At 68.9% G+C, this 115,343-nt stretch carries 100 protein-coding genes and 2 pseudogenes (2 of these 102 only partly in view); 55 read left to right on the plus strand and 47 right to left on the minus strand.

The genetic code is table 11. The annotated features are described in order from the left end of the window. The 5 genes from OG947_RS12050 to OG947_RS12070 all read right to left on the minus strand — a co-directional run. Nucleotides 1-457, minus strand: the 5' portion of a protein-coding gene (locus tag OG947_RS12050) for an adenylate/guanylate cyclase domain-containing protein (RefSeq protein WP_051613418.1). It extends 593 nt beyond the left edge of the window; 457 of the gene's 1,050 nt are visible here — the first part of the coding sequence; its start codon is at nucleotides 455-457; its stop codon lies off the left edge, out of view. After that, nucleotides 450-1,898 carry an HAD-IB family hydrolase gene (locus OG947_RS12055; protein WP_222649919.1) on the minus strand — a complete coding sequence of 483 codons (1,449 nt, stop codon included), beginning with the start codon at nucleotides 1,896-1,898 and terminating at the stop codon, nucleotides 450-452. Before OG947_RS12055 ends, OG947_RS12050 begins: the two co-directional genes overlap by 8 nt. Continuing rightward, nucleotides 1,895-4,168, minus strand: a complete 2,274-nt coding sequence (locus tag OG947_RS12060; protein ID WP_027506109.1) for a glycerol-3-phosphate 1-O-acyltransferase — start codon at nucleotides 4,166-4,168, stop codon at nucleotides 1,895-1,897. The genes OG947_RS12055 and OG947_RS12060 overlap by 4 nt, the downstream gene beginning before the upstream one ends. 138 nt (nucleotides 4,169-4,306) lie before the next feature. Beyond that, nucleotides 4,307-4,801, minus strand: a complete 495-nt coding sequence (locus tag OG947_RS12065; RefSeq protein WP_027506110.1) for a pyridoxamine 5'-phosphate oxidase family protein — start codon at nucleotides 4,799-4,801, stop codon at nucleotides 4,307-4,309. 45 nt (nucleotides 4,802-4,846) lie between these two features. Next, nucleotides 4,847-5,446: a CatB-related O-acetyltransferase gene (locus tag OG947_RS12070; RefSeq protein WP_328811932.1), complete on the minus strand. Its 600-nt coding sequence runs from the start codon at nucleotides 5,444-5,446 to the stop codon at nucleotides 4,847-4,849. Nucleotides 5,447-5,592: 146 nt separating this feature from the next. On the opposite strand from OG947_RS12070, the gene OG947_RS12075 reads away from it, so the two are divergent. Together OG947_RS12075 and OG947_RS12080 are read left to right on the plus strand one after the other, a co-directional pair. Continuing rightward, nucleotides 5,593-6,354 (plus strand): DUF6319 family protein, encoded by a 762-nt coding sequence (locus OG947_RS12075; protein ID WP_222637925.1) that lies wholly within the window; start codon nucleotides 5,593-5,595, stop codon nucleotides 6,352-6,354. A gap of 59 nt (nucleotides 6,355-6,413) precedes the next feature. Further along, on the plus strand, nucleotides 6,414-7,085 hold the full coding sequence (locus OG947_RS12080; protein ID WP_027506112.1) for a S1 family peptidase: 672 nt from the start codon (nucleotides 6,414-6,416) through the stop codon (nucleotides 7,083-7,085). Between the two features lie 86 nt (nucleotides 7,086-7,171). Here the strand turns inward: OG947_RS12080 and OG947_RS12085 are convergent, their stop codons facing one another. Beyond that, a complete protein-coding gene (locus OG947_RS12085) occupies nucleotides 7,172-7,639 on the minus strand; it encodes a DUF6764 family protein (RefSeq protein WP_037185983.1) in 468 nt (155 codons plus the stop codon). Between the two features lie 138 nt (nucleotides 7,640-7,777). Next, complete coding sequence (gene ilvD / locus OG947_RS12090; protein WP_222637927.1) at nucleotides 7,778-9,511, minus strand: dihydroxy-acid dehydratase; 1,734 nt, start codon at nucleotides 9,509-9,511, stop codon at nucleotides 7,778-7,780. Nucleotides 9,512-9,742: 231 nt separating this feature from the next. On the opposite strand from ilvD, the gene OG947_RS12095 reads away from it, so the two are divergent. Next, nucleotides 9,743-10,321, plus strand: a complete 579-nt coding sequence (locus OG947_RS12095) for a sigma-70 family RNA polymerase sigma factor (protein ID WP_285186675.1) — start codon at nucleotides 9,743-9,745, stop codon at nucleotides 10,319-10,321. A gap of 3 nt (nucleotides 10,322-10,324) precedes the next feature. On the opposite strand, the gene OG947_RS12100 is transcribed toward OG947_RS12095, so the two are convergent. Together OG947_RS12100 and lppU are read right to left on the minus strand one after the other, a co-directional pair. Next, on the minus strand, nucleotides 10,325-11,752 hold the full coding sequence (locus tag OG947_RS12100) for an MFS transporter (protein ID WP_442973060.1): 1,428 nt from the start codon (nucleotides 11,750-11,752) through the stop codon (nucleotides 10,325-10,327). After that, complete coding sequence (lppU, locus tag OG947_RS12105) at nucleotides 11,749-12,360, minus strand: LppU family putative lipoprotein (protein WP_222629718.1); 612 nt, start codon at nucleotides 12,358-12,360, stop codon at nucleotides 11,749-11,751. Before lppU ends, OG947_RS12100 begins: the two co-directional genes overlap by 4 nt. 53 nt (nucleotides 12,361-12,413) lie before the next feature. Here lppU and OG947_RS12110 point away from each other — a divergent pair, with 53 nt between their 5' ends. Together OG947_RS12110 and OG947_RS12115 are read left to right on the plus strand one after the other, a co-directional pair. Further along, nucleotides 12,414-13,466 (plus strand): ATP-dependent DNA ligase, encoded by a 1,053-nt coding sequence (locus tag OG947_RS12110; RefSeq protein WP_222632253.1) that lies wholly within the window; start codon nucleotides 12,414-12,416, stop codon nucleotides 13,464-13,466. Nucleotides 13,467-13,468: 2 nt separating this feature from the next. Beyond that, nucleotides 13,469-14,554, plus strand: a complete 1,086-nt coding sequence (locus tag OG947_RS12115) for a DNA polymerase domain-containing protein (protein ID WP_328811934.1) — start codon at nucleotides 13,469-13,471, stop codon at nucleotides 14,552-14,554. A 6-nt stretch (nucleotides 14,555-14,560) separates the two neighbouring features. On the opposite strand, the gene nhaA is transcribed toward OG947_RS12115, so the two are convergent. Both nhaA and OG947_RS12125 read right to left on the minus strand, forming a co-directional pair. Then, a complete protein-coding gene (gene nhaA / locus OG947_RS12120; RefSeq protein ID WP_442973128.1) occupies nucleotides 14,561-16,435 on the minus strand; it encodes a Na+/H+ antiporter NhaA in 1,875 nt (624 codons plus the stop codon). Between the two features lie 85 nt (nucleotides 16,436-16,520). After that, entirely contained in the window at nucleotides 16,521-17,081 is a 561-nt protein-coding gene (locus OG947_RS12125) for a Dps family protein (protein ID WP_056441116.1), read from the minus strand. 153 nt (nucleotides 17,082-17,234) lie between these two features. Between OG947_RS12125 and OG947_RS12130 the strand changes: the two genes are divergently transcribed. Beyond that, nucleotides 17,235-18,245: a zinc-binding metallopeptidase family protein gene (locus OG947_RS12130; protein WP_328811935.1), complete on the plus strand. Its 1,011-nt coding sequence runs from the start codon at nucleotides 17,235-17,237 to the stop codon at nucleotides 18,243-18,245. Nucleotides 18,246-18,256: 11 nt separating this feature from the next. Here the strand turns inward: OG947_RS12130 and OG947_RS12135 are convergent, their stop codons facing one another. Beyond that, on the minus strand, nucleotides 18,257-19,558 hold the full coding sequence (locus OG947_RS12135) for an EAL domain-containing protein (RefSeq protein ID WP_328811936.1): 1,302 nt from the start codon (nucleotides 19,556-19,558) through the stop codon (nucleotides 18,257-18,259). A 219-nt stretch (nucleotides 19,559-19,777) separates the two neighbouring features. Between OG947_RS12135 and OG947_RS12140 the strand changes: the two genes are divergently transcribed. The 5 genes from OG947_RS12140 (at nucleotide 19,778) to OG947_RS12160 (ending at nucleotide 25,085) form a co-directional block, all read left to right on the plus strand. Then, nucleotides 19,778-20,710: a L,D-transpeptidase gene (locus OG947_RS12140; protein WP_204869291.1), complete on the plus strand. Its 933-nt coding sequence runs from the start codon at nucleotides 19,778-19,780 to the stop codon at nucleotides 20,708-20,710. 76 nt (nucleotides 20,711-20,786) lie between these two features. Then, nucleotides 20,787-21,746 carry a carbohydrate ABC transporter permease gene (locus tag OG947_RS12145; RefSeq protein WP_442973061.1) on the plus strand — a complete coding sequence of 320 codons (960 nt, stop codon included), beginning with the start codon at nucleotides 20,787-20,789 and terminating at the stop codon, nucleotides 21,744-21,746. Further along, nucleotides 21,743-22,636: a carbohydrate ABC transporter permease gene (locus OG947_RS12150; protein ID WP_222632249.1), complete on the plus strand. Its 894-nt coding sequence runs from the start codon at nucleotides 21,743-21,745 to the stop codon at nucleotides 22,634-22,636. The genes OG947_RS12145 and OG947_RS12150 overlap by 4 nt, the downstream gene beginning before the upstream one ends. Nucleotides 22,637-22,661: 25 nt before the next feature. Further along, nucleotides 22,662-23,984, plus strand: a complete 1,323-nt coding sequence (locus OG947_RS12155; RefSeq protein WP_027506126.1) for an ABC transporter substrate-binding protein — start codon at nucleotides 22,662-22,664, stop codon at nucleotides 23,982-23,984. A gap of 18 nt (nucleotides 23,985-24,002) precedes the next feature. Continuing rightward, on the plus strand, nucleotides 24,003-25,085 hold the full coding sequence (locus tag OG947_RS12160) for an ABC transporter ATP-binding protein (RefSeq protein WP_056441124.1): 1,083 nt from the start codon (nucleotides 24,003-24,005) through the stop codon (nucleotides 25,083-25,085). A 1-nt stretch (nucleotide 25,086) separates the two neighbouring features. Here the strand turns inward: OG947_RS12160 and OG947_RS12165 are convergent, their stop codons facing one another. Next, nucleotides 25,087-27,060, minus strand: coding sequence for a M13 family metallopeptidase (locus tag OG947_RS12165; RefSeq protein WP_328811937.1), 1,974 nt, complete (start codon nucleotides 27,058-27,060; stop codon nucleotides 25,087-25,089). 106 nt (nucleotides 27,061-27,166) lie between these two features. Here OG947_RS12165 and OG947_RS12170 point away from each other — a divergent pair, with 106 nt between their 5' ends. Together OG947_RS12170 and OG947_RS12175 are read left to right on the plus strand one after the other, a co-directional pair. Then, complete coding sequence (locus tag OG947_RS12170) at nucleotides 27,167-28,555, plus strand: maltokinase N-terminal cap-like domain-containing protein (protein ID WP_222637932.1); 1,389 nt, start codon at nucleotides 27,167-27,169, stop codon at nucleotides 28,553-28,555. After that, nucleotides 28,552-29,319 (plus strand): putative protein N(5)-glutamine methyltransferase, encoded by a 768-nt coding sequence (locus tag OG947_RS12175; RefSeq protein WP_222632243.1) that lies wholly within the window; start codon nucleotides 28,552-28,554, stop codon nucleotides 29,317-29,319. Before OG947_RS12170 ends, OG947_RS12175 begins: the two co-directional genes overlap by 4 nt. Here OG947_RS12175 and OG947_RS12180 read toward each other — a convergent pair. Continuing rightward, a complete protein-coding gene (locus OG947_RS12180; RefSeq protein ID WP_056441134.1) occupies nucleotides 29,310-30,239 on the minus strand; it encodes a pirin family protein in 930 nt (309 codons plus the stop codon). The genes OG947_RS12175 and OG947_RS12180 overlap by 10 nt on opposite strands. A gap of 45 nt (nucleotides 30,240-30,284) precedes the next feature. Next, nucleotides 30,285-30,995, minus strand: a complete 711-nt coding sequence (locus OG947_RS12185; RefSeq protein ID WP_328811938.1) for a dienelactone hydrolase family protein — start codon at nucleotides 30,993-30,995, stop codon at nucleotides 30,285-30,287. Nucleotides 30,996-31,084: 89 nt separating this feature from the next. Here OG947_RS12185 and OG947_RS12190 point away from each other — a divergent pair, with 89 nt between their 5' ends. Further along, nucleotides 31,085-31,411 (plus strand): hypothetical protein, encoded by a 327-nt coding sequence (locus OG947_RS12190; protein ID WP_222632237.1) that lies wholly within the window; start codon nucleotides 31,085-31,087, stop codon nucleotides 31,409-31,411. Here OG947_RS12190 and OG947_RS12195 read toward each other — a convergent pair. Beyond that, nucleotides 31,394-32,215 carry a UbiA family prenyltransferase gene (locus OG947_RS12195; protein WP_328811051.1) on the minus strand — a complete coding sequence of 274 codons (822 nt, stop codon included), beginning with the start codon at nucleotides 32,213-32,215 and terminating at the stop codon, nucleotides 31,394-31,396. The genes OG947_RS12190 and OG947_RS12195 overlap by 18 nt on opposite strands. A gap of 15 nt (nucleotides 32,216-32,230) precedes the next feature. Further along, on the minus strand, nucleotides 32,231-33,628 hold the full coding sequence (locus OG947_RS12200; RefSeq protein ID WP_328811940.1) for an NAD(P)/FAD-dependent oxidoreductase: 1,398 nt from the start codon (nucleotides 33,626-33,628) through the stop codon (nucleotides 32,231-32,233). A gap of 141 nt (nucleotides 33,629-33,769) precedes the next feature. Here OG947_RS12200 and OG947_RS12205 point away from each other — a divergent pair, with 141 nt between their 5' ends. After that, nucleotides 33,770-34,549 carry a lysophospholipid acyltransferase family protein gene (locus OG947_RS12205; protein WP_027506136.1) on the plus strand — a complete coding sequence of 260 codons (780 nt, stop codon included), beginning with the start codon at nucleotides 33,770-33,772 and terminating at the stop codon, nucleotides 34,547-34,549. A gap of 120 nt (nucleotides 34,550-34,669) precedes the next feature. After that, complete coding sequence (locus OG947_RS12210; RefSeq protein WP_328811941.1) at nucleotides 34,670-36,388, plus strand: metallophosphoesterase; 1,719 nt, start codon at nucleotides 34,670-34,672, stop codon at nucleotides 36,386-36,388. A gap of 54 nt (nucleotides 36,389-36,442) precedes the next feature. Here the strand turns inward: OG947_RS12210 and OG947_RS12215 are convergent, their stop codons facing one another. Continuing rightward, the gene (locus OG947_RS12215; protein WP_328811942.1) at nucleotides 36,443-36,847 is read right to left on the minus strand and encodes a VOC family protein; all 405 of its coding nucleotides are present in this window, start codon (nucleotides 36,845-36,847) and stop codon (nucleotides 36,443-36,445) included. A 104-nt stretch (nucleotides 36,848-36,951) separates the two neighbouring features. On the opposite strand from OG947_RS12215, the gene OG947_RS12220 reads away from it, so the two are divergent. From OG947_RS12220 to OG947_RS12230, 3 genes are read left to right on the plus strand one after another with little or no spacing between them, the layout of a single operon-like run. Then, nucleotides 36,952-37,710 carry an SDR family oxidoreductase gene (locus OG947_RS12220; protein WP_027506139.1) on the plus strand — a complete coding sequence of 253 codons (759 nt, stop codon included), beginning with the start codon at nucleotides 36,952-36,954 and terminating at the stop codon, nucleotides 37,708-37,710. A gap of 1 nt (nucleotide 37,711) precedes the next feature. Further along, entirely contained in the window at nucleotides 37,712-38,203 is a 492-nt protein-coding gene (locus OG947_RS12225) for a metallophosphoesterase family protein (RefSeq protein ID WP_056441151.1), read from the plus strand. Beyond that, nucleotides 38,200-38,568: an RNA-binding S4 domain-containing protein gene (locus OG947_RS12230; RefSeq protein WP_027506141.1), complete on the plus strand. Its 369-nt coding sequence runs from the start codon at nucleotides 38,200-38,202 to the stop codon at nucleotides 38,566-38,568. The genes OG947_RS12225 and OG947_RS12230 overlap by 4 nt, the downstream gene beginning before the upstream one ends. A 24-nt stretch (nucleotides 38,569-38,592) precedes the next feature. Here OG947_RS12230 and OG947_RS12235 read toward each other — a convergent pair whose 3' ends face one another. Continuing rightward, on the minus strand, nucleotides 38,593-39,750 hold the full coding sequence (locus OG947_RS12235) for an acyl-CoA dehydrogenase (protein ID WP_328811943.1): 1,158 nt from the start codon (nucleotides 39,748-39,750) through the stop codon (nucleotides 38,593-38,595). A gap of 165 nt (nucleotides 39,751-39,915) precedes the next feature. On the opposite strand from OG947_RS12235, the gene OG947_RS12240 reads away from it, so the two are divergent. Next, nucleotides 39,916-41,973, plus strand: a complete 2,058-nt coding sequence (locus OG947_RS12240) for an acyltransferase family protein (protein ID WP_328811944.1) — start codon at nucleotides 39,916-39,918, stop codon at nucleotides 41,971-41,973. Here the strand turns inward: OG947_RS12240 and OG947_RS12245 are convergent. After that, the gene (locus OG947_RS12245) at nucleotides 41,957-42,649 is read right to left on the minus strand and encodes a TetR family transcriptional regulator (protein WP_328811945.1); all 693 of its coding nucleotides are present in this window, start codon (nucleotides 42,647-42,649) and stop codon (nucleotides 41,957-41,959) included. The two genes, OG947_RS12240 and OG947_RS12245, sit on opposite strands and share 17 nt — an antisense overlap. Nucleotides 42,650-42,721: 72 nt before the next feature. On the opposite strand from OG947_RS12245, the gene OG947_RS12250 reads away from it, so the two are divergent. Next, a complete protein-coding gene (locus tag OG947_RS12250; RefSeq protein WP_328811946.1) occupies nucleotides 42,722-44,116 on the plus strand; it encodes a xylulokinase in 1,395 nt (464 codons plus the stop codon). Nucleotide 44,117: 1 nt separating this feature from the next. Here OG947_RS12250 and OG947_RS12255 read toward each other — a convergent pair. Further along, a pseudogene (locus OG947_RS12255) lies at nucleotides 44,118-45,688 on the minus strand (ABC transporter substrate-binding protein). A 416-nt stretch (nucleotides 45,689-46,104) separates the two neighbouring features. On the opposite strand from OG947_RS12255, the gene OG947_RS12260 reads away from it, so the two are divergent. From OG947_RS12260 to OG947_RS12280, 5 genes are all read left to right on the plus strand, one after another. Continuing rightward, nucleotides 46,105-47,328, plus strand: a complete 1,224-nt coding sequence (locus OG947_RS12260) for an L-talarate/galactarate dehydratase (protein ID WP_328811947.1) — start codon at nucleotides 46,105-46,107, stop codon at nucleotides 47,326-47,328. 96 nt (nucleotides 47,329-47,424) lie between these two features. Then, nucleotides 47,425-48,543, plus strand: coding sequence for a sugar ABC transporter substrate-binding protein (locus OG947_RS12265; RefSeq protein ID WP_222632227.1), 1,119 nt, complete (start codon nucleotides 47,425-47,427; stop codon nucleotides 48,541-48,543). 5 nt (nucleotides 48,544-48,548) lie between these two features. Continuing rightward, nucleotides 48,549-49,337 carry an ATP-binding cassette domain-containing protein gene (locus OG947_RS12270; RefSeq protein ID WP_037186144.1) on the plus strand — a complete coding sequence of 263 codons (789 nt, stop codon included), beginning with the start codon at nucleotides 48,549-48,551 and terminating at the stop codon, nucleotides 49,335-49,337. Further along, the gene (locus tag OG947_RS12275; RefSeq protein WP_027506150.1) at nucleotides 49,334-50,746 is read left to right on the plus strand and encodes a sugar ABC transporter permease; all 1,413 of its coding nucleotides are present in this window, start codon (nucleotides 49,334-49,336) and stop codon (nucleotides 50,744-50,746) included. The genes OG947_RS12270 and OG947_RS12275 overlap by 4 nt, the downstream gene beginning before the upstream one ends. Further along, the gene (locus OG947_RS12280) at nucleotides 50,743-51,867 is read left to right on the plus strand and encodes an ROK family protein (protein ID WP_328811948.1); all 1,125 of its coding nucleotides are present in this window, start codon (nucleotides 50,743-50,745) and stop codon (nucleotides 51,865-51,867) included. The genes OG947_RS12275 and OG947_RS12280 overlap by 4 nt, the downstream gene beginning before the upstream one ends. 61 nt (nucleotides 51,868-51,928) lie before the next feature. Here OG947_RS12280 and OG947_RS12285 read toward each other — a convergent pair whose 3' ends face one another. Both OG947_RS12285 and OG947_RS12290 read right to left on the minus strand, forming a co-directional pair. Continuing rightward, nucleotides 51,929-53,404, minus strand: coding sequence for a mannitol dehydrogenase family protein (locus OG947_RS12285; RefSeq protein WP_328811949.1), 1,476 nt, complete (start codon nucleotides 53,402-53,404; stop codon nucleotides 51,929-51,931). Further along, on the minus strand, nucleotides 53,401-54,423 hold the full coding sequence (locus OG947_RS12290) for an NAD(P)-dependent alcohol dehydrogenase (protein WP_328811950.1): 1,023 nt from the start codon (nucleotides 54,421-54,423) through the stop codon (nucleotides 53,401-53,403). The genes OG947_RS12285 and OG947_RS12290 overlap by 4 nt, the downstream gene beginning before the upstream one ends. Nucleotides 54,424-54,492: 69 nt before the next feature. Between OG947_RS12290 and OG947_RS12295 the strand changes: the two genes are divergently transcribed. From OG947_RS12295 to OG947_RS12325, 7 genes are all read left to right on the plus strand, one after another. Beyond that, nucleotides 54,493-55,515, plus strand: a complete 1,023-nt coding sequence (locus OG947_RS12295) for a sugar-binding transcriptional regulator (RefSeq protein WP_328811951.1) — start codon at nucleotides 54,493-54,495, stop codon at nucleotides 55,513-55,515. A gap of 7 nt (nucleotides 55,516-55,522) precedes the next feature. Continuing rightward, the gene (locus tag OG947_RS12300; protein WP_027506155.1) at nucleotides 55,523-56,872 is read left to right on the plus strand and encodes an ABC transporter substrate-binding protein; all 1,350 of its coding nucleotides are present in this window, start codon (nucleotides 55,523-55,525) and stop codon (nucleotides 56,870-56,872) included. Then, a complete protein-coding gene (locus OG947_RS12305; protein WP_027506156.1) occupies nucleotides 56,872-57,819 on the plus strand; it encodes a carbohydrate ABC transporter permease in 948 nt (315 codons plus the stop codon). The genes OG947_RS12300 and OG947_RS12305 overlap by 1 nt, the downstream gene beginning before the upstream one ends. Further along, on the plus strand, nucleotides 57,819-58,700 hold the full coding sequence (locus OG947_RS12310) for a carbohydrate ABC transporter permease (protein ID WP_027506157.1): 882 nt from the start codon (nucleotides 57,819-57,821) through the stop codon (nucleotides 58,698-58,700). Before OG947_RS12305 ends, OG947_RS12310 begins: the two co-directional genes overlap by 1 nt. A gap of 11 nt (nucleotides 58,701-58,711) precedes the next feature. Next, a complete protein-coding gene (locus tag OG947_RS12315) occupies nucleotides 58,712-59,824 on the plus strand; it encodes an ABC transporter ATP-binding protein (RefSeq protein WP_027506158.1) in 1,113 nt (370 codons plus the stop codon). A gap of 201 nt (nucleotides 59,825-60,025) precedes the next feature. Next, on the plus strand, nucleotides 60,026-60,574 hold the full coding sequence (locus OG947_RS12320) for a hypothetical protein (RefSeq protein WP_222632212.1): 549 nt from the start codon (nucleotides 60,026-60,028) through the stop codon (nucleotides 60,572-60,574). Nucleotides 60,575-60,626: 52 nt separating this feature from the next. Next, entirely contained in the window at nucleotides 60,627-61,841 is a 1,215-nt protein-coding gene (locus OG947_RS12325; RefSeq protein ID WP_328811952.1) for a low temperature requirement protein A, read from the plus strand. Between the two features lie 8 nt (nucleotides 61,842-61,849). On the opposite strand, the gene OG947_RS12330 is transcribed toward OG947_RS12325, so the two are convergent. From OG947_RS12330 to secA2, 4 genes are all read right to left on the minus strand, one after another. Then, a complete protein-coding gene (locus tag OG947_RS12330; RefSeq protein ID WP_328811953.1) occupies nucleotides 61,850-62,707 on the minus strand; it encodes an alpha/beta fold hydrolase in 858 nt (285 codons plus the stop codon). Further along, nucleotides 62,704-63,309, minus strand: coding sequence for a TetR/AcrR family transcriptional regulator (locus OG947_RS12335; protein ID WP_328811954.1), 606 nt, complete (start codon nucleotides 63,307-63,309; stop codon nucleotides 62,704-62,706). The genes OG947_RS12330 and OG947_RS12335 overlap by 4 nt, the downstream gene beginning before the upstream one ends. Further along, entirely contained in the window at nucleotides 63,306-65,081 is a 1,776-nt protein-coding gene (locus OG947_RS12340) for an N-acyl-D-amino-acid deacylase family protein (RefSeq protein ID WP_027506161.1), read from the minus strand. Before OG947_RS12340 ends, OG947_RS12335 begins: the two co-directional genes overlap by 4 nt. Nucleotides 65,082-65,212: 131 nt before the next feature. Further along, nucleotides 65,213-67,435 carry an accessory Sec system translocase SecA2 gene (gene secA2, locus OG947_RS12345; RefSeq protein ID WP_328811956.1) on the minus strand — a complete coding sequence of 741 codons (2,223 nt, stop codon included), beginning with the start codon at nucleotides 67,433-67,435 and terminating at the stop codon, nucleotides 65,213-65,215. Nucleotides 67,436-68,041: 606 nt separating this feature from the next. Between secA2 and OG947_RS12350 the strand changes: the two genes are divergently transcribed. After that, nucleotides 68,042-68,353 (plus strand): hypothetical protein, encoded by a 312-nt coding sequence (locus OG947_RS12350; protein ID WP_328811957.1) that lies wholly within the window; start codon nucleotides 68,042-68,044, stop codon nucleotides 68,351-68,353. 89 nt (nucleotides 68,354-68,442) lie between these two features. On the opposite strand, the gene OG947_RS12355 is transcribed toward OG947_RS12350, so the two are convergent. From OG947_RS12355 to OG947_RS12365, 3 genes are all read right to left on the minus strand, one after another. Then, nucleotides 68,443-69,117: a bleomycin resistance protein gene (locus OG947_RS12355; protein ID WP_328811958.1), complete on the minus strand. Its 675-nt coding sequence runs from the start codon at nucleotides 69,115-69,117 to the stop codon at nucleotides 68,443-68,445. Next, nucleotides 69,114-69,914 carry an SDR family oxidoreductase gene (locus tag OG947_RS12360; protein WP_328811959.1) on the minus strand — a complete coding sequence of 267 codons (801 nt, stop codon included), beginning with the start codon at nucleotides 69,912-69,914 and terminating at the stop codon, nucleotides 69,114-69,116. The genes OG947_RS12355 and OG947_RS12360 overlap by 4 nt, the downstream gene beginning before the upstream one ends. A 130-nt stretch (nucleotides 69,915-70,044) precedes the next feature. After that, nucleotides 70,045-70,503, minus strand: coding sequence for an Lrp/AsnC family transcriptional regulator (locus OG947_RS12365; protein ID WP_328811960.1), 459 nt, complete (start codon nucleotides 70,501-70,503; stop codon nucleotides 70,045-70,047). A gap of 93 nt (nucleotides 70,504-70,596) precedes the next feature. On the opposite strand from OG947_RS12365, the gene OG947_RS12370 reads away from it, so the two are divergent. Then, nucleotides 70,597-71,016 carry a rhodanese-like domain-containing protein gene (locus OG947_RS12370; RefSeq protein ID WP_222646355.1) on the plus strand — a complete coding sequence of 140 codons (420 nt, stop codon included), beginning with the start codon at nucleotides 70,597-70,599 and terminating at the stop codon, nucleotides 71,014-71,016. Here OG947_RS12370 and OG947_RS12375 read toward each other — a convergent pair. The 3 genes from OG947_RS12375 to OG947_RS12385 all read right to left on the minus strand — a co-directional run bounded on the left by OG947_RS12375 (nucleotide 70,997) and on the right by OG947_RS12385 (nucleotide 74,289). Further along, the gene (locus tag OG947_RS12375; protein ID WP_328811961.1) at nucleotides 70,997-71,803 is read right to left on the minus strand and encodes an alpha/beta fold hydrolase; all 807 of its coding nucleotides are present in this window, start codon (nucleotides 71,801-71,803) and stop codon (nucleotides 70,997-70,999) included. The two genes, OG947_RS12370 and OG947_RS12375, sit on opposite strands and share 20 nt — an antisense overlap. 26 nt (nucleotides 71,804-71,829) lie before the next feature. After that, nucleotides 71,830-73,446 carry an ABC-F family ATP-binding cassette domain-containing protein gene (locus OG947_RS12380; RefSeq protein WP_328811962.1) on the minus strand — a complete coding sequence of 539 codons (1,617 nt, stop codon included), beginning with the start codon at nucleotides 73,444-73,446 and terminating at the stop codon, nucleotides 71,830-71,832. 165 nt (nucleotides 73,447-73,611) lie between these two features. Further along, the gene (locus tag OG947_RS12385; RefSeq protein ID WP_261775949.1) at nucleotides 73,612-74,289 is read right to left on the minus strand and encodes a hypothetical protein; all 678 of its coding nucleotides are present in this window, start codon (nucleotides 74,287-74,289) and stop codon (nucleotides 73,612-73,614) included. Nucleotides 74,290-74,421: 132 nt separating this feature from the next. Between OG947_RS12385 and OG947_RS12390 the strand changes: the two genes are divergently transcribed. The 3 genes from OG947_RS12390 (at nucleotide 74,422) to OG947_RS12400 (ending at nucleotide 78,856) form a co-directional block, all read left to right on the plus strand. Further along, nucleotides 74,422-76,323 (plus strand): penicillin-binding transpeptidase domain-containing protein, encoded by a 1,902-nt coding sequence (locus OG947_RS12390; protein WP_328811963.1) that lies wholly within the window; start codon nucleotides 74,422-74,424, stop codon nucleotides 76,321-76,323. Between the two features lie 129 nt (nucleotides 76,324-76,452). Continuing rightward, nucleotides 76,453-78,093: a penicillin-binding protein gene (locus tag OG947_RS12395; protein WP_027506167.1), complete on the plus strand. Its 1,641-nt coding sequence runs from the start codon at nucleotides 76,453-76,455 to the stop codon at nucleotides 78,091-78,093. Between the two features lie 25 nt (nucleotides 78,094-78,118). Further along, nucleotides 78,119-78,856, plus strand: coding sequence for a sulfite exporter TauE/SafE family protein (locus OG947_RS12400; RefSeq protein WP_328811964.1), 738 nt, complete (start codon nucleotides 78,119-78,121; stop codon nucleotides 78,854-78,856). Between the two features lie 13 nt (nucleotides 78,857-78,869). Here OG947_RS12400 and OG947_RS12405 read toward each other — a convergent pair whose 3' ends face one another. The 4 genes from OG947_RS12405 to OG947_RS12420 form a co-directional block, all read right to left on the minus strand. Next, nucleotides 78,870-79,268 (minus strand): DUF3054 domain-containing protein, encoded by a 399-nt coding sequence (locus OG947_RS12405; RefSeq protein WP_328811965.1) that lies wholly within the window; start codon nucleotides 79,266-79,268, stop codon nucleotides 78,870-78,872. Nucleotides 79,269-79,355: 87 nt separating this feature from the next. Beyond that, nucleotides 79,356-79,907, minus strand: coding sequence for a YceI family protein (locus OG947_RS12410; protein ID WP_027506170.1), 552 nt, complete (start codon nucleotides 79,905-79,907; stop codon nucleotides 79,356-79,358). Nucleotides 79,908-79,970: 63 nt separating this feature from the next. Beyond that, nucleotides 79,971-81,116, minus strand: coding sequence for a lysylphosphatidylglycerol synthase transmembrane domain-containing protein (locus OG947_RS12415; RefSeq protein ID WP_328811966.1), 1,146 nt, complete (start codon nucleotides 81,114-81,116; stop codon nucleotides 79,971-79,973). Nucleotides 81,117-81,146: 30 nt separating this feature from the next. Next, nucleotides 81,147-82,595, minus strand: a complete 1,449-nt coding sequence (locus OG947_RS12420; RefSeq protein WP_037186160.1) for an adenylate/guanylate cyclase domain-containing protein — start codon at nucleotides 82,593-82,595, stop codon at nucleotides 81,147-81,149. A 103-nt stretch (nucleotides 82,596-82,698) separates the two neighbouring features. Here OG947_RS12420 and OG947_RS12425 point away from each other — a divergent pair, with 103 nt between their 5' ends. The 5 genes from OG947_RS12425 to OG947_RS12445 all read left to right on the plus strand — a co-directional run bounded on the left by OG947_RS12425 (nucleotide 82,699) and on the right by OG947_RS12445 (nucleotide 88,241). After that, on the plus strand, nucleotides 82,699-83,877 hold the full coding sequence (locus OG947_RS12425; protein WP_285186774.1) for an AI-2E family transporter: 1,179 nt from the start codon (nucleotides 82,699-82,701) through the stop codon (nucleotides 83,875-83,877). Continuing rightward, nucleotides 83,849-85,006 carry a MacS family sensor histidine kinase gene (macS, locus tag OG947_RS12430; RefSeq protein WP_328811967.1) on the plus strand — a complete coding sequence of 386 codons (1,158 nt, stop codon included), beginning with the start codon at nucleotides 83,849-83,851 and terminating at the stop codon, nucleotides 85,004-85,006. Before OG947_RS12425 ends, macS begins: the two co-directional genes overlap by 29 nt. After that, entirely contained in the window at nucleotides 84,964-85,638 is a 675-nt protein-coding gene (locus tag OG947_RS12435; protein ID WP_222646350.1) for a response regulator, read from the plus strand. The genes macS and OG947_RS12435 overlap by 43 nt, the downstream gene beginning before the upstream one ends. A gap of 28 nt (nucleotides 85,639-85,666) precedes the next feature. After that, the gene (locus OG947_RS12440) at nucleotides 85,667-86,323 is read left to right on the plus strand and encodes a DUF1707 SHOCT-like domain-containing protein (protein WP_328811968.1); all 657 of its coding nucleotides are present in this window, start codon (nucleotides 85,667-85,669) and stop codon (nucleotides 86,321-86,323) included. An 88-nt stretch (nucleotides 86,324-86,411) separates the two neighbouring features. After that, the gene (locus OG947_RS12445; protein WP_328811969.1) at nucleotides 86,412-88,241 is read left to right on the plus strand and encodes a DUF2339 domain-containing protein; all 1,830 of its coding nucleotides are present in this window, start codon (nucleotides 86,412-86,414) and stop codon (nucleotides 88,239-88,241) included. Here the strand turns inward: OG947_RS12445 and OG947_RS12450 are convergent. From OG947_RS12450 to trmB, 3 genes are read right to left on the minus strand one after another with little or no spacing between them, the layout of a single operon-like run. Further along, the gene (locus OG947_RS12450; RefSeq protein WP_328811970.1) at nucleotides 88,201-91,272 is read right to left on the minus strand and encodes an MMPL family transporter; all 3,072 of its coding nucleotides are present in this window, start codon (nucleotides 91,270-91,272) and stop codon (nucleotides 88,201-88,203) included. The genes OG947_RS12445 and OG947_RS12450 overlap by 41 nt on opposite strands. After that, on the minus strand, nucleotides 91,273-91,965 hold the full coding sequence (locus tag OG947_RS12455) for an NYN domain-containing protein (protein ID WP_027506176.1): 693 nt from the start codon (nucleotides 91,963-91,965) through the stop codon (nucleotides 91,273-91,275). It abuts the gene before it with no gap. Further along, nucleotides 91,962-92,798 (minus strand): tRNA (guanosine(46)-N7)-methyltransferase TrmB, encoded by an 837-nt coding sequence (trmB, locus tag OG947_RS12460; protein WP_231476385.1) that lies wholly within the window; start codon nucleotides 92,796-92,798, stop codon nucleotides 91,962-91,964. Before trmB ends, OG947_RS12455 begins: the two co-directional genes overlap by 4 nt. Nucleotides 92,799-92,930: 132 nt before the next feature. Here trmB and OG947_RS12465 point away from each other — a divergent pair, with 132 nt between their 5' ends. The 4 genes from OG947_RS12465 to OG947_RS12480 all read left to right on the plus strand — a co-directional run bounded on the left by OG947_RS12465 (nucleotide 92,931) and on the right by OG947_RS12480 (nucleotide 97,320). Further along, on the plus strand, nucleotides 92,931-93,518 hold the full coding sequence (locus OG947_RS12465; RefSeq protein ID WP_027506177.1) for a hypothetical protein: 588 nt from the start codon (nucleotides 92,931-92,933) through the stop codon (nucleotides 93,516-93,518). After that, nucleotides 93,515-94,894: a hypothetical protein gene (locus tag OG947_RS12470; RefSeq protein ID WP_328811971.1), complete on the plus strand. Its 1,380-nt coding sequence runs from the start codon at nucleotides 93,515-93,517 to the stop codon at nucleotides 94,892-94,894. The genes OG947_RS12465 and OG947_RS12470 overlap by 4 nt, the downstream gene beginning before the upstream one ends. Before the next feature lies 1 nt (nucleotide 94,895). Next, nucleotides 94,896-95,213 (plus strand): DUF6802 family protein, encoded by a 318-nt coding sequence (locus OG947_RS12475; RefSeq protein ID WP_328811972.1) that lies wholly within the window; start codon nucleotides 94,896-94,898, stop codon nucleotides 95,211-95,213. Between the two features lie 277 nt (nucleotides 95,214-95,490). After that, on the plus strand, nucleotides 95,491-97,320 hold the full coding sequence (locus tag OG947_RS12480; RefSeq protein WP_027506179.1) for a phosphoenolpyruvate carboxykinase (GTP): 1,830 nt from the start codon (nucleotides 95,491-95,493) through the stop codon (nucleotides 97,318-97,320). Between the two features lie 42 nt (nucleotides 97,321-97,362). Here OG947_RS12480 and OG947_RS12485 read toward each other — a convergent pair whose 3' ends face one another. Beyond that, complete coding sequence (locus OG947_RS12485) at nucleotides 97,363-98,283, minus strand: ROK family protein (protein ID WP_328811973.1); 921 nt, start codon at nucleotides 98,281-98,283, stop codon at nucleotides 97,363-97,365. Between the two features lie 10 nt (nucleotides 98,284-98,293). Further along, nucleotides 98,294-99,103, minus strand: a complete 810-nt coding sequence (locus tag OG947_RS12490) for a class I SAM-dependent methyltransferase (protein ID WP_328811974.1) — start codon at nucleotides 99,101-99,103, stop codon at nucleotides 98,294-98,296. A gap of 100 nt (nucleotides 99,104-99,203) precedes the next feature. On the opposite strand from OG947_RS12490, the gene OG947_RS12495 reads away from it, so the two are divergent. After that, nucleotides 99,204-100,415: a glycosyltransferase family 4 protein gene (locus tag OG947_RS12495; protein WP_328811081.1), complete on the plus strand. Its 1,212-nt coding sequence runs from the start codon at nucleotides 99,204-99,206 to the stop codon at nucleotides 100,413-100,415. A 70-nt stretch (nucleotides 100,416-100,485) separates the two neighbouring features. On the opposite strand, the gene OG947_RS12500 is transcribed toward OG947_RS12495, so the two are convergent. Further along, the gene (locus OG947_RS12500) at nucleotides 100,486-102,207 is read right to left on the minus strand and encodes a hypothetical protein (RefSeq protein ID WP_328811975.1); all 1,722 of its coding nucleotides are present in this window, start codon (nucleotides 102,205-102,207) and stop codon (nucleotides 100,486-100,488) included. A gap of 6 nt (nucleotides 102,208-102,213) precedes the next feature. On the opposite strand from OG947_RS12500, the gene OG947_RS12505 reads away from it, so the two are divergent. The 3 genes from OG947_RS12505 to OG947_RS12515 are packed head-to-tail and all read left to right on the plus strand — an operon-like array spanning nucleotide 102,214 to nucleotide 105,430. Then, on the plus strand, nucleotides 102,214-103,443 hold the full coding sequence (locus OG947_RS12505; protein WP_222637969.1) for a polysaccharide biosynthesis protein: 1,230 nt from the start codon (nucleotides 102,214-102,216) through the stop codon (nucleotides 103,441-103,443). Then, the gene (locus OG947_RS12510) at nucleotides 103,440-104,402 is read left to right on the plus strand and encodes a fumarylacetoacetate hydrolase family protein (RefSeq protein ID WP_328811976.1); all 963 of its coding nucleotides are present in this window, start codon (nucleotides 103,440-103,442) and stop codon (nucleotides 104,400-104,402) included. The genes OG947_RS12505 and OG947_RS12510 overlap by 4 nt, the downstream gene beginning before the upstream one ends. 50 nt (nucleotides 104,403-104,452) lie before the next feature. After that, nucleotides 104,453-105,430 carry an alcohol dehydrogenase catalytic domain-containing protein gene (locus tag OG947_RS12515; protein ID WP_328811977.1) on the plus strand — a complete coding sequence of 326 codons (978 nt, stop codon included), beginning with the start codon at nucleotides 104,453-104,455 and terminating at the stop codon, nucleotides 105,428-105,430. 47 nt (nucleotides 105,431-105,477) lie between these two features. Here OG947_RS12515 and OG947_RS12520 read toward each other — a convergent pair whose 3' ends face one another. Further along, on the minus strand, nucleotides 105,478-106,605 hold the full coding sequence (locus OG947_RS12520; protein ID WP_056441268.1) for a DUF3068 domain-containing protein: 1,128 nt from the start codon (nucleotides 106,603-106,605) through the stop codon (nucleotides 105,478-105,480). A gap of 116 nt (nucleotides 106,606-106,721) precedes the next feature. On the opposite strand from OG947_RS12520, the pseudogene OG947_RS12525 reads away from it, so the two are divergent. Further along, nucleotides 106,722-107,840: pseudogene (locus tag OG947_RS12525) on the plus strand (acyltransferase family protein); the annotation flags it as partial. 17 nt (nucleotides 107,841-107,857) lie between these two features. Here OG947_RS12525 and OG947_RS12530 read toward each other — a convergent pair. The 3 genes from OG947_RS12530 to OG947_RS12540 form a co-directional block, all read right to left on the minus strand. Then, nucleotides 107,858-112,171, minus strand: coding sequence for an alpha-(1->3)-arabinofuranosyltransferase (locus tag OG947_RS12530; RefSeq protein ID WP_328814017.1), 4,314 nt, complete (start codon nucleotides 112,169-112,171; stop codon nucleotides 107,858-107,860). Further along, the gene (locus OG947_RS12535; RefSeq protein WP_231476388.1) at nucleotides 112,168-112,329 is read right to left on the minus strand and encodes a DUF2613 domain-containing protein; all 162 of its coding nucleotides are present in this window, start codon (nucleotides 112,327-112,329) and stop codon (nucleotides 112,168-112,170) included. Before OG947_RS12535 ends, OG947_RS12530 begins: the two co-directional genes overlap by 4 nt. A gap of 131 nt (nucleotides 112,330-112,460) precedes the next feature. Next, nucleotides 112,461-112,928, minus strand: a complete 468-nt coding sequence (locus tag OG947_RS12540; RefSeq protein WP_027506188.1) for a universal stress protein — start codon at nucleotides 112,926-112,928, stop codon at nucleotides 112,461-112,463. A gap of 85 nt (nucleotides 112,929-113,013) precedes the next feature. On the opposite strand from OG947_RS12540, the gene OG947_RS12545 reads away from it, so the two are divergent. The 3 genes from OG947_RS12545 to OG947_RS12555 all read left to right on the plus strand — a co-directional run. Continuing rightward, a complete protein-coding gene (locus OG947_RS12545) occupies nucleotides 113,014-114,195 on the plus strand; it encodes a glycoside hydrolase family 3 N-terminal domain-containing protein (RefSeq protein ID WP_222637973.1) in 1,182 nt (393 codons plus the stop codon). 64 nt (nucleotides 114,196-114,259) lie between these two features. Continuing rightward, nucleotides 114,260-114,844 (plus strand): TetR/AcrR family transcriptional regulator, encoded by a 585-nt coding sequence (locus OG947_RS12550; protein ID WP_027506190.1) that lies wholly within the window; start codon nucleotides 114,260-114,262, stop codon nucleotides 114,842-114,844. Between the two features lie 443 nt (nucleotides 114,845-115,287). Beyond that, nucleotides 115,288-115,343 carry the 5' portion of a WecB/TagA/CpsF family glycosyltransferase gene (locus tag OG947_RS12555; protein WP_328811088.1) on the plus strand. It continues 739 nt past the right edge of the window, so only the first 56 of its 795 coding nucleotides appear in the window; its start codon is at nucleotides 115,288-115,290; the stop codon falls past the right edge of the window.

The raw sequence follows: 115,343 nt of genomic DNA on the forward strand, positions 1-115,343 counted from the left end.
CGTAGTTCTGCAGTTTCTCCATGGTGGGCACCGTGTCCGCGGCGGTGACCCGGGACTCCGATCGAATGGCGTCCGGATCGGCGGCGTCGGCAGCGATGCGCGAGCGGATGTAGGAGTTGACGACGCCCACCTGCCACTCGGCCAGTCGTGACATCGACTGCCCCAGCGTCCGCGCGACCGCCACCTCCATCGACTTCTCGACGACGTTCTCGTCGACGAGTGTCGTGAGCAGGCGCAGCGCCTCGATGTCGGCATCGGTGAACATGACGGCGTCCGGATCCGGGCTCACCGGGAAGCCCATGGCGATCCACAGTTGCTGCGCGCGTTCGAGATCCACGTTCGCCAGCTCGGCGACCTGATCGCGGGTGTACGTGGGTTCCTCTCCCAGCAGAGTCTGTTCGACCTCGTTCTGCCGGAAGGTGGGCCGGCCGGCGTCCGGTGGGCCCTGGTCAGGCATGGTCGAGAGTCCGCTCGTAGACCGCCCGGACCTCCGCGATGTGCTCGTCCAGTGTCTCCGCCGTCCAGTCCGTCGTCGGGATCGGTTCTCCCACAGTGACGGTGACGGTGCCGGAGTGCGCAGTGAACGAGGACTTCCACATCACGTCGCCCGCTCCCTGGAGGATCAGGGGAACCACCGGGACCCCGGCCGCCATGGCCAGATGGAACCCGCCCTTCTTGAAGCGCCCCAACCGCTCCGTCGGCATGCGGGTGCCCTCCGGGGCCACGGCCACCGACACGCCGCTGTGGAGCTTGTCGATGGCCGGCTTCATCGCTTCGCGCGCCGCGGCGTTGTTCGATCGGTCGACGTAGGCCACGTCGAAGAGAGCCCCGAGGGGGGCGAACCGGGGGTCGCGGCTCAGTTCCTTCTTCGCGACGGCCGTGATGTCCCGACGCAGGACACGGGCGACGACGATCATGTCCATCGTGGACTGATGGTTGAACAGGAACACCGCCGGTCGGTGGCTCCAGGCGTTCTCCTCGTTCACCACGTTCACCGTGATGCCGGTGAGGGCCAGAGCGACCTCCGGTGCGACGGCGTTGGTGACGTTGGCGCCCACTCGGCGGCTGCCGCTGAGCACGCCCAGGGTCGCACCCAGTCCGGCACTCGCCAGGACCGAGCCGAGGGCGGCGACGCTGCGCACGGTGGACGTCAGATCGGCTCCGCGCGTGGGCCTGCGCAGCTGGACACGGGACCAGCCGCGGTCACGCGCCGTGCGGTCGAGTTCGGGGTCCGGGTTGAGCGCGACGGGACGACCGACGGCCTCGAGCATCGGGACGTCCTCGATGCCGTTGGAGTAGCCGAAACACACGGAGGTGTCGACGCCCTCGGCCGTCGCCCAGTCCTCGATCCCCTCGGCCTTGCGCGGACCCCACAGCGACCGGCCGTCGAGGAGGCCGGTGAGGACGCCGTCCGGCCCGATCTCGGGGTGGGTGCAGATCAGGTCGTCGAAGCGGAGGTCGTCGACCACGGGCTGAGCCTGGTACGGGGTCGCGGACGTCGACATCACGACGCGGTGACCGGCCCGGCGATGCGCGGCGACGAGGGTGCGGACCTGAGGAAAGATCTGCGAAGCGATCTCGGAGCGGAAGAGCCGCTGCGCCTGCTCCATCAACTCGTCGTGCGTCTTGCCGGCCAACGCGTGCACGGCCTTGTCCATCAGGTTGTCGACGGTGGTCCCGCGCACCCGCATCTCCACGACGGCGCTGCTGATCTCCCACAGCTCGAACAGGTCGACGTCGAAGCGGCGAAGACGTTCCTTGAACACGGCGGTCGCGGAGTAACCGTCGATCACGGTGCCGTCGAAATCGAAGAACGCCACCACGTCCGGACCCTTCGGAGCCTGTGCGACCTCGTCGAGCAGATCCTGGAACGTGTGTGCTGGGTGAGTGCTGGTCACCGGTGCCCTCCGGAAGCGTTGTCTGGTCGATCGGGTGCGTCCGCACCGTCGACGGAGTCGAGGGCCACGTGCACCATCGTGCGGATACGTCTGCTCACACGTCCCCACGCCGCGATGTCCGCAGCGAATTCCTGACGGCGGGAAGCGATGTCGTCGTCCTCGGTGGACAGGAGACCACGATTGTCGGCCAACTGCAGGGCGGTGTCGAAGAGCTCGTTCGAGATGGCCTCGCTGTGCTCGAGCTGCTGTCGGAGTCGCCGCGACTGCGCGACGCCCAGGCAGTCGTCGAGGAACGACACCTTGTCGAACTTCGCACCCGGTGTGAGGGTGAGCAGCTGGTCGGCCACCACCTGGTACGCCTCGAAGATCGGCTGCAGTACCCGGTGCGCCAGATGAAAAGGCTGCGACTGCAACGACTTCAGCGCGTATCCGGGTCGATCGAGACCGGTGCGCCAGTGCGGATCGATGAGATCGACCTCGGCTTCGAGGCGCTCCCCGAACTCACGCTTCTCGCCGAAGAAGAACTCGAACTTCAGCATGTCCCGCAGTTCCAGCGCGGACTTCCACAGATCGTCGGCGGCCACCTCGCCCGTGGGGCAGTCCTCGGTGCGTAACACCACCAACTCGCCGATCGCCCGCATCACGAAGAAGTGAATGGCGTTGTTGCGGAAGAACGACGCGACGAGATGCTTGTCCTGCGCGAGCAGGAACAACGGCTCCGGGCCGTCGTCGAAGCGCCGCACCACACCGGCCGCGACCTGCGCGCGAACAGCGGCCGTCATGACGTCGATGTCGGTCAGATCCACCCCACCCGCCGTCGGGAGACCACGCTGCTGGATGTACGACGCCAACGGCTCGATGATCGACCACATCTCACGCTTGTTCAGCGCGCGGTCCTCGATACCGAGCATCGCCATCGCCACCAGCGCCGCCGGCGTCACCGGAGTGGACTCGTTGATGGCGTGCGACACCGCCAGCGCCGCACGCTGCACCGCGACCCGCTTGTCGTCGTACTCGTCGAGGAACTGCCGTGCCGACATCGGAGTCCCGAACCGCAGGTAGACGGTTCCGCGTAACTGGCCCTGGGCGCGGACGTACCCGATGGCCATCCGGATTCCCTCGGCCTGCTTCGTCGCACCGTGCGACTCCTTCGCCATCTCGCCGACCTCGTGCAACCGGTCGTAGGTGATGGACGTCGGGACGAGGTACGCGTCGGCCGCCGTACTGTTCTCGAGCGCGTCGAAGAGGTAGGTGAGCAGGCCGAAGCGCGGAGGCCGGAGCTTGCCGGTGCGAGACCTGCCGCCCTCGATGTACCACTCGAGGTTGAACTTCTTGCTCAACAGGAAGCTCATGTACTGGCGCAGGGTCCACTTGTAGACCGCGTCGGAGAACTTGCGCTGGATCAACACCACACCGCTGCGCTTCGCGAGCGGGCCGATGGGCCAGAACCCGACGTTGATGCCGCCCATGACGTGATTGAGCGGGAAGCCCTGCTCGAGCAGGGCGGGGCGCAGAACAAGCGGGTCGAGGTAGGAGCGGTGGTTCGGCAGGAAGACCAGGGGGAACGACTTGTCGAGATCGCGCAACTCGGCGAGCTTCTCGGTGTCCACCTCCACGCGGTAGGCCCGCGAGAAGAAGGCACCGAGCTGGCCCCAGAGTTCGACGGCACCCTTGTTCTCGGTGGCCACCATCTCGTCGAGGATCTCGTGAACCCGAGCATTGACCGCCGACACCGGGGTGTCCACCGAGGCCGCCAACTCCGCCAGATCGGCGCGGAACTGCGAGCGCTCCGTCATCTCCTCGACGACGAACCGCGGCACCTTGTACTCGCTGCCGATGACCTCACGCTCGGCCTTGTCCAGCGTGAGGCTGGCCTGCCGCGCGATGTAGGACGACAGGGAGCGGCCGGCCGTCGCCTCGAACCGCTCACGCAGCGCCGACAACGAGGCGGGCTCACCCTCGATGATGCGCGGCTCACCGCGGCGTGCCCGGCCCACCCGGAGACCGAATCCCTTACGCGGAGCCTTGGTCCAGCTCACCCGCAACGGAGTGATGAGTGGATCGGCGCCACCGGCCCGCTCGGTGAGTTCGTCGAGGGCCTTGCCCGTCATGACGACCGACTCCGGTCGGCCGTCACCGTGGTGACGATCGATCCAGTCGTCGGCCGCGTGGACGTCGACGTCGGAGACCGCGTCGATGAGGAAGACCTGATCGTCGGAGGACGAGGATCTCCCCGTCAGCGGATGCTCGGTCGAATCCAGTTGAGACATGTCCGCTCGCCTTCCCCCTCCGATGCGCCACCGGTGGTGGGCCGTGCACGTGATGGTCCGCAACGCTACGCCCGGGACAGGTACCCCGGTGCCACTTTCACGAGCCGCCCCGGCCGCGGAACCGAAGAGGTGCATCCGTCACGACATGTCGACCTTCTCGTTGTCACCCACGTCCGGCTTGTCGCCCGTGATGCGCGACTTGGCGTACGCGATGAGCGTCGAGACCTTGGACCCCGGCGCCGACCAGAACTCGGCTCCCTCCGACTCCACCCGGATGAGGACGACCTCGTCGGACTCGGGACCGTTCTCGAACCACGCGGCGACGCCCTGGCTCCAGAGATCCTTCTTCTTCGCGTCGTCCAGCACCACGCTCGCGCGCCCCGACAGCGAGACCCACGACGTGCCCGACTGGAACGACACGTTGACCGATGGATCGGAACGGATGTCGGCGACCTTCCTCGAGTCGTTCGCGGCGAAGAACCACAGATCGCCGTCGAACTCCGTCTCCTGCAGGGCCATCGGCCTCGCCTTCAGGTGGCCGTCGGTGCCGTGGGTGGTGAACATGCAGAGCTTCGCGTCGGACAGCAGTTCTGCGACGCGGGCGGTGCCTTCGGTTCTCTCGTCAGTAGTCATGGGGCACGGCTACCCGCGGTGGTGGTGGCGCAACCGGAAGGCGGGTCAGGAGACGCCGTACTTGGCGACGAACCCGTCGAGATCCGCGCTCTGCAGGTCTGCGGCACGGGCGAGGACGTCGCTGTGCGGCCAGTCCCACCACGCGATCCCCTGCAGTGCGCGGGCCGTCTCCTCGCTCGCGCGTCGTCGGATCGGCTTCGCGGGGACACCGCCCACCACGGTGTAGGGCGGCACGTCCTTCACGACGACCGCCCGTGCGGCGATGACCGCCCCGTCCCCGATCGTCACTCCCGACATGATCATGGCGCCGAGGCCCACCCACACGTCGTGGCCGATGCTGACGTCCCCCTTGGTGCGCGGCTCCACGCGCCGGGTGCGGTCCGCCGGTGGGAAGACCTCGGTGAACGGGTAGGTGCTCACCGCATCGGCATCGTGCTCTCCGCCGAGCAGTATCACGGACCCGTGTGCGAAGGAGCAGTATTTGCCGATGGTCAACCGGCCGCCGTCCGCCCAGCCGACCATGGGCTTGCCGTAGGTCCAGTCGCCGATCTGGTGCCTGCGGTAGCGCCGCAGCCGGTTGGTGAGCGGGATGCGCCGATTGCGTCGTACTCGATCTCGCGCCGGTGACGGAAAGGGCAGTCTCATCCGATCGAGGCTAGGTGGCAGGACTCGGTGCGTCGAACGGTGTCGGTGGGTCGTGCAAAACTTCTGTCGCGTCCGTTCTGCCCCACGCCCGGACTCGCCGATCCCCAGCCACGACCCGCTCCACTCACGACGAGAGGCACCCGATCATGAGCGCTCCCGCCCGGCGCCGCGCCCCCCGACCCGGCGAGGCGCTGTCCGCCGAGGACCTCGCGACTCTCGAGGCGGGGCTCGCGGCCGGTCGCCGCGTCACCGTCTACCTGCGGGAGGCGACGCCGTCCCTCGGCCTCGAGGCGGGCGCCTCGGCGCGGGTGATCTCGGTCGACGGCACCACGGTGACGGTGAGCCCCAAGGGCATCGACGACCAGCTGCCGTACGAGGCGGACGAGTTGCGTCTGAGCAAGGACGCGCCGGCGCCGGCGCGCAAAGCCACGAAGGTCGCTCCGCGCACGACGGCGGCGCGCCCGACAACCCGCCCCGCCGTGGTCCCACCCCCCGTCGTCCCACATGCAGCGACGCCCCGGTCGGAGACTCCCGTGCCTGTAAAAGCAGCACCCGAGAAGTCGGTGGCCACGCCGGCTCTCGCGCCGGAGACGTCGGTGAAGCCCGCGGCTCGGCCGGCTCGGCGCACGAAGGCGCAGCCCGCGCCGGTGTCGGTGACCGTGACGTCGGGGCCCGACGATCAGTGGACCGTCACCGTGTCGCACGGTGCGAAGAAGCTGGCCAAGCCGTCCGACGTGACGGCGGATCGGGTCCTCCGCGCGATCCGCGAACTGGGCGACGACGTGGCTTCGGCTGCCGTCGAGGACAAGATCGAGGCGGCTCGGGCTGCCGCGCTCGAGCGGGTCGAGGCCCTGAGTCGAGAGCTCGACGAGGCACGCCGCGCGCTCGATCGACTGAAGAACGAGTAGAAGCGTCGCGTTCCGGGTCCCGCGTATTGCTACGGTGTGCGTGACCTCGGAGGGGATACATGCTCAAGAAACTCGTGCTCGTTGCCACCACAGCGCTGGCGCTCGCCGGCGGGATCGGCGCCGGAACCGCGTCGGCTGCACCCGTCGCCGTGCTCGGTGGCGGATCCGGAGTGCTCGTCGCAGACAGCACCGGCAAGGGCAAGTTCGACTGCACACTGACCACCATCGGCAACGACGCCGCCGGTCGACTCGTCGGCATCACCGCAGGTCACTGCGGCGTTCCCGGTGATCTGATCGGCGCCGAGTACCTGCCCGACGCGGGCGCCGTCGGCCGCATCGTGAGCTCGGTCCCCGGCCTCGACTACGCCGTCATCGAGTTCGATCGGGGCCGCGTCGCACCGACCAACCGCGTCGGCAACGTGACCATCACGGGCGTGGGGGCGCCCGCGACCTTCCCCGGCATCATGTGCAAGGAGGGCCGCACCACCGGTAACACGTGCGGCATCACCTACGGGGAGCTCTTCCAGAACGACCGCACCTACACGCAGATCTGCGTCCAGCAGGGTGACTCGGGCGGCCCGGTCGTCGCCGGCACCACGTTGGTGGGCATGGTCAACGCGTACCTGGGCATCCCGTGCATCGGTCCCGAGGTGGGCACCAACATCCAGACGGTGCTCGACGACATCAACCGCGGCGGCGGCGTCGGTACCGGGTTCACCGTCACGGGCTGATCGCCGGACCCCAGCCACACGACGAAGGCCGTGACTCCCGAGAGGGGGTCACGGCCTTCGTCGTGTCGGCTGGGTGGAGCTGTGGATCAGTTGACGCGCAGGCACGCCTTCAGCGTGGTGAGGTCGCCGGCGAATCCGGGGCCGTCGCAGGTGACGCCGCCGAGGGAGTCGACCGTGACGGTCGAACCCGGTGCCGCGATGGCGATGGACAGACCCGGGTTCAGGCCGAGTGCCTCGGCGACGGAACCCGGTCCGAACGCGATGGCGGCCGGTGCCGCGTAACCGACGGCCGAGCTGCTGGCGATGCCGCCGTTGAGGCCGAGCGCCAGGGCGAGGGCGTTGCGGCTGGCGTCGGCGGACGCGTCACCGTAGGCGGCAGCGGCGCTGGAGGCGTCACTGGTCGCCGAGCACAGGCCACCGGCGGGCACGGCGTCCGCACCGAACGGTGCCTGGCATGCCGTGACCGGTGCGGCCGAGGCGGTGGCGGGCAGGAATGCGGCGACACCGAGTGCGACGGTGAACGCTCCGGCGATGGTTCTCTTGACGACTGACATGACGTGGGTTGCCCTCTCCCGAAAACGATCGACGGCAACGATCGTTGCCGCGTCTTGTCCTCGAAGAATGCCCCCGCCGGGTACCAGCCAACTCTGCCGACGGTCACGGTCAGGTCACGGTCTTGTCACCGCGCGGTCTCAGCTGCAGACGGCGCCCTGCGACGCGGACCCCACGAGCTTGGAGTACTTGGCCAGCACGCCACGGGTGTAGCGAGGCGGAAGCGGTGCCCACTTCGCCTTGCGTGACTCGAGCTCGGCGTCCTCGACCAGCAGGTCGAGCGTTCCGTTGGCGACGTCCAGGCGGATGCGGTCGCCGTCGCGGACGAACGCGATCGGTCCGCCGTCGACGGCCTCGGGAGCGATGTGCCCGACACACAGGCCCGTCGTGCCACCCGAGAACCGACCGTCGGTCATCAGCAGGACGTCCTTGCCGAGGCCCGCGCCCTTGATGGCTCCGGTGATCGCCAGCATCTCGCGCATGCCCGGGCCGCCCTTGGGGCCCTCGTACCGGATGACGACGACGTCGCCGGACGTGATGGTGCCGTCCTCGAGAGCGTCCATCGCGGCGCGCTCACGCTCGAAGACGCGGGCGGTGCCCTCGAAGACGTCGGAGTCGAAGCCTGCCGACTTCACGACTGCGCCGCCGGGAGCCAGCGAGCCCTTCAGGATCGTGATGCCGCCGGTCGGGTGGATCGGCTCACTCATCGCGCGCAGCACCAGACCGTCGGGATCCGGCGGGGCGATGTCGGCGAGGTTCTCCGCCACCGTCTTGCCGGTGACCGTGAGGCAGTCGCCGTGCAGCAGGCCGGCGTCGAGCAAGGCCTTCATGACGACGGGAACGCCGCCGATGCGATCGACGTCGGTCATGACGTGGCGGCCGAACGGCTTCACGTCGGCGAGGTGCGGCACCTTGGCGCCGACGCGGACGAAATCGTCGAGGGTGAGTTCGACACCTGCCTCGTACGCGATCGCGAGGAGATGCAGCACGGCGTTCGTGGAACCGCCGAAGGCCATGACGACGGCGATGGCGTTCTCGAAAGCCTCCTTCGTCATGATGTCGCGCGTGGTGATGCCGCGACGCAGCAGTTCGACGACGGCCTCGCCGCTGGCACGAGCGAATCCGTCGCGACGCTTGTCGGGAGCGGGCGGAGCGGCGCTGCCGGGGAGCGACATGCCCATGGCCTCGGCCGCGCTGGCCATCGTGTTGGCGGTGTACATACCGCCACAGGCGCCCTCGCCGGGGCAGATCGCGCGTTCGATGGTGTCGACGTCCTCACGCGACATCAGGCCGCGCGAGCAGGCGCCGACGGCCTCGAACGCGTCGATGATGGTGACCTGGTGCTCGCTGCCGTCCGAGAGCGTCGCGAAACCGGGAAGAGTGGAGCCCGCGTAGAGGAAGACACTCGCGAGGTCGAGGCGCGCGGCCGCCATGAGCATTCCGGGCAGCGACTTGTCGCAGCCGGCCAGCAGCACCGAGCCGTCGAGGCGCTCGGCGCTGATCACGGTCTCGACCGAGTCGGCGATGACCTCACGGGAGACCAGCGAGAAGTGCATGCCCTCGTGGCCCATGGAGATGCCGTCGGACACGGAGATGGTGCCGAACTCGAGGGGATAGCCGCCGCCCGTGTGCACACCCTCCTTGACCGCCTTCGCCAGGCGATCGAGCGAGAGGTTGCACGGGGTGATCTCGTTCCACGACGACGCGACGCCGATCTGGGACTTGCCCCAGTCCGCGTCGCCCATGCCGACCGCGCGCAGCATGCCGCGCGCTGCGGTCTTCTCGAGACCGTCGGTGACGTCGCGGCTGCGGGGCTTGACGTCGGCCGTGTCGGCGCTGGTGGAGGTGGTGGCGTCTGCGGGGGTGCTGCTCATGGCAAAAACCCTAGACCGCACCGGAATCACCGATCATCGGGCACCGGACTCGACCTCAGCCACCGTGACCGTTCCGTTATCAACCAGTGACCCGATCGCGACACTCGCGATGCGCTACCGCGTGGTAGCGCTGGCATCGTCATGCCTATCGAGAGCACGTCCCGCGTTCGACGGATCGAGGTGAAGACCGTGAATACACTTGTTGCACAGCCGCTTACGGATGATTCGGCGGTGTCTCCCGCGCCTCGGCCCGCGGCTCGCTCGACGGCGGAACTGTCGGCTCTGCTCCAGGCTGTCGGCCGTGGTGACCGTGAGGCGTTCGCCCGGTTCTACGACGCGACGTCCTCCCGCGTCTACGGAGCCGTGCTCCGAGTGCTCCGCGATCGTGGATTCTCCGAGGAGTGCGTCCAGGACGTCTATCTCGAGGTGTGGCAGAAGGCCCCCACGTTCTCGCCCGAACAGGGGTCGCCGGCGGCGTGGTTGGTGACCATGGCGCACCGGCGAGCCATCGACCGCGTGCGGTCCGAGCAGTCGCGGACCGATCGCGAGTCGAAGTATGCGATGCTCGACGCCGCCGTGGGGATCCACGACACGTCGGACCGCTTCCTCGACCGCCGTCCGGTGCTCGACGCGATGCAGGAACTGAGTGGCCGGCAGCGGGAATGCCTGTTCATGGCGTTCTTCGAAGGTCTCACGTATGCGGAGGCCGCCGATCGTATGGGCGTGCCGGTGTCGACGATGAAGTCGCGGATCCGCAGCGCACTCGCAAAGATGCGCGTCGATCCCCGCGTGGCCTGCCTGGCGGAGTGACCGTCAGCGGCCGTCCGTCACGGGCGGCCCGGACACGTCGCAGTGCATCGGTGTGCGATCCGTCGGGCGAGGTGTGCGGATCGAGACGGCGGCGAGTGCCCCGGCGAGAGCCAGCATGGCCGCACAGATGAGCATCGCGGCGCGGAATCCCGACGAGAACTGCGCGGGATCCAGCTGCCCGGAGATGCCGACGATGCCGGGAATCGCGGCGACCGAGAGCAGTTGAGCCGTGCGCGCGACCGCGTTGTTCACCGCGGACGCGGTACCCGCGTGCGATGCCGGTGCCGCACCGATGACGGCCGCGGTGAGTGGCGCCACGAGCAGGGAGAGCCCCACGCCGAACACGACGACGGCCGGCAGCACGGCACCGAGGTAGGTCGATCCCGGCTCGATGCGGACCATGAGTACCAGCCCGACCGCGGCCACCAGTGGTCCCACCGTCATGGGCAGACGAGGTCCGATGCGGCCGGCCAGCGCGCCGGCGCGCGCCGACAGCAGGAGGAGCGCCGCGGTGATCGGCAGTGTCGCCGTGCCGGCGGCGAGGGCCGAGTAGCCGAGCGCGACCTGCAGTTGCAGCAGCAGCAGGAAGAACACGCCGCCGAGCGCGGCGTAGGCCGCGAAGGTCACGATGTTCGCCGCGACGAAGACCCTGGACGAGAAGAGCGACGGCGGCACCAGAGGGTGGGCCGTCCGGCGCTCGACGACCACGAACACGGCCGTGCCGACCAGGCCGATCGCGATGATCGGCCACCGTCCGTCGATCGCCCCGTAGGTCAGTGCCGCGAGAGCGAGGGCGACGACGGCAGCTCCGGGGACGTCGAGTCGGCCGGAGGTCTCGGGGTCTCGCGTCTCGGGCACGTGGCGCAACGCGACGACGACGACCGCGACGGCGAGCGGCACGTTGAGCAGGAAGATGGACCGCCACCCGGCGATCTCCACGAGCCAGCCGCCCAGCAGCGGGCCCACCGCGGACCCGATGCCACCGAAGCCCGACCACAGGCCGATGGCCGCACCCCGATCCTTCGGGTCGATCGAGGCCGACAGGATCGCCAGCGAACCCGGCGTCACCAACGCAGCGCCGATGCCCTGCACGACACGAGCGAGCACGAGGAACTCGACGTTCGGCGCCAGACCGCACGCGACCGACGCGACCGCGAACCAGATCGTGCCCAGGACGAAGATGCGCCGCCGTCCGACACGGTCGCCGAGCGAGCCGCCCAGCAGCACGAACGCGGCAAGCGTCAGGGTGTAGCCGGTGACCGTCCACTGCAGCCCGCTGACGTCGGCGCCCAGTTCGGTCCCGATGTCGGGGAGGGCGATGGTGACCACGGTTCCGTCGAGCAGCGACAGGGTCGATCCCAGCACCGTGGCCAGCACGATCCACCGGCCGCGCGCCGACGACAGGGGGACGGTCGGCGGGGGCGAGGTCACTGGTCGTCGAGACAGACGACGAAGGCGCGCTCGTCGTAGACGTAACTGCGTGACGACGGGCATTCCGACGCGTCGGTCGTGCCCTGCAGGACGTCGACGACCCGGACACCGCCGATCATCGGGGCGTCGCAGTCCGAGCGCTCCGGGTCGGGCGTGCCCAGATCCATGCATCCCCCGACCACGAAGTCGATGTCGAGGCACAGCGCGCCCTGCTCGATGCCGGCGAGCGTCTCGTAGTACGTCTGGTCGACGTCACCGGGACAGAAGTCGGTGGAGACCTCGGCAGACACCACGCGGTAGTTCGATTCGGGAGACCCGCACGCGGCCTCCTCGATGGTGGCCTCGTCGACCGTGCCGCCGAGACGCACGCAGTCACCCGCCTGCGCGTCGATGGAGACGTCGCCGCCGGTGCCGGACGGAGTGGTGGGGACCGGCGGGAGGATCGAATCGTTCGGCAACTCGGGCACCTCGGACGCGGGTACGGAGCCCTGCTGAGCGACGGGGGTACCGGTGATCGTCGACGAGCATCCTGCCAGCAGAGCGACCGCCGTCAGCACGAGGAGAACGGCCGGAGCGCGCCGCGTTCCCGGTCGCCGAGAAATCGTCATGGACGACACTGTATGCCCGTTGCACCGTTTGTCCGACGTGTAAGTATTGAGCGGTGGACCTCCCCGTTTCACCCCCGTTGCAGCCCATGCTCGCCAAGGCCTCCAAGACGGTCCCCGACCAGCCCGACTCGGGGGATCCGGCGTGGTCCTACGAGCCGAAGTGGGACGGCTTCCGCACGATCGTCTTCCGTGACGGGGACGAGGTCGTGCTCGGGTCACGCGGTGGTAAGGACCTGGCCCGGTACTTCCCGGAGATGGTCGACGCCGTGCGCGAGGAACTGCCCGAACGATGTGTCGTCGACGGCGAGCTGGTGGTCGCTCTCGAGACCGACGGATCGTGGCGGCTCGACTGGGACTCGCTGTCCGAGCGGATCCACCCCGCCGACAGTCGCGTGCGGATGCTGGCCGAGAAGACCCCCGCGCAGTTCATCGGTTTCGATCTCCTGGCTCTCGGTGACGAGGACCTGACCGGTCTTCCCTTCGCCGAGAGGCGCGCCCGCCTGGAGACGATCCTCGACACGGGTCGGACCGAGCCGCGGTGCCACGTGACGCGCGTGACCGCGGACGCCGCTCTGGCCACCGACTGGTTCGACCGGTTCGAGGGAGCCGGACTGGACGGGGTCGTGGCCAAGCGGCTCGACGGCGTGTACGTGCCGAACAAGCGCGAGATGATCAAGGTCAAGCACGCCCGCACGGCCGACTGCGTTCTCATCGGGTACCGCATTCACAAGAGCGGCAACGGTATCGGGTCGATGCTGCTGGGTCTCTACAACGGTGACCAGCTCCAGATGATCGGCGGCGCGTCCGCCTTCACGGACGCGAAGCGGTTGTCCTACCTCGAGGAACTGGAACCGTTGCGGCTCGGTGACGACATCGTCTCCGACGGCGAGCAGACCCGCTGGCGCTCCGGCATGGACCGTACGTGGATCCCGGTGCGGCCCGAGCGGGTTCTCGAGGTGGCCTACGACCAGATGGAGAAGTCCAGGCTGCGCCACGCCGCGCGCTTCGTCCGCTGGCGCCCGGACCGGGATCCGCTGAGCTGCACGTACGACCAGCTCGACGTGCCCGCGGACTACGACGTCTCCGACATCCTCGAGAGGTCCTGACCGTGGCCGCGAAGTCGACGCCCGTGATGCTGCAGGTCGGCGAGCGTGAGGTGAAGGTCTCGAGTCCGGACCGCATCATCTACGAGGCCACGGACCGCACACCGGACATCACCAAACTGCAGGTGTGCGAGTACTTCTCGACGGTGGGCGAGCCGTTGATGCGCGCCCTGGGGGACCGTCCTACCGCGATGGAGCGCTGGCCCGACGGGTATCGCGACGGGATGCGCCTGGCCACCGGCCCGCAGGACAAGGGTGGCGACGGCTTCTATCAGAAGCGATTGCCCAGAGGTGCACCCGATTTCGTCGAGACCGTCGAGATCACGTTCCCGAGCCGGAGGCGCGCAGAGGAACTGTGTCCCACCGAGCCGGCGTCGCTGGTGTGGGCCGCCCAGATGGGCACCCTGACCTTCCACCCGTGGCCGGTCCGTCGGCCCGAGGTCGACCGTCCCGACGAGTTGCGCATCGACATCGACCCCCAGCCGGGAACCTCGTTCACCGACGCCCGCCGCGTCGCTCTGGTGACGCGAGAACTGTTGGAGGAACTGGGTCTTCGTGGCTACCCGAAGACCAGTGGCAACCGCGGCATCCACGTGTACGTGCGGATCCGGCCGGAGTGGACGTTCGAGGACGTGCGTCACGCCGCGATCGGCCTGGGCCGTGAACTCGAACGCCGCGACGACGGCGTGACCACGGCCTGGTGGAAGGAGGAGCGCGGTGCGCGCCTCTTCATCGACTACAACCAGAACAACAGGGACCGCACCATCGCGAGTGCGTGGAGTCTGCGGGCGCGTCCCGGCGCCCCGGTGTCGACGCCGCTGACCTGGGAGCGCCTCGCCGAGACCAGCGACCCCCGTGAGTACTCCCTGGTCACCGTCCCCGACTACCTGCAGGACGGCGATCCCTGGGCGTCGATGGACGACGAGGCGTACTCGTTGGCTCCGCTGCTCGATCTGTGGGAGACGCTGCCCGGCGGCGAACTCAACTTCCCCCCGGACTACCCCAAGATGCCCGGCGAGCCGCCCCGCGTCCAGCCGTCGAAGAAGGTGGCCGCCCATTGGGACGAGGACGGCACCCGGGCGCAGGAGTAGGCGACGTCAGTCGGCGACAGGCCGGCGGGCGGCTGCGCGCATCGCCTCGAGCTCGCGGATGATGGTCGCGGCGTCGTGTGGGCCGCTGTGGCGCTGCGGAACCCGGCCCTCGACGCCGAGATAGAACGTCGGTGTCCCCGGTAGCTCGCTGGTGAGCGCGTCGAGTTCGTCGTCCTCGACGCGGGTGACGAAGTCGCCGGTCCGGAGGTCGTCCTCGAAGCGATCCATGTCGAGCCCGAGGTCCGCGGCGTAGCGGTCGATGTCGTCGCGCTCGAGGGCGTCGCTGTGCAGGAACAGCGTGTCGTGCATCTCCCAGAACTTGCCCTGTGCCGCAGCAGCTTCCGACGCCTCGGACGCGTACCGGGCATGCGGGTGGTAGTCGTCGAGCGGGTAGTGGCGGAAGATGTAGCGCACCTGGTCTCCGAAGTGTTCCCGCACCTCGCGCGTGCTTCCGGTCGCCTTGCTGCAGAACGGGCACTCGAAATCGCCGTACTCCACGATGGTGAGCGGCGCGTCCACCGGTCCGCGGATGTGGTCCCGCTTCGGGCTCACGCGGCGGAGGAGGTCCAGTGACGGTTCCGCGGGCGGCGGCGCGAATCGGTTGCCGAGCGAGAACACCAGCCAGCCGAGCAGCGCGGCGATCACGGAGGCACTGAGCACGCCGACGCGGGCTTGATATGCAAGAGCCGGGTCGTCCAGCGCGAGATCGACGATGAACAGCGAGATGGTGAATCCCACGCCGGAGAGTGCGGCGCCGCCGGCGATCTGCGGGAAGGTGAGCCCCGGCGTCATGGATCCCGGCCGGAGCTTCGCGAACACCGCGCTCGCCGTCGTGATGCCGATGAACTTGCCGAGCACCAGGCCGACGACGATGCCCCAGGTCAGCGACGACGTGGCGGCGGCACGCAGCGTCTCCGAGCTCAGGACCACACCCGCGTTCGCGAGGGCGAAGATCGGCACGATGATGAAGGCCGTGTACGGCTGGTAGAGCCGCATCAGCCGCTCGTTCACCGAGACGGCGCGCTCGAGTCCGAGCCGCGCGGCGCGGGCGTACTCCGGATTGGGGGACTGTCGGAACGCCCGGGTCAGCGCGGCGGCATGTTCCACCTCACGCCGCCGCGGCGGGTAGACGGGCAGGATCAGGGCGATCATGACGCCCGCGAGAGTGGGGTGGACGCCGGACTCGTACATGGCGACCCAGGTGACCACCGAGACGAGTCCGTAGCCCGCGCCGCGCCACACCCGCAGGCCGCGCAGCGACGCGATCAGAGCGAGGCCCGCCACGGACACGAGCAGGGGCCCGATCCGCAGTTCGTCGGTGTAGAACACCGCGATGATGGCGAGTGCGCCGACGTCGTCGGCGACGGCGAGGGTCAGCAGGAAGATGCGCAGACGCACGGCTCGGGCGGGTCCGACGACCGCGAGGAGCCCGACCACGAACGCGGTGTCGGTCGAGATCACCACACCCCACGCCGCGGCCTCGGGCCCGGTGGGATTGAGGAGAAGGAACAACGCCGCGGGCAGTGCGAGCCCGGCGATCGCCGCCACGATGGGAACGGCGGCGCGGGACCGGTCGCGGAGCTCGCCCATGGCGAACTCCCGCTTGACCTCGAGCCCGACGACGAAGAAGAACAGAGCCATCAGACCGTCGTTGACCCAATGCTGCAGGTCGAGCTCGATGCCCTGATCACCCAGCGTGATCGACAGCGGGGTGTGCCAGAACGACTGGTAGGTCTCACCCCACGGCGAGTTCGCCCAGATCAGCGCCACCACGGTGGCGACGAGGAGGAACGCGGCAGCGACGGTCTCGCTGCTGTCTCCCCGACGCGCGTCGGCGATCTTGTCGACCAGGCCTCTGAACCGCGTCCGATGCGCGGTGATCGACTCCGTCACCGCACGAAACTACAGCAGCGCCGCACCCCTCGCGGGGTGCGGCGCTGTGAGCTAGTGCGGTGGAGACGGAGTGTCAGCTCGCGTCGCGTGCCGCTTCCTTCTCGGAACCGGCGCCGGCCGTCGAGAGCTGGCCACCCGCGTTCTCGAGGTGCGCACGCACGAACCAGTGGAACAGCTCCAGCTGGCCGCTGTGTCCGATGAGCAGGTCCTCGGTGACGGGGTCGACCTTGCCGACCTCCTCGATCGCCGCGCGGTAGTCCGAGATCACGCCGGTGTAGACGAGGTCGAGCGCGCCGAGGTGCTCGATGGCCGGCGCGCGGCCGATGCTGTAGTCGTCCCACTTGCGCTGCGAGACGATGGTGCCGGGGGTGCCGAGTGCGGACGAGCCCAGCGTCGCGATGCGCTCCGCGACGTCGTCGGCGAAGCCGCGCACGGCCTCGACCTGGGGATCCAGCATCTCGTGGACGGAGATGAAGTTGGGTCCGACGACGTTCCAGTGCACGTGCTTGAGCGTCAGATGCAGGTCGTTCAGGGCGTTGAGGCGGTCCTGGAGGACCTCCGCCACATGGGCACCGTCGGCGACGTCCATGCCGGGAACGGTGTACGAGGCCGTCTTCTGCGTCGTGTCAGTCATGCACCGTGGATTCACCGTCGGCCCCTCGTTCAAACCCCCCCGGCGTCGCAGGTCACACCGGCTCGGGGGCATGGTCTCGGTGTGGTCCGGAGCGACCCCGCATCTGCGTAGGCTGAGCGTCGTAGCGTTGTCGAGAAGGGTGTTCCACGAGTCATGCGAGTCTTCTTCTGCCGCAAGTGCGGTCAACAGCTGTCGTTCGAGAACTCCATCTGCCTGAGCTGTGACAGCAGGCTGGGATTCCACCTGCCGAGTCGCAGCATGCAGGTGCTCGACGACGATCTGTCCGTGGTCGTGGACGGCACCACCTGGCGACGCTGCGCCAACATCAAGTTGGCGCAGTGCAACTGGTTGGTCGACGCGACGGACGGGGACACGCTGTGCCTGTCCTGCGCCCTCACCCGCACGCGGCCCGCCGACTCCGACCAGGAGGCCATCGCCGAGTTCGCCTCCGCGGAGACGGCGAAGCGCCGGGTGGTGCTCGAGCTCGACGAGTTGCACCTGCCGATCATCGGGCGGGACGAGAACCCCGAGGGTGGTCTCGCTTTCGACCTGCTCTCGAGCGCCAACCGCAACGTCATCACCGGTCATGCCAACGGTCTGATCACGCTGGACCTCGCCGAGAGCGACGACGTGCACCGCGAGCAGCTGCGGGTGTCGATGGACGAGCCCTATCGCACGCTCGTCGGCCACTTCCGGCACGAGATCGGCCACTTCTATCAGATGGTGCTGATCGGCAGCGGTGAGCATCGCGCGCGGTTCGAGGAACTCTTCGGCAACCCGGACGACGACTACCAGGCGGCATTGGATCGGCACTACAGCGAGGGTGCACCGGAGGGCTGGAAGAAGAACTACGTGTCGTCCTACGCGACGATGCATCCGGCCGAGGACTGGGCGGAGACGTTCGCCCACTACCTGCACATCCGGGACACCCTGGACACCGCTGCGGCCTACGCCTTCGCGCCCGCCGGATCCACCTTCGAGGCGCCACTGGCCGGAGACGTCGGTTTCAGCCGGATCATCGACTGGTGGCTACCGCTCACGTGGGCACTCAACCAGCTGAACAGGTCCATGGGACACCAGGACCTCTACCCCTTCGTCCTGCCGGCGAAGGTGCTGGAGAAGATGCGCTTCGTCCACTCCGTCATCGTCCCCGACGAGGTCTGAGCAGGCGCCTTCTACCAGGAACCGCTTCGTTCGGGAGGCAGCCGGGCGATGAGGGACCGCGCGCACTCGATGGTGAGCGTCGTGTCGTGGGACAGCACGTAGTCGTACCGACGTTCCATGTCGGGTCCGGTGTCGCCGAGGTCGCGGGCAGCGAGCACCGCGGAGAAGTGGGGCGTCAGCACGACGACGTCCCATTCCTCGCGCAACGCGTCCGACGCGGCGAGGTTGGCGCCGCGGATCTTCGGGGCAGGCTCGGTCCCGATGTTCTCCGCGAGCGCGCCGACGAGCGTCGCGTTCATGGCCATCAGCTCCCACCGTCGTCCGGTGATGGGCGTGAAGTGCTTGACGTGCTGGAACGCTCCGAGCATCAGCGCGGTCTGCTGGCTGTCGGTCGCCATCGCCTCGAGGTTCTTGCTGATCTCGATGAGCAGACGCTTGCTCGCGCGGCGTACGTCGCGACCGCCGGCAGCCAGGTTGTACGGCGTCGACATCGGGGTGAAGCCGCGATCGCGCGCGATCTCGAACTCGAGGGGTGATCCCACGGGACTGTCGACGGAGAGGTCGGTGGTCGATCCGTAGAGGGAGCCCTCGCCGACACGCGCTCCCATGGCCTGCGCCGTGAGCGCTGCTCGTGCAGTGTCGATGCCCTCGGCCATGACCACGGCGCCGGTGCGCTCCACCTGGGCCGCCACGGCGTTGACCACGCGGGCCGTGAAGCGATTGGGGCGTGTGGCCAGGAGGGTCCGGTCCAGCTTGATCACGTCCGGCTCGAGCAGCGGGAGCAGAGCGAGGGACTCGGGCCGTACTCCCACGTGGTCGACGGCGATGGCCCAGCCGAGTCGTCGGACCTCGGCGACCACCTGCATCAGGTGCGCCGGTCGTCGGATGAGCGCGGTCTCGTCGAACTGCAGCACCGCGCCGCCCATGTCGTGGTCCCGCAGGTCGGGCAGTTCCGTGAGGGAGTCGGGGTCGACCGCGATGAACAGGGGCAGTTCACGAGGAAGCTCGGCGCGCGCGGCCTCGCTGAGCGCTCCGTTCCACCGCGCGGCGTCGAGGTCGGGTGTCATGCCCATCGACTTCGCGGCCGACGCGAGTGACACGGGGTCGGCGAACGACGAGTCGGCGGGACCCAGAACGACCGCCTCGTACCCGACGATGGCATCGGTCTGCAGATCGATGATGCGCTGGAACGACGTGCGGAGGCTCTCGGGACCGAGCAGATCGCTGAGTCCGCCCCCGTCCCGGTCGCCGGAGAACAGCACGGGACGGGCCGGCCTGCTTCCGGCTGTGTTGGTTCGGTCGTCGATCACCACGGCGTGTGCCCTTCCGTCATGTCGGCGCGTTCGCGAGGAACGTGCTCGACCCTCGACCGCCGCCGTGGTTTGACAGGAGTCCTACGTCATCCCGACACGGCGCAGTCAGCGCCCTCCCGGGTGTCTCACCACATTACCCGATTGGCGATGGGGACCACCCGTATGTGTTAATTGCGGTGCGATCAGGTACAGCGACTTCGCTAGGGATGGTTCACAAGCATGGGTGCTCGACGTTCGGCTCGTTTCCTCGCTCGTTCGGCTGCAGGCGTCCTCGCCGCGGCCGCCGTCACCGTCGGGGTGGCCGTGCCCGCCTCCGCGGCGCCGCTGTGGCCCGGTGGCCCGGACATCTCGCTCCCTCCGATCCCCGGCATCACCGCCCCCGCGCCCGGTGTCCCGACACCGCCGGTCGCCCCGCCCGCACCCGTCGAGGCGCCGCGTGGTCCCGCGAACTTCTCCGCTCCCGCACTGAACCCGTCCGCGGGCGAGGTCGTCGGTGTCGCGCAGCCGATCATCGTCCGGTTCGCTGCCCCGATCGACGACCGCGCGGTCGCCGAGCGGGCGATCGACGTGACCACGTCCGCCGGTGACGTCGCCGGCCGCTTCTTCTGGTTCTCCGACAGCCAGGTCCGCTGGCGACCCGACGTCTTCTGGCCGGCGAACACGACCGTGACGGTGACCGCGGGAGACGCGTCGTCCACCTTCACCGTCGGCGACGCGATCGTCACGACGGCCGACGACGACACCAAGACCATCACGGTGACGCGCAACGGCGAGGTGGTGCGCACGATGCCCACCTCGATGGGCAAGGTCGGCCACGAGACGCCCAACGGCACCTACATCGTCGGCGAGCGTTTCCGCGACATGTACATGGACTCGTCCACCTACGGCGTGCCGGTCGATGCGCCCGAGGGCTACCGGACCTACGTGGAGTACGCCACTCGCATGTCGAACAGCGGCATCTTCGTCCACGCCGCGCCGTGGTCGGTGGACAGTCAGGGTGTCGAGAACGTCAGCCACGGCTGCCTCAACGTCAGCACCGAGGACGCGAAATGGTTCTTCGAGACGGCCCAGAAGGGTGATCCCGTGGTGGTGCAGAACACCGACGGCGGCATTCTGAACGGCCGCGACGGCCTCGGCGACTGGCAACTCTGAACGATCACATCTCGGACCGATACTGATCGGTCCATGTTCACCATTCGTTCGCTTTACCTACGCTAATGTCCCACCGGTGAGAGCAAGCCCGCCGCGATCGCGGCCGGTGGTCCAGCGCACCTTGCCGGAACTGCCACCCGCACAACGATCTTTCCTCCGTCGACCGTGGCGCGACTACGCGCTGTTCCTGGTGTTGGTCGGGCCGAACCTGGTCCTGCTGGGCGTGTTCACCTACCGGCCGCTGCTGGACAACATCAGGCTCTCGTTCTTCGACTGGAACATCTCGTCGCCGACGTCGACCTTCATCGGTCTCTCGAACTATCGCGAATGGTGGGGGCGCAGCGACACGTGGCAGATCGTGTCGAACACCGTCATCTTCACCATCGCGGCGGTGGCGGGCAGCATGCTCCTCGGACTCGTCCTGGCGATGCTCCTCGATCGCAAGCTGCGCGGCCGCAACATCGTCCGCTCGGCCGTCTTCGCTCCGTTCGTCATCTCCGGCGCGGCCATCGGTGTGGCGTTCCAGTTCGTGTTCGATCCGAACTTCGGCCTGATCCAGGACGTCATGCGGCGGTTCGGCTTCGAGGGAGTGCCGGACTTCTACCAGAGCCCCGGGTGGGCGCTGTTCATGATCACCGTGACGTACCTGTGGAAGAACCTGGGCTACGCCTTCGTCATCTATCTCGCAGCGCTGCAGGGTCTTCGGCAGGATCTGACCGAAGCCGCGCAGATCGACGGCGCGAGTCGGTGGACGACGTTCCGCAAGGTGACGCTTCCTCAGCTGCGTCCCACGACGTTCTTCCTGTCCATCACGGTCATGCTCAACTCGTTGCAGGTCTTCGACATCATCAACGTGATGACGCGGGGCGGTCCGCTGGGTACCGGCACCACCACGCTGGTCTATCAGGTGTACGAGGAGTCGTTCCGCAACTTCCGGGCCGGCTACGGTGCGACCGTCGCCACGATCATGTTCCTGGTGCTGCTGATCATCACCGTCCTGCAGGTGCGAGTCATGGATCGAGGTGATGCGCGATGAGCGTGATCGACAGGGCACCGGCCGCCGCCACTGCCGACGATGCCCGCCCGGCGCGGGACGCCGCCCGGCGTCGTCGACTCTCCACACTCTTCGGCTACGCAGCGATGGTCGTGGTCATCGTCATCATCGGGTTGCCGCTCTTCTGGATCGTCGTCACCTCGTTCAAGGAGCGCGGTGACATCTACGTGCAGCCGTCGGTCTGGTGGCCCGCGGTGTTCCGCCCGGAGAACTACGACGAGGCGACGACCACCGTTCCGTTCTGGACGTTCCTGAAGAACTCCCTGATCATCACCAGCATCCTGGCCGTCGTGAAGTTCGCGCTGGGCGTGCTCAGCGCCTACGGCCTCGTCTTCCTGCGCTTTCCCGGCAAGACGATCGTCTTCCTCGTGATCATCGCCGCACTGATGGTGCCGAACCAGATCACGGTGATCTCCAACTACGCGCTGGTGGCACAGTTGGGGTGGCGCAACACCTTCCAGGGCATCATCGTGCCGCTGGCGGGCGTGGCATTCGGAACGTTCCTCATGCGCAACCACTTCCTGTCGATACCGCAGGAGATCATCGAGGCCGCCCGCATGGACGCCGCCGGCCCGGTCCGTCTGCTGTTCCGGGTGGTCCTGCCGTTGTCGGGCCCGACCATGGTCGCGTTCGCCACCATCACCGTGGTGAACGAGTGGAACGAGTACCTCTGGCCGTTCCTGATGTCGGACGACTCGTCCGTCGCGCCGCTGCCGGTGGGCCTGACCCAGTTGCAGAACAACGACGGCGTCACCAACTGGGGGCCCGTCATGGCCGGCACGGTGCTCACCATGCTGCCCATCCTCGTCGTCTTCCTCGCACTGCAACGCCACATGATCAAGGGACTCACCTCCGGCGCCGTCAAGGGCTGACCAACCTATGAACAAGGAGCACATGATGCAGCCATTCTCTCGCCGCGGATTCCTCGGACTGTCCGGTGCCGTCGCCGCGGGCGCCGCTCTCACCGCCTGTGCCGGAACGAGTTCGACGAGCAGCTCGTCGTCGTCCGGTGGTGGCGATGCCAGTACCATCACGTTCTGGTCGTCCCACCCGGGCAGCTCGAAGGACATCGAGAACGAGCTCATCTCGCGCTTCCAGACCGCCAATCCCGACCTGACGGTGCAGATGGTCGACGGCGGCAAGAACTACGAGGAGATCGCGCAGAAGTTCAACGCGGCGCTGTCGGGCGGGTCGCTGCCGGACGTCGTGCTGCTCTCGGACGTGTGGTGGTTCAACTTCGCGTTGCTCGGCGCGATCTCGCCGCTGGACGACCTGTTCTCGCAGGCGGGCGTGAACACGAGCGACTACGTCGACTCGCTCGTCGCCGATTACAACTGGAACGACAAGACGTGGGCGCTGCCCTACGCCCGCTCGACCCCGCTGTTCTACTACAACCGCGAGGTGTGGACTGCTGCCGGACTCCCGGATCGCGGGCCTGCCACGTGGCAGGAGTTCGACCAGTGGGGCCCGGAGATCCAGCGCGCCATCGGATCCGGCAAGCTCGCGCACGGCTGGGGCAACGCGGAGGACTATCTGGGGTGGACCTTCGAGGGCCCGATCTGGACGTTCGGCGGCAGCTACTCCGACGAGTTCGATCTGAAGTTCACCGACGAGCGCACCATCGAGGCCGGCAACTTCCTCAAGGACATGATCCACACGAAGAAGTACGCGGCCGTGTCCAACGACATCGCCAACGACTTCTCCGCGGGCCTGCTCGGCTCGACCATCGCGTCGACCGGCGACCTGTCGGGCATCACGAAGAACGCGAAGTTCGACTTCGGCACGGCGTTCCTCCCCGCCGAGGCGGGCACTCCCGGGTGCCCGACGGGTGGCGCCGGACTGGCCATCCCGGCGAACATCCCGGACGAGCGGAAGATCAACGCGCTCAAGTTCATCGAGTTCGTGACCAACACCGAGAACACGGCGTACTTCTCGCAGAACGTCGGCTACATGCCGGTGCGCAAGTCGTCCGCCACCGACGCCTCCGAGGTCGCGTTCCTCGAGCAGAACCCCCGCTCGCGGACCGCGGTGGACCAGCTCGCGCGGACCCGGTCGCAGGACTACGCCCGCGTGTTCGTGCCCGGCGGCGATCAGATCATCGGTGCGGGTCTCGAGCAGATCGCCCTGCAGAACGCCGACGTCGCGTCGACGTTCTCGGGTGTGCAGGATCAGTTGCAGCAGATCATCGATCGCCAGATCACTCCCAAGCTGCCCAAGTAGAAGCGGACCACCTCTGTCATGGCCTCGGTACATTTCGTGGAGACGACCCACCGCTACGCGGGAGCACCGACTCCCTCGGTGGACGCGCTCAGTCTGGACATCGCGGACGGCGAGTTCCTCGTGCTCGTCGGACCGTCGGGATGCGGCAAGTCGACGAGCCTGCGCATGCTCGCCGGGCTCGAGGCGATCGAGAGCGGGCGCATCGAGATCGGCGGCAAGGACGTCAGCGGGTTCGCACCCAAGGAACGTGACGTCGCGATGGTGTTCCAGAACTACGCGCTGTATCCGAACATGACGGTGGCGGAGAACATGGGATTCGCGCTGCGCAACGCGGGAATGTCGAAGGCGGACACGGCCGTCCGCGTCGAGGAGGCGGCTCGGATGCTCGAGCTCGAGCCCCTCCTCGGCCGGCGTCCGGGCAAGCTGTCCGGCGGCCAACGTCAGCGCGTGGCGATGGGGCGCGCGATCGTGCGTCGCCCCGAGGTGTTCTGCATGGACGAGCCGCTCTCCAACCTGGACGCGAAGCTCCGGGTGAGCACGAGGTCGCAGATCGCGTCGTTGCAGCGCCGGCTCGGCACGACGACGGTGTACGTGACGCACGATCAGGTCGAGGCCATGACGATGGGGGACCGGGTCGCGGTCCTGAAGAGCGGACTCCTGCAGCAGGTCGCGAGTCCCCGTGAGCTGTACGCGAATCCGGTCAACGACTTCGTCGCGTCGTTCATCGGCTCGCCCGCGATGAATCTGCTCGAGACGGATGTGGTGGACGGCCACGCCGTCCTGGGTGGCGCGCGCATCCCGGTGCCCGCCGCACACAAGGGGAGGATCGTCGTCGGGGTCCGCCCCGAGTCGTGGGAACTGGTGGGCGAGTCCGACACCGAGGCGGTCGAGCTGACCACCGAGCTGGTCGAGGAACTGGGGGCGGAGTCGTTCGCCTACTCGGTCGGACCGGCGGACGCCGGCTGGACGGCCCGCGGTGGCCGCGTGGTGGTGCGGGTGGATCGTCGTGTCGTGGTCGGTGCGGGCGAGCGCCTGCGCGTCAGGCCGGACGCGGGTGAGGTGTACTTCTTCGATCCCGAGTCCGGCCTGCGCCTGCGCTAGATCACCAGATGCGGACGCGCTGCTGCGGATCCAGGTAGAGCGCGTCCTGCTCCGTCACCTCGAAGGCCTCGTGGAAGCTGTCGAGGTTGCGGACCACGCCGTTGCACCGGAACTCGGGCGGCGAGTGGGGATCGATGGAAAGGCGGCGCAGCGCCTCCGCGTCCCGCGCCTTGGTGCGCCACACCTGCGCCCAACCGAAGAAGACACGTTGGAGCCCTGTCAGGCCGTCGATCTCCGGGGCCGCGGAGCCGTTCAGTGAGATCTTGTACGCCTCGACGGCGATCGACAGACCACCGAGGTCACCGATGTTCTCGCCGATCGTGAACTTCCCGTTGACGTGGTGTCCGGGAAGAGCTTTCGGCTCGAACGAGTCGTACTGCTCGATCAGCGCCGTGGTGCGCTTGCCGAACTCGCTGCGATCACTGTCGGTCCACCAGTCGACGAGGTTGCCGTCACCGTCGTACTTGGCTCCCTGGTCGTCGAATCCGTGGCCGATCTCGTGTCCGATGACCGCACCGATTCCGCCGTAGTTCGCGGCGTCGTCGGCGTCCGGGTCGAAGAACGGGGGCTGCAGGATCGCGGCGGGGAACACGATCTCGTTCATGCCCGGGTTGTAGTAGGCGTTGACGGTCTGCGGGGTCATGAACCACTCGCCGCGGTCCACCGGACCACCGAGCTTGTCCAGATCGCGCTGGTACTCGGCCTCGTAGCCGCGGCGGTAGTTGCCCACCACGTCCGCCGGGTCGATCAGCAGCGAGGAGTAGTCCCGCCAGGTGTCCGGGTAGCCGATCTTCGGGGTGAACTTGTCGAGCTTCGCCAGCGCGGCCGTCCGCGTCTCCGGGCTCATCCACTCGAGGTCGGAGATGTTGCGCCGGTACGCCTCGACGAGGTTGGCCACCAGTTCCTGCATGCGCGTCCGCGAATCGGCCGGGAAGTGCTTCTGCACGTACAGCTTTCCCACCGCCTCGCCCATCAGGTCCTGTACGAGGGAGACGCCGCGCTTCCAGCGCTCGCGGTTGGTCTCGGTTCCCGTCAGCGTCCGGCCGTAGAAGGCGAAGTTCTCGTCGACGATCGCGGACGTCAGGTACGGCGCGCGGGAGTGGAGGATGCGCCAGGTGGCCCAGGCCTTCCAGGCGTCGAGGCTCCGCGTCGACCACAGCTCCGCGAACGTGGTGAGGAACTCGGGCTGGCGGACGACGATCTCGGCGAAGTGCCGGTCCGCGTCGGCGCCGAGGCCCTCGATCCAGGCGCCCCACTCGAAGCCGGGCGCGTCCGCTCGCAGCGACGCGAGCGTCGTCAGGTTGTAGGAGAGATCGGCGTCGCGGCGCTTCACCACGTCCCAGTGGCCCGCCGCCAGGGCGGTCTCGAGATCGAGGACGCTCGCTGCGGAACGGGTCACGCCCGCGAGGGCGAACATGGCGCCGATGTGCCCGGCGTACTGCTCGCGAACCTGTGCGTGCTCGTCCTCCCGGTAGTACGACTCGTCGGGGAGGCCGAGGCCGGACTGCGAGAAGTGGACGAGGTAGCGGTCCGATTTCTTCGAGTCGGTGTCGACGTAGTGCGCGACCGCGCCGCCGACACCGGTGCGCTGCAGAGTGCCGAGTACGCGGGCGAGCGCCTCGCTGTCGGTGGCGTCGGCCACCGCCGCAAGCTCGTCGGCGATCGGCGCGGTGCCGGCCGCCTCGATGGCGTCGGCGTCCAGGAAGCTGCTGTAGAGGTCACCGATCTTCGCGGCGTCCGAGCCGGGCGCCGGGCTGGAGTCCGCCGCGACCTGGATGATGTCGCGGACGTGCTCCTCGGCCCGGTCGTACAGTGTCCGGAATGCGCCGTCGACGGCGCGGTCGGCCGGGATGTCGTACTCGGCCAGCCAGCGGCCGTTGACGTGCTCGAAGAGATCGTCCTGCGCCCTGGTGCCGGCGTCGACGAACTTCAGGTCCAGGCCCGAGGGCCGTGCGAGTGATGCGTCCGAGGTCATGCCTCCATCCTGACAGGCCGGACGAGATGCGCGGGGTCGACGGGGCATTACGCTGGTCCGCGCAGGGTCACGTTGTCGACGAGAGAATTCGGGGTAACCGAGGCTCATGTCCACGGAACAGCACAGCATCGACGAGCCCGTCGCGCCGCCACCCCTCGACGAGGGCGCCCTCCTCGGCGCACTCGCCGCCTGGCTGCCGGAACAGCGGTGGTTCTCGGCCAAGGGTCACACCGTCACCGGAGTGCATCTGCTCACGCGGGAGACGCTGGCCACCACGTCCGAGCTCGTGGTCGAGCACGTACTCGTGCGGGTGGACCTCGAGGGCGCCGAGCCCCAGATCTTCCAGGTGCCTCTCGGTGTCCGAGCCTCGGTGGACGAGGACCTCGACCCGTGGGTCGTCACTCGGGACGGCGGCGCGGTGGTGTTCGACGCCCTGCGTGATCCCGACGCCATCTCGGTCTACTCCGACCTCCTGGCCACCGGCGGGACCGGCGAGGTGCGCTTCCTGGCGATGCCGGGCAGCGACCTGCAGACCGGCCTGCGCGGAAAGGTGCTGGGCGCCGAACAGTCGAACACGTCGGTCATCCTGGGCGACCACCATCTGCTGAAGATCTTCCGGCGCGTCACGATCGGCATCAATCCCGACGTGGAGCTGCACCGGGCGTTGGGCCAGGCGGGGTGCGAGAACGTCGCGCCGCTGCGCGGATGGATGGAAGCGGACATCGACCACACCGAGACGACCCTCGCCATGGCGCAGGACTTCGTGGCGGGATCCACCGAGGGGTGGACCACCGCGCAGGCCAGCGTGCGGGACGTCCTGGCCAGCGGTGACGTGACGACGTCCGACTTCACGAGCGAGGCCCGCGAGCTGGGCCGCGCCGTCGCCTCCGTGCACGCCGATCTCGCGTCGGTGCTGGGCACGTCCCTGGCGCCGGCGGCCGGTACGGCGGCCGACATCTCCGCTCGCGTGGAGACGGCACTGCCGGTGATCGCCGACCTGGAGCAGTACCTCCCGCGCATCCGGGCCCTGATCGACCAGGCAGCGGGCACGGGCGGCATCGACACCCAGCGCATCCACGGTGACCTGCATCTGGGGCAGGTGCTCCGCACGTCGGAGCGGTGGGTCCTCATCGACTTCGAGGGCGAACCGTCGAAGACGTTCGAGGAGCGGCGCACTCCGGACAGCACGCTGCGCGACGTGGCAGGGATGATCCGCTCTTTCGACTACGCCGCCATGAGCCACGTCGTCGAGATCGAGGATTCGCAGGAACGGGCGCGACTCGAGCCCGTGGCGCGGGAGTGGGTGGAGCGCAACGTGTCCGCATTCTGCGACGGCTACACCGAGGTGGCGGGACACGACCCGCGCATCTCGTGGGCGCTGCTGCGAGCGTACGAGCTGGACAAGGCCGTGTACGAGGCCGTCTACGAGGCGCGCAACCGCCCGACCTGGCTCTCGATCCCCCTGCACGCCATCGAGCGGCTCGTCGCGGAGTGACCTCGCGGACGGTCGCCGTGCTGAGGGCGGCCGGATGCGTGTTCGCCGAGGACGAGGCAGCTCTGCTGATCGGTGAGGCTCCGGACGAGAGCACGCTGGCCGACTGGATCGCGCGCCGTGTCGCCGGGGAGCCGCTCGAGTACATCGTGGGGTGGGCGCAGTTCCATGGGGGCCGCGTGCTCGTCGAGCCCGGCGTCTTCGTGCCGCGCCGACGGACCGAGGCCATGGTGGACGCGGCGCTCGGCCGACTCGGCGGCGGCGTGCTGCTCGATCTGTGCTGCGGCTCGGGTGCCGTGGCCGCCGCGGTGGTGCGCTCGGCGCCGGGGTCCACGGTGTACGCCTCCGACATCGACCCGGTGGCGGTGGCGTGCGCTCGTCGAAACCTGCCGGGCTGCACGGTCTTCGAGAGCGACACCTTCGCCGCGATACCGACGCACCTGCGCCACGGGATCGCCGTCGTCACCGCCAACACGCCGTACGTTCCCTCGTCGGCCATCGAGACCATGCCGCCCGAGGCGCGGGATCACGAACCCCGCGTCACCCTCGACGGTGGACCGGACGGACTGGACGTCCAGCGCCGCGTGGCCGCACAGGCACGCGACTGGCTGGCACCCGGCGGATCACTGATCGTGGAGGCGTCCGCGGCCCAGGCCGACACGGTGCGACAGATCTTCGCTGCCGCCGGTCTGGAGCCGACGGTGGTACACGACGAGGACCGGGACGCCACCATGGTGATCGGGCGAGGGACGCTCGATCAGGGCTGACCGAACCGCCCGGACTGGAAGTCCTCGAACGCCTGGAGCACCTCGGCCTTGGTGTTCATGACGAACGGCCCGGCCATCGCGACGGGCTCGCGGATCGGCTCGCCTCCGAGAACGAACATCTCCATCGACTCGGTGCCCTCGGCGGCGGCGAAGGTCAAGGTGTCGCCCGAGCCGTAGACCGTGGTCTGACCCGTGCGTACGGGCCGCCGCTCGGTGCCGACGGTGCCGGATCCGCCCAGCACGTAGGCGATGGCGTTGTAGCGCGCGTTCCAGGGCAGGGTCACCGAGGCACCCGGGGCGACGGTGACATGGGACAGCGTGATCGGCGTGTAGGTCGATCCCGGTCCCTCGTGGCCGTCCATCTCGCCGGCGATGACGCGCACCAGCGCGCCGCCGTCCTGGCTCGAGAGGAGAGCGACCTCGCGGCCGGTGATGTCCTGGTACCGCGGCGCCGCCATCTTGTTGTTGCGCGGGAGGTTGACCCACAGCTGCACGCCGTGGAACAGCCCGCCCGAGACGACGAGGTGCTCCGGCGGGGCCTCGATGTGCAGGATGCCGCTGCCCGCGGTCATCCACTGGGTGTCGCCGCCGGTGATGGAACCGCCACCGCCGTGCGAGTCCTGGTGGTCCATGATCCCGTCGATCATGTAGGTGACCGTCTCGAAGCCGCGGTGCGGGTGCCACGGTGTGCCCTTGGGCTCGCCCGGCGCGTAGTTCACCTCGCCCATCTGGTCCATGTGGATGAAGGGGTCGAGGTACTTCATGTCGACGCCCGCGAAGGCACGTCGGACCGGGAACCCCTCGCCCTCGTAGCCGGTGGGGGCGGTGGTGACGGCGCGGACCGGCCGGTTCACCGAGCCGGGCTGCGGCGTGGAGATGCGGGGGAGCGCGAGAACGTTGTCGACGGTCACTGCGGGCATGTCGGCCTCCTGGGATAAAGTTGACGAATCAACTACTTGCCCGGCTCAACCGCGAGGGGCCCGTCCTTGTTCCCCGGCCGGATCCACGTGCAGATCGAACCAGTCGAGGGTGCGCGACCACGCGTCGTACGCGGCCCGTTCGTTGTAGACGGCGGGTCGATCGTTGCAGTGGAAGCCGTGCTCGGCGTCGGGATAGCGGGCGATGCGAGTGTCCACCTGCGCGTCGGTGACGGCGGCGTTCAGCGAATCGACGTCGTCGACCGGGATCCCGGTGTCGAGGTCGCCGAAGAACCCGTGCCACGGCGTTCGCAGTGCCGTGGCGCCGTCGAGCAGCGGCGGGTAGCCGAAGCGACCCTCGCGGATGCCGCCGCCGTAGAACGTGGCCGCGGCACCGAGTGGACGCCGCACCGCCGTCTCGAAGGCGACGGTGCCGCCCATGCAGAACCCGACGATCGCGCACCCGCTCGGTCCGTAGCCGTACCCGGCCAACTCGTCGAACGCGGCATCGACGTCCTGGTCGATCTCCTCGGCCTTCAGTGCGCCGATGAGGTCCATCGCGGTGCCCATGTCGTCGTACGACACCACCGGATCACCGGCCCGGTGGAAGAGATGCGGGGCCACGGCGATCCATCCCGCCGAGGCGAAGCGGCCGCAGACCTCCGCGATGTGGTCGGTCACGCCGAACGCCTCCTGGACGACGACGACACCGCCTCGTATCGGACCTTCCGGGACGCGTGTGGTGAAAGTGATGGCCATCCCACCATCAGATCACGAGAATCTCGGTGTTCCATGTGTGAACTGTGTGAAAAGGGGAAACCGCGCCGAGGAACCAGCAGGAGGCTGCCATGACATCGACCCTGAACAACCCCGGAGCAGCGACGCCGCAGGAGCCGACCGGGCCGCCGCCGACGTTCGAGGTCGGTGCGCGGGTACGCACCCGGCACTCGATCGACCGCGACTCGGATCCGACGACGTGGCCTCTCGAGACGGGATCGATCGTCGAGGACTTCGCCGACTTCGTGGACTCGTCGTCCGTGGGTCGGGACTGGGCCGTGGCGCACCGGTGGGCGGTGGCCCTGGACAACGGGTGCCTGGTGTTCCGCGACACCGACGACCTCGAGGCCGCCGGCGACCTGACCCCTGCCGCCGAGACGTCAGCGCGGAAGCAGTAGCACCAGCACTGTCACGCCGGCGATGACGATGGCCGCGCGGAACGGTGTCCGTCCGCTGCTCGTCGACGCGATCCATGCGGCGACGACCACGACGGCCAGAGCGGCTCCGCCCGCTACGGTCGACACCCCGGTGCGCCCGAGAGCCCCGCTCCCCACGACCCCCACGATCGATGCGGTGACGAGCACCCCCGCGGCGAGTGGAGCGACCACGCGAGCAGGGAGTCGGTGTGCCAGCCCGCGGACTCCCGTCGCCGTGTCGTCGGCGATGTCGGGCAGCACGTTGACCAGGTGGGCGCCGAAGCCGAGCAGCGCCCCTACCGTGATCATCCACCACGGCGGCATCGCGTCGGCCACGGTGAGCGAGACGACCACGGGCGCCGATCCGAACGCGACGGTGTACGGCAGCCACGACACGACGGTGGATTTCAGACCCACGTTGTAGGCGAGGGCCGACCCGACTCCCAGCACGAGGTGCACCGCACCCGGGACGACGCCGCACAGCATCGAGAACACCACGCAGACCACCGCCGCGACCGCGACGCTCACCCGCACGGTGGCGGGGTCGAGGCGGCCGACGGCGAGCGGTTTGTCCGTGCGGCCGACCGCGGTGTCCCGCGGGGCGTCGATCAGATCGTTGGTCCAACCGACGATCAGTTGCCCGCTCAGCACCGCCACGACCACGACGACGAGGAGCCCCGCCGAGGGTGGGCCGATGCTGACCGACAGCAGTGCGACGAACGTCGTGACCGCGGCGGCGGGGCCGGGGTGGGAGGCGACGAGGAGAGCGGAGAGTCGACTGCCCATGTACCGGAACAGTACTCAGCTGGCGCGAGCGTCCTCGCGTGCCGGGGCTCCCGCGTCCCGCTCCCGGCGGGCGTCCTCGAGCACGACGAGCCTGCCGAGTGCCGTGCGCGCGTGCATCTGCTGCTGCGTGACGGTCAGCTGGGTGCGCGCTCGGCCGAGGAACGTCCACGTCCAGTTGAAGACGGTGGTGAGTCGGCTCTTGAATCCGACGATGTAGACGAGGTGCACCGCGAGCCACATCAGCCATGCCAGGAAGCCGGTGATCTTGACGGGTCCCACCTGCGCCACGGCCGAGAACCGCGTCACGGTCGCCATGCTGCCCTTGTCCCGGTAGCGGAACGGGGTGCGCTCGGGGCGCGGTGTGTCGGTGGCAGCGGCGCGGACGTCGGCAGTGATGCACCGCGCGGCGTAGCGGCCGCCCTGGATCGCCACCTGGGCGACGCCGGGGAGCTTGTCGCGCGCCATCATGTCGCCGACCACGAAGACCTCGGGGTGGCCCGGCAGTGTCAGATCGGCCTCGACGAGCACGCGGCCCGCGCGGTCCACCTCGGCCCCGGACTTCGCCGCGAGCTGTGCCGCGAGCGGGCTCGCGGAGACACCGGCCGACCAGACCTTGCAGGAGGACTCGATGCGGCGCTCGGTGCCGTCGCTGTCGCGGACAGATAATCCGTCGGCGTCGACGTCGGTGACCGCGGCGCCCAGCTCGACCTCGACGCCGACCTTCTCGAGACGTCGTCGAGCATTCTCGCCCAGCGAGTCGGCGAAGGGCGGCAACACCTTCGGGGCCGCGTCGAGCAAAATCACGCGGGCGTCGCGGCTGTCGATCGTGCGGAACGTTCCGGCGAGGGTGCGGCGCGAGAGCTCGGCGATCTGGCCCGCCATCTCGACACCCGTGGGGCCGGCGCCGACGACGACGAACGTGAGCAGCCGTGCGCGCTCGACGGGGTCGGTGGTGAGTTCGGCGGCGTCGAACGCGTTCATGATGCGCCCGCGCAGCTCGAGGGCGTCGTCGAGCGTCTTCATGCCGGGGGCGAACTCGGCGAAGTGATCGTTGCCGAAGTAGGACTGGCCGGCGCCCGCGGCGACGACGAGGCTGTCGTACGAAGTGACGGTGACGCGGCCACGGTTGACCGAGACGACGGTGCGCGCCTCGAGGTCCACCTCCGTGACGTCGCCGAGCACGACGGCGGCATTCGCCTGGTTCTTGAGGATGAGACGGGTGGAGGGCGCGATCTCGCCCTCGGAGAGGATCCCGGTGGCCACCTGGTAGAGCAACGGCTGGAAGAGGTGGTGCGCGGTGCGCGCCACGATCGTCACGTCGACGTCGCTGCGGCGCAGGGCCTTGGTCGCGAACAGGCCGCCGAATCCGGAGCCGACGACGACGACGCGGTGCGGGGCTGTGGTGGTGGTCACGGTGCCCGTTCCTCTCACTTCACGTGGCCGACCTGCGGGTCCGCCTCTGACGGGGTTTCCGTCTGTGACCCAGACCATACACGGCGCGCTCGATTTGTCAGAACAAATAGGTGGAACAGGGCGAACGCCTACGATTCGAGCATGGATCGCCCCGTGGTCGCCCTCGAGAACGCCGACGCCGTGTACGAGTACTACCGGGAGCATCAGCAGAATCGACGCGTCACGCGGCTCGCCTACGGGGCTCTCGCCGGACGGTTCCGACCCCGCGTCCGGTACGGCGACGGTGCTCGCGAACGCCTCCGCGCCCTCATCTACGACGACACGCGGTTCATCCTGGCCGTGAACCACGTCAGCGAGACCGACCCGTACACGGTCGCCGCCGCCGCGTGGTCCAGCGCGCTGCGGCCCGTCATCGGCCGCACCCGCGTCCTGGCCAAGGACGAGCTGTTCGTCGAGACCGAACCGAACCGCCCGCGGACCCGCCGCATCGCCGAGCGGACGTCGCAACGACGTCGCATCGAGATGATGGGCGGCATCCCGGTGTTCCGCAGCCGCGACCACGGTCTGCGCGCCGTGTCCCGAGCCGGCAATCTCATGATGGACGTGTGTGCCGAAAGGCTATCTCGTGGTGACGATCTCGCGATCTTCCCGGAGGGCACGTGCAACGACGGTGATCCGACGGTGCTCCAGCACGTCGGGAGCGGGATCGGGCACATCGTCGCGCGCGCACGGACTCGCGGCGTCGAACCGAGGCTCGTGGTGATGGGGCTGCACTACGGACCGCCGCCTGGCAGGTACCGCTCGGCGAGCGTGCACATCGACGTGCCGGACATCGTGCTCCCCGACAAGCCGGTCTCCATCGCGCGCACCGTCGCCGAGTACCTTCAGGTGGCCGTGGAGTTGTCGGTCCGCCAGTACTGACTGGTGGTTTTGTCCGGTCGGACCGAAATGTCATGTGCTGCATCGTTGTTCACATTCGGTTCGGCTCCTGCTCGCCTACCGTGCGCCTGACGTCGAGGTGACGGGAGCAGCGTCGTCTCCATGGTGGAGAACGCACTGAATCCGGCCGGGGAGATCGTCGACACAGGAGTCCCCGCCCACATCGCGGCGAACGCTTCCATCGCCGAGCAGCACGACTGGCACCTGAGCAATCTCCGTCGCCATCGGGTGTCCCGTCGCAACTTCCTCGTGGGTGCGGCCGCCGTCGCCGCGGCGGCCGGGGTGGGAAACCCCGGTTGGAATCGCGTCGCCTACGCGCAGGACGCGCCGCTGACCGTCGGAGGACGGCATCTCTCCTTCGGCTCCGACGCCGCGACGCAGCTCCGGTTCTCGGCGCAGCTCTCCCGCAATCCCGGACTCACCGGGGTGTTTCTCGACCACGGTCCGACCCCGGCACTGGGCGCCACGACGTCGGCCGAGGTGCGCAACCTGGTGAGCCAGGTACCGCGGTCCGACGGCGGCATCCTGGCGGCCGAGCAGTTCTACGTGCACGTTCCGGTGGACGGGCTCACTCCGCGTCTTCCGCACTACTACCGGTGGCGCACCGCCGACGGCTACGTCAGCGATGTCCGCAGTGCCGCACCGGCTCTGCCGGCGGGCCGGCTCGCACCGTTCCGGTTCACGATGATGGGAGATCAAGGCGTCGACGAGACGCCGACGCAGCCTCCCGGCCTGAAGCCCGGTGACTACGACGATCTGTACTACAAGCCCGACAACGAGCCGTCGGCCAAGCACGCGGCGAACATCGTGCGCCAGATCGCCGACTCGCGGCCCGACTTCCACATCCTCGCGGGCGACATCGCGTACGCGGACCCGTCGGGACAGGGCCGCACTCCTCGCTTCGTACCCAGTGGCGGCACCGTCGACAAGGCCTTCGACAAGTTCAACCCGTACGTCTGGGACGGCTACCTCGCGGCGATCGAGCCGAGCGCGGCGTCGACGCCCTGGCTCTTCGCGACCGGAAATCACGACATGGAGGCGCTGTACGGGCCGAACGGGTACGGCGGCCACGCAGCTCGATTGGACCAGCCGGACAACGGCCCCGCCGGGTGCCCGTCGGTCTACTCGTTCGTCCACGGCAACGTCGCCGTGCTCTCGCTCGACGCCAACGACGTCTCGAACGAGATCCGCGCGAACACGGGCTACAGCGGCGGACGTCAGACGGGATGGGTGGAGTCGACCCTGGCGCGCTACCGGGCCGATCCGGCCGTCGACTTCATCGTCTGCTTCTTCCACCACTGCGCGTACTCGACGACGAAGGACCACGCGAGCGACGGCGGCGTCCGCAGTGCGTGGGCGGGGCTCTTCGACCGGTACCACGTCGATGTGGTGCTGCAGGCGCACAACCACGTGTTCGAGCGGTCCGATCCGATCCGCGGCGGCTCGCCGACCCGCGTCGCCGGTGACCGGTCGGAGGTCACCTCGGTCTCGGACGGCACCGTCTACTACACGGTGGGCGGCGGTGGGCGCCCGCGTTACGGGTTCCAGGACGGCGAACCCGAGAGCTACCGCGGCAACGAGGTGGCCGACACGTCGGTGCCGAACAGCTACGTCGTCGCCGCGGACGGTTCGAAGGTGCCCGAGTCGCTCACCTGGTCACGGGTGCGATTCCGCAACTACTCATTCGTCCGCGCGGACGTGACGCCCGGGATCCCCGGCATCACACCGAGTCGGATGCGCATCGCCGCGGTCGACGAGTACGGGCGGGAGTTCGACGAGGTCACCTTCCGTCGCGAGCTGCCGCTCGCGTTCGGCAGCTAGCTGCCGGCCATGTGACCGTCGGCAGCTAGCTGCCGGCCATGTGACCGTCGGCAGCTAGCTGCCGGCGATGTTCACCATCCAGCCGATCCCGAACCGGTCGGTGAGCATCCCGAAGGTGTCGCCCCAGGGCGCCGTCTCGAGCGGGACGCCGAGGGTGCCGCCCTCGGCGAGCGCGTCCCAGTAGCCGCGCAGTTCTGCCTCGTCGTCGCCGCTCAGGGACACCGTGCCGTTGGTGCTCGCCTCCATCGACGACGGTGTGTCGGCGCCCATCAGCGTGAAGCCGCTCGGGGTGTCGAGCTGACCGTGCATGACGTTGCCCGCCTCGGACTCCTCGACGGGCATGCCCGAGTCACCGAACGTCGACAGCGTGAGTTCTCCGCCGAACACGGTGCGATAGAACTCCATCGCCTCCCGCGCCGTGTCCCGGAACGACAGGTACGGATTCAGTCGGGTCGTCATGGTGAGCCTCTTTCTCGAGCAGGGGTGGTCCGCCGACTCCTGTGACTTGATAGAAAGAGTGGGAGCCGCGGGGTTTCGGGGCCGAGATGAGAAAGAGGGTAGTCGTGAGCGAGCAGGTCAGGACAGCAATCGTCACGGGAAGTGCGCGAGGAATCGGTGCCGCCGTCGCCCGACGTCTCGCCGCGGACGGCTTCGGTGTCGCCGTCGTCGATCTCGACGAGGCGGCGTGTGCCGGCACGGTCGACGCGATCACCGCAGCCGGTGGTCAGGCCATCGCCGTCGGCGCGAACGTCGCGGACGAGCAGTCGGTCGTCTCTGCGGTCGAGCGCATCGCCACCGACTTCGGGGCGCCCACGGTGCTGGTGAACAACGCCGGCATCCTGCGCGACAATCTTCTCTTCAAGATGTCGGTCGACGACTGGGACGCCGTGCTCGGCGTGCATCTGCGCGGATCGTTCCTCATGTCCCGCGAGGTGCAGAAGCATCAGGTCGAGGCCAAGTGGGGACGCATCGTCAACCTGTCGTCCACCTCGGCGCTGGGCAACCGCGGTCAGGCCAACTACGCGGCCGCCAAGGCCGGCATGCAGGGCTTCACCAAGACCCTCGCCATCGAGCTGGGCCGCTACAACGTCACCGTCAACGCGATCGCACCCGGCTTCATCGAGACGGAGATGACGGCGGCGACGGCCGAGCGCGTCGGCGTGCCGTTCGAGGACTTCAAGAAGGGTGCCGCGTCGCAGATCCCGGTCAACCGCATCGGTCAGCCCGAGGACATCGCCCACACGGCATCCTTCTTCTGCAGTGAGGGTGCAGGATTCGTGTCCGGCCAGGTCGTGTACGTCGCGGGCGGGCCGAAAGACTGACGTGAAGTTGCTGCTGCTCGCCGACACCCACGTCCCCACCCGCGCGCGGGATCTGCCCGCCGCGGTGTGGGACGCGGTGGACGCGGCCGACCTGGTGGTGCACGCGGGTGACTGGATGGCGCCGTCGTTGCTGGACGCGCTCGAGGAACGGTCGACCGATCTGCTCGCCTGCTGGGGCAACAACGACGGTGACGATCTCCGTGCGCGGTTGCCGGAGGTCGCACGGCGGACGGTCGAGGGCGTACGCATGGTGGTGACGCACGAGACCGGGGCGAAGGGGGGACGGGAGAAGCGGATGGACGCGCAGTTCCCGGACACCGACCTGCTCGTGTTCGGGCACAGCCACATTCCGTGGGACACTCTGTCCGACAACGGGATGCGCCTGCTCAACCCGGGTTCGCCGACCGACCGTCGGCGGCAACCGCACTGCACCTACATGACGCTGACCCTGAGCGGCGGTGCCGTCTCGGACGTCGTGGTGCACGAGCTGTGACGCGCATCGACGCCTGGACGTGGTCGGTGCGGCTGTTCAAGACGCGCTCTGCCGCCGCGTCGGCGTGCCGCGGCGGACACGTGAAGATCAACGGCAGCGCCGCCAAGCCGGCGCAGCACGTGGTGCCCGGTGACGAGGTACGCATCCGCGCAGGGGGATTCGAGAAGATCGTCGAGGTCACTCAGCTCGTGAACAAGCGAGTGGGAGCCCCGGCCGCGGTGGCGTGCTACATCGACCGGAGCCCGCCCCCACCGCCACGGGAACTGTTCGCCGCAGTGCCCGTTCGCGATCGCGGAGCCGGGAGGCCGACGAAGCGGGACCGGCGCGAGATCGACCGGTTGCGGGCGGCACCGCCGAGCGAGTGACGCACGGCGGTCCCGCCACCGGCGTCAGCGCAGCAGTGCGCGCGACATGACGACGCGCTGAATCTGGTTGGTGCCCTCGTAGATCTGCGTGATCTTGGCGTCACGCATCATGCGCTCGACAGGGAAGTCGCGCGTGTAGCCGGCGCCACCGAAGAGCTGCACCGCATCGGTGGTCACCTTCATGGCGACGTCCGAGGCGAAGCACTTGGAGGCGGCGGAGATGAAGCCGAGGTTCTTCTCGCCGCGCTCGGCGCGAGCGGCTGCCGAGTACACCATGAGGCGGGCCGCCTCGATCTCCATCGCCATGTCGGCGAGCATGAACTCGACGCCCTGGAACGTGCTGATGGCCTTGCCGAACTGCTTGCGGTCCTTGGTGTACGCGATGGCCGCGTCGAGAGCGCCCTGCGCGATGCCGACGGCCTGCGCGCCGATGGTGGGACGGGTGTGGTCGAGCGTCGCGAGTGCCGTCTTGAAGCCGGTACCGGGCTCACCGATGATGCGGTCTCCGGGGATGCGGCAGTTCTCGAAGTACAGCTCGCGGGTGGGGCTGCCCTTGATGCCGAGCTTGCGCTCCTTCTCGCCGACCGAGAAGCCCTCGTCGTCCTTGTGCACCATGAACGCCGAGATGCCGTTGGCCTTCTTCTCGGGATCGGTGACGGCCATGACGGTGTACCAGGTCGACTTGCCGGCGTTGGTGATCCACGCCTTCGAGCCGTTCAGGATCCAGTCGTCGCCGTCCGCCTTGGCGCGGGTCTTCATGCCGGCGGCGTCGGAGCCCGCCTCACGCTCGGACAGTCCGTAGGAGGCCATCTCGCCCTCGGCGATGGAGGGCAGCACCTTCTGCTTGAGCTCCTCGTTGCCGCTGAGGATGAGGCCCATCGTGCCGAGCTTGTTCACGGCGGGGATCAGGGAGGAGGAACCGCACACACGGGCGACCTCCTCGATCACCATGCAGGCCGCGACGGAGTCGGCGCCCTGGCCGCCGTACTCCTCGGGAATGTGCACCGCGTTGAAGCCGGAGGCGTTGAGGGCCTTCAAGGCCTCGTCGGGGAAGCGCTCCTGCTCGTCGACCTCGGTGGCGTACGGCGCGATTTCCTTCTCGGAGAGTGCGCGGATGGCCTCGCGGAGCTCGTTGTGCTCGTCGGCGAGCTGGAAGAGGTCGAAGCTGGGGTTGCCGGCCATGGGATGTCCGTTCGTCGTGGTGAGAGGGTCGTGGCACTCGGTGTCACGGAATGAGGCCAGCGTACCGGACCGACCGGCCGGTGACCATCGCTGCGTGGCACTTGGTGTCACTGGTCACCTGTGGGTGCTCCGGACCCGTACCGTCCGTCCCTTATTCTGGTGGTCGTGCACCACCAGGCGACGACCCGTGCGCCGGGTGCCCGGGCAGTCGGCGCGCGCAGGCCGGGCCACCGCGTCGATCTGGACGGTCTCCGCGGGCTGGCGATCGCCCTCGTGGTCGTCTTCCACATCTGGTTCGGCAGGGTCTCGGGCGGTGTCGACGTCTTCCTCGTCCTGTCCGGCTTCTTCTTCACGTCGATGGTGCTGCGCCGCGTCGAGCGAGCCGACGGTCCGATCCTGCGGCCCCTCGTCGTCCGCACCGCCCGACGCCTGTACCCCGCGGCGGTGGTGGTGTTCGGCGCGGTGGCCCTCTGGACCGCGTGGGACCGACCCTTCACGATGTGGGACGCGACGACGCGGCAGCTCCTCGCGTCGCTGGCGTACGTCCAGAACTGGGAGCTCGCGCGGACCGCGTCCGACTACGCGGCGGCCGATCTGTCGGTCAGTCCGCTCCAGCACCTGTGGTCGATGTCCGTGCAGGTGCAGTTCTACGTCGGTGTCACGGCCGTGGTGTTCCTCGTCGCCGCGGCGTGCCGACGGTGTGGTCGTCGGGACCTGACCACACCGGTGCTGGTGTCGGTGCTCGCGGTCGCCGCCGCGGTGTCGTTCGCCTATGCGGCCGACATCGGCCGCACCCACCAGGGGTGGGCCTACTACGACACCGGGGCGCGGACGTGGGAACTCGCGGTCGGCGCGATCGCCGGGCTGGTGATCGGTCGAGTGGTGCTGCCAGCCGCGCTACGTGCCGCGGCCGCCGTCGTCGGACTCGCCGCACTGGTGGGCTGTGGGTTCCTCGTCGACGGTGCGGCGCAGTTCCCCGGTCCTGCCGCGCTGGTGCCGGTCGGGGCCGCGATGCTGCTGGTGCTTGCCGGTGCGGGTGCTTCCGAGTCACGAGCACCGGCCGTGACCCGCGCTCTCGAGTCCCGCCCACTGCAGTTCCTCGGCTCCATCGCCTACCCGCTGTACCTGTGGCACTGGCCGATCCTCATCGCGGTGCTCGGTACCGGGCACTCGGTGACCGTGGTGACGGGATCCGCCGTGGTGGTCGTCTCGATCGCCCTGGCCGTCGCCACACGCTCGTGGGTGGAGGAGCCGGTGCACCGTCGGGGCGCGGGCCGCGGCGTCCTCACCGCCCTGGTGACCGTCGGAGCGATCGGCCTCGCCGCGGCGAGCGCGACCTGGCAGGGCTACCTCGATCGAGCGACGGCCCAACCGACCGCCGACGTGAGCTCCGACGATCGCTACCCGGGGGCGCTCGCGCTCGTCGACGGTGTTCCCGTGCCGGACGCTCCGATGCGACCCACCGTGCTCGATGCGGACCTGGACCTGCCGCAGTCGACGCTGGACGGCTGCATCGCGGACATGACGCAGCGCGAGGTGATCTCGTGCGTGTACGGCGATCCCGACGCGACGCGCACCCTTGCCCTGGCCGGGGGATCGCATGCCGAGCACTGGCTCCCCGCACTCGACCGGATCGGCCGGGATCGCGGGTTCGCCGTGGTGACCTACCTCAAGATGGGGTGCCCGCTCGACATCGGCGAGCCGCTCCTGGTGGATCTGCCCTACCCGGACTGCCGGGACTGGTCCTCGGACGTGCTCGACATCCTCGCGTCGGACCGCCCCGACTGGGTGTTCACCACCTCGACGCGGCCGAGCCCCACGGAGTTCGGCGACGTCACACCCGACGCGTACCTCGACGTCTGGGCACGCTTCTCCGCGCTCGCTCTTCCCGTCGTGGCCGTGCGGGACACTCCGTGGCTCAGCCGGGAGGGCGTCCCGTATCGCGCCGCGGACTGCCTTGCCGACGGCGGCGACAGCGAGTCGTGCGGACTGCCGCGCAGCGAGGTCCTGTCCGAGATCGATCCGGCCCGCGCCGCGTCGCTGCCGTTCCCCTCGGTGGTTCCCGTCGACTTCTCCGATGCGGTCTGCGGTCCCGACGTGTGTCGCGTCGTCGAAGGAAACGTGCTGGTCTACCACGATTCCCACCACCTGTCGGCGACGTACGTCCGGTCGCTCGTGCCGGTGGTCGACAGCACGCTCGGCGAGGTCACGGGGTGGTGGTGAGACCGTCCCCGAAGTGCTGTGCGAGCAGGGTCGTGACGTCGGCGACCGACGTCCCCGGCGGCAACACGAGTGCGGTGGGCCGGTCTCCCGCGGTGTCGGTGACGAACCGCCGCTTCACCGCCCCGAGGGCGCGCCGGACGTCCTCGACCTCCACTCGGGCCCCGTCGCGAAGCCACGTGCGCAGCAGGTAATTGTGCGTCGCCGTGACCGCGGCGGCGAACTGCACCAGGGAGAGCGGCTCCTGCGTCGGGGCGCCGCGGCGCAGGGTGTCGACGAAGACGCGCTCGTACCGCAGCACCATCACCAGTTCGCGCTCGCGCAGGGCGGGCACCGTCTGCAGGACGCGGTAGCGGCGACGGGTGGTGTCCGGCGTGCCGGAGAACCGGGCGAACACGCGTGCGGCGGCCTCGCACACGGCGTCGTACGGATCGAGGTCGGTCGTTTCCAGGAAGTCCTGCACATGGGTGAGGGTGGCGTCGTGGTCGAGGAAGACCACGTCCTCCTTGGACCGGAACTGCCGGAAGAACGTGCGGCGCGACAGCCCCGCGCTCTCCGCGATCTGGTCGACCGTGGTGGCCTCGTACCCCTTGCTCTCGAAGAGCTCCAGCGCCGCACCCATGACCTCGAGGCGAAACCGGGCGTCCTCGGTTTCTCGCGGTTCGTCGTGGGCGGCCATGGCTTCACGGTAGCGTGAACTGCTCGGACCGGTGAGCTGCCGGAACGCACGTGACGGTGAAGGGGCGAGGTCGTGGCGTTGGTGATGGGTGTCGATTCGTCCACCCAGTCGTGCAAAATCGTTGTTCGGGACGCGGATTCCGGTGAGCTGGTCCGCCACGGTCGGGCCGGCCATCCCGACGGCACCGAGATCGACCCGGCCCGGTGGCACGAGGCTCTCGAGACCGCTCTCGCGGACGCCGGTGGAATGGACGGCGTCGACGCGGTCTCCGTCGGAGCGCAGCAGCACGGCATGGTGTGTCTCGACGAGGCGGGCGAGACCGTCCGACCGGCGTTGCTGTGGAACGACACTCGCTCCGCCGAGTCGGCGCGCGACCTGGTGACCGAGCTGGGTGGAGGCCAGGAGTGGGCCGACGCCGTGGGCGTGGTGCCGGTCGCGTCCATCACCGCGGCAAAGCTGCGGTGGCTCGCGGATCACGAGTCGGAGAACGCCGATCGCACTGCGGCAGTCTGTCTTCCGCACGACTGGCTGTCCTGGCGCCTCGGCGGTGCTCGCGGACTCGACGCCCTGGCCACGGATCGGGGTGACGCCAGCGGCACGGGATACTTCTCGGCGGCCACGAACGAGTACCGCGTCGATCTGCTCGGTCTCGCGCTACGCGGGCGCACCCCGCACGTGCCCACCGTGGCGGCGCCCTCGACACGGATCGGCACGACTTCCGGAGGCGCGGCCATCGGGCCCGGAACCGGTGACAATGCCGCTGCGGCACTGGCTCTGGGTGCCGGCGAGGGTGACCTGGTGGTCTCCATCGGCACGTCCGGCGTCGTCTCGGCCGTGTCCGCCGTGGCTCCTCGCGACCCGTCGGGACTGGTGGCCGGCTTCGCCGACGCCACCGGTCGTCAACTGCCTCTCGTCTGCACGCTGAACGCCGCGCGCGTGCTCGATGCGACCGCGCGCCTGCTCGGCGTCGACCACGACGAGCTGTCGCGGCTCGCGCTGTCCACGGAGAGCCGGGGACTGGTCATGGTGCCGTACCTCGAGGGGGAGCGCACACCGAACAGGCCCGGCGCGACCGGCGCGATTCATGGCCTGCGCCTGGGTAATTCGACCCCGGCGCACCTCGCGCGCGCCGCGATCGAGGGTCTGCTGTGCAGTCTCGCCGACGGGATCGACCACCTGGTGGCGCAGGGTGCGACCGTGTCGCGAGTGCTGCTCGTCGGCGGGGGCGCGAAATCCGAGGCGGTGCGCGTCCTCGCGCCGGGAGTCTTCGGCATGCCCGTCGACGTCCCGCCGCCCGGTGAGTACGTGGCCGACGGGGCCGCGCGCCAGGCGGCCTGGGTGCTGTCCGGCGGGGCCGAACCGCCCACCTGGGCCGCGGCGGACATTCCCCGGTACGAGGCGGACCCGACCCCGGCGGTGCGCGAACGCTACGCCGAGGTGCGGGACCTGACGGAGGGTGCCGGGTAGGTCAGCGCCCCGTAGCGTTCGACTCGTCGTCGGCGTGGGTCATGGCAGCGAGGTGCATCTCGTCGACGGTGGCCGAGTCGGGTGTGTAGTCGACTCTGTCCGACTTCGCCAGCACGCCCTCCATGTGCGCGATGTACGCCATCTGCATGATCTTCGTCGGCTCCTCCTCGAAAAGGCGGGCGTACGCATCCTGCCGGGCGTCACCCGTGAGCTGGCCGGCCGCGGCGATCTCCGCGTCGAACTCCGGTGTTCCGTAGGCACTCTGGAATCCGTCACTCGTGAAGTACTGGTCGACGGTGAAGGCCGAGTCACCCGCCTGGTTGCCGTGCTGGATGACCAGGAGGTACGGGCCGGCGTCGGCGGGGAAGGGGCGCTCCTGGTACTGCGACGTACCGGCCGAGTCCATCATCTCGATCGAGATGTTCATGCCCAGTTCGGACAGTGCGTTCTGGACGACCTCGAGGGTCTCGTTGACCTTCGGGAACTGACCGGTACGGCCGATCAGTCGGATCTTCGCATCGACCGGCACGCCGTCCGCTCGTGCCTCGTCGAGCAGTGCTCGCGCCTTCTCCGTGTCGTACGGCCACGCCTCGAGATCGTCGTCGTACCCGACGACTCCCGGCGAGACCAACTGAGCCGCCGGGCGTCCCAGATCGCGAAAGAGGGCGTGCACGATGCCGTTCCGGTTGATGGAGTAGTTGATCGCCTGCCGCACCCGGATGTCGTCCAGGGGAGGCTCCTCCACCTGGATCCGGACCGCGGTGGTCTCGTTGTTCGGGTAGGCCACACCCAGGTCCCCGGCACCGTCCTCCGGTCCGATACCGGTCGCGATGTCGGCCTCGTCTCCCGAGACCATCGACGCGCGGATGCTGCCTTCGCTGCGCCACTGGTAGACGGCACGGGCGAACTCCGGCCGAGGCCCCCAGTACCGATCGTTGCGCACCAGGGTCAGCCGCTGGCCGTAGTCCCAGGTGTCGAGAGCGAACGGTCCGGTGCCGACCGGTTCCCGCTCGCGTTCCGTGATGCTGGCGGTGCGTGGGACCATCTCCACGAACGAGATCCGCAGCGGGAGGATGGGATCCGGGTTCGGCGCTGCCACCGTCAGGGTCAGCGGATCGACGACGGCCACGGTCAGATCGGCGTCGCCGAAGACGTATCCCTCGACGTTGCATCCGATGTCGGAGTTCACGGTGCGCTCGATGGAGTGCGCGGCGTCCGCGGCCTCGAACGGTCGACCGTCGCTGAAGGTGACTCCGGGGTGCAGACGGAACGTCCACTGGCGGTCGGAGTTCTGTTCCCAGGAGTCGGCAAGCTTGGGTTCGAGATCACCGGTGGTGGGGTTCCGCTCCATGAGAGGTTCGGTGATGTTCGACCGCGTGACGACGCCGATCGAGGTCTGCGAGACGTCGCACGCCTCGAGCGTCGGGGTTCCTGACTCAGGACGATGCGCAGGGTGTCCGGATCGGTGACCGAGCTGCGGTCCGTGTTGGCCACGGAGCACGCCGAGGCGGTGAGCGCGAGGACGAGCACGCCTGCGAGCGTCCCGGATCGGTGTCGCGGTGCAGGGCTCATGTCGACCTCCGGGTATGACGTCCGAGTGGACGGGGGATGCGAGTGACACCGGACAGGTGGGCTGTGGTGATCGGATCCTGTGACGGTGGACACAACGTAGGAGCGGTTGTCGAGGTCGTCAACGGCGTCGAGCCGTCGTCGAGACCGTCCGCGTCACCATCGAGGCGACGACGCCGACGCCGCTCGAGTCACCCACCTGCGGCGATACGTGGTCAGAGATCGACCGGTCCGGATCGTGAACCGACACATGCGATTTCCGCATCGTTCGATGCCGAGGTGGTGCGACCGGAGCGCCACTCGTCGGGACATGCAGTGATGCTCGGTCGGAATCGACCGATGCGACATCAGTGTTGGACGCGCATCAGTGCGGCTTCTAGCGTGTGAGCTGGACCACGTACCCGATGGAGGAGCCGACTGTGACCGACACGCGAGAGACCCCCGAGCGCAGCACCACCCGGCCGACCAGCGGGCTCACCGCGCCCGACGCGGCCGTTCGTGCGCTCGCGCCCGGGGCCGCCACGATCGATCGCATCGCGGACGTCACCCTGCGCTCCGTCGTTCTCCCTCTGGCCACACCGATCAGCGACGCGAAAGTGCTGACCGGACGGCAGAAGCCGATGACGGAGGTGGTGTTCCTCTTCGTCGAGATACGCACCGAGCAGGGGCACGAGGGCATCGGGTTCAGCTACTCCAAACGTGCCGGCGGCCCTGCGCAGTTCGCCCACGCGCGAGAGATCGCGCCTGTGCTGATCGGTCAGAATCCCAGTGACATCGGTAAGATCTGGAGCTCTCTCGTCTGGGCCGGTGCCTCCGTCGGTCGCAGCGGCGTCGCCACCCAGGCGATCGCGGCCGTCGACATCGCACTGTGGGACCTGAAGGCGAAGCGAGCCGGGCTCCCGCTCGCGAAACTCATCGGCTCCACCCGTGATGCCGTGCAGACGTACAACACGTCCGGCGGCTTCCTGCACACCCCGATCGAGGAGGTGCTGGAGAACGCGACCGCGTCTCTCGCGGCCGGCATCGGCGGTATCAAACTGAAGGTGGGACAACCGGACTGGCGCCAGGACATCGCTCGGGTGACCGCAGTGCGCGAGCACCTGGGTGACGACGTACCCCTGATGGTCGACGCGAACCAGCAGTGGGACCGACCGACGGCGACCCGGATGTGCCGCATTCTCGAACAGTTCGATCTGGTGTGGATCGAGGAACCACTCGACGCCTACGACGCCGAGGGCCACGCCATGCTCGCGCGGACCTTCGACACGTCCATCGCGACCGGTGAGATGCTGGCCAGTGTCGGCGAGCACGTGCGCCTGATCGAGGCCGGGTCCGTCGACATCATCCAGCCCGACGCGCCGCGCATCGGTGGGATCACGCAGTTCCTGAAGCTCGCAGGACTCGCCGAGCATCACGGCCTGCAGATGGCGCCGCACTTCGCGATGGAGATCCACCTGCATCTCGCGGCTGCCTATCCTCTGCAGACCTGGGTGGAGCACTTCGACTGGTTGGATCCGCTGTTCGAGGAGCACCTGGAGACGCGGGACGGGCGGATGCACCTGTCCGAACGTCCTGGCCTCGGCTTCACCCTGAGCGAGCAGGCGCACGCGTGGACCGTGGCGGAGGTGCACGTCGATCGCTGAAGGGTGACCGGCGTCACCTTGTCGGACAGCCTATTGCCCAGATCACACCTGAAGGAATATGTTGTGCTCCGCAACATACAACCGAAGGGACGATCGATGCAGAACACAAGGCTCGCCCTCACCGCGGCGGGTATCGGTCTGGTCATGGCACTCACCGCGTGTGGCAGCAACTCCAGCAGCGACAGCGGCAGCGGAGACTCCGGCGGATCCGGCAACGGCGGCACCAAGGTCGGCGTCATCCTGCCCGACACCAAGTCGTCCGCACGCTACGAGTCGCAGGACCGACCGCTCCTGCAGAAGGCGCTGAGCGACGCGGGTCTCGATCCGATCATCCAGAACGCGGAGGGCGACACCACCAAGTTCTCGTCCATCGCCGACTCGATGATCAGCCAGGGTGCGAAGGTCATCCTGATGAGCAATCTCTCGTCCGAGTCCGGTGCCGCCGTGCAGAAGAAGGCCACCGAAGCGGGCGTCGCCACCATCGACTACGACCGACTCACCCTCGGCGGCTCGGCCGACTACTACGTCTCCTTCGACAGCACCACCGTCGGCAACCTGCAGGGTCAGGGCCTGGTGGACTGCGTGGGCGCGAAGCCCGGCGCGCAGATCATCCAGATCAACGGCTCGCCGACCGACAACAACGCCACGCTGTTCAAGGCCGGCGCGCTCGAGGTGCTGCAGCCGAAGTACGACTCCGGCGACCTGCGCCTCGCGGGCGACCAGGCCATCCCCGAGTGGGACAACCAGGTCGGCGGCACCACCTTCGAGCAGCTGCTCACCGCCAACGGCGGCAAGGTCGACGGCGTTCTCGCCGCCAACGACGGACTCGCGGGCGCCGTCATCACGGTCCTGCAGAAGAACGGCCTGAACGGCACCGTGCCGGTCACCGGTCAGGACGCCACCGAGGACGGACTGAAGGCCGTGCTCCGCGGCGACCAGTGCATGACCGTCTACAAGGACGTCGCGAAGGAGGCGGCCGCTGCCGCCGAGCTCGCCATCGACCTCGCCAAGGGTGACACCGCCGCTGCCGACGCCAAGGCGACGGCGACGTCGGAGGACCCCGAGGGCAACCGTCAGGTGAAGTCGGTCCTGCTGGACCCGGTCACCATCACGCGCGACAACGTCAAGGTCGCCGTCGACGGCGGCGCCGTCTCGGCGGACGCGTTGTGCAGTGGCGACGTGGCTCAGGCCTGCGCGGACGCGGGAATCTCCTGACCACCATGACCGCCGCGGGAGAGCCCGTCCTGCAGTTGCAGGGCATCAACAAGAGTTTCGGTCCGGTGCACGTCCTGCACGACGTCGATCTGACGATCAGGGCGGGAGAGGTCACTGCACTGGTCGGTGACAACGGCGCGGGCAAGTCCACGCTGATCAAGTGCATCGCAGGAATTCACGGCACCGACTCCGGCGAGGTCCGCTTCGGCGGCGAGCCGGTGTCGGTGTCGAATCCGAAAGAGGCTGCGGCGCTGGGTATCGAGGTCGTGTACCAGGACCTCGCCCTGTGCGACAACCTCGACATCGTGCAGAACATGTTCCTCGGCCGTGAGCGTACGGCCAAGGGTCTGCTCGACGAGGCATCGATGGAACAGGCGGCGCGCGACACCCTCGCGTCGCTGTCGGTGCGCACCGTCAAGTCGGTGCGCACCCCGGTCGCGTCGCTGTCCGGTGGACAGCGGCAGACCGTCGCCATCGCCAAGTCGGTGCTCTGGGAGTCGAAGGTGGTGCTGCTCGACGAGCCCACGGCCGCACTGGGAGTCGCGCAGACGCGACAGGTCCTCGACCTCGTTCGCCGCCTCGCGGACTCGGGTGTGGGAGTGCTGCTCATCAGCCACAACATGAACGACGTCGTCGAGGTGTCCGACTCCGTCGCCGCCCTGTTCCTGGGGCGGATGGCGGCGCAGGTGCGCACGGCGGACGTGTCCGTCGGACGCATCGTCGAGCTCATCACGACCGGCCGCAGCGGTGACCTCGGTCTTCCGTCGGCCGAGGCGAAGGCGGTGACGATATGACCGCCGCACCCGAACAGGACCGCGCCCGGTCCGACTTCTCGATGGACACCGATCGGCGATCGTTCGGCGACGCCGGACGCGACTACGTGGCACGACTGCGCGGCGGCGAGCTGGGGGCACTGCCCGCACTCGCCGGGCTGGTCGTCCTGCTCGTCGTGTTCTCGTCGCTGTCGGGGCAGTTTCTCACCCTCAACAACGTGGCCAATCTGCTCACCCAGGGAGCGGCCACCGCGTTGATCGGCATGGGGCTGGTGTTCGTGCTCCTCCTCGGTGAGATCGACCTCTCCGCCGGCACCGGCTCCGGTGTGGCGGCGGCGATTCTCGCCCTGCACTACACGGAGGGGGGAAACCTGCTCGGCGGCATGGGAACCGGTGTGTTCCTGACGTTCTGCGCCGTTCTGGTGGTGGCCGGAGTGCTCGCGGCGATCACGCGACTGTGGGCGGCCATCGTGCCGGCCGCGATCGCACTCGCCATCGCGCTGCTCGGGGTGCCCGCGAATCCGTGGATCGAGATCGTGCTGGCGATCTGCGTCGGTGCCTCGATAGGCTGCCTCACCGGGTTCCTCGTCTCCCGCGTCGGCATCCCGTCGTTCGTGGTCACGCTGGCACTGTTCCTCGCCTGGGGCGGTGTGGTGCTGCAGCTGATCGGTGAGGGCGGCACCCTCGGAATCTCCGACAACACCGTGCTCTTCGCGGTGGCCAACCGGTCGCTCCCGGTGTGGGCGAGTTGGGTGCTGTTCGCGGTGGTCGTCGGCGGATTCGCGGCGATCAACCTCTCGCGCCAGCGCACTCGGCTGAAGCAGGGACTGACGGCTCCCCCGACGTCGCTGTTGCTGGTCAAGATCGCGGCACTGACGGTGTTCGCCGCCCTCGCCACGTGGGCGATGACGGTGAACCGCAGCCCCAACCCGGCGGTGCTCTCCATCGCCGGTGTGCCGTACGTCGTTCCGATCGTGCTCTTCGTGTTGGTGCTCGCCACGTTCGTCCTCGACCGGACGTCCTACGGTCGGCACGTCTACGCGGTGGGTGGCAACGCGGAGGCGTCGCGGCGAGCGGGTATCGACGTCCGGCGCATCCGCATGAGTGTCTTCGTGGTCAGCTCGACCATCGCGGCACTCGGCGCCATCGTGGCAGCGTCCAAGGTCGGATCCGTGGATCCGCAGGCGGGTGGCGGCAACACGCTGCTGTTCGCCGTCGGCGCCGCCGTCATCGGTGGAACGTCGCTCTTCGGTGGACGTGGTCGCGTGCGGGACGCGGTGATCGGTGCTGCCGTCATCGCGGTGATCGACAACGGACTGCGCCTGCAGGGGCAGTCCGCGGCGGTGGTCTCCATCGTCACCGGTCTCGTGCTGTTGCTCGCGGCCAGTGTCGACGCACTGTCGCGTCGACGAGCTCCGACTGGTCGGTGACAGGCCGACCGGCTCGTTCCGCCCTCGTCCGCAGTGTCCACCTCGGTGGGGCTCGGACGAGGGCGGAACTCGCGGAGGACCTCTCGCTGAACCGGAGCACCGTCAAGACTCTCGTCGACGACCTCGTCGCCGACGGCCTGGTCTCCGAACATCCGTCGTCCGGTGGCGGGGCCGGCCGGCCGTCGCTGGTGGTCGACCCCATCCCGTCCGCCGCCTGGGTACTCGCGGTCGACGCGGCCGTCGACTGGCTGTCCGTCTCCGCGATCGGCTGGGGCGCAGCGGTTCTGGCGGATCTCGACTACGAGGCGGGAGCGGGCCCGGACCCGGCGGACCTGGTGCGCCGCATCGCCGATGCCGCGACCGAGCTCACCCATCGGGTGGGATCGGCCCCGCATGCAGTGTGTGTCGCCGTACCCGGTCTCGTGCGGTCGGCCGACGGTCTCGTGCGCGTCGCACCCAACCTCGGCTGGACCGACGTTCCGCTCGGTCGTCTGATCGGTGAGGCGGTCGGGGTGCGGTGCATCGTCGCCAACGAGTCTGATCTGGGAGTGGTCGCGGAACACACCCGCGGATGCGCCCGCGGCGTGGACGACGTGGTCTACCTCTTCGCGGAGTTCGGTGTGGGTGCCGGAATACTCAGCGCCGGATCACTTCTCGGCGGTTCCGGTGGCTACGCCGGCGAGGTGGGACACATGCGGACCGCCGCAGGCGGGGGCCTCTGCAGCTGCGGAAGCAACGGGTGCTGGGAGCTGTCCGTCGGGCAGGACGCACTGCGCCGGGCACTCGCGATGCCGGAACCCGCGACGCCGTCCGCGATCGGGCGCGCACTGGCCGACGTCGCCGCCGCCGGGGGTGCCCTGCCGGAGAGCTACATCGAGGCACTGGAGACGGGCGTCTGCACCATCGTCACGATGGTGGACCCCCGCGTCGTCGTGTTCGGCGGCCTCTTCGCCGACGTTCTCCGGGTGCCCTCGGCGATGGCACGCATCACCGAGGGCGTGGGGGAGTGCCTGGTCGGACGCCAGCACGGGGTGGAACTGCACGTCTCGGGCCTGGGTCGGCGGATCTCGGTGATCGGTGCCGCCGAGCTGGCCTTCGCCGAGGTGCTGCAGCGGCTGTAGTGGGCCTTCGGCCCCCGTGAGCCTTGTGCGTGTCCAGGGATGCGCACAAGGCTCACGGGCGTCAGCGCACCGACGACTCCACGGTGGCGCGGGCTCCGCGAGTGTGCAGGGAGTCGAGAGCCGACGTGTAGGCGTCGACGAAGCGCGGATCGTCCACCAGATCCCCGAACAACTCCCGGTTCCGCACGAACGCGAGGGGGTCGTCGCGCTGCTGCCGAGCCAGCGGGGTCAGCGTGTCCTTCAGACGGTCGACGATCTCGATGGGCTCACCCTGCTCGTCGACACCCTCGGCGTAGCGCGCCCAGCTCGCGATCACCGTGGCGGACAGTGCGACCGGCCCTCCGGACCCGAGGTTCGTGCGCACCACCGGGACCAGCCACTTCGGGATCCGGTCCGACGACTCGGCGCAGAGCCGGGCCACGGTGTCCCGGATCTCCGGATTGGAGAAGCGCTCGATCAGCGTCTTCTTGTACTCGGCCAGGTCGATTCCGGGAACCGGTTGCAGCGTGGGAGTGGCTTCCTCGTCCATGTAGCGCAACAGGAACTCGGCGAACAGTGCGTCCTGCGTGACGTCGTGCACGAGCCGGTAGCCACTGAGGTATCCGACGTAGCAGAGGGCCTGATGGCTCGCGTTGAGCAGTCGCAGCTTCATCAGCTCGTACGGTGTGACGTCGTCGACGACCTGCACGCCCACGTCCTCGAACGGCGGCCGGCCGAGGGTGAAGTGATCCTCCAGCGCCCACTGGGTGAACGGCTCCGCGGCCACGGGCCACTGGTCCACGAGGTCGTACCGTGAGGCGAGCTGGTCGACGACGTCGGGTGTGGTGACGGGCGTGATGCGGTCGACCATGGAGTTGGGGAACTGCGCGGTGTCCGTGATCCACTGTGCCAGTGCGGGATCCTTCAGGCGGGCGAACGCGGTGAAGGTCGATCGGGCGATGTGTCCGTTGCCCTCGATGTTGTCGCACGACATGATGGTGAACGGCGCGAGCCCGCGATCCTTCCGGCGGGACAACGCCTCGCACACCAGTCCGAAGGTCGTGCCCGGTACCGCATCGGGTGCCAGATCCGCTCGCACAGCCGGGTTCTCGGCGTCGAACTCGCCCGTGGTGGCCGAGAAGTTGTAGCCGCCCTCGGTGACGGTGAGAGAGACGATGCGGGTGTCGGCGTGGGCGAGCTTCTCGATCACCGCCTCGGGATCGTCCGGCGCGAAGAGGTACTCGGTGATGGATCCGATGACCGAAGTGTCCCACGAGCCGTCGGAGTGCCGCAGTGCCAGGGTGTAGAGACAGTCCTGGGCGTCCATGACGTCCTTCATACGGCGATCACCCGGCAGCACGCCCACGGCGCAGATGCCCCAGCTCGACGCGGACTCGAAGTCGGTGCGGAGCAGCCGGTCCACGTACATCGCCTGGTGCGCACGGTGGAAGCCGCCGACGCCGAAGTGGACGATCCCGGTGGTGATCGCCGAGCGGTCGTACCGTGGCACGTCCACGTCGTCGGGAAGCTGGGCGAGGGTGGCAGCGGACAGCTTCACGAGAGGGTCTCCTGACTGGGTGTCACGGTGACGACAGCCTTGATGCTGCCGTCGGTGCGGTCGTGATTCAGTGCGTCCTCGACATGATCGAGGTCGAACCGACCCGTCACCATGGTGTCGAGCTCGACTCGTCCGGTGCGGACGAGTTCCAGTGCGGTGGGCCAGGTGTCGGCATAGCGGAAGACGCCGGTGACCCACAGTTCCCGGTTCTGGATCACCGACACGGGTATCGGGTACTCGTCTCCGCCCATGCCCACGAGCACCACTCTGCCCGCAGGGCGCACGGCGCGCATCCCGTCCTGCACTGCGCGGGGTGCACCCGACGCGTCGACGAACGCGTCGACGTCGAGGTCGTGCACCGACTCGTCCGCCGGGTCGATCACGCGGGTCGCCCCGTACCGGGTGGCGTTGGCGCGGCGGTCGGCCGAGATGTCCGACACGACGATCTCCGTGGCGCCGAAGGCGCGTGCGACCTGCGCCGTGAGCACTCCGACCGGCCCGGCGCCCGCGATCAACACTCGCGAGCCGCCGGTGATCCCGCCCTTGCGTGCGGTCGCGATGGCCACCGACAGGGGCTCGAAGAGGGCCGCGGCGTCGTCGGACACGGCGTCGGGGACGTCGTGCGCGAACGTGGATCCGATGGTCACGTACTCACAGAGGGCACCGTCCACGGGAGGGGTCGCATAGAACTCCATGTGGGGGCACAGGTTGTAGTGGCCCGATCGGGTCTCGCGACTGTCGGGATCGGGTCGTTGCGGCTCGATGGACACTCGCGACCCGACTCGCCGAGGGGAGACGCCGTCACCGACGGCGACGATCACACCCGACGCCTCGTGGCCCAGAACGAGCGGCGACTCGACGACGAAGTCGCCGATGCGACCCTCGCGGTAGTAGTGCGCATCCGAGCCGCAGACTCCGACGGATGCCACCCGGACGAGGACGTCACCTGCGTTCGGCGTCGGTACAGGTCGCGTCTGCGTCTCGATGTGTCCCGGTTCGGTGAGAACTGCGGCACGCATGGAATCGACTGTTGTGTGGATCACACCTGGATGTTAGCTTAAGTGAGCAGATGAACACCAGGTGAGCAGATGCTCACCTCGACGACCGGGAGCGACATCGTGACGACGCCGAGTTCGAGCGACGAGCTGAGGCTCGCGCTGCGTGCGGCGACGATGTACCACGTCGAGGGCGCGACCCAGGCGGAGATCGCCACCAAGCTCGGAGTCTCCCGTCCCACGGCAGGTCGACTCGTCGCTCGGGCTCGGGCGAACGGGCTCGTGCGCATCGAGATCCACGTGCCCGAGGAGATCAGCGGATCGGTGCACACCGATCTCGAACGTCGACTCGAGGAGCGGTACGGCCTGGACGAGGCGCTGGTGGTCACGTCGACCATCGACGACGCCGGCGGTCGGTACGACGCGGTGGGGCGCGCCGCGGCGGGCATCCTCACCCGGCGCATGCAGCCTGCTCACACACTCGGTTTCACGTGGGGGCCGGAGACGGTCGCGGTGGCGCAGTCGCTCCAGGGACGCGGCAGCCGCTGCGCCCGCGTGGTGCAGCTGGACGGATCCATGAGCACCGCGGACTACCAGACCGGTGTCGACTTCGTCCTCACCCGCTGCGCCGAGCAACTGCAGGCGACGCCGATGCGGCTCAACGCCCCTCTCTACGCCGATCCGGCGACAGTCGTCGCGCTGCAACAGGACTCGCTGATGTCCAAAGCACTCGACGCCGGACGCACCGCGGATCTCATGTTCTTCGGACTGGGCCCGGTGTCGACGTCGACGACGCTGTTCGAGGGGAGCTTCCTCGACGCCGACCTCCTGTCCGAACTCGATCGACTCGGTGCGGTCGGTGAGATCGGCGGTCGGTTCTTCGACTCCGACGGCGCCGACGTCGACAGCTCACTGACCGACCGCACGGTCTCGGTGCCGCTGGACGACATCCGGAACTGCGCCACCACGCTCCTCATCTCCGGCGGTGCGCGCAAGCACGCCGCGATCCGGGCCGCTCTGCGCGGCCGTCTCGCCACCGTCCTGGTGACCGATATCGCCTGTGCTCTGGACCTTCTCGACGAGCACGGCAGCAACCCCATGAAGGAATCGAGGTAGTACCGACGTGACATCACGATTCGTCCCACTCGCCGCCCTCGCCGCAGCCACCGTGCTGACGGCGAGCGGCTGCGCGGGCGCGGGATCGTTCGGAGGTGACGGTGGCGGCACGACCATCACCGTGGCCATCGTCTCCAACTCGCAGATGTCCGACGCGATCTCGCTCGCACCGGAGTTCGAGGCCGAGAACCCGGGTGTGAACCTGAAGTTCGTCTCGCTGTCCGAGAACGAGGCGCGCGCGAAGATCACGGCGTCGGTGGCCACGGGCGGTGGTGAGTTCGACGTGGTGATGATCAGCAACTACGAGACGCCGCAATGGGCCGAGAACGGGTGGCTCACCAATCTGTCCGAGTACGCGCAGGCCACACCGGGATACGACGAGGACGATTTCATCCCGTCTCTCAAGGAGTCGCTGTCCTACGAGGGAAGCATGTACTCGGTGCCGTTCTACGGTGAGTCGTCCTTCCTCATGTACCGCAAGGACCTGATGGAGGAAGCAGGCATCACGATGCCGGCCGAGCCCACCTGGGACCAGGTGGCCGAGGCCGCCGCGACACTCGACCGTCCGGGCATGTCCGGCATCTGCCTGCGTGGCAAGCCCGGCTGGGGCGAGGTGCTCGCGCCCCTCGACACCGTCATCAACGCCTTCGGCGGCCGGTGGTACGACGAGAACTGGAACGCGCAACTCGACAGTCCGCAGGTCGAGGAAGCCGTGCAGTTCTACGTCGACCTGGTCCGGTCGCACGGACAGGCCGGCGCGGCGACGAGCGGCTTCAGCGAGTGCGGAACGCAACTCGCACAGGGCAACACGGCCATGTGGTACGACGCCACCTCGGCGGTGTCGGTGCTCGAGGACCCCACGTCGAGCAATGTCGTCGGCAAGATCGGGTACGCCAAGGCCCCGTCGGCGGCCAAGGGCGACAACGGGTGGCTGTACTCCTGGTCGCTCGGCATCCCGACGACGTCGGAGAGCCCGGACGACGCCTGGAAGTTCGTGTCGTGGATGACGAACAAGGAGTACCTGAAGAAGGTCGGCACCGAGCTCGGCTGGGAGCGGGTGCCACCGGGAAGCCGGTTGTCCACCTACGAGATCCCGGAGTACAAGGAGGCGTCGGCCGCCTTCGGTCAGGTCACGCTCGACTCGATAAACAATGCCGATCCGCTGAACCCGACGGTCGATCCGGTGCCGTACACCGGCGTCCAGTTCCTCACCATCCCCGAGTTCCAGGATCTCGGCACTCGGGTCAGTCAGCAGATCAGCGCCGCCGTGGCAGGACAGATCAGCGTCCAGGACGCGCTCGCTCAAGCGCAGCAGTACGCCGAGGTGGTCGGCAAGACGTATCAGGAGGATCAGTGATGACCACGACCGAAGTCGGCTCGGCGAGATCCGAGACGCCGTTCGTTCCTCGCGAACGGGTGATCTCGAAGGCGGAGGGGTGGCGGCGCCGCGGTCCCCTGCTGCCGGCCATGGTCTTCGCGATCGTCGTCACGCAGATCCCGTTCCTGTTCACGCTGTACTACTCGACGCAGTCGTGGAACCTGGTGCGCCCCGGATCGCGGGAGTTCAACGGTCTGAACAACTACGTGGACGTGTTCCGGGACAGCCAGTTCCGCTCGGTCGCGTTCAACACGGTGATCATGATCGTGGGCACGGTGATCATCTCGGTGGCGCTGGGCCTGGTGCTCGCACTGCTGCTGGACCGTAAGTTCATCGGCCGCAGTCTGATCCGCACCCTGCTGATCACTCCGTTCCTCATCACCCCGGTCGCCGGTGCACTGATCTGGAAGACCACCATGTTCGACCCGGTGTTCGGCCTCATCAACTTCGTGCTCAGCCCGTTCGGGGTCGACCAGATCGACTGGGTCTCGCGGTTCCCGCTCGCCGCGGTCATGACCAACCTCGTCTGGCAGTGGACCCCCTTCATGATGCTGCTCATCCTGGCGGGACTGCAGTCGATGCCGAAGGACATCGCGGAGGCGGCGCGGGTGGACGGCGCCGGGCCCGTCGCACTGTTCCGCGAGTTGACGTTGCCGCATCTGCGACGCTTCATCGAGCTCGGAGCGGTCCTCGGCGCCATCTACCTCATCAACACCTTCGACGCCGTCTACATGATGACGTCCGGCGGCCCGGGTGTGGCGTCGTCGAACCTGCCGTTCTACATCTATCAACGAGCGTTCCTCGGCTTCGACATCGGCCAGGCCGCGGCCATGGGCGTCGTCACCGTGGTGGCCACCATCGTCGTCAGCACACTGGCGCTGCGACTGATCTTCACGAGCTTCAGCGGGAAAGAGGAGGCTGCCTGATGAGTACCACCACCGAGCGGAGCGCCGGCAGCGGAACTCCGAGCGTCACCGCGCCGATCACACGCAAGAAGCGATGGGGGCCCGGATCGATCTGGTCCTTCGTCGCCTGGGTCGCCGGCATCGCCTTCTTCTTCCCGGTCCTGTGGATGGTCATCACCGGGTTCAAGCAGGAAGCCGATGCGTACACCGCGACGCCGAAGATCTTCTTCACCCCGACCCTCGACCAGTACCGCGGCGTTCTCGAGAGCGGCATCGGCACCACGCTGCTCAACTCGGCCTTCGCGACCGTCGTGTCCACGATTCTCGTTCTGCTGCTGGGTGTCCCGGCTGCATTCGCCCTGTCGCTGCGTCCCGTGAAGAAGACGCAGGACGTGCTCTTCTTCTTCATCTCGACGAAGATGCTGCCGGTCGTGGCGGCCATCGTGCCGCTGTACGTCATCGTCGGCGACATCGGTCTGCTCGACAACATCTGGGCGCTCATCATCCTGTACACGGCGATGAATCTGCCGATCGCGGTGTGGATGATGCGGTCGTTCTTCCTCGAGGTCCCGAGCGAGTTGCTCGAGGCCGCGAGCATGGACGGTGCCTCGCTGTGGACATCGGTGCGGGAGGTCATCCTGCCGCTGGTCTCGCCCGGCATCGCGGCCACGTCGCTGATCTGTGTGATCTTCTCGTGGAACGAGTTCTTCTTCGCCGTCAACCTCACCGCCGTTCAGGCACAGACGATTCCGGTCTACCTCGTCGGCTTCATCACCGGGCAGGGCCTGTACTGGGCCCAGCTCTCCGCCGCTGCGACGTTCGCAGCCCTCCCCGTCGTCCTCGCCGGATGGTTCGCGCAGAACAAGCTCGTGCGCGGCCTGTCCTTCGGCGCCATCAAGTAGGAGAAAGAACCATGGCTGCAATCTCGTACAAGCAAGCGTCCTGCATCTACGACGGCGCCGACAAGCTGGCGGTGGACTCGCTCGACCTCGACATCCAGGACGGCGAGTTCGTCGTCCTGGTCGGCCCGTCGGGCTCCGGGAAATCCACCGCGCTGCGGATGCTCGCCGGTCTCGAGGAGATCGACGGCGGTGCCATCGAGATCGGCGGGAAGAACATGGTCGGTGTGCCGTCCAAGGACCGCGACATCGCGATGGTGTTCCAGAACTACGCGCTCTACCCCAACAAGACCGTCGGCGAGAACATGGGCTTCGCGCTCAAGATGCGCGGGGTCAGCCTCGAGAAGCGTCAGGCCCGCGTCGCCGAGGCGGCCCGACTCCTCGACCTCACCGAGTACCTGGATCGCAAGCCCGGCAAGCTCTCCGGCGGTCAGCGGCAGCGCGTCGCCATGGGCCGCGCGATCGTCCGTGAGCCCCAGGTGTTCTGCATGGACGAGCCGCTGTCGAACCTCGACGCCAAACTGCGGGTACAGACACGCACGCAGATCGCCGCGCTGCAGCGTCGGCTGGGGACGACCACCGTGTACGTCACCCACGACCAGGTCGAGGCCATGACGATGGGCGACCGCGTCGCGATCCTCAAGGACGGCAAGCTGCAGCAGTTCGCCGCGCCGACCGAGCTCTACGACCACCCGGTCAACGCCTTCGTGGCCGGATTCATCGGCTCGCCGGCGATGAACCTGTTCACGGTGCCCGTCGTGTCCGGCGGCCTGAAGGTCGGTGAGCGCACCGTCCCCCTCGAGCGCGACCAGCTCACCGCCATCGCCGCCGCGGGACTCGACGAGGTGACCCTCGGCCTGCGTCCAGAACAGCTCGCGATCGGCTCCGCGGACGACGACGGACTGCTGGTCACCGTCGACCTCGTGGAGGAACTGGGCAACGAGAGCTACCTCTACGCCAGCTTCGACGACACCCGGATCCGCGCCTCGGACGGCACACCGGCCACGATCGTGGCACGCTCTCCCAGGAGGGCACCCGCGCGGATCGGCGAGAAAGTCACGCTGACCAAGCAGGAGGGCACCGCGTACCTGTTCCACCCGACCTCGGGGGAGCGGATCGGGGCCTGAGCAGCAGGGGGCAAGACTCGGGTGTGGGAACGTGCCGGGAAGACCGTTCCCACACCCGTCCACCGTCGCGGGACCTCGCATGTGAGCGTGCGGCCACAGGATCGCCGGTGATTCTGGGTCGACGTCCTGGACCGGTCGACACGTTTCAGCGCACGGCACGAGGGTAGTTCGAGGCACTCGCTCTCGACACAGGAGATTCTCATGGCCCGTGCCACCCTTGCCCACCTGCTCCACGATGTCGGACTCGCGGCCTGGTTCGGCGGAACCCTCGCCAATGCCGTCGCACTGAACGAGGCGTCGTCGAACGCCGACACCGCCGCCTCCACCGGGGCTGTCACCAACGAGGGATGGGATCGGTGGACGCCGGTCAACGCCGCGGCCATCGGTGTCCATCTCGCCGGTGCGACAGCACTGCTGAAGAACGACTACGGACGTCTGAAGGCGCAGGACGGCGTCGCCTCGATGGCCGTCGCCAAGACCGCGCTCACGGCGGCAGCACTGGCGGTCACCGCGTACAGCCGCGTTCTGGGACAGACGGTCTCGAAGGAAGGTGCGGTACCCGCCTCTGACGGGACCACGCCCACCGCGTCCACGCCACCGCACGTGGCGGCCGCGCAGAAGAAACTCCAGGCACTGCAGTGGGTCGTCCCCGCGTTGGCCGGCGGAGTGGTCGCCATCTCCGCGTACGCGAGCGAGCAGTTCCGTCCCGAGGAAGTGGCGCGGGGCGTAGTGTCGCGCATCATCGGCTGATCGCCCGATCCGCGAGGTCTGTCCGATTCGCAACCTGCAGGGTGGTGATGACGTGGCAACGACACCGGACGGCGACACCGATGCGGGAGCCGACCAGCGCACTCCGCTGGTGCAACCGCCGAAGCTGCGGACCGAGGCCGATCGCGGCGCGACCCGGTTGGAGCTGTTCTTCGACCTCGCCTACGTGCTGGTCGTGCACCAACTCGCACTCGCACTGAAGGACGACCTTCGCTGGCAGGGCATCGCCGAGTTCGCGGGAATCTTCGCCGTCACGTGGTGGTCCTGGGTGACCACCACGTTGTACGCCAACAGGTTCGACACGAACGACGTCCTGTACCGATTGCTGAAACTCGCCGCCACCTTCGCCGTGGCGGTGATGGCCGCCAGTGCCGCGACGGCGGTGGGCGGCGACGGGACCGTCGCCTTCGGAGCCGGGTACATCGCGACGCGGGTGATTCTCGCCGGTCTGTATCTTCGCGCACGGCGGCATATCCCCGACGTCCGCGTCACGATCGATCTGTACCTCGCGGCCACCGGCGTCAGTATCGTGATCTGGACGGTCTCGCTGCTCACCCCGTCACCGATCACCTACCTGCTGTGGGCGGTGGGAATCATGGTGGAGGCCGCGGCGCCGTTCGCCGCGACCCACTGGGGACCGGATGTTCCGCTGCACCTCGAGCATCTGCCGGAGAGGTTCGGGCTCTTCGTCATTCTCGTTCTCGGTGAGTCGATCTCGGCTGTGGTGCTCGGGATGCACGACACCCACTGGATGTTCTCGTCCGTCGCCGTCGCGGCACTCGGATTCACGATCGCTGCAGCCGTGTGGTGGATGTACTTCGACATCGGCGGCGCGGAGGCCAAGACGGAGATCCAGGACGACGAGCGGGTGGTGGGCAGTGGGCGTGCCGACGGGTACGTCTACGGGCACCTCCCTCTCACCCTGGGTGTCGCTCTCCTCGGCGTCGGGATCCAGCAGTACGTCCTGCATCCCGTCGGCGAACTGACCGATGCCGGGCGCTGGGCCCTGTCCGGTGGGGTGGCGCTGTTCGTCGTCGGGATCTGCGCCGTTCTCGGCTGGAGTTCCGGCGACTGGAAAACGGTGTTCCCGTGGCCGGCGCTGGCCATTCCCGTCGTCGTCGTGCTGGGTCTCGTCGACACCAGGCTCCCGATCGCCTCGGCCATCGTCCTCGCTGTCGGCGCGATCACGGCCGTCGTCACCGGGGTGATCCGTCGGCGCCGCAGTCCGGTCGACACGACCGAGACCTGACGCCGGGGCTATCGGTCCCGGCCGGCGTGGTCGAGCAGCACGTCCGCCGCGTCTCCCGGGTGACTCCAGGGCCACCAGTGCTTCGCGTCGACCTCCAGGACGGTCAGGTCGGGGACCCAGCGGTCGACGTCCTGGACCAGATCGGGGGAGAGGAAGCGATCCTTCAGCGGAACCACGACGAGTGTGGGTACGTCGCACCGCGGTGGTGGCCCGGACAGCATGCGCCGAATGATGTTGGCGCGGTAGAGCTCGACACCGCGCTGCATGTTCAGCGGATCCGCGGCGGGAGCGGGGTCCGCGGGACCGGCCTGGACGAACAGAGTCGGAACGTACTTTCCCAGGACCGGCACGTGGAAGCCCCAGATGTACCACGACCGGGCGAGCTGACCGAGCACCGACGGCCACTGGGTGGGCCGCAGTCCGCGCCGACGCGACGTCTCGCGGAGGTGGTCGATGCTGGGACCGGAGACGGAGGTGAACGATCCGAACACCTCGGCGGCGCGGGGATCGCGCATCGGCTCCCACATCTGCACCGAACCCCAGTCGTGGGCGAAGGCGTGGACCGCTCCGCGGAGATCGGGGATCGACTCGACCACCGCATAGGTGTCGTCGGCCAGGCGTTCGATGGCGAACGACTCGGATCGTTCCGGGTGCTCGACGACGGTGCGGCCACCACCGCGCGTGTCGTAGGCGATGACGCGGGCGCGATCACCGATGGCGTCGATCATCGGGTGAAACATGGTGTGGTCGTCCGGATACCCGTGCACGAGCAGCACCGTCGTGTCCGACTCCGGATCGCCGTACTCGAACACGGCCAGTGCGGCACCCGTCGAGTGAGCGGTCCACCTGCTGTGCAGCTCGGTCATCCTGCCTCGCTCCTTCTGTACAGCGACTCTCCTCGGAGCAGTCGCGCGACGAGGTGCAGCCGCACCTCGTCCTGCTCGGGCTGCGGATGCACCACGGCGGAGAGGGCTTCCCCGTCGAGGAGGTGTACCACCGTGAAGAGCACCGTATCGAGTTCCGCCGCGGGAATCGTGCCCGCGATCGGCAGCGAGCGTCCGAGGTCCCCGATCTCCTGGTGGTAGCGCACGGTGAACGGAACGAGACGCTCCCGCAGTGCATCGTCACTCCGGGCGGCGATGAGCAGCTCGTACCAGGCACCGTTGATCGGCGCCCGGCACGCGGCGCGCAGCAACGTCAGGCAGCGCTCGACGGACGCCGAGCCGAAGCCGGACAGCCCGGCGCGGAACTCCTCGAACTGGCGCCTCCGGACCTCGTCCGCCGCGGCCACGACGAGATCGAGACGGGTGGCGAAGTGCCGGAAGAGCGCACCCGACGACACTCCCGCGCGGGTCACCACCTCGTTGACCGTCGTGGCGGCGTAACCCTTCTCGCACAGCGACGCGATGGTCGCGTCGAGGAGTCGCGCGATGGTGTCGGTGCGGCGCTCTTCCTGCGTTCGTCTCACACGGACACGGTAGTGGCCGCAGGTGTCCTCACGCCCGCTCGCAGGAATCGGCCCGCCCGCTCGGACACCCCGAACCAGGAGGCGAATCGGCCCTCGCGATACGCGACTCGTCCGCCGACGAGCGTCGCGGTGACCGCGGTGTCGTTACGGTTGACCATGCGGCTGAGACCCCCGAATTCCGGCATCGTCTCCTCGTTGTACGCGTCGACCTCGTCCGTCAGGCCGGCGGGATTCACCACGACGATGTCGGCGCGATCGCCGAGACGCAGGTGGCCGGCGTCGACGCCGTAGAAGTCGGCGAGCTCGCCGCTGAGCTTGTGAGCCGCCTGGCCGACCGTCAGGAACGACTCGCGGGCGTCGTTCACGCGCCGGAGCAGGCGGATGCCGAAGTTGTAGAACGCCATGTTGCGCAGATGCGCCCCGGCATCGGAGAACCCCACCGTCACACCGGGCTTCGTGATCAGCTTGTCCATCTGCTTCTGGCGATGATTGGCGATGGTGGTGTGCCAGCGTAGTTTCCGGCCGTGCTCGACCACCAGGTCGAGGAAGGCGTCGACGACGTGGATCCCCTGCTCCCGTGCCAACTCTGCGATGTTCTTGCCGATGACGGACGAGTCGGGGCATTCGGTGATGATGACGTCGCCGAAGTCTCGGTGCCACACACGGGAGGAGAACTTCTTCTCGAAGTCGGCGCGGAACCAGCGTCGATACGCCTCGTCCTTCAGCAGTTCGTTGCGGCCGAGCTCCTCACGAAGGTGCAGAGCTGCTCTGCCGGAACCGAATTCCTCGAAGACGACCAGGTCGATTCCGTCGGAGTAGACGTCGAACGTCGTGGGCAGGTGCTGCCAGCGGAACTGACCCTTGCCCGGTCCGTTCACCGCAGCGGCCAGCGGACCGAAGATGTGGTGGATCCACGGCGAGGCCTTGGCGTCGGCGGCGGCCAGCAGCGAGACCTTCAGTGCGCGTCGGCCGATGCCCGTCGCGGCGCCGAGGAAGAACACCATGTCGTACTTGGTGTTCAGGTTCGGAATGCTCTGCAGCAGACGGCCGCGGCGACGCAGGATCTTGTGCAGGCGGCGGAACTCCGACCACGACGCGTAGGACGACGGCAGCGAGCGCGAGCGGTATCGATCCCCGTCCAGCTTGTCCCAGGGATTGGTCATCGTGGACATGCCGAGCATGCCCGCGTCGAGTGCCTTCTCGAGAGCGTCCGCCATCTGCGCCGTCTCCTCGCGCGTCGGTCGCTGGGAGCGGTCGGTCGACCGGTCGAGTCCCATGACGTGGGCGCGCAGGTCCGAGTGCCCCACCAGCGCAGCGATGTTCGGTCCGAGCGGGAGGCGCTCGAGCGCGGCGATGTACTCCTCCGGGCCCGACCAGGTCTTGTGCGTGTCGACGGCCTTGAGCACGTGATCGCGGGGGAGGGCCTCGACGCGGCTGAACAGGTCGGCGATGTCGACGGGAGTGGAGTACAGGGTGGAGAGCGAACAGTTGCCGAGCAGCACCGTCGTCACGCCGTGGCGCACCGACTCGCTCAGGCCCGGCCCCACCAGGACCTCCGCGTCGTAATGAGTGTGCACGTCGACGAATCCCGGCATGACCCACTGGCCGGTGGCGTCGATGACCTCGGTGTCCGGTCCGACGTCGAGCGCGTCCGAGGACACGGCACGGACCACGCCGTCGACGATGCCGACATCGCGGCGAACTCCCGGCCCACCATCTCCGTCGAAGACGGTCCCGCCGCTGATCACCACATCGAAGTGCGACTCGTTCATGTGACCTCCATCACTGTGCGATGGGCTCACCGTAACTTAGAGAGTGATCACTCGCAATAGTGGGACTTCGTCCCCCGTGCGCCTTTTGCGCATCTCCGGATACGCAAAGGGCGCACGGGGCCGAAGGCTACTCAGAACGCGAGTGGACGGTGCGACTCGCGAACATAGGTCCAGGTCGAAGACGGACGCACCAGCCCCGCCGACTCGAGGTCCACGCCGTCGTCGGTGATCGTCGAGGTCAGGAAGGTGCGGTCGGACTCCTCGAGGGCACGGGACTGCACCTCGGCGAACGCCTCGATCGCGATGCGGTGGTACTCGTCGAGCGGGTTCTGTCGGCCGAGTGCCCGGAGATGAATGCTCTCGCGGACATCGCCGAGGTGCGCCAGGTAGTCGGACCACGCGCGGTCGAGATGGTGGAGAACGATGCGCCGGGCGGCGCGTACGCGGGCGTCGGAGTCGACGGCCTCCAGTTCCGCGGCACGCTCGGGATTACGGGTGGCCAGCAGGTCCCACGCTTCGTCGGTGCCGAGCAGCGCGGCCCGACGCGTGTCGAGAATGTCGCGGTGCTGGGCAGTCAGCTGGTTGTACCGCCACGTGGACGCGTGGGTGTCGAGCATCGCGCCCTCCGCGACGCGCTGCGCGTGGTCGATGCGCTTGGCCGCGACCTCCGACTCGAGGAAGCCCGTGTCGTCGGGGTGGCCGGGGCGATCGCTCTTCTCCAGGTAGCGCGTCACGAGCGAGTCGTCCCAGCTGGCGAAGAACACGGAGCGGCCCGGATCACCCTGTCGCCCGGCGCGTCCCCGTAGCTGGTTGTCGAGGCGCTCGGTGACGTACCGCGCGGTGCCGATCACGAGAAGGCCGCCGAGGTCGGTCACGCCGTCGCCGAGCCTGATGTCGGTGCCGCGGCCGGCGATCTGCGTCGAGACGGTCACCGCATCGCGCAGTCCGGCGCGCGCGATGATCTCGGCCTCCTCCGCGTCGTTCTTCGCGTTGAGGGCGACCACCGGCACTCCGGCGTCCTCGAGCCGGGCGGCCAGCGATTCGGACTCCTCGACGTCGTGCGTCCCCACGAGCACGGGCTGCCCCGTGGCGTGGGCTTCCAGCACTGCAGCGACGACGGCCGCGTTCTTCTCGGGAGCGGTGGCGTACACGCGGTCGACCTCGTCGACGCGGACGAGCGGCTCGTTCGGCTCGACCACCGACACCCCGAGGCCGTAGAACGCCCGAAGCTGTTCTCCTGCTGCGAGAGCCGTTCCGGTCATTCCGCACACGCGGCGGTACCGACCCATCAGGGCCTGCACGGTGATGGTGTCGAGGACCTGCCCAGTCTCCGTGCGCGCCAGGCCTTCCTTCGCTTCGACCGCGGCCTGGAGACCGTCCGGCCAACGCTGCAGCTCCGCGACACGGCCGCGGGCGGCGTTGACCAGCTGTACCCGACCGTCCCGCACGATGTAGTCGACATCCCTGCGTACCAACACCTCTGCGTGCAGGGTGAGATTGACGCGCACCAACGTGGTGCCGACGTGCTCCTCGCTGTACAGATCGATCCCGCCCAGTGCGTCCTCGAGCTTCTCGGCCCCGGCATCGGTCAGGAACACGTTGCGACGCTCGGCGTCGACCTCCCAGTCGGTGTCCGCGTCGAGGGATCGGACGGCGTCGAGCACGTCGTCGGCCGACACGTCCTGATCGATCGAACCGGCGAGAACCAAGGGCACCAGAGCTTCGTCGACGAGCACCGAGTCGGCCTCGTCGACGACGGCGACGTCCGCGGTCGGGGAGACGAGCAATTCGACATCGTCCACCAGATGATCGCGCAGCACGTCGAAGCCCACCTCGTTGACCGAGGCGTAAGTGACATCGCACCCGTAGGCAGCGCGCCGCTCGTCCGCCGTCGACTCCGCCGTGATCCACCCGACCGTGACTCCGAGCGCGTCGTACAACGGGCCCATCCACTCGGCGTCGCGTCGCGCGAGGAAGTCGTTGACCGACACCACGTGCACGTCCCGGCCCTGCAGCACGTAGGCGGCGGCCGCGACGGCGCCGGAGAGCGTCTTCCCTTCGCCCGTCGCCATCTCGATCACGTCGCCCTCCAGTAGCCGTACGGCTCCGTAGAGCTGAGTGTCGAAGGGGCGCAGGGACAACGCACGATCGGACGCCTCGCGCGCGAGCGCGAGGAACGCGGGCACGTCGAAGGAACCGGCTCCGCGCAGACCGTCGGCCGCGGCACGCAGACCGTCCGCGTCGAGGTCGCGGTAGCGGTCCTCGAGCGCTCGGGCGGCATCCACGGCACCTCGCGACCGCGCATGCCCCTTCGCGACCGAACGACCGAGCAGGGACCAGAACCGTGACGCCATGATCGCCAGGCTACCGACGGGCCCGTAGGTGCGGCCGCAAGCCGTGTGCACACCCCCAGCGGTGAGCGCACACGGTCTGCGGCCGGTGGGGAGGGGTGTGCGGTTACCGGAAGGGGTGCACGCTCTCGTCGCCGTGCCGCTGCGCGTCCGATTCTGGCGCGGCAACCGGTGTGCACACCCTCAGTGTCAAGCGCGCACCCTCTGCTGCCGGCGGGTGGGGGTGTGCGGTCACCGGAAAGGGTGCACACACCCGGTGCTGCAGAATTGGGCGCAGTGTCGCTGCGCGTCCGATTCTGGCGCGGCAACCGGTGTGCAAACCCCCTGCGTCAAGCGCACACCCTCTGATGCTGGCGGGTAGGGGTGTGCGGTTATCGAAAGCGGTGCACACTCTCGGCGGCGAGCGCCGTGATGACGCGGACCACGTCGCCGGTCCATTGGATGATCTCGCGTATCGCCGCGACCGGGAGGCTGGTGCTCGTACTGCACTCCTTCGGAAACTGGAGATATGTTCGCCTTCCCTGCTCACGACGAGGTCACGTGTGAAGATATCGGTGGTGGTTGGTGTCGATGTAGGACGCATGAGGTCGAGACTTCCGGGGGGAAGCAATGAAGAAGAAGCCTTCGTTCCTGCGCATCTGGAGACGTTCCGCCCTGGTGGTAGTACTGGCGGGATACTCGCTGTACGCCATCGTGCTGATCGCCGTGAACGTGTACTTCGTGTTCACGGATGACAATCCTGACCAGAGTGTGGTGGGCGCGCTGGTCACGATACCCAGATCTCTCCTTGTCGGGTTGGCATTGTGCACGATGTACCTGCTCACGCTGGGATTGATACCGGCACTTGTCTTTACGCTCCTGGTTGCCTGCGTCTGGTACCAGTGGGACCGGCGCACACCTAGAACCACGCCCTGGGATTAGTGCCGACAATGGTTTTGCGACATAACAGCACTTCAGGACTACTATCGCCGCGTTGTGACCGTTCGCTCGTATCCGTCGCAGAAAAGCTGTCAGTGCCCTTTCGAAGTGAAGCGCAGATAGTAACCATCTGTATCGGTGACCCTGAAATCTCTCAACCCCCAGGGTCGATCTCGGATCGGCTCGGCGATCGTCACACCCACTGACACTGCAGCAGCCCACTCCGCGTCGATATCGTCTACTTCGATGACCAGCTCGGTTCCGGTGGGCACAGACCTCGAAGACGCATCCACGTCGCTGGTTGTTCGACATAAGCCGAAGCGAACTCCATCGCGTCGTACGAAGGCGTATGGCTCATCGACATCAACGTCACCGGTCTCGAAACCCAGTAATCTATAGAACGCCAGGGACTTCGATACGTCCCGTACGAACAATTCGGCCCGTAAGGCCGCCCCGGTTCGGCGCAACGGGGGGCTCCCGGAAGGAGACGCGGGCGTTTGCCTCACACTGGCCGATCGTTCGCGACCCGAACCACCGTACTCGAGGAGTTCGACGGTGGCGGTGACCACCGATACATGTAGGCCGTCGTCCAAGTGGACGATCGAATGCGACACTGATTGCACCGCCTCGAAGTTGCTCTCCCACAATGCGATGGCGAAGGTTGCCTCGTGATTGCTCAACTCGGAATGCAGGTCGGACAGCGACGAGAACGGCCCGAGTTCGAGGGTGTAGATGTTCACCACGTTATCCGCGTTCGAATCGCTCATCGCCGGAAGCCCCCTTCGGAATTGATGACTTGGCCCGTGATCCAGGCTGCTTCGTCCGTGCACAACCACGTGACGAGGCGGGCCGCATCGTCGGGGCTTCCCACGCGCCCTCCGGCGAAGCGGTGCTCGAGTTCCGACACCGCAGACTCGGTGAGATACCCGGTATCAACGGGGCCCGGGTTGACCGCGTTGATGCGGATTCCCCGGCCCCCCACCTGATCGGCCAAAGTGGCAGTGACGCCGACCAGACCGGCCTTCGCGGCCGCGTAGGCCACCTCGCCGGGCATGGGTCCGAGATTCTGCCCCGACGTCATGAACACGACCGATGCGAGCTGTCCCGCTCGATGTTGCGCCAGAAGTGCCTGGGCCAGGAGGATCGACGTTCGTGTGTTCACCGCCCGATGCCGGTCCAGGTCGTCGGCTGTCAGTTCGCCGAGCGCACCGTCGAATCCCGACAATGCTTGGTTGCACACCAGGGCGTCGATACCACCGAATGCCGAGTGAGCTGTCGCGATCAGCTGCTCCGGCGCCCCTGGATCAGCGAGGTCCGCCTCGAGATCGACCACTCGGGCCCCGTCGGTCAGATGACCGCGCACGCTGTCCATCACCGCACCGATGTCGTCCGCACCCCACGGCTGTTGCTCGTCGTGCTGCGAGAAGTGGTGGCAAAGGACGTTCGCTCCGTACGCTGCCGCTCGGCACGCGACGGCGTGACCGATACCGGCACGGCGACTCACCCCGGTGACCACCACCGTTCGACCGCGAAGCGGCGACGGGTCGCGCCCAACATCGAACACGAGGCCAGTAGACCACAAGGGTCAGGTTGCTTCGAGCCTGTTGATGCTGGAACGCAACGACGCGCACACGGCATGCGCAGCCGGTACTCCTCCGTCGACACTGCCGAAGGTCCAGGCCACCGACAGGCAATCACGCAGGAGTGATGCGCCGACTGGGGAGTGGGCTCGAGTACACGACGTTAGTGGTGATGGAGCCGAGGGTGGCGAGCCGGCCGGTGACGCGTTCGAGATCCCGCATCGAGCGGGCGAGGACCTTGATGATGAAGCAGTCGTCACCCGTGACGTGATGCGCCTCGATGATCTCCGGGGTGGACGCCACCAGTGCGTCGAACGGACCGTAATTACCCGACGGGTACGCCAGGCGGACGAACGCCGAGACCGTGTAGCCGAGAGCCCCGGTGTCGACAGTGACGGAGTAGCCGGTGATGACGCCGATGTCGGTCAGGCGACGGACACGGTCGGCCGTCGCACTCGACGACAGGTTTACCACTCGGGCCAGATGTGCAACGCTCGCGCGCCCGTCACTCTGCAGCTCGTCCAGCAGTCGCCGGTCGATCTCGTCGACTTCGGGGTGTGGATTACGCGGCACAAAGAAAACGATACCGGCCGATCGACGCCGGATCGTGCGATCAGCCGGTGATCATCACTTCTCCCAGTCGCCCGAACAGGATTGGCTGAGGTCATGCAACAGACACCGTCCGCCGCCGACTTCTTCGCCGCGAAACTGAGGTTCGAGACAGATCCCGCCGATCTCGCCGCCGAGCGATCCCGCGGTGCGGGGCCGCTGCTCATCGACGTTCGTTCGGACGCGTCCTGGAGTGCGGGACGCATTCCCGGAGCGGTGCACATCGTCGGGGCCGATCTGGGCACGCGCATCGCCGAGGTGGAGCCGGATCGCGACGCCGACATCGTCGTCTACTGCTGGGGACCGGGATGCAACGGCAGCACCCGAGCGGCCCTGACGCTCAGTCGCCTCGGCTACTCCCGCGTGCGGGAGCTGATCGGGGGATTCGAGTACTGGGCACGGGAAGGTTTCGCCGTCGTGTCCGACACCGGCCGTACACGGCGAGCACCCGATCCGCTCACCGCTCCGACGACGTGACCTCACTCAGCCACCTGGACACGAGTTCGACGGCCTCCGGCGCGGCCACGGCCGTCGCGTGGTCGTACCCGCGGAGCTCTTCGTACTCGGCGCCAGCGATCAGCGATCGGGTGCGACGGGTGTCGTCGATACGCTGGACGTCGCGGGAGCCGACGTAGAACAGTGTCGGCGCCGTGATGGCGCGGACGGCGTCGTCGGCGATACCGGGATCGTCGTCCGATGCCCGGAAGTAGGCGGCCAACGCTTCGGAGTCGTTGCGCAGGAACGCGGCTCGGGTGCCAGAGTCGACCGGGAAGCCGCGGCGGTTCGCCCACTCGTCGACGAACCCGTCCATTCCCCGTTCGGCGAGGACGTCGGCGCTGCCGTCGAAGAACAGGCTGTCCAGCGCGCCCTTCTGCGGCCCCGATCCGGCTCCGCCCACGACGAGTGATGCGACACGCTGGGGAGTGCGGGTGACCAGATTGAGGCCGGACCGACCGCCGAACGAGTAGCCGACGTAGTGCGCGGCGGACACGTCCGCCGCGTCCAGGACGGCGACCAGATCCTCGCTGACACGGTCCATCGAGTAGGCCTCGACGTCGCGAGGAGCCTCGCTCCGGCCATGTCCACGCTGGTCCACGAGGATCAGGCGGTACCGGTCGCGTAGCGCACGGACGTAGCCGAAGGTGCGCCAGATCTGGTGCGACAACAGGCTGCCGTGCACCAGCATCACCGGCGGGCCGGTGGGGTCACCCGTCACCGACCAGGCGATGCGGGTGCCGTCCACCGGGTTCGTCGCGAAGTCCACGGTGCCATGGTCGCAGGTGGGCGATCTCAGGTGGACGTCGAGGTGAGCCCGTCGGCGGTCAGATCGACCCGCCGCGTGATCCCCAGCGCATCGAGGAACGCCTCGTCGTGGCTGACCACGATCAGGGCTCCCCGATACGACGACAGCGCCGTGCTCAGGTGCGTCCTCGACGCGACATCCAGGTTGTTCGTCGGTTCGTCGAGAATGAGCAGCTGCGGAGCCGGATCGGCCAGCAGCAGCATCGCCAGTGCCGCCCGCACCCGCTCCCCGCCCGACAGCGTGCGCACCACCGCGTCTGCGCGCCGACCGCGGAAGAGGAAGCGAGCGAGCCGAGTTCGGACGTCGGTGATCGACGTGTCCGGTGCCGCGCGGCGGACGTTCTCCACCACGGACGCATCGTCGTCGAACACGTCGAGGGATTGCGGCAGCACCGCGGTCGGCACCGACGGCGCCAGAGATCGCAGGAGAGTCGTCTTGCCGACTCCGTTGTCCCCGACGAGCGCGATGCGTTCCGGGCCCATGATCGTGAGTTCGACCGTCCTGTCCGGGTACCGACCGTCCAGATCGAGCAGCATCTCGCCCGTCGACGCCACCGACTTCGACGCGTGCACCGCCGTCTCGGGCAGATCCACCACGATCTCGGTGTCGTCACGAATCATCTCGTGCGCCTCGTCGGCGCGGGCGCGGGCATCCGCCACGCGGTCCTCGTGTCCGATGCGGTACTTGGCAGCCGACTCCTGTGCGGCGCTGCGCCGGTTGTGGGCGACGATCTTCGGTACCCGCTTCTCGCGAGATGCCTTCTCTCCCATCCGTCGCCGGTGGGCCACGGTGGTCTGCGCCTCGACCAGATCCCGCTTCTGCCGGCGCAGATCCTGATCGGCCGACAGCGCCGCGGCCCGCGCCGCCTCCTGCTCGCCCTCCACGACGCTCCGGTAGTGCGTCCAGTTGCCGCCGAACATCCGGAGCGACGCGGGCGACGACCGTACCGAGTGGAGTTCGGCGATGTCGTCCATGGTGTCGAGCAGGCCCTGGTCGTGACTCGCGACGACGACGGCGCCGGAGAACTCGTCGAGTACTCGTCCCAGAGCGGAGCGAGCTCGTTGGTCCAGGTTGTTCGTCGGTTCGTCGAGAAGCAGGACGGAGGGCCGCCGGATCACCTGACCGACGAGTGCGACGAGCGTCGACTCGCCCCCCGACAGGGTTCTCATCGGTCGATCGAGATCTGCTGCCGTGCCCAGACTCTCGCCGACGCCGGCCGAGTCGAGCAACGCGAGAGTGCGCTCCTCGACGTCCCAGTCCGTACCGACGACGGTGAAGTCGTCGGGATCGGTGCTGCCGTGCTCGATGCGTGCCAGGGCCTGTCGGACGTCTCCGATGCCGAGGAGATCAGCGACGGTGTCCGAGACGTTCGTGACCACTTGCTGGGGAAGATGGCCGACGGTGCCGGTGACGCGTACGGACCCGCGCTGCGGTCGATACCGCCCGGTGATCAGGTGCAGCAGAGTGGATTTGCCCGCTCCGTTGGTGCCGACGAGGCCGGTCCGGCGCGGCATGAACGATGCGTCCAGGCCGTCGAGGACAGGCCGGCCGTCGGGCCAGGAGAAGGTGAGATCGGAGAGAACGACGGAGGGTGATACTGACATGGAGCACCTCGAGAGGAGTGTCGTGCCACCGCGACGTGCGCGTCGGTGGGATCCGCACTACTTACGAGAGGAGCAACTGCCTGTCCGTTCGTCGGGGACGATGAGCTATCAACTCTAGGTCGGCAGCGCAGAACGGTCAACAGAGATGTCGAATACGGCTGTGAATCAGTCGGTCTCGTCGTCCTGAGTGTGAGTGTTCCGGACGTCGGGTCCCTGGGCCCGCAGGTCGTCCACCTTCGCCATGGCCTCGCGCAGTTCTGCGAGCCACGGGTCGATGTGGTCTCCGGTCAGGCGTACGGCCCAGGCGAGCGCGTCGGCGCGCGAGCGTGCGACGCCGGCGTCGACGAGGGTGTCGAGCACCTTGCGTTCGGGCTGACGCAGTCGAGTCATGACCGGCACCGCGAGGTGGGTGAAGAGGGTGGTGTCGCCGTCGATGGTGACACCCCAGGCGACCTTGCGGCCGTAGCGTGCCTCGGCCTCGTCGGCGATACGCATGCGATCGTCGCGGGTGGACTCACGGAATCGAGCGATGCGGCCCTCGACGCCGGCATCGGACTCGGGGGCGTTCAGCTCGCCGATCACGACGATCTCCTCGCGGTCGACCTCGACCGTGGCGGTGCCGTCGAACCAGTCGTCGGGCAAGCGGCCGAGGAACCACTGTTCCGCATCGCCTGCGTCGGGTACGTCTTTCTGCTGCCATCCGCCGGGCCGGCCGACGCGTTCGCCGCGCTTCGCGCCGCGACCGCGGCCGTGTCCGTGGGGTCCACCGCGCCGGGGTGCGTCACCTCGACCGAAGGGACTGGAGGGTCGTTCCCCGAAAGGGAAGGTGTCATGGGGATTCATGATGTTCTACTTTCGTCAGTGGCGCGATTACTTGATTACAACGCCAGTGATTACAAGATTACACACGTCGCGCCAAGCGTCAAGAGTTCGTCGCGTCGTGTGACCGACGGATCGGTGGGGCACTATCAGTGCGTGCCTTCGCTGATGTCTCGACCGTCCCGCCGATTCGGCCCTTCCACCAGCAGCGGACTCCGTCTCGCCGCCGCGACCATCGCGGTCGCGCTCGCCGCCACCGCGTGCAGTGCCGACGAGCCCCCGGCGTCCCGTGTGACGGCCGATCGGTTCGCCGAAGCGCTGAGCACACAGAACGTGGGCGCCGCGGCAGAGTTGACCTCGGATCCGGCGGCAGCGACCGCGGTGCTCACCCAGATGTACGACGGACTCGGCGGTGGCGGAACAGTCACGGCGACACCGCGGTTCACGGTGAGCCAGGCAGACGACGAGCAGCAGACGTTCACACTGTCCGCCTCCTGGTCCTTCGCACCGCCCGAGGATGCGGAGGCACCCGCGACCGGCATCGCATCCGCGCCGGCGACCACCACGGCAGCTCCCACCACGTCGGCCCCGGCGGACGCGGAACGCGTCTGGACCTACACGACGACCGGATCCGTCGCCGACGGCGGACAGGGGCTGAAGGTCACCTGGAACCCGGGTGTCGTCGTACCGGGCCTGACTCCGGAGACGACGGTTCGGTACACGCCCGTCACCGCGTCGACCGCGCCTCGCGTCGTCGACACCTCGGGAGCGCCACTCATGTCGCAGCAGGTGGTGACGCTGGTGAATCTCGACCAGACCGCCGATCCCGGCGCCGTCGCGGCACTGGTGTCGCCGTTCGCGCCGACGGTCACGGCGGAATCCCTTCGTGACGCGCAGTCGAGCGCTCCGTCGGTGACGGCCGTGAGCCTGCGGCAGGAGGATCTCGCCCCCATCGAGTCCCTGCTCTCCGCCTTGCCCGGCGTCACTCTGGCGCCGCAGACGCGGCTCCTGACCGAGAATCGCGCACTGTCCTCTCCCGCGCTGAACGACGTGGCGCAGCTGTGGCAGGAGCAGCAGGACGCCACCGCCGGGTGGGCCGTGCAGTTGGTGGCCGCCGACGGTTCCGTCGCCCAGCGGGTGACCGGCGTCGAGGCGACCGTCGGCCCGGACATCCAGGTCACGCTCGACACACTGTTGCAGCTCAAGGCGGAGAACGCTCTCGCGTCGACAGCGAACGCTGCGGCCGTCGTGGCGATCCGGCCCTCCACCGGAGACGTCGTGGCCGTCGCGCAGAACTCGGCCGCGGACGCGCAGGGCCCGATCGCCCTCACGGGCCTGTACCCGCCGGGCTCCACCTTCAAGACCGTCACCACCTCGGCGGCACTGCAGGCGGGCACCGTCACCCCCACGACCGTGGTGCCGTGCCCCGGATCCGCGAACATCGAGGGCCGGACCATCCCCAACGACGACAACTTCGACCTCGGATCGGTTCCGCTCCAGACGGCGTTCGCGCGTTCGTGCAACACCACCATGGGTCAGCTGGCCGTCGATCTGCCCGACGACGCGCTGCAGCAGGCGGCCCTGCAGTTCGGGCTCGGCGTCGACTACCTGACACCCGGGCTCACCACCGTGACCGGCAGCGTTCCGCCCGCGACGACGCCGGCCGAGCGCGTCGAGAGCGCGATCGGGCAGGGCACCGTCACCGCGTCCCCGTTCGGCATGGCCCTAGTCGCGGCCTCCATCGCGGACGGATCCACCCCGTCGCCGACCATGATCACCGGACGACCCGGTACCGCGGATCGCACCGTCGCAGCCCCGCCGGCGGAGGTGACCGACCAGCTGCGCGCCATGATGCGGGAGACGGTCACCGCGGGTACGGCGACGCAGTTGCAGGACATCGACGGACTGCTCGGTAAGACCGGCACCGCCGAGGTCGCGAGCGGCCCGGCGCACGGCTGGTTCGTCGGCATCCGCGGTGACCTGGCGTTCGCCGTGTTCGTCGAGGGCGGCGACTCCTCCGCGCCGGCGCTGACGGTGGCGGGGTCCTTCCTGCGCTGAGTGGCCTTCGGCCCTGTGCGCCTTTTGCGCACCCCTGGATACGCACAAGGCGCACGGGGTGACCGGATCGTGACCGGTCCGAGTGCTCACCGGCTGTGTTACTGGTGTGACTCATGTGATTATTGGGGCATGGTTCTGCGTTCCAGGTACGTCGTCGCGCTGCTCGCAGTGTTCGTGTCGCTCGCGACTGTCGCCTCGTTCGTGGTGAACAAGCCTCGCAGTGAGGCGGCGGTGCTGGTGGACCGGTTCGTCGCCGCCCTCGATCAACGTGACGTGGCCGCGGCCGCCGCGCTGACCTCCTACCCCAATGCCGCGGCCCAAACGATCGGCGCCATGTTCGACTCGATGGGGCCCGGAGTCTCGACGAGCCGCATGTCGCAGTACATCGGCCTGGACGACGAGTCCGGCTTCTTCACCGTCGACTCCACCTGGTCGTTCGGCGAACCCCGCGGCCAGGACTCGCGCGAGTGGCGCGTCACCACCCAGGGGTCGACGCGCAAGCTCGGCGTCGGCTGGCGCATCTCGTGGGATCCGTCGATCCTCGCTCCGGAACTGCGTGCCGGTGGGTCCGTCCGCTACGCCCGGACCGATGCACCCGCACCGCGCGTGCTCGACGCCTCGGGCGCCGTGATGATGGCGGAACAGAACGTCGCCTCCGTGCGGCTCGATCCCTCCGCGACCTCCGACCTGGCCGACACGACGTCCCGCCTCGCCGACGTCATCGACGTCGTGGCGCCGCTGATCACGTCCGAGTCGCTCCAGGCCGATGTCGCGGCGGACCCCGGTGCCGTGATCACCGCCGTGAACCTGCGTGCCGACGACTACGCCGTGCTGGAGGACGACCTGCGTGCGATCCCCGGTGTGGTCCTCTACGCGGAACCCAAGCTCATCGCCGGTGACCGGCGGCTGACGTCGCCGGTGCTGGACTCGCTGCGGACCGTGTGGCAGGACTCCCGCGACGCCACCGCGGGTTGGGCTGTCGAGGTCGCGGACACCGACGGCGAGACCACCCGCCTGGCAGGTTTCCAGGGTCCGGGATCACCCGACATCACGTCCACTCTCGACCCGGCCGTGCAGCTCGCTGCGGAGACCGCCGCCGTCAGCGTCGGGACCCCGGCCTCGATCGTGGTCATGAAGCCCTCCACCGGTGCCGTCGTCGCCACCGCGCAGAACAGTTACGCCAACGACGAGGGCACGCCGGCGTTCACCGGCCTCTATCCCGCCGGGACGCTCGTGGACGTGATCCAGGCGTCGGCCGATCGCCAGAAGATCGGATTCTCCGACGCCGCACGCCAGTTCGGCTTGGGTACCTCCTTCGACATCCCCGGTCTCGACGCCGTCACCGCCTCGCTCCCCGACGGCCAGTCGGCGGTGGACCAGTTCCGCGGTGTCAGCCGGACGTCGTCCGTGTCCGGCATGACGGTGACACCCTTCGGCCTCGCCGAGATGGCGGCGGCCGTCGCTCGCGGATCGGCACCGGCTCCGATGATCGTCGGCGGCGCACCGGCGACGGTGTCCGGTGCGGGCTCGCCCGTCGCCCCGGCCGTGCTGACCTCGCTGCGGAACACACTGCGTGACAACGCCCGCAGCGAAGGTGTCAGCGATCCGTCGGTCACCGGGCTCGCCGGGGACAACGGAGACGATCGCTGGTTCCTCGGCACCAAGGGCGATCTGGCCTTCGCGGTCTACATCGAGGACGCCGACGGAACCGACGCCGCGGCGCGCATGACGAACATGCTGATGCGCGAGATGGCCTCGCCCTCGGAGTGATCACCGGCTTGCTACGTTTCACCCCGTGACCGTCACCGAGTTCGTCCTGCTGATCGCGGCGGGCTTCGGTGCCGGAGTCATCGGCTACATCACCGGCCTGGCGTCGCTCGTGTCGTACCCCGCGCTGCTGGCGGTGGGGCTGCCACCGGTCGCGGCCAACGTGACCAACACCGTGGCGCTCGTCGGGGCCGGTGTGGGTGCCACCGCGTCGTCGGTCAAAGAGCTTGTCAAGACCGGTCGTTCGCTGCTCTGGCTCACCCTGTGGGCCGCGCTGGGCGGCATCGCGGGAGCCGTAGTCCTGCTGCGCGCGCCGGGGGAGACGTTCGAGGCGGTCGTGCCGATCCTGGTCGTTCTCGCATCCGTCGCCATGCTGCTGCAGCCGCGGATCCGCGTCCTCGCCGGTGACCGGACGTTCCCGGTGCTGTATCCGAGCGGGATCTTCCTCGTCGCGATCTACGGCGGCTACTTCGGCGCGGGTGCGGGCGTCATCTTCATGGCCCTGACGCTGATCTGCACGGCCGAACCCGTCTGGCGCGCAACGCTCCTCAAGAGCTACCTGCTGGGCGTGGCCAACCTGGTCGCCGCGGTGATATTCGCGTTCTCCGGCCAGGTGAACTGGCTCGCCGCACTGGCGATGGGAATCGGCACCATCGCCGGGGGAACGCTCGGCCCGCGCATCGTGAGACACCTTCCGCCGAATCCGCTCCGGATCGCCGTGGCGCTGTGCGGGTTCGGCCTCGCAGCGTGGCTGTGGCTGGGCTGAGGAACTGTGTGGGTCAGGCGCGACGACGCTGCGCGAGGCGGGCGACGAGACGCCACCCGAGCAGGAGCACCGCCAGCGTCACCGTCGCGACCACGATGAAGCTGAAGGCCGTTCCCTCGCCGGACACCTGCCGAAGCACCATGCCCACGACCACGGCGCCGATCCACGCGAGCACCCCGGTGGGGACCAGGGACACCGCGACGAACTTCTCGCGGTACAGCGCGTAGGTCACCGCCCATCCCACGGCGAGGCCGACGAGGAACGGCCAGGCCGTCGACAGTGTGCCCCCGACGGTCACGCCCTCCTCGTGGCTGCCTCGGCCGATGGCGCTGAAGACGAGGACGAGAACGACGTCGATCACCGCCGGCACTGCGAGGGCCGACAGGGCAGGAGTGCGGGTGCGCGCGGGCATGCCACCAGACTACGAGGCGCCGAGACGCGGAAAGACCCGCACCGGCGCCGGCTGTGCGGGCGTCGAGCGGGTCTTTCCGGGAGGAGATCAGGCCTGGTGGCCGGCCTCGATCTCGAGCAGCAGGCCGATCTTGTCGCCGACGACGGCGCCGCCACCCTCGAGGGGCATGTCGATGCTGATGCCGAAGTCCTTGCGGTTGATCGTGGTGGTGGCCTCGAAGCCGGCGACCGGTCCGTTGCCCATGCCGGCGTTGACACCGTTGAACTCGACGTTCAGATCGATGGACTTGGTCACGCCGTGCAGCGTGAAGTCACCGGTGAGCACGAAGTCGTCGCCCTTGGCCTTGACCGAGGTGGACCGGAAGGTGGCAGTGGGGAACTTCTCGACCTCGAAGAAGTCGGCGGTCTTGAGGTGGCCGTCGCGCTGCGCGTTGTCGGTGGTGATGGAGGCGACGTCGATCTCGGCGTCGATGGTGGGCGCGCCGTTCTCGTCGACCGTGATGGTGCCGGTGAAGGTCTGGAAACGGCCACGGACCTTGCTCACCATCAGGTGGCGGACGGTGAACCCGACGGTCGAGTGGGTGGCATCGATGGCCCACGTGCCGGCGGTGAGCTGGGGGACGGACACTGCTGCAGTCATGACGAACTCCTGTGTGGTTGAAGGTTCAAGCCTCACAGTACACAACCGGACCGCGGTCCGCATCTATTCCCGCGGAGGAGATTCGTTGCCGAGCGGGTGGGTGGCCGACGGCTGTTCCGTCCGCTCCCGAAGTTCCGTCCGCTCGCGCTGCTCGACGGCGAGATCGAAGTGCAGGTCCTCGTGCTGATGTTTGCGGAACAGGATCAGGAAGACGACCCAGCCGACGAGTGCCACCAGGATGAAGCTGACCAGGCGATACACCAGTGCGGACGCGACCGCCTGTGACGCGCTGATGCTGGCGGCGGTGGTGAGGGTCGCGATGAGAGTGGCGTCCACGATGACCAGACCACCGGGCGCACCGGGGATGGACCCCACCGTCTTGCTGGCCGAGAAGGCGATGAGGAGCCCGTAGATCTTCGGATCCGCGCCGATGGCGTAGCAGGCGAACCCGAGGCACGCGACGTCCGCGAGGCGGTGCACCGCGGAGAAGCCGAGCGACACCGTGCCGTCGCGGGCACCGAGGCGTACCGACTTCACCTGCTCGACGATCTCGTCCAGCCGGGCCATGCCCGTGTCGGGATCGTTGTTGCGCAGCGAGTTGTACTTCGACAGCCCCCACCGGCCGATGCCCACGATCGACTGGGGGTGGGAGCGGACGTAGCGCACGCCGGCGATGAGGGCGATCACGCCGGCGACGGGGACGATCAGTGCGAGGGTGTTGGCGCTGCCGCCGACGAGGAAGGCTCCCGTCACGCCCAGGACAGCCAGCCCGAGCGCGGCGATGACGCCGGAGATGGCGAGCTGCCACGACGCGACCACCGGGCTCGCGCCCCAGCGGCGTGTCTCGCGGTACGTGAACGCTGTGGAGAAGACCTGGCCGGCCGGCAGTGTCAGCGCCATGGCGGTGCTGCCGTAGATGACGGAGAGCGAGCGTCGCTGCGATACGCGGACACCGCCCGCGCGCAGCAACTGCTTCTGGACACGCGCGAACGCGGACAGCGAGATCGCTTGCATCACGACGCAGGCCGCGGCCCATCCCCAGTGAATCTCGGTGAGGGCGCGCCACGACTCGTGCAGGCGCGGCCACAGGTAGACACCCTCACCGACCAGCAACGCCACGAGGGCGACCGCGGCCACCCAGCGCAGCCATCGCCATCTGCCACCGGCGCGGGGCGACCCAGCGGATCGGCCCTGCTCCGGAACTACCACGGCACCGAGAGTAACGAACGGTGCCGACGATCAGCGCGGATAGTCGACCGGGGAGGCCAGGTGCGTCGCGCGACGCCGTCCGCGCAGCTGCACCTTCTCGCCCAGTTCCCACTCGGACTGCTCGTCCTCGTCGGCGAAGTACAGTGCCGACGTCGACGCGAGAACCCGACTGGGAGTGAACTTCGCGAGTTCCGTCAGGCGCGACGCCTCGTTCACGGGATCACCGATGACGGTGTACTCGAAGCGTTCCTTGGCGCCGATGTTTCCCGCCACCGCCAGTCCGGCCGACACGCCGATGCCGATGTCGAGTCCGGCGATCTCGGTGAGCTCGCTGCGCAGTTCCCGCGCTGCGGACAGTGCCGCGGTGGGTGCATCCGGGCGATCCAGGGGCGCGCCGAAGATGGCCAGCGCCGCGTCGCCCACGAACTTGTTGACGAAGCCGTGGTGCCGGTCGACCACGTCGACGACGACGCGGAAGAAGTCGTTGAGCAGGTCGACGACCTCGCCGGGCGGACGTTCGGAGGCGGCGGCCGTCGAGCCGACCATGTCGACGAACAGCACCGCGACGAATCGGGTCTCGCCGCCGAGCTCGGTGCCGAACTTGAGGGCGCGCCGCGCGACGTCCTCACCGACGTGCTGCCCGAACAGCTCGCGCAGGACTGCACGCTCCGACGCGTCGGCCATCATCCGGTTGAAGCCGACCTGCAGACGGCCGATCTCACTGCCGTCGAACACCTCGACCTGGACCTCGGTGTGGCCCTCCTGCACCTTCTCGATGGCGCGGCGCAGCTGACGGATGGGATCGGAGATCTGGCTGGCGGTGAGCATCGACAGACAGAACGCCTGGATGATCGCCAGCACGCAGAGCAGGCTGATGGCGATGGCCAGCGAGTCGGGGGAGAAGACCAGGTCGGTGGTCAGCTGGGTCGCGCACAGCAGCAGGATTCCGACGACGGGGATCAGTGTGCCCAGTCCCCACGTCATCGCCATGCGTGTACCCACACCGGGCGTCATCGTGCGGTCGAAACTGCCCTCGCTGAGCGCCTGCGCGGCGACGGGCCGGAGGATGCGTTCGCCCAGCATGTAGGTGAAGCCGAAGGTGATCGCCGCGGACATGGCGACCGTCACCGCGACGGCCACCGCGAGCGACGGCATCTCCGACGCGGTGAGCAGCATGAAGATGACGCCGCCCACGATCCAGAGCACCAGGTGCACGATGGCCTGGCGCAGCGGTGCGTGCAGGGCGGCCATCTGCTCGGATCGACTGGGCGGTCCACCGCGGATCTGCCACCGCATGACACTGCGCAGCATGACGGCGGCGGTCGCGAGGCTGACGACGGCCGCGAAGAGCAGGTACGCCCCGAAGATGAAGACATTGCGCACCCGATCGACGACGATCGACTCGTTCTCGGGAATGGGCAGCCCGTACCGGACGAAGGCGAACACCAGGATCGCGCCGAGCAGATTGGCCAGGAGCATCGACGCGAGGTACAGCGGCCAGCGACTTCTCAGGGTCAACGAGACCGCACGTAGAAGCGTCAGCACGAGGTCAACTTACCGGGTGCTCGGTTAGGCTTCCTCGGTGACGGACGATCCGGCGGAGTCGGTACACCCTGTGGTACGTGTCGGCGCTGCGTGGACGTGGCGTCTGTTGGTGTTGTTCGCCGGTCTCGTGGTGATCGGCATGATCGTGCACCGGCTCGAGAGCGTCGTCGTCCCGGTGGCACTCGCCCTGCTGGCGTCGGCGCTGCTCTCCCCGCTCGTCGACTGGATGCAGCGGCGCGGCATCCCGCGCGTCGTCGCGGTCATCGTCTCGATCCTCGGCAGTCTCGGGCTGCTGGTGGGCATCCTGACGTTCGTCGTCGAGCAGTTCATCGAGGGCGTACCCGCCCTCACGGATCAGTTCACCGGCAGCGTCACCCAGATCCAGGACTGGCTGACGCAGGGGCCCCTGCACTTCAGCGAGGACCAGATCCGCAGTGCCGGCGACTCGGTGGTCCGGTCGGTGCAGTCGAATCAGGAAGCTCTCACCAGTGGCGCGTTGACCACCGCCGCGGTGATCGGCGAGATGCTCACCGGGGCTCTGCTCGTGCTCTTCACCCTCATCTTCTTCCTCTACGGCGGACAGCAGATCTGGGACTTCGTGTCCCGGATCGTCCCGACGCGGGCGCGCCGCCGCGTCCGGTTGGCAGGCAGCCAGGCGTTCGGCTCGCTGGTGGGGTACGTGCGCGCCACCGTCGCGGTCGCCGCCGTGGACGCCATCGGCATCGGCACGGGACTGGCGATCCTCGGTGTCCCGCTGGCTCTTCCGCTGGCGTCACTGGTGTTCATCGGAGCGTTCATTCCCATCGTGGGTGCGGTGCTCACCGGCTTCGTCGCGGTGCTCGTCGCCCTGGTGACCAAGGGATTCATCACGGCGCTCATCGCACTCGCGATCGTCATCGCCGTGATGCAGGTCGAAGGCCATGTGCTGCAACCACTCCTGCTCGGTCGCGCAGTCCGTGTGCATCCCCTGGCCGTGGTGCTCGCCATCGCCACCGGCATCGTCATGGCGGGCATCATCGGTGGCCTGCTCTCGGTGCCGCTCGTCGCGATGGCCAATACCGCTATCCGCTCACTGCTCGCCGACGATCCCGAGGAGGCGTACGAGGAGATCGCCGACACGGATCCGTCGGAACCGATGTTCCCGGCCGCGCCGAACAGTCCGCACCCCGAGAACCAGAAGCTGAGCCGTGGCGAGGTCGACGGTCCCGCGAGCTGACGCCACCGGTGTCGCGGAGGCACCGCTGTGGCGCGCCGCGGCAGCGTTCCGACTGGTCACCGTCCTGTACGTGGTCGGGTTCCAGTTGGTCGTCCAGGACCGGTACGACGCACCGCGCCTGAGCTGGCTGTTCGTCGTCGTCACCGTCATCTGGTCCGGAATCGCGGCCGTCGCGACCCTGACGACGCCCGCGCGGCGCCCCGTCGTCGTCGCCGACCAGGTGGTGACGCCGGCATTGATCTGCAGCACGCTGGTGGTGGCGAGTCCGGCATGGCGCCAGGACCACCAGGTGCTCCCGACGACGATCTGGGTGGCCAACGCCGTGATCGGTGCCGCCGTCCTGGGAGGTCCCCGAGCGGGGCTCGCCTCGGCGGCGGTGATGACCGCCGCCATCGCCGTGGTGCGCGGCACCGTCGACGGCGAGTTGTGGCGCGACTCGACCGGACCCGTGCTGTTGTCCGTCGGTCTGGCACTGGGGCTCGCGGCGCGGACGGCGCGCCTCGCGCGCAGCCGCCTGGACGAGGCGGTGGCCCTGGCCGCGGCGACCGCGGAACGCGAGCGCCTGGCCCGCGAGGTGCACGACGGTGTGCTGCAGGTGCTGGCCATGGTCAGTCGTCGCGGCCACGAGATCGGCGGCGCAGCAGCAGAACTGGCAGATCTCGCCGGCAGCCAGGAGGCTGCGCTCCGCGCCCTGCTGTCCGGGTCGGCCACCGGGCGTACCGACGGCACTGCCGACCTGGCCGCGCTGGTGCGCGCTGCGGTGGGCACGCGCGCCGTGGTCTCGGCGCCGTCCGAGGCCGTCGTTCTCCGGGCGTCGGCCGCGTCGGAGCTCGCGGCCGCGACGCTCGCCGCCGTCGACAACGCGCATCGACACGGCGGGTCCGACGTCCACGTGTTCGTGCTGGTGGAGGACTTGGGGGACGAGGTGATGGTGACGGTGCGCGACGACGGAGCAGGAATGGCACCCGGCCGTCTCGACGAGGCGCGTGCGGAGGGACGGCTCGGCGTCTCCGGCTCGATCGTGGGCCGGACGGCAGCCATCGGTGGGCGTGCGAGGGTGGACAGCAGGCCAGGAGAGGGAACGGAATGGGAACTGACGCTGCCACGGACAGCGCCGACGCCTCGGTGACGGTGATGGTCGTCGACGACCACCCGATGTGGCGTGACGGAGTGGCGCGGGACCTCGACGCGCGGGGCTTCCGTGTGGTGGCCACCGCCGACGGAGTCCGCTCGGCCACCGCGCGTGCGCGGGCGACGTCGCCGCAGGTGGTCGTCATGGACATGGACCTCGGAGACGGAACCGGAGCCGAGGGCACCGCGTCGGTGCTGGCGGTCTCGCCCGACAGTCGGGTACTGGTGCTCTCCGCGTCCGCCGAACGGGACGACGTGCTCGGCGCGGTCAAGGCTGGGGCGACCGGCTACCTCGTGAAGAGCGCCTCCATCGACGATCTGGTGTCCGCCGTACAGGCGACGAGTCGCGGCGATGCGGTGTTCACGCCCGGACTGGCCGGGCTGGTGCTCGGGGAGTACCGGCGCATGGCAGCCGCCCCCACGGCTGCGGAACCGCCTCCCGTGCTGACTGAGCGCGAGACGGAGGTGTTGCGCATGGTCGCGAAAGGGTTGAGCGCCAAGCAGATCGGCACTCGGCTCGGTATCAGTCACCGCACCGTCGAGAACCACGTGCAGGCGACCCTGCGCAAGCTGCACCTCGCGAATCGTGTCGAACTCACCCGGTGGGCGCTCGAGCAGGGGCTGCAGTGACGGCGTCGTGTTCACTACTCTGGTCGCCATGACCGGAGACGGCACCGACCCCAGGAACATGCGCGTGAGCGACGCCGAACGAGAGCACGTGGGCGGCCTGCTCCAACGCGCCGTCGGACAGGGGATGCTGTCGCTCGGCGAGTTCACCGAGCGGATGGACTCGGTACTGGCGGCCAAGACGCGCGGTGAGCTCAACGCGGTGCTGGTCGACCTGCCGGGCATGACACTGCAGGGCGGCCCACCCCAGCAGGCCGGGCCGCTCGCCGTGGTCCCGAGCGACGCGCTGACGTCGGCACCCGGACACCCGGCCACCTACGGTGCACCCGTGGACATCCGAGCCACGATGTCGACGGTCACCCGTTCCGGTACCTGGACCGCGCCGTCGGCCATCCGGGTCGCGTCGAAGATGGCCACGGTGACCCTCGACTTCAGTTCCGCGGTTCTGACCTCGCGCGAGGTGCGGATCGACGTGGACGACTACTGCAGCACCATCACCGTCGTGGTGCCCGAGGGTGCGTCGGTGGATCTCGACGGCGTCGACACCATGGGCGGCAGTGCGACCAACAAGGTGCGCAGCCGGCCTGTCGAAGGGGGACTGCACGTCGTCGTGCGCGGACGCATCCGCTTCGGATCCGTCACGGCCAAGCACCCGTTCGGGACGTCCATCAAGCGCATGTTCGGGTAGGAACTGCACCCTCGGCTGAGTAGAACGGCGTCGGGCTCGAGTAGTTTCCCGTGTTCCCCCGGTCCGCCCCGGCCAGCACGATCGAGGTATGACCACTCCCTCGATAGATCCGCGACTCGTGCACGTGTTGTCCGGTGAGGTCGCCTCCCTGCAGCAGCATCTCGCCCGCGTCGGCCACGACCTGGGTCTCCTCCGACAGCAGCTCGACGGTTCGCCGATGCAGGCCCCGCTCCAGGCGCCCCCGCAGCAGCACCCCGTCTCGAGGCCACAGGTGCAGAGTCCTCCGGTGTCGACTCCCCCGGTACGGCCGATCCCGCGCCCGATGCCCACGCCTCCCCGTGACACCACCCCGTGGTGGCAACGCGACGGTGTCGTCAGTCGTGTGCTCGCCGCCGCGGGCGCTGCGGTGACCGTCATCGGTGTCGTGATGCTGGTGGTGCTCGCGGCGCAGTCGGGCTGGTTCGGGCCCGGTCCTCGTGTCGCCGCGGGTGCGCTGCTGTCCGGAGCGCTCGTCGCCGCCGCGCACCGTGTGGTCGCCCGACCCGGTGGCCGCGTCGGCGCCGTCGCACTCGCCGCGACGGGATTCGCCGGGCTGTATCTCGACCTCGCCGCCGTCACCGCGCTGTACGGGTGGGTGCATCCCGTCGTCGGGCTCGTGGTGGGACTCGGTGTCGCCGCGCTCGGCGTCGCGGTCGCACTGCGCTGGTCGTCGCAGTCACTCGCGGTGATGGTCGTGGCCGGCATCGCGACACTGGCACCCGTCGTCACGGGCGGCATCACGCCGGCACTCCTCGCATTCCTGGTGGTCGTGCAGATCGCCGCCTCGCCGGTCGACGTCCGCGAACAGTGGGTCTGGTTGCGCGTCGTCCGCACCGTCCCGGTCGTCGGAGCGGTGCTGCTCGCCGGGCTGCTCGCCCACGTGGAGACGGTCCCGACCGCCGATCTGCTGCCGCTGCTCGTCGTCGCGGGACTGTTCTTCGGCACCGCTGTCGTCGCCTGGTGGACCACCCTCGCCCACCGCGCCGTGGACCCGGCGTCGCTCGCCTCGATCGCGGCCACCGCCGCCGCGGTCCTCGTCACCGCGACGCTGTTCTCTCGCCCCGTCGCCGGCGGCGTCGACGCTGCGGTCGCGCTCGCCCTGGTGGCGATCCTGGTCGCTCGACGCGAGCTGGTCACCACGGTTCGTCTGGTGCTCACAGCGACGGCCTCGGTGGCGGTGGCGTCGGCGCTGGTGACGGGCACGGCCGATCAGGTCCGCATTCTCGCCCTGCTGCTGGTCGCCACCACGGCGCTTCTCGTCGGCGCCCGGACCCGCTCGGGTGTGTCGGCCGCAGCCGGCGCGTTCTTCGCCCTCCTCGGAACCAGCGCACACTCGCAGATCACCTCGGTCGACTCGCTGAGCAGCCCCGTTCGCGCGCTCGACTCCGGCTGGGCCTCGGTGCCCGCGTCGGTCGCCATGATCGCGATGGCTGTGGCGGGAGTGCTCGCGGCACTGCGCACCATCGGGGACGCGACTCTCCGAACCCTCGCCGCCGGCCTGGCGGGAGTCGCCGGCCTCTTCGGTGCGACGGCGGTGTGCGTCATCACCGGCATCGAGATCGGCGGCCGCACCGGGTTCCTCGTCGGCCACGGCGCAGCGACCATCGTGTGGATGACCGTCGCCGTCGCACTGCTGATGCGTGGTCTGTCCGACGCCACCGGTACCCGCGCGGTCCTCGCCGCTGGTCTGACCGTGGCGGCCTCGGCCATCGCCAAGCTGTTCCTGTTCGACCTCAGCGCACTCGGTGGACTGCCCCGCGCCGCAGCGTTCCTGGTGGTGGGAGTGATGCTGCTCGGTATCGGCACCCGCTACGCGAGGTCGTTCGCGGACCGCGCCGTCACTGCCGACGCTGGCGGGCCAGCAACTCGCTCACACTGATGGCACCGGACTGACCGTGGTGACGACCGCCCGACTCGTCGTCCCCGTCCCGAGCCCGCCGGCGACCCGATGTGGTCGTCGGCGGTGTCTCGTCGGGCTCGGGGACCTCGGGCGTGGAGGGGTTGTGGGTCTCGGGCTCGGGTGCCGGCCGATCCTCGCGCTCGGGCATGCGCAGACCGGCGATCCAGGAATCGACCTCGGCGCTGGTGCGCGAGCCGTTCCCGTGGGGCCCTCCGTTCCCGTTGCTGTGACCGTTCCCGTTCCCGTTCCCGTTGCCGTTGGAGTGGCCGTTCCCGTTGCTGTCGCCGTTGCGGGGCCGATCGACATCGATGCCGTCGCCCGAGACCGAGCCGTACCGGAACGACGTGGTCTCGTGCCCGTTCGAGCCGTTCGAGCCGTTCGAACGCTGAGCGACCGACGGCGCGCGGAGTTCGGCGAGCCAGCTCTCGATGGGGCGCGGGGCGGGTGCGCCGTTCCGCGGTGCCGGCTCGGCCGACGTCGGCTCGGGACCGGCCGTCGGACGACTCTGCTGATCGTCGGAGGCCCGGGCGGGTCGGGTCTCTGCCGGGCGGGCGACCCGAATCTCCTCCGCGGGCGCGGGCGCGGGTGCGACGGGAGATGCCGTGGGTTCGACGGCGCGCGGTGCGACGGGCTCCGGCGCGGCGGGCTGCTGCACCGGGGGTTCCTGCACAGCGGGCTTCTGCACGCGCTCGGGAGCCGGACGCGGGGCGACGGGCCGGGGACGATCGGGTGCGACGCGCTCGGGCATTGCACGAGCGGCCGACGGGCCGCTCTGCATGACCCGCGGAATCGGCTGGGTGAGCGGTTCCCGCGTCCGCGCCGGGAGCGGTGCGGACCCGATCGCGACGAGCTCGGGGACATCGGTGGGCATCATCTCGGCGTCGAGGATCGGCTCGCCGAGCCCCAGCTTCTGCTGGATGCGCTTCATCCACTGCGGCGCCCACCAGCAGTCGTCGCCGAGCAGCTTCATCGTCGCCGGGACCAGGAACATGCGGATCAACGTCGCGTCGATGATGAGCGCGGCGATCATGCCGTAGGCGATGTACTTCATCATCACCAGCTCGGAGAAGGCGAAGGCGCCCGTGACGACGATGAGGATCAGTGCGGCCGCGGTGATGATGCGACCGGTGTGCGAGGTACCGACGCGAATGGCCTCGGTCGTACTGGCTCCACGGGCTCGTGCCTCCACCATGCGGGAGAGCAGGAACACCTCGTAGTCCGTCGACAACCCGAAGATGATCGCGATGATCAGCACCAGGACCGGGGCCATGATCGGCCCGGGAGTGAAGTTCAGCAGACCCGCGCCGTTGCCGTCGACGAAGATGAACGTGAGGATGCCGAGTGTCGCGCCGAGGCCCAGCGTGGTCATCAGGATGGCCTTGAGGGGGAGCACCAGCGACCCGAACGTGAGGAACATCAGCAGCGTCGTGACCAACACGACGAGCGTCGCCATGAGGGGTAGTCGGTCCACGAGCGCCGCGATCGAGTCCTGCTCGATGGCGGGCGTGCCGCCGACCGACAGGGTCACCCCGTCGGGGACGTCGATGGAGCGGATGTAGTCGATGGCCGGCGACGACACGTTGCGGTCGACCAGTCCCGCCTTGAGCACGGCGACACCGTTCTCGTTCCGCTCGATGGAGAACCGTTCGACGAGCCCGGGAGCGTTGGACGCCTCGCGCAGGACCGTGCCCAACTGCGGACCCTCCGCGTTCTCGAGCACGATCTTGAGCGGCTCGGTGCGGTAGGACGGGAAGTTCTCGTCGAACACGTTCTGGGCGACACGGGTGGGGTTGTCCGGCGGCAGGTACGTCTCGTTGATGCCGCCGAACTTGATGGCACCGACCGGCAGCGTGAGGATCAGCAGGCCCAGGACGATGGGCACGCACACCTTGAGCGGGTTCCGCATGACCCAGCGCGTGAGCTTGCCCCACGGCCCGGACTCGATCTCCTCGGTCGTCTTGGTCTTGCGCATGCTCTTCAGTCCGAGAGCGTCGATGCGCGGGCCGAGGATCGACAGGATCGCCGGGAGAATGGTGATGGCGGTCAGGGCTGCCAGCGCGACGGTGGCGATCGCACCGAACGCGACGGACTTGAGGAAGCCCTGCGGGAAGAGCAGCAGTCCACCGAGGCTCGCGACGATCATCGTCGCCGAGAAGACGACCGTGCGGCCCGCGGTCATGACGGAGCGTTGCACGGCCTGCTGTGTCGTGCGGCCGTCGGCCAGTTCCTCTCGGAACCGGCTGACGATGAACAGCGCGTAGTCGATGGCCAACCCGAGACCGATGAGCGAAACGACGGGCGCGACGAAGCTGTTGACCTCGACGAAATTGGTGAACAGCCGGACCATGCCGTTGGCCGCGACCACGGTGAGACCACCGATGATCAGTGGCAACGCCGCAGCCACGACGCCGCCGAACACGAAGAACAGGAGCACGCCCACCACGGGGATGGCGAGGATCTCCATGCGCTTGATGTCGCCGGCCATGGTGTCGTTCAGCGCGTTCGCGATGGGCTGGAGGCCGGCGAGCTGCACGTCGACGCCGTCGATGGCGAACGCGTCCTTCACGTCACGGAAGTTGTTGGTCAGTTCCGTGTCGTTCGCGCCGGCGATCGCGAACGTGGCGATCGCCTTCGTCTTGTCGGGCGAGGCCAGCGCGGGGAGCCGCTGCTGGAAGTAGTTGATGTTGATCTTCGAGATCTTGTCCGAGTGCGCCGCCATCATGGCGTCCTGACCAGCGGTGACGGTCTGCTGGAACGCCGGGTCGTCGACCGTCGATCCCTCGGGTGCGGTGTAGAGGGCGACGACGTCGCCGGTGCTGTCGCGACCGAAGGTGCCGTCCGCGGTGACGGCGGCGTGCACCGACTCCGAGTTCGGGTCGTCCCAGCCGCTCTGACTCAGGTGATCGTTGAGGCTGAGTCCGTACGCGGCGAGGCCCAGCAGGAACGCGACCATCACACCGATGACGGTGAACCGTGATCGGTGAACCAGATCTCCCCAGCGAGAAAACACTCAGGACACTCCTTGACGCCCGACGAGCAGGGCGGACAGCGGACGGAACGGCTGCAGCCAGGCGCCCTCGTCCGGAAGGGACTCGAGGCTGACCCGCGGCAGTGGTTCGCGGAACACACCGGGGATGTCCTCGAGATCCAGGAACTCGAGAGTCTCCGACGTGACGGCCCAACTGGCGTGTTCACGGAACCCGAGGATCTGAACGGGCACACCCGTCGCCGCGATGGCTTCGAGTGGGAGCCGGAAGGCCTGGCCGTCCGCGGACGCGACAACCACTCCCGCGAGACCGTGGTCCCGTGAGCGGAGCTCGATGTGATCGAGCATGTCGGAGTCTACGTCGCTGTCCTCGTCGATCTTCGGCTTGGCGAAGACCGCGAAGCCCACGTTACGCAAGGCCTCGACCCAGGGACGAACGACGTCGGCGCTGCCCTGGGCGATGTTCGTGAAGACGGTGGCCTCGGGTTCGAGGCTCGCGGTCTGGTGCGCGGAGAGCTGGGCGGTGCGGCCGAGCAGCCATCGGCCCAGCGCATCGAAGCGCGGGCGGTAGGCGGCGGTGGGTCGTCCGCCCAGGATGGCGCCGAGGCCCATGTCCAGATTGGGCGCGTCCCAGACGAGCAGGACCTTCTTGGTATGGCGAGAATCACCGGCGCCGTCGAGCACGGCCGTGTCCGTGTTCTGTTCGTCCACGCTCATCGGAGTGGGTTCTCGCTCTCTCGTCGCGTGATCGTCGCCGCAGCGACGTCGGTCGCTCCGGTGGATGGCCTGCCCCAGACGAACTCGCTCGTCGGCCTGCCGACCTGCTGGGCCTTTCCCTCGAACTTCGTCACCGGACGGTCGACGGACAGGGAGGACCCCTCGACGGTACGTCGTTCGGCATCGAACGGCAGCCGCGTCAGAGCGGGCTCCGCGTCACCGACCTCCTCGATCCACTCCGCGTAGTCGGCGTGGTCGGTGGCGACGTGGAGAATGCCGCCGGGCTCGAGACGGTCCGCCACCAGGGCGAATGTGGCGGCCTTCAGCAGTCGGCGCTTGTGGTGCCGGGCCTTGGGCCAGGGGTCGGGGAAGAAGACTCGGACGCCGGCGAGCGAACCGGGAGCGACCATGTTCTCGAGCACGTCGGCAGCGTCGCCCCGCAGAATGCGCAGGTTGGAGAGACCTTCTCGCTCGATCCCCTGGACCGTCTGCGCGATTCCCGGTCGGTAGACCTCGACGGCGACGAGGTTCACGTGCGGTTCGGCGGCCGCCATCGCGAGCGCGGCGGTGCCGGTCCCGGAGCCGATCTCGAGAACCACCGGGGCGGTCCGCCCGAACCACGACGCGGCGTCGAGTGGCTCGTCGGCCACCTCGCGGCCGATGCCGGGCCACATCCGGTCCCACGAGGCCTGCTGCGGTTCGGTGAGCGCGCCGCGTCGGGACCGGAAACTGGTCACCCGCGGATACAGCCGGGAACCGCCGGACCGGCTCTCGTCGGCACCGTCGGACAGGCCGTTCTCGGGCGCTGCGTCCACGGCACGGGGGTCGGTCATCCTGTCATTGTCTCCCATGGACGCATTTCGTGACAGCAGGGTCTCGACTTCAGGTCGAGACTCTGGCCTACCGACACCGGGATCGGCGTGTGAGAATCGCCCCGTCGCATCTGCAGAATCGGGGGATCACGGATGCCGGGGACCGAGTCGAGCGCGCTGCACCGCGCGGTGACCGAGCTGGAACGCAGCGTCGACGACGCCGCTCTGCGGGCGGTGATCGAGCGATGGCGTTCCCCGGTGCGTCTCGCCGTCGCGGGACGCCCCGGTGCGGGCAAGTCCCGCGTCGTCACGGCGCTGGTCCTTCCCGAGGCGGCCGAGGTGCACGGGGTGGACGCCCCCGACCTTCCTCCTCCCGTCCTGGACCACGACGTTCTCGCGCTCGTCGTCGCTCGGACCGTGAGCGCCGCGGACCTCGAGGTGGTGGCGGCACGGCCCGGCGGTGACACCCTCGTGGTCCTCGGGCGCACCGACCTCCCGATCGACGCGGACGCCGTCGCCGCGGTGCTGCCGGCCGGGATGCCCGTGATCGGCGTGGACGACGTCGACACGCTCACCCGTGCCTGGGCGACGGCGGTGTCGCGCGCGGCGAGGTGCCGCGACATCGCCCTGCTCGCCGCGGTCGAGACTGTGGCCGCTCGGAGTGCGCTCGGAAGGTCGTCGATCGAGACGTTTCTGCGCGCCCCCGAGGTGGCTCACGTCCGGAGCGGTGCACGCGCGTGAGTCTCGACCTGCCCGCCGACGCGGCCCGAGTGGTGCGGACGTGGAGTCCCGACTCCCTGAGTCGGCTGGGGCGAGGACCCGCACCGGCGCGCACCGTCGCCGTTCTCGCGGCACCGGGTCTCGACCAGGAGGCGGTCGGTGCGGTGGTGACCTCCGCGGGATGGTCCGTCCGTCCCGTCTGCGCGGCCTCGGCCGTGCTCGTCCTGGTGGATCCCGCCCTGCCGCCGGGTGGTGCCCTCGTCCGGGCGGCGCGGTCGATCCCGGCCGATCTTCCGGTGGTGCTCCGGATCGCCGCCGGACCGGACGACGCGCGGCGCGTCCTCGCCCGATGGGCGGCGTCGGTCCCGCGCGCCGACGCGGTGGTGGTGTGCGGTCCCGACGACGATGCAATCCTGGACGCGCTCGCTCGGGCAGCGGACCGGGTTGACCCGGCAGAGGCGGAGCGGACGGCGGTGGACCGTGCGCTGGCCGAGGCCCGCACGGCACTGACAGCGGCGGCCCGACGCGACACGGGCAGCGCGGACCTCGCCGACGCGCGGGAACGCCGGCGCCGGGCCGCGTCGATCGCGACGGACGACGGACTGCTCCTCCGGCGGTCGACGGCCGAGCTGCGCCTCGATCTCGCCCACCGGGTCGGCGTGCATCGGCGGGAGACGGGCGCGCGGGTCGCCGCCGCCGTCGGGGACGCGAGCTTCGCCGACCTCCGACGTCTTCCGTCCGTGGTCGCCGCGGAGATCGATGCGGCGACGGGTCGGCTCGCGGACGAGGTGACCACCGCGCTGACCGCGGTCGGCGCCGTGGACTCCGCACCCCCGGTCGAACGCGCGTCGACGACCCACCAACCGCCCCCGTCGGCCGGGTGGGGAGTCGACGAGGTGGTGGCGGGTGTCGTCGGTGCCTCGGCGGGTGCCGGGGTGGGGCGGGTGGCGGTGTGGGCGGCCTCCCTCGGCGGCGCGTCGGCCGGGTTCGTGACCGTGCTCTGCGCCGCGATGATGGCCGCCGCGGTGGTGCGGACGAGGCTCCTCTCGACGCGCCGCGCGCGCCTGCGCCGATGGGCTGCGGACGTGGTGGCCGATGCCGCCTCCGGCTGGGAACGGGACACCGCGTCCCGTCTCGTGATCGCCGACTCGTGGCTGACCGCGAGACTGTCGGCGCAGGTCAGAGACGCCTCCGCCCGGCGGAACGCGCTGATCGCGGAGATCGACGGCGAGATCCGAGACATCACGTCCCGAGCTGCCTCGCGGGCGGCCGCCTATCAACGGGATCTCGACGTGCTGGACCGCGTCGCCCTCACTTTCGGGCGGCGGGGAACCGTCTCTTCGCTGGATGCGTCCAAGCACGAGGTGGGAACGACAGCGAGGAACACGGGGGACTGAGATGGCCGAGTGGTCGGGATCGTTCGACCCGGACGGGCCGGGTGTCGCGGACGACGGGTTCGACCCCGCCATCGATCTCGACGGGGACGGCACCGCCGACACGGCGGTGTTGCACGGAGGTCTGTCCGACGTCCACGCGTCGGCATTCCATCGGAGTGCGACGGAGATGACAGTTCTCAGCGATCTCGACGGTGACGGCGACGTCGACCGTGCGACGGTCTTCGAGGCCGACGGCGACTACACCGTGTGGGTGTCCTCCACCGACCTCGCGGACGGTCCCGACGCCGTCTGGCGTGCGTCCGAGCGCGGGTCGCTGTGACGCGATAGACACCAAATGTCCTGACATAGTGCGCTTTACGGCCAGGTCACTGAATCGGTTTTGTGACGGAACGGACATGCCCCGAGTGCCCTGGCCGTTCTTCACAGCGTTAACCTCTAGGTCCAGGACACTCGGGGCCCTGCGATCTGTCGATCGAAGGTCACGGACTACCCCGCCCACTGGGAACCCATGGTTCGCTCACGCACTTCGGTTCGGCGCCGATCGACGGACCGAGGCGGTGACGGCCACACGTTCCTGCACCACCCCAGGAGACAAGATGACCGCGACCATTCCGGGTCTCAACGGAACCGACGGCACGCCGCCCACCACGCATGCAGGCCTGCTGGCCTGGGTACGTGACGTGGCCGAGCTGACCCAGCCCGACCGGATCGTCTTCGCCGACGGTTCGGACGAGGAGTGGAACCGCCTCACCGACCAGTTGGTCGACGCGGGGACGTTCACTCGGCTGAACGCCGAGAAGAAGCCCAACTCGTTCCTGGGCAACTCCGACCCGTCCGACGTGGCGCGCGTCGAGTCGCGGACCTACATCTGCTCCACACGGGAGATCGACGCCGGTCCCACCAACAACTGGATGGACCCGGAGGAGATGCGCGGCACGATGCGCGATCTCTACCGCGGATGCATGCGCGGTCGCACCATGTACGTCATCCCGTTCTGCATGGGCCCGCTCGAGGCCGACGACCCCAAGCTGGGTGTCGAGATCACCGACTCCGAGTACGTCGTCGTCTCCATGCGCGTCATGACGCGCATGGGTGCGAAGGTGCTCGAGAAGCTCGGGGACGACGGCTTCTTCGTCAAGGCTCTGCACTCGCTCGGAGCCCCGCTCGACGAGGGTCAGCAGGACGTCCCGTGGCCGTGCAACGACACCAAGTACATCTCGCACTTCCCCGAGGACCGCGAGATCTGGAGCTACGGCTCCGGCTACGGCGGCAACGCGCTGCTGGGCAAGAAGTGCTACTCCCTGCGTATCGCGTCGGCCATGGCCCACGACGAGGGCTGGCTGGCCGAGCACATGCTGATCCTCAAGCTCATCTCGCCGGAGGACAAGGCGTACTACATCGCCGCGGCGTTCCCGTCCGCCTGTGGCAAGACCAACCTCGCGATGATTCAGCCGACCATTCCGGGCTGGCGCGCCGAGACCATCGGTGACGACATCGCGTGGATGCGCTTCGGCAAGGACGGCCGGCTGTACGCGGTCAACCCGGAGTTCGGCTTCTTCGGTGTCGCGCCCGGTACCAACTGGGACTCGAACCCCAACGCGATGCGCACCATCGATCAGGGCAACGCCGTCTTCACCAACGTCGCGCAGACCGACGACGGCGACGTCTGGTGGGAGGGCCTCGAGGGCGACCCCCAGCACCTGATCGACTGGACCGGCAAGGACTGGACGCCGGACTCGGACAGCAATGCGGCGCACCCCAACTCGCGCTACTGCGTGCCGATGTCCCAGTGCCCGTCCATGGCGCCCGAGTGGGACGACCCGCAGGGTGTGCCGATCTCGGCGATCCTCTTCGGTGGCCGTCGCAAGACCACCGTTCCTCTGGTCACCGAGGCTCGCGACTGGCAGCACGGCGTGTTCATGGGCGCCACCGTCGGTTCCGAGCAGACAGCAGCGGCCGAGGGAACCGTCGGCACCATCCGCCGCGACCCGATGGCGATGCTGCCGTTCCTCGGCTACAACGTCGGCGACTACTTCCAGCACTGGATCGACCTCGGCAAGAACGCCGACGAGTCCAAGCTCCCGAAGGTGTTCTACGTCAACTGGTTCCGCCGCGGCGACGACAAGCGCTTCCTGTGGCCCGGATTCGGTGAGAACTCCCGCGTGTTGAAGTGGATCGTCGAGCGCATCGAGCACAAGGCCGCCGGTGTCGACACGCCCATCGGTGTGGTGCCCACCGCCGACGCGCTCGACATCGACGGACTCGACGTCGCCACGGCCGATGTGGCCGAGGCGCTCGCGGTGAACGTCGACGAGTGGAAGAAGGAGATCCCGCTCATCGAGGAGTGGTTCGACTTCGTCGGCGAGAAGCTCCCCACCGGCATCCAGGACGAGTTCGACGCTCTCAAGCAGCGCCTGAACTCCTGATCCACCACCACTGACGCCCGCTCCCGATCACGGGGGCGGGCGTCAGTGCTGTTTCGGGGTGACCAGTGCGGCCGCTCCTGTGAGAGTCCCGACGGCCCCGAGGGCAGCGGGAACCACCGTGAACGACTCGAGGAAGTCGAGTCGGGCGTGCAACGCGACGGTCTCGCGGATGGGGTTCCACAGCGCCGGGCCGGCCGCGCTGAAGCCACCGCCGAGGACGGCCGTCTCGATGTCGAGCAGCGCCGCGGCGGACGCGATCGCCTGTCCCAGCGCCACGCCGGCCCGCTGGAGGGCGGCGACGGCAACCGGGTCGGCGGCGCGGGCGGACTCGGCGAGGTCGATGCCGGTGGCACCATCCCAGCCGTTCTCGCGGGCCCAGCGGACCGCGTTCGGGCCGCTGGCGACCGTCTCGACACAGCCGACCCCGCCGCAGGTGCAGGGTTCGATGGATCCGGGGACGACGATGTGTCCCACGTGCCCGGCGTTGCCGCTGTGGCCGCGAACGATCTCGCCGCCCAGGACCAGGCCGCCGCCGATGCCGGTCGACACCACCATGCCCAGCACGTTCTGCACGTGGCGGGCGGCCCCGAAACGATGCTCGGCCAGGGCCGCGCACGCACCGTCGAGTGCCAGGGTCACGGTGGCGTTCGGAACCACGCCGCGGACGGCCTCCACGAGCCCGAAGCCCTCGTACCACTCCGCGATGTTGATCGGCGCCACGGTGCCGGCAACGGTGTCGACGGGCCCGGCCGAGGCGATACCGACGGCCCCGATGTCCTGGAACTCGACCCCTGCCGCGGACACCACCGAGAGGAGAAGCTCCTCGCACGCCGCCCAGACGTTCTCGGTGGGGGTCGGAACGACGACGGGGTCCTGCGGTCGTCCGTCGGCACCCACCACCGCGGCAGTGAACTTGGTGCCACCGATGTCGAGTGCGAGCGATGTTCTCTCGGTCGTCGTCATTCACGCCACCCTAACGGGCGAGCGTGGTCCCGAGTCCGCGGTCGGCGGCGGAGTGCGCGCGGAGCACGACCACGAGGTTGCTCACCGCCAGCTCGCGAAATCCGGGGACGCGGACACACCACCACGCCCAGCGGGGGTGGTACCGCGGGAAGGCCGCGAGGAGTTCGCCGCCCGAAGTCTCTGCAGCCCAGCGTAATCCGTGCGAGGCGCGGATCGGGAACAGCGACTCTCCGAAACGGTTCTTCGGTTCGGCGCCGTGCACGCGCGCGTAGCGGCGAGCGGCGCGCTCGCCGCCGAACACGTGCCACGGTCCGGTCTCGTGCCCGCCGAACGGGCCCCACCACATCGTGTAGGACAACACCACCAGTCCGCCGGGCCGCGTCACGCGCAGCATCTCCTCGGCCATGATCCACGGGTGGCGGACATGCTCGGCGACGTTGGAGGAGAGGCAGATGTCGACGCTGTCCGAGCGGACGGGCAGCGCGGTACCGGATCCTCGGACGGACCCGCGGGCGTCGAGCCCCGCGGCGTGCATCTCCGAGGCGTCCGGTTCCACGGAGACGTAGCGGGCGCCCGCGTCGGCGAAGGCATCGGCGAAGTAGCCGGGTCCGCCGCCGACGTCGAGCACCGTCAGTCCGTCGAGAGTCGTTCCGGTCGCCCCGGCCCACAGGTCGTCGATCAGCATCGCTGTGTCGCGAGCCAGCGCCCCGTAGAAGCGTGCGGGATCGGACTGCTCGAACCGGAAGTCCGACACGAGCGAGAGTGACCGTCGCAGGGTGGCCCGTCGAGCGAGTCCGGCGGTGACGGGAGACGAGGGCACGAGTGGAGACTGTAGAGCCTCTCCGATGTGATCGTGCGGCGGGACGACGGCATACTTGACGACGTCGAAGAACCGAGAACCGTCACGGGGGTGACAGCAGATGACCGAGTTACGTGAGGTGCTGCTGCTCTGTTGGCGTGACAGTGGCCATCCACAGGGCGGTGGTAGCGAGCGCTACCTCGAGCACGTGGGGGCAGGGCTGGCGTCGCGAGGCATCAAGGTCACGCTGCGCACGGCCGGTTACCCCGGCGCACCAGCGTCGGACACGATCGACGGTATGCGCGTCAGCCGCGGCGGCGGGCGCCTGACGGTCTATCCGCGAGCACTCGGAGCGCTCCTCGCCGGGCGGCTCGGATTCGGTCCCCTGGCGGGTCTGAAGCCCGACGCGGTGATCGACACGCAGAACGGCATCCCGTTCTTCGCGCGACTCGTGACGGCGGCTCCCGTAACCGTGCTGGTCCACCATTGTCACCGCGAGCAATGGCCGGTGGCCGGTGCGGTCATGGCGCGGCTGGGATGGTGGATCGAGTCCAGGCTGTCGCCGCGGGTCCATCGACGCTCGCAGTACCTGACGGTGTCGCTTCCCTCGGCGGACGAGCTGATCGCCCTCGGTGTGGACCGCGAGAGGGTGGCCGTCGTCCGCAACGGTGTCGACGACATTCCCGGTTCCGTCACGGTGGGCGATCCGGACACGCGTGCGGACGCCCCGACGCTGGCCGTTCTGTCCCGGCTCGTCCCGCACAAGCAGATCGAGGACGCGATCGACGTCGTCGCTGCGCTGCGCGATGCGACGCCCGCCCTGCGCCTCGACGTCATCGGCGGTGGGTGGTGGGACGACAACCTGCGCGACCACGCCCGCGCGCGTGGCGTGGCCGACGCCGTGACCTTCCACGGTCACGTGTCCGAGACCCGTAAGCACCAGATCCTGTCGCAGTCGTGGATCCACGTGCTCCCGTCCCGGAAGGAGGGGTGGGGACTCGCCGTCGTCGAGGCAGCTCAGCACGGTGTCCCCACCGTCGGCTACCGGCATTCTCGGGGGCTGACCGATTCCGTGGTGGACGGCGTCACCGGCGTCCTGGTGGGCGACGAGTGGCTCAGCCGCGACTCCGACGTCGACGAACTGACCGACGCGGTGCGGACCCTGCTGGACGACGGCGATCTCCGTCGGCAGCTCGGGGAGAAGGCGCGGCTGCGGACCCGGGAGTTCTCGTGGACGTGGTGCGCGCGAGCGGTGGAGTCGGTGCTGCGCGAGCGAGTACACGGCCGAGCGGTGTCCGGGCTGGTCGCGGGTAGGCCGGAGGCCGGTCGGTAGGTGGTCGCGGGAAGGCCGGAGGCCGGTCGGTAGGTGGTCGCGGGAAGGCCGGAGGCCGGCCGGTCCGGAATCAGCGAGTCTGGGTGCGACGCGCTCTCGTGACGGCGACGAACGCCGCGATCAGGACGGCGGCCGCCCACAGCAGATGAGCGACGATCGCCGGTAGACGATCCGAGCGTGGACGAGGTGCCGGATCAGCGAGTGAGTACAGCGTGAGATCGGCGTCCGCGTACACGGGTTCCAGGCCCGCGAGGGTGCGTGCGGAGTTCCCGCTCTCGCCCGCCGACCTCTCGGCCAGGATCCACCCGACTCCGAGTGCGGCGAGGTCGCTCGCCGGGGCACCGGCCAGGAGCAGGCCTTCGACTCGCCCCGCGACGGTGTTCTCTCCCCGGACCACCGTCCCGCCCACCGGGAGATCTCCGGTGCCGAGCACATCGGCGTCCAGCAGCCTCGGAGCGGGATCGAGGACCGGTGCCTCGCCCGACCAGTCGAACCGGCGGAAGGTACCTGTCGGCAGGACGGCCACGAGAGCGTCGGACGGTCCGACACCGTCGATCACCGAGGACCACCCGGCGGGGTAGTCGACCGGACGCAGCGCGCCGTGCACCCCCCATGCCAGATCAGGCAGGACGACGAGCAGCGCGGCGGCGGCGGACACGGCTGCGAGCCGGGGACGTGTCCCGCCGCGACCGGGTCGATCGACCGCGGCGCCTGCACTCAGGGCGAGTGCCGGCATCCACAGGGCGACCCATTTCTGACCGTCCCGGAACAGCCCGGCACCGGGTACCGACTCGGCGGCCCATCGGCCGACGTCGAGCCCGATCGGGGTGGCGGCGAGGGCGACGAGCACCACGGACACGGCGCCGGTGAGCAGGAGCGTCGCGACCACGGGCGATGCGGTCCGGCGCAGACGGGGGAGTCCGGCGGCGGCCAGGCCGAGCAGCACGGCGGTGCCGACGACGGCGAACAGGCTGGTTCGGCTGCCGGGAACCGCGTCCGCGTTCCAGATGCCGCCCAGACCGGCGAGCGCTCCGATCGTCCCGAGTCCGGGCTCGGCCCGCGCCGCAAAGGCCGCGACACCCGCCGGATCGGCGCCGGTACCGGCCCCGGACACGGCGGTGGCCACCAGCCAGGGCAGCGACACGATCACAGTGGTGACAGCCACGACGACGAGCCGCCGTACGCGGCGTGCCCCTCCCGATGCGGCCAGGACCACCACGGCGAGAACGGCGCAGAGCAGCACGCCTGTCGGGGTCAGCCCGGCGATGCCGAGACACAGCACGAGGGGCGCAGCGGACCGCAGGTCACCGCGGTCGCGGAGGGTCATGGTCGCGACGACCGTCCAGGGGAGAGCCGCGTAGCCGACGAGCAGGCTCCAGTGTCCCTGCAGCAGACGTTCGGCCACATAGGGGTTCCACACGGCCACCGTGGCGGCCACCAGACGAGGGCCGGTCGAGGCGCCGCCGAGCACTCGCGCCGTCATCTGCGCGGCGCCCCACCCGGCGGCGATCAGAGCGAGAGCGAGCAGTCCGACGACCAGTACACCGCCGTCGACGACCGTGGTGGCGACCGCGACGACGGCGTCCTGGGGAACCGCCCGAGCTGCCGAGTCGGACAGGCCCAGGGCCGAGTCGGTGAGATACGACCGGGGCGTCGACACCGCGTCACGCAGCAGTAGGTGGCCGCCACCCGGAAGCAGCACACGCAGGAGCGGGCCGAGGACGACACCGGTGAGCACGACGGACCAGGCGAGGGACCACGCCCCGGCTGTCCTGCTCGACCCTGCGATCATGAGGGCATGATCCCTGCGCGCACCTCCACCGTGGTGGCCGGGGTGAGCATCGTGACGGCGGGGTCGATGGCGGCGAACATCGCCTCGTATCTGCTGCACCTCCCGGCCGGGCGTGTGCTCGGGCCGCAGGGCTACGGGGTCTTCGCGTCGCTGCTCGCCGCCCAGCTGGTACTCGCGGTGCCGGCGCTGGCGTTGCAGACCGTCGTGGCGCGTGACCGGGTGCGCGGTCGTTCGGTGGCTGCCTCCCGCAGGCTCGGACACCTGTACGCCGTGGTCGTCGCCGGTCTCGCCGTCGTCGCGACTCCCGTCGTGGCGGCTCTGCTCCACACCGATGTCGTGACCACGGGGGCGGCCGTCGTGACGGCGCCGTTCCTCGTGCTGCTGGCCACGGAACAGGGTCTGCTGCAGGGAGACTCGCGCTTCGGTGCCCTCGGCGGTGTGCTCGCGGCGAGCGGCCTGGCGAAGGTGGTGCCCGCCGTGACCGCCCTGGTGCTGGGCGGAGGTGTGGGACCAGCCCTGGTCGCGGGTGCGGTGGGGACTGCGGTCATGGCGCTGGCCGCGCGCATCGTCGTCGACCGCGCCGAGCAGACGGACGAGCACGATCGGCCCGCCGCGGCCGGGACCTGGCGTGACGTGCTCGCCGCATCGCAGGTCCAACTCGTGATCGTCGCGTTGTCCTCGGTCGACCTCCTGCTCGCCCGACGCGTCCTCGACCCGGAGGCCGCGGGTGTCTACGCGCTCGGCGCCGTCGCCGCGAAGGCCGCCTTCTGGCTCCCGCAGTCGGTCGGCGTGGTGCTGTACCCGAGGATGGCGGATCCGCGTCGGTCGGCGTCGGCGGTCCGCACCGCCCTGCTGGTGCTGCTCGGCGTCGGATCCGTCGTGGTGGTGGGTGCCGCGATCGTCGGGCCGATCGTTCCGCTGGTGATGGGCGCGGACTACGCGCCGGTGCAGTACCTGCTGTGGCTGTTCGCCGCGCAGGGCGCGCTGTTGGCCGTGGTGCAGTGCGGTCTCCTGGCGGCCGTGGCCCGCGGCGACACGCGCTCGGCGCTGGCGGCGTGGACCGTGCTGCTGGTCGAGGCCGTCCTCGTGCTGACGATCGTCGACAGCGCGACCGAGCTCGTCGTCGTGGCCGCGGCATGCGCTGCGGTCGCATCTGTTGTGGTCTCGACCAGCGCGCTCGGGCGTGTCCGTGTGCTTGGATCGGTGGATGACCGAATCCGGGGGGTGGGTCCGTGAGGCTGCGTAGGGGCATGACGGGGATCGACGTGCTGCACGAGACCACGGGAACGTGGGTCGATCTGAGAGCTGCTGGTGGAGAGGAACTTCCGAGCGGAATCGTCGAGTTCCTCGGTGCCGGTGAGCGTGCTCGCGACGTGGCGCGCGATCTCGTGGACCAGGCCGTCACCGCCGGGACCGCCACTGCGTCGACGTCCTTCGCCTCCCTGCCGTTCGAGCCGCGATCGCTTCGCTGCTTCGCGGGGTGGGACCAGCACTGGCACCAGGCGGCCGAGCAGATGGTGCGGCGCAACCTTCCCGCGGTCGTGCCACTGGCGAAGGCGTTCCAGGCGATCGCGCGGAAGCCGTTCCCGCCTCTGCGGCCGGGCGCCGCGGCAGTCGAGCACCCGATCTACTACACGGGCAATCACCTCTCCGTCGTCGGCGACGGCGACCCCATGTCGTGGCCCGCGTACACCGAGCTGTTGGACTTCGAACTCGAGTTCGGCGCCCTGGTGGTCCGGCCCGTCGTCAGCGCCTCGACGGCCGAAGCGGAAGCGGCGATCGGCGGCTTCGTGGTGTTCAACGACTTCAGCGCGCGCGACGTGCAGTGGGACGAGCAGCGCAACGGCCCCTTCGGACCCGTCGTGAAGACCAAGACGTTCGGGAGTTCCATGAGTGCCGAGGTGGTCACCGCGGACGAGGTCCTGCCGCACCTGACCGATCTGCGCGGCACCGTCACCGTCAACGGCGAGGTGTGGTCGGAGACGTCGACACGAGGCGGCCGGTGGTCGCTGGTGGACGGACTCGCCTACGCCAGCAGGTCCGAGAGCATCGGCCCCGGCGAGCTGCTGACCTCGGGGACCTTGCCGTCGGGGTGCGGGATGGAACTCGACCGCTGGGTGCGGCCGGGCGACGTGGTGCGCCTCGAGGTCGAGCGCATCGGGTCGGTGACCAACACGGTGGCGGAGCCTGCCTAGCTGGGTAGCGGGCAGGCCGGAGGCCGGTCGTTCGACAGTAGTGTCGGTGCATGCGTGCATTGGTGATCGAGGAGTTCGGCCGACCGGGAACCGTGCGGGAGATCGACCGTCCCGACGCGGCTCCCGACGGTGCGGTGATCCGGGTGGCCGCCACCGGGGTGTGCCGGAGTGACTGGCATGCCTGGCAGGGACACGACGGCGACGTGCGACTGCCGTTCGTTCCGGGCCACGAGTTCGCGGGAACGGTCGTCGCCGTGGGTGCGGACGTCGACCGCGACTGGATCGGTCGTCGCGTCACCACCCCCTTCGTGTGTGCGTGTGGGTCGTGCCCGACGTGCGCTGCCGGCGACCACCAGGTGTGTCCCCGTCAGGAACAGCCCGGGTTCACCCACGACGGGTCGTACGCCGAGTTTGTCGCCGTCCGGTACGCCTCGACCAACCTGATCGCGTTGCCGGACGAGGTGTCGTTCGACGCGGCCGCCACTCTGGGATGCCGGTACGCGACCGCATGGCGGGCGGTTCATCGCCGCGCCCGTGTAGTGGCAGGCGAGCGCGTCGCCGTCTACGGGTGCGGTGGGCTCGGCCTGTCCGCGGTGATCATCGCGTCCGGGGCCGGCGCGGAGGTGACGGCAGTGGATCGCTCCACCTCGGCGCTGGACCTGGCACGCCGACTGGGAGCAGCTCGGACGGTGCAGACGCCGGTCGACGACATGCACGTCGCGCTGGAGTGCTCCGGGCATGCCGGGTTGGCGGACGAGGCGATCAGGGGTCTGCGACGGCGCGGTCGGCACGTGCAGATCGGGTTGCTTCCGGGCGGCGGGCACGTGTCGATGGACGTGGTGATCGCACGGGAGATCGACGTGCTCGGCAGCCACGGGCTGGCCGCCCACGAGTACCCCGAACTGTTGCGCACTCTCCCGCACGCCGCCGTGGAATCGATGATCGGAGGCCGCAGACGACTCGAGGACGCCCAGCTCGCGCTGGACGCCCTCGGTGAGTCTGCAGGAGTGACGCTGCTACTTCCCTGACGGGAAGGCCGGAGGCCGGCCGATTCATGACCTGAAGGCCGGAGGCGTCAGTCCTTGCGGAGGTTCGTGCGGGGAATCTCCTCGGTACGGTCCGTCGTCCAGTCGTGGTCCGGTGCGGGTGAACCGGCGCCGGAGGTACGAGGTCCGGTCGTGGGTCCGTCGGCCACCGGACGTGTTCCGCGGGTGGTGCGGCCGCCGCGCAGGAGCAGCACGATGCCGACTGCCAGGAGGATGACGCCCAGAACGCCGGCGACGATCGGCACGGTGCGGCCGATCAGGGCGATCTGGTCCTTGCCGTCCTGTGCGCGACCGAGCTGGTAGGTGACGGTGTTGTCGTCGAAGCCGATGACGGCCTTGACGACGTCCACCTCGGGAGTTCCGGCGCGGCGTGCGTAGTACTGGTGCACGTCCTCCTGGCCCTTGACGATGACGCCGGTGACGGGCTCGACGTAGATGTCCCGGGTGTTCTCGTAGTACCGCGTCATCGTGATCGGCGTGGCGCCGCCGTCGACGCCCCACGTGCTCGCGGGGAGAGCAAGCTTGTTGGCCGGCGAGGGGACGACGGCGGACAGGTCCACCGCGGGGATGGTCTGCGTGTAGTGGTAGACCGTGACGCCCTCGATCTGCGTCTCCTCGACGAAGGTCATGTCGTAGCTCTCGCGGGCCACGGTGTCGAAGAAGGGGTAGGTCTGCTTCTGCGAGTCGAACGGGAACTTGTACTGCAGTCCGGTGTGCGGCACTTCCTCGGCCGGCTTGTCGGCCTGGCTCTGGATGGATCCGACCGGGTCGACCGGCATGGAGGACACGCGGTCCAGGCTCACGCGGTCGACGGTCGCGGTGAGCAGACCGGTGTCACCCTGTCGATCGGTGCGTCGCAGCGACGAGCCGGCCTGCACGGTGATGACGTCGGAGTTCGACGGCTCCTCCGTGGTGACGAAGCGCTGGGAGATCAGGGGGACGTTCTGATCCACGACGGCGGAACCCGCTGTGAGCGAACGCGAATCGAGCACCGACCCGGTGCCGGTGGACACGCTGGTGATCTCGAGGTCCAGCGGCGTCTTCTCGAGGCGCCCGACCGTGTACAGCGGGATCAGGATCGCGATGACCAGGAAGAAAGCTCCGAGCCCGATGAGGATCGGCGGGATCACACGCGTCGGTGTGGATCTGTTCGCCATACTGGAGGTCCCCTTTGTGCATTTGCACTTGTCAGTGCATACCGGCCGTGATGGGTCGAACACTAACGTATTGGGCCGCTCCGAGTTCGGGTGCGATGCGGCAGACTCTCCTGACGATGACCACTGCAGAGAAGGCCCGCGTCGATCCGCGCATCGGCGGATTCGTGCCCGCGCTCGAGGGGATGCGCGGTCTCGCGGCCGTCGGCGTGCTGCTGACCCACGTCGCGTTCCAGACGGGATCGACGGGCACACCCCTCGTGGGCCCGCTGCTCGGCCGTCTCGATCTCGCGGTGGCCGTGTTCTTCGCGCTCTCGGGGTTCCTGCTGTGGCGACCCCACGCGGCCGCCGCGCGCGGCTCGCGGCCGAGGCCGTCCGTCCGTACCTATCTGGTGCACCGCGCGGCACGCATCCTGCCCGCGTACTGGCTCGTGGTCGTCGTCGTGCTGGCCCTGCTGCCGGGTGCGGGTGGTGGCGTCCGGGTGTGGATCGCCAACCTGACCCTCGTGCAGGTGTTCGTCCCGTTGACGTTGACGCAGGGCATGACCCAGATGTGGTCGCTGTCGGTCGAGGTGGCGTTCTATCTGCTGCTCCCGTTCATCGGGGTCGCCATGGCCGCGCTCCGCGGACCTCGAGCCCGTCTGCGCACGCCGGTGCTGGTCGGGGTGTCCGCCCTGTCGCTCGGGTGGACCTTTCTCCCGATCTCCACCGCGGACGGCGTGAATATCGAGAACTGGCTGCCCGGCTACCTGGCGTGGTTCGCGGCCGGGATGGTGGTGGCCGAGGCTGCTGCCGAGCTGGCGATACGCGAGACCCGATCAGACTCCGACCTGCCCGGTCGGTCCCGACCGGTCTCCGACCTGCCCGCTGTCCCGCTGGTCGTCCGGATCGCGAGCCGACGATGGTTGCTCACCGGCATCGCGGCGGTGGCCTTCGCGGCGTCGTCGACACCGATCGCGGGCGCGCAGGACCTCACGACGCCGGCGGCATGGCAGTTCGCGGTCAAGGTGGCCTTGGGCGCCGTCGTCGCGTTCTGTCTCATCGCGCCCCTGGCCGTCGGAACGGGTGTCCGTACCCGGTGGCTGTCGGGTCCGTTCGCGCTGATGATCGGCCGGTGGTCCTACGGCATCTTCATCTGGCACCTCGCGGTGCTGGCCGTGGTGTTCCCTGTGCTGGGGGTGTCCCCGTTCGGCGGGCAGTTCCTCCTCGTCGCCGGTGCCACGGTCGTGTTGACGCTGCCGGTCGCCGCGGCGAGCTACGCGCTGGTGGAGGAGCCGGTCCGTGTCGCACTGCGTCGACGGGAAGCGCGCAGGGCCGACCGGATCCGGGCGAACGAGGGAAGCGCCGCGAGCGCCACGGCGCCGACGGATGCCAGCGCTGCGAGCTGAATGACGGCCGAGTGGCCGACGTAGCCGTCGGGATCACGCCAGGGGCCGGTCGACAGCATCGCCCCGGCGACACTGAGTCCGAGCCCCGCGATCGCGACGAGCACACGACCGCGGACACGGGCTCCCCAGCGATGGTCGACGGCGGCGACCGCGACGGTGAGAACCGCCAGCCAGCCGAGTGCGGCGGGCCCACCGATGACCCACACGGCGGCGAACAGCCCCGCGTGGCCGACGAGGGCGGGTTGCCAGGTGGGTGTCGGTGCCGTCGCGGGGTCCGACGGGCGGCGCCGCATCGTCATCACGGCCAGAGCCGCGAGAAGCGCCAGGCCCGCGACGATCGCCGTGCGGTACCAGGTGTCGGCGGGGAACGTCAGGGTCACCTCGCCCGAGAGGCCGGCGGGGAGAATCCACCCTTGCTGCCACCCGTTCACGATCACCGGGGCGAGCACCTCTCCGTCCGGGCGCGTGGCCACCCATCCCGGGTTGGTGCTCTCGGGCACCACGAGAATGCGCTGAGTCGAGGACCCGGTCACGACGACGCGGCGGGAGTCGGCGGTCCACTCGTCCGCGGTGACCGCCACGGGCGTGGGGCCGGTGTGGGGGAACGCAGCGAGCGGTGCCGTGCGCAGCACGACGCTGTCGACGACGAAGGCGTCGCCCGGGTCCACCGACACGGACTGCGAACCCGAGGGCAGCGGAACAGGATTGGAGACGTTCGCCGCGACGGGGACATCGCCCTCGCAGAGAGACGCACGGATCGGTGCGCCGGTGGCCAACGCCCCGGCCGTCGTCGAGACGGCGGTGCGGACGAGCTGATCCGCGATGGTCAGGGTGGGGCCGGTCGCGCACGACGTCACGATCGGGCGGTCGGGATCGAACGCCGCCCCCGCGGACGCGGTACCGGATCCGGAGAGCACCGTGATCTCGGCCAGACCGGGAGGCCGTACCTGGTCGAATCCCAGTGCCGTGCGGTCGAGTACGTCGTCCCAGTCCAGCAGCGAGACGGTGATCCGGTCGGTCACCGCCGGTTCGAGGGACACTCTGGTGTCGCCGTCCGCGTCGACGTCGCGGACCTGGGGGCCGGTCCCGAGGTTCACCGCGATTTTGGTCGGATGAGACGGCAGTGCGCCGAGGCTCTGGGCAACGTCGAGCCCGTCGATTGAAACGGGTTGCGGCAGTTCGAGAGTGACGGTGGGATACGTTCCGGCCCGGCCCTCGATCGAGTCCTGACTCGCGGTCCAGGACGTGCGGTCGTCGCCGTCCGTGAGGGCGAAGGTCGACCCCCGGACGTCGGTGACCTCGGCCGCACCCCGAGCCCGCGGACGTGTGGCGTCCTGCAGGAGATCCTCCAGCGCGGACGACTGACGCGAGCGCAGCCAGAGTTCGGGAGTCACCGCCGTGCCACTGGGAACCGAGAGCGTGCGCTGGAAACTGTCGAGTTCCTCGGGTTCGACGGCCACGCCACCCGCGCAGCGCACTCGATCGGGCGTGTCGACGCAGCCTGTCCGGCCCGGAAGCTCCTGTGTCAGATTCCATCCCGTCACCGTGACGCCGTCGGCCGGAGCCGGCATCTCCGTGAGGTGCCGGACGACCACCGGTGTCGGCGCATCGGGATCCGTGTAATCGGTGAGGCGAAGGTCGCTGACGCCGAACTGTGCTCCGACCGAACCGTTCTCGGTCTCGGTGGCTGTCACCCGGATCCGCGTCGTCGTGCCGGCAGGCAGTGAGACGGTCACCGGATCGCCCGGTTCGGTGATGCGTGCGGCTGCGGTCCCGTTGTCGGTCTCGATCTCGACCCATTTCACCGGTGATCCCAGAGCGCCGGGGCTGGTGCGGAAGTCGAGCAGGCCGGACTGCACCGGGCGATCGAGGTCGAGCTGGATCCACTGACCGACCGAGCTCTCGAGGCCGTTGCTCACCCAACTCGTCGCGGCGTCGCCGTCGACGGCCGCCGCCGGACCGTTGCCGGGCGAGGCGCCGCCGAACTGGGTGGCGTCCGATGCCGAGGAGGAGACGGACACCCGGGCACCGGACCACGCGCCCTCGACCAGCGGCGCACCGTCGACCGGATAGTCGGGCACGAGATTGAGTGTGCGGCGGGGATCGTCGGGTGTGCGCAGGGCGCTGCTGTGATCGTCGACGGAGCCGAAGTCGACCTCGCGGTTCATCGGGGTGTCCGTCACCAGGACGTCGTCGACCGTGAGCCCGGCGGCCCGGGCGTCGCCGTCGAGAAGTACCGGTCCCGCCGGAGTCGGGTCCAGGCCGCCGCGCTCGCGGTGCTCGTTCAGGCGAGCGAGGACCTCGGGCCCGCCCTGCACTCGGGGCACGTCGTCGGCCACCACCGTGTACGGGCCGTCGACGGCGGGGGTGCCGGGTGTCGCCTCGAAGATCTCGATCGCGGGATAGGTGGGGCGCAGGTCGGAGTCGGCGACGATGCCGTCCACCCGTCCGGGCCCGATGTCGTCGCCGAAGGTCGCGACCCGCTCGAGCCCGGGCGAGTTCTCGATGCTCTGGTGCGCCAGCGAGGTCCGGGTCGAACGCGACGTCTCGGGGTCGAGATCGTTGCGCATCACCAAGTAGCGGACGTTCATCGATGCCAGCGTGTCGGCGAGTCCGTCGGACGGTCTGCCGTCCGCGAGAAGCCGCTGCACCGAGTCGAGGGCGCGGATCGCGCCGGGCGGCACCAACGGGACCGCGTCACGGACGGCCCACGGCGAGGCCGCCAACGCCTGCAACGGTTCGTCCCGCGTCAGCCCCCACAGCTGAGCGGCCAGGGGCGCACCGGGAACGACGAGCGCGCGGGACTCCTCGGCTCCGGTGCCCGCGTGGTCGGCCAACCAGCCCGCCGCGTCGGACCATTCGGCCGGAACGGCCTCGTATGCGCCCCGCGGCGCGAGCCGCCCGGTCCAGGCCAGCGAGGTCGAGACGGTGAGTGCCACCAGGACGAGTGCGGCGAAAGCGACGAGGGGCTCCCGTTCCGGGTGCGACGCCGCGCGACGCCAGCGAGGCGACGGCACCGAACCCGGCAGCGGCACCTGCGCCAGCAACTGTGCGAGGCCCAGCGCCAACGGCAGTCGGATCACCGGTTCCAGCTTGTGGATGTTGCGCAGCGGCGCACCGGAGGTGTCGAGGAACAGTCGCACCTGCTCGGAGACGGGGGAGGCCAGTCCGCCGACGTACCCGGCGGTCATGCCCACGAGCCCGATCAGCAGCACCAGGGTCAGCCGACCGCGTGCCGGCATCGACCGCATGCAGAGCCCGGCCATTCCCGCCGCGGCCACGACGGCAGAGGCGATCACCGCGGCGGGTTGTGTCACCACCACAGCGCCGGCGATGCGTTCCGGCGAGACGAACGGTGTCCAGCTGCTCGTGCCGCGCAGGACCTCCACCAGCGAGGCCCACTGCGTCGTCGTGCCGGCCGACTCGATGTAGTCGAGGAACGGTGGACTGACGCCGCGCAGAATGAAGAGGGGAACCAGCCACCACGTCGTCGCGGCGACGAGACACCCGATCCACCACAGCGAGAACCGGCGCCACCGGGCGTCCGGCCTGTGCGCGAGCCACCACACGATCGCCACGAGGGTGGCCGCCGCCGTCGCCACGGCGTTCACGGCACCCATCGCCGCGACGGCCAGCGCCGAACACGCGGCGGCGCGCGGAATGCTCACGGAGCGGCCGGAGAAGACGCGGACCAGGGGGATCAGTACCCATGGTGCCAGCATCATCGGCAGTGACTCGGAACTGATCGACCCCAGGGTGGTGATCACCCGCGGAGCGAGGACGAACGCGAGCGCACCCACCACCCGCGACCCGCGGCTCCCGACCCCGAGGGCCTCGCACAACCGCAGGACACCCCAGAACCCGAGAAAGATCAGCACCGCCCACCACAGGCGCTGCGTCACCCACCCGGGCAGCCCCAGCACGTCACCGAGGGCGAAGAACGACCCGTGCGGGAAGAAGTAGCCGTACGCCTGGTTCTGTACCTGTCCGAAGGTGGCGTCGGACGTCCACAGATGGGACGCACGCGAGAGGAACCCCAGCGGGTTCTGCGTCAGGTCGTACTTGGTGTCGGCGACGGTGAGGCCGGGAGCCTGCAGGAACGCCAGGATCAGCGCACCGACCGCGGAGAAGAAACGCCACCGGGCCCCTACGGGCGCGGTGACGGGAGCATCGGACGTCAGCGGCTGCCGTACTCGACCTGGTTGAGGAGGGAGGACTCGGCGTTACCGGAACGATCGACCTCGGGGCGGGTGTCGGACGAGGCGGCGGCAGTGGCGCCGAACACCACGGCCACTCCCAGCACGACGCCGATGACGGCACTGATCGCTGCGGATTTCACGAGCAGAACCTATCACTTCGACTGGCCTCCGGCCTGCCCGTTCACCTCGACCGGCCTCCGGCCTGCCCGTTCACCTCGACCGGCCTCCGGCCTACCCGTTCACCTCGACCGGCCTCCGGCCTGCCCGTCACTCATCTGCCGGGCGGCACGATCAGTACAGGGCGATGGCTGTGCTTGAGCACGAGATCGGCACAGGACGACTGCAGCAGCGACCGCAGACCGGTCCGGCCGCGTGTCCCGGTGACGATGATGTCGGCGTTCACCTCGTCCGCCGTCTCGACGATGGTGGTCCAGATGGCGGAGTGCGACTCCTCGCAGCGCCCGTCGGCGTTGATGCCGGCGCGGACGGCCAGCTCGAGGCCCTCGCTGTTGGTGACCTTCGCGTCGGCGAGTGCGATGTCCTCGGTCTGCTCGTCCGGCAGCCACTCCGGCGCCATCACTCCGGACAGGCCGGACATGCGGGCCGCCTGTCGCACCATCGGTTCCCACGCGGTGAGCACGATGGCGCGTTTCGCCTGGAGGAATCTGCCGGCGTAGTCCACCGCCCTGCGCGCATTGTCCGAACCGTCGTACGCGATCAACATGACGTCACACGACATGAGAGCCTCCAGGCTTGTGGCGGTGGCTGACGATCTTACCGTCGCGGTCGGGTTGCGGGGAGACTCACGCGATAACGTTTCGGGTATGTACCTGCGCCGAGTTCTGACCCTGGTCGCGACGTGCGCGATCGCCACGACGGCGTGCGGGACGGGGGACGCGGCGGCTCCCGCACCCACCACCACCGGTGCGGCCACGGCATCGCCCTCGGCTCCCTCGGCGGTCGTGTCGACGTCCGAGATGCCTGCGGCCACGCCCGATGCGTGCGCCACCGCCATCGACGCCATGACGCTGCGGCAGCGGCTCGCCCAGCTGTTGACGGTCGGGGTCACCGGGACCGAGGACGCCGTGGCGGTGGTGGGCGCCGAGCAGGTGGGTGGTGTGTTCGTGGGCAGCTGGACCGACAAGACGATGCTCACCGGCGGCGGCGTCGATCGCATGCAGTCGGCCGCCACCGTGCCCGTCATGGTGACGATCGACGAGGAGGGCGGCCGGGTGTCGCGGGCAGCCGACCTGCTCGGTTCGGTGCCCTCGGCACGCGAGACCGCCGCCACGATGACCCCCGAGCAGACGTACGAGATGTGGCTCGAGCGCGGACGTGGACTGAAGGATCTCGGCATCACCGTCGACTTCGCTCCCGACGTGGACGTCAGCAGCCAGCCCGACGACTCGGTGATCGGTGACCGGTCGTACTCGGACGATCCCGCCACCGTCGTCGCGTACGCCGGAGCTGCTGCGCGCGGTCTCCGCGACGCCGGGGTGATGCCCGTGATCAAGCACTTCCCGGGGCACGGCTCCGGATCCGGCGACTCGCACACCGGCGCCGTCACGACACCGCCGCTGTCCGAACTGCAGGCCCGCGACCTGGTTCCGTTCCGCGATCTCGTGTCCACCGGAGTGGGTGCCATGGTCGGACACCTCGACGTTCCGGGCCTGACGACGGAGGGCGTGCCCGCCAGCATCAGTCCCGCCGCGATGGCGCTGCTACGTGACGGCACCGGCTACGGGGCGGCGCCGTTCACCGGCCCGATCTTCACCGACGACCTGTCCGGCATGGCGGCGATCACGTCGCGACTGGGCATCGAGGACGCGGCCCTGGCCGCTCTCGTCGCCGGGGCCGACGTCGCCCTCTGGATCACCACCGACGCGGTGCCGAGCGTCCTCGACCGTCTCGAGGCGGCCGTGGCGTCCGGGGAGTTGAGCGATGCGCGCGTGGACGACGCGGCCCGGACCGTCCTTACGGCCAAGGGAGCCCTCGGCTGCGCCTGACTTGTCCCGCGGACGGTGACGTAGAGTCGGGAGGTCGTACGGCGGACAGCTCCGGGGAGGACGCATGGCAGGCGGAACCAAGCGGTTGCCGCGCGCCGTCCGTGAGCAGCAGATGCTCGACGCCGCCATCGAGGTGTTCTCCGAGAACGGCTTTCACAGCACGTCGATGGACTCCATCGCCGCACGAGCCGAGATCTCGAAACCCATGCTGTACCTGTACTACGGCAGCAAGGACGAGCTCTTCGCCGCGTGCATCCATCGGGAGGGCCTCGAGTTCGTCGCTGCGATGACTCCCGCGGCGGACCCGACGCTCACTCCCCGCGAGCAGTTGCGCAAGGCATTGCTCGGGTTCCTCACGTTCGTGGACGAGCACCGCTCGTCGTGGATGGTGCTCTACCGGCAGGCGATCGGCCAGCAGGCCTTCGCCGGTCAGGTGCAGAGCAGCCGCGATCGGTTGATCAGCCTCACCGCGTCGCTGCTCGAGATGAGCACCAAGGACCCGCGGCCGGAACACAACTTCGGACTGATGGCCGTCGCCCTGGTCGGTGCCGGCGAGGCCGTGGCCGACAGGGTCGCCGGCGGCGAGATCGACGTGCACCAGGCGGTCGACCTTCTCGAGAGCCTCGCGTGGCGGGGGCTTCGGGCCTAACTCGAGTTCGCGGATGCGCGGGCGCAATCACGTGCGTGGTGTGTCTGCGAAATACATTCATACGTACCGCGATACGGTGTATTTCTCATTCGAACGAATGATTTAGCGAGCAAAAAGCGATTCGTGGACTGTTTCGGCCTACAGTTCGAACCGCACAGTTCGCCGCGAGAACTGTCGTGCTGCTCGCGGCTGAGGGAATCGCTGCAGTCCTGTCGGACGCAGTTCGTCCCCGCGCTCCTGCCGCTCTGCCGCAAGTCCAGTTCGAGGCTGATCATTCGAGGAAGTTCATGAACGGTTCCACGGCGCTCGGGGCGCCGGACGATGCGTCCCTCCCGACTGAACTGCGGCTCACCCCCGCACCCGCACCGCTCCACCAGGGGCAGCGTCTCGTCCGGCCCGGTCCTCCCGGCCGGGTGAACTCGTGTCCGCAACGGACGGCACTCATGATCGTCGCAGGTACTCGCGTCGATCTGTGCGGTTCGCCGCACGTGCTCGACAT

This window comes from Rhodococcus sp. NBC_00297, assembly GCF_036173065.1.
Taxonomy (GTDB): Bacteria; Actinomycetota; Actinomycetes; order Mycobacteriales; family Mycobacteriaceae; genus Rhodococcoides.

Bases quoted from the DNA above. Each gene is read 5' to 3' on its own strand.
- OG947_RS12060 (WP_027506109.1), bottom strand. From the start codon at position 4,168: ATGTCTCAACTGGATTCGACCGAGCATCCGCTGACGGGGAGATCCTCG.
- OG947_RS12065 (WP_027506110.1), bottom strand. From the start codon at position 4,801: ATGACTACTGACGAGAGAACCGAAGGCACCGCCCGCGTCGCAGAACTG.
- OG947_RS12070 (WP_328811932.1), bottom strand. From the start codon at position 5,446: ATGAGACTGCCCTTTCCGTCACCGGCGCGAGATCGAGTACGACGCAAT.
- OG947_RS12075 (WP_222637925.1), top strand. From the start codon at position 5,593: ATGAGCGCTCCCGCCCGGCGCCGCGCCCCCCGACCCGGCGAGGCGCTG.
- OG947_RS12080 (WP_027506112.1), top strand. From the start codon at position 6,414: ATGCTCAAGAAACTCGTGCTCGTTGCCACCACAGCGCTGGCGCTCGCC.
- OG947_RS12085 (WP_037185983.1), bottom strand. From the start codon at position 7,639: ATGTCAGTCGTCAAGAGAACCATCGCCGGAGCGTTCACCGTCGCACTC.
- ilvD (WP_222637927.1), bottom strand. From the start codon at position 9,511: ATGAGCAGCACCCCCGCAGACGCCACCACCTCCACCAGCGCCGACACG.
- lppU (WP_222629718.1), bottom strand. From the start codon at position 12,360: ATGACGATTTCTCGGCGACCGGGAACGCGGCGCGCTCCGGCCGTTCTC.
- OG947_RS12125 (WP_056441116.1), bottom strand. From the start codon at position 17,081: ATGACTGACACGACGCAGAAGACGGCCTCGTACACCGTTCCCGGCATG.
- OG947_RS12130 (WP_328811935.1), top strand. From the start codon at position 17,235: ATGCGAGTCTTCTTCTGCCGCAAGTGCGGTCAACAGCTGTCGTTCGAG.
- OG947_RS12140 (WP_204869291.1), top strand. From the start codon at position 19,778: ATGGGTGCTCGACGTTCGGCTCGTTTCCTCGCTCGTTCGGCTGCAGGC.
- OG947_RS12150 (WP_222632249.1), top strand. From the start codon at position 21,743: ATGAGCGTGATCGACAGGGCACCGGCCGCCGCCACTGCCGACGATGCC.
- OG947_RS12155 (WP_027506126.1), top strand. From the start codon at position 22,662: ATGCAGCCATTCTCTCGCCGCGGATTCCTCGGACTGTCCGGTGCCGTC.
- OG947_RS12160 (WP_056441124.1), top strand. From the start codon at position 24,003: ATGGCCTCGGTACATTTCGTGGAGACGACCCACCGCTACGCGGGAGCA.
- OG947_RS12165 (WP_328811937.1), bottom strand. From the start codon at position 27,060: ATGACCTCGGACGCATCACTCGCACGGCCCTCGGGCCTGGACCTGAAG.
- OG947_RS12170 (WP_222637932.1), top strand. From the start codon at position 27,167: ATGTCCACGGAACAGCACAGCATCGACGAGCCCGTCGCGCCGCCACCC.
- OG947_RS12180 (WP_056441134.1), bottom strand. From the start codon at position 30,239: ATGCCCGCAGTGACCGTCGACAACGTTCTCGCGCTCCCCCGCATCTCC.
- OG947_RS12185 (WP_328811938.1), bottom strand. From the start codon at position 30,995: ATGGCCATCACTTTCACCACACGCGTCCCGGAAGGTCCGATACGAGGC.
- OG947_RS12190 (WP_222632237.1), top strand. From the start codon at position 31,085: ATGACATCGACCCTGAACAACCCCGGAGCAGCGACGCCGCAGGAGCCG.
- OG947_RS12195 (WP_328811051.1), bottom strand. From the start codon at position 32,215: ATGGGCAGTCGACTCTCCGCTCTCCTCGTCGCCTCCCACCCCGGCCCC.
- OG947_RS12205 (WP_027506136.1), top strand. From the start codon at position 33,770: ATGGATCGCCCCGTGGTCGCCCTCGAGAACGCCGACGCCGTGTACGAG.
- OG947_RS12210 (WP_328811941.1), top strand. From the start codon at position 34,670: ATGGTGGAGAACGCACTGAATCCGGCCGGGGAGATCGTCGACACAGGA.
- OG947_RS12215 (WP_328811942.1), bottom strand. From the start codon at position 36,847: ATGACGACCCGACTGAATCCGTACCTGTCGTTCCGGGACACGGCGCGG.
- OG947_RS12235 (WP_328811943.1), bottom strand. From the start codon at position 39,750: ATGGCCGGCAACCCCAGCTTCGACCTCTTCCAGCTCGCCGACGAGCAC.
- OG947_RS12245 (WP_328811945.1), bottom strand. From the start codon at position 42,649: ATGGCCGCCCACGACGAACCGCGAGAAACCGAGGACGCCCGGTTTCGC.
- OG947_RS12265 (WP_222632227.1), top strand. From the start codon at position 47,425: ATGCAGAACACAAGGCTCGCCCTCACCGCGGCGGGTATCGGTCTGGTC.
- OG947_RS12270 (WP_037186144.1), top strand. From the start codon at position 48,549: ATGACCGCCGCGGGAGAGCCCGTCCTGCAGTTGCAGGGCATCAACAAG.
- OG947_RS12275 (WP_027506150.1), top strand. From the start codon at position 49,334: ATGACCGCCGCACCCGAACAGGACCGCGCCCGGTCCGACTTCTCGATG.
- OG947_RS12290 (WP_328811950.1), bottom strand. From the start codon at position 54,423: ATGCGTGCCGCAGTTCTCACCGAACCGGGACACATCGAGACGCAGACG.
- OG947_RS12295 (WP_328811951.1), top strand. From the start codon at position 54,493: ATGCTCACCTCGACGACCGGGAGCGACATCGTGACGACGCCGAGTTCG.
- OG947_RS12305 (WP_027506156.1), top strand. From the start codon at position 56,872: ATGACCACGACCGAAGTCGGCTCGGCGAGATCCGAGACGCCGTTCGTT.
- OG947_RS12310 (WP_027506157.1), top strand. From the start codon at position 57,819: ATGAGTACCACCACCGAGCGGAGCGCCGGCAGCGGAACTCCGAGCGTC.
- OG947_RS12315 (WP_027506158.1), top strand. From the start codon at position 58,712: ATGGCTGCAATCTCGTACAAGCAAGCGTCCTGCATCTACGACGGCGCC.
- OG947_RS12320 (WP_222632212.1), top strand. From the start codon at position 60,026: ATGGCCCGTGCCACCCTTGCCCACCTGCTCCACGATGTCGGACTCGCG.
- OG947_RS12330 (WP_328811953.1), bottom strand. From the start codon at position 62,707: ATGACCGAGCTGCACAGCAGGTGGACCGCTCACTCGACGGGTGCCGCA.
- OG947_RS12340 (WP_027506161.1), bottom strand. From the start codon at position 65,081: ATGAACGAGTCGCACTTCGATGTGGTGATCAGCGGCGGGACCGTCTTC.
- secA2 (WP_328811956.1), bottom strand. From the start codon at position 67,435: ATGGCGTCACGGTTCTGGTCCCTGCTCGGTCGTTCGGTCGCGAAGGGG.
- OG947_RS12350 (WP_328811957.1), top strand. From the start codon at position 68,042: ATGAAGAAGAAGCCTTCGTTCCTGCGCATCTGGAGACGTTCCGCCCTG.
- OG947_RS12355 (WP_328811958.1), bottom strand. From the start codon at position 69,117: ATGAGCGATTCGAACGCGGATAACGTGGTGAACATCTACACCCTCGAA.
- OG947_RS12370 (WP_222646355.1), top strand. From the start codon at position 70,597: ATGCAACAGACACCGTCCGCCGCCGACTTCTTCGCCGCGAAACTGAGG.
- OG947_RS12380 (WP_328811962.1), bottom strand. From the start codon at position 73,446: ATGTCAGTATCACCCTCCGTCGTTCTCTCCGATCTCACCTTCTCCTGG.
- OG947_RS12385 (WP_261775949.1), bottom strand. From the start codon at position 74,289: ATGAATCCCCATGACACCTTCCCTTTCGGGGAACGACCCTCCAGTCCC.
- OG947_RS12395 (WP_027506167.1), top strand. From the start codon at position 76,453: ATGGTTCTGCGTTCCAGGTACGTCGTCGCGCTGCTCGCAGTGTTCGTG.
- OG947_RS12405 (WP_328811965.1), bottom strand. From the start codon at position 79,268: ATGCCCGCGCGCACCCGCACTCCTGCCCTGTCGGCCCTCGCAGTGCCG.
- OG947_RS12410 (WP_027506170.1), bottom strand. From the start codon at position 79,907: ATGACTGCAGCAGTGTCCGTCCCCCAGCTCACCGCCGGCACGTGGGCC.
- OG947_RS12420 (WP_037186160.1), bottom strand. From the start codon at position 82,595: ATGCTCCTGGCCAATCTGCTCGGCGCGATCCTGGTGTTCGCCTTCGTC.
- OG947_RS12435 (WP_222646350.1), top strand. From the start codon at position 84,964: ATGGGAACTGACGCTGCCACGGACAGCGCCGACGCCTCGGTGACGGTG.
- OG947_RS12440 (WP_328811968.1), top strand. From the start codon at position 85,667: ATGACCGGAGACGGCACCGACCCCAGGAACATGCGCGTGAGCGACGCC.
- OG947_RS12445 (WP_328811969.1), top strand. From the start codon at position 86,412: ATGACCACTCCCTCGATAGATCCGCGACTCGTGCACGTGTTGTCCGGT.
- OG947_RS12455 (WP_027506176.1), bottom strand. From the start codon at position 91,965: ATGAGCGTGGACGAACAGAACACGGACACGGCCGTGCTCGACGGCGCC.
- trmB (WP_231476385.1), bottom strand. From the start codon at position 92,798: ATGACCGACCCCCGTGCCGTGGACGCAGCGCCCGAGAACGGCCTGTCC.
- OG947_RS12465 (WP_027506177.1), top strand. From the start codon at position 92,931: ATGCCGGGGACCGAGTCGAGCGCGCTGCACCGCGCGGTGACCGAGCTG.
- OG947_RS12475 (WP_328811972.1), top strand. From the start codon at position 94,896: ATGGCCGAGTGGTCGGGATCGTTCGACCCGGACGGGCCGGGTGTCGCG.
- OG947_RS12480 (WP_027506179.1), top strand. From the start codon at position 95,491: ATGACCGCGACCATTCCGGGTCTCAACGGAACCGACGGCACGCCGCCC.
- OG947_RS12485 (WP_328811973.1), bottom strand. From the start codon at position 98,283: ATGACGACGACCGAGAGAACATCGCTCGCACTCGACATCGGTGGCACC.
- OG947_RS12495 (WP_328811081.1), top strand. From the start codon at position 99,204: ATGACCGAGTTACGTGAGGTGCTGCTGCTCTGTTGGCGTGACAGTGGC.
- OG947_RS12500 (WP_328811975.1), bottom strand. From the start codon at position 102,207: ATGATCGCAGGGTCGAGCAGGACAGCCGGGGCGTGGTCCCTCGCCTGG.
- OG947_RS12505 (WP_222637969.1), top strand. From the start codon at position 102,214: ATGATCCCTGCGCGCACCTCCACCGTGGTGGCCGGGGTGAGCATCGTG.
- OG947_RS12515 (WP_328811977.1), top strand. From the start codon at position 104,453: ATGCGTGCATTGGTGATCGAGGAGTTCGGCCGACCGGGAACCGTGCGG.
- OG947_RS12520 (WP_056441268.1), bottom strand. From the start codon at position 106,605: ATGGCGAACAGATCCACACCGACGCGTGTGATCCCGCCGATCCTCATC.
- OG947_RS12540 (WP_027506188.1), bottom strand. From the start codon at position 112,928: ATGTCGTGTGACGTCATGTTGATCGCGTACGACGGTTCGGACAATGCG.
- OG947_RS12545 (WP_222637973.1), top strand. From the start codon at position 113,014: ATGTACCTGCGCCGAGTTCTGACCCTGGTCGCGACGTGCGCGATCGCC.
- OG947_RS12550 (WP_027506190.1), top strand. From the start codon at position 114,260: ATGGCAGGCGGAACCAAGCGGTTGCCGCGCGCCGTCCGTGAGCAGCAG.